This window comes from Chryseobacterium sp. X308, from assembly GCF_020733145.1.
Lineage (GTDB): Bacteria > Bacteroidota > Bacteroidia > Flavobacteriales > Weeksellaceae > Chryseobacterium > Chryseobacterium cupriresistens.
On record NZ_JAJFZH010000008.1, the window covers coordinates 115,343 to 200,141 of the forward strand.

75 protein-coding genes, 1 pseudogene and 2 riboswitches (1 of these 78 only partly in view) are annotated in these 84,799 nt (G+C 37.6%); of the genes and pseudogenes, 28 read left to right on the plus strand and 48 right to left on the minus strand.

Going from position 1 to position 84,799, the window contains the following annotated elements:
* From thiC to LIV57_RS11205, 6 genes are all read right to left on the minus strand, one after another.
* Positions 1–770 carry the start of a phosphomethylpyrimidine synthase ThiC gene (gene thiC / locus LIV57_RS11180; RefSeq protein WP_227942643.1) on the minus strand. It extends 1,042 nt beyond the left edge of the window, so only the first 770 of its 1,812 coding nucleotides appear in the window; its start codon is at positions 768–770; its stop codon lies beyond the left edge, outside the window.
* Between the two features lie 24 nt (positions 771–794).
* Positions 795–1,001: a sulfur carrier protein ThiS gene (gene thiS, locus LIV57_RS11185; RefSeq protein ID WP_227942644.1), complete on the minus strand. Its 207-nt coding sequence runs from the start codon at positions 999–1,001 to the stop codon at positions 795–797.
* A gap of 57 nt (positions 1,002–1,058) precedes the next feature.
* A riboswitch (TPP riboswitch) is annotated at positions 1,059–1,155 on the minus strand.
* Between the two features lie 116 nt (positions 1,156–1,271).
* A complete protein-coding gene (locus tag LIV57_RS11190) occupies positions 1,272–1,949 on the minus strand; it encodes an RluA family pseudouridine synthase (protein ID WP_114821650.1) in 678 nt (225 codons plus the stop codon).
* Between the two features lie 11 nt (positions 1,950–1,960).
* Positions 1,961–2,275: a hypothetical protein gene (locus LIV57_RS11195; RefSeq protein WP_047377337.1), complete on the minus strand. Its 315-nt coding sequence runs from the start codon at positions 2,273–2,275 to the stop codon at positions 1,961–1,963.
* A 3-nt stretch (positions 2,276–2,278) separates the two neighbouring features.
* Positions 2,279–3,094 carry a 3-methyl-2-oxobutanoate hydroxymethyltransferase gene (gene panB, locus LIV57_RS11200; RefSeq protein WP_110009902.1) on the minus strand — a complete coding sequence of 272 codons (816 nt, stop codon included), beginning with the start codon at positions 3,092–3,094 and terminating at the stop codon, positions 2,279–2,281.
* A 61-nt stretch (positions 3,095–3,155) separates the two neighbouring features.
* Complete coding sequence (locus LIV57_RS11205) at positions 3,156–3,869, minus strand: Crp/Fnr family transcriptional regulator (protein ID WP_047424695.1); 714 nt, start codon at positions 3,867–3,869, stop codon at positions 3,156–3,158.
* 88 nt (positions 3,870–3,957) lie between these two features.
* On the opposite strand from LIV57_RS11205, the gene LIV57_RS11210 reads away from it, so the two are divergent.
* From LIV57_RS11210 to LIV57_RS11250, 9 genes are all read left to right on the plus strand, one after another.
* On the plus strand, positions 3,958–6,336 hold the full coding sequence (locus LIV57_RS11210; RefSeq protein WP_227942645.1) for a heavy metal translocating P-type ATPase: 2,379 nt from the start codon (positions 3,958–3,960) through the stop codon (positions 6,334–6,336).
* 109 nt (positions 6,337–6,445) lie between these two features.
* Positions 6,446–6,658, plus strand: a complete 213-nt coding sequence (gene ccoS / locus LIV57_RS11215; RefSeq protein WP_110009904.1) for a cbb3-type cytochrome oxidase assembly protein CcoS — start codon at positions 6,446–6,448, stop codon at positions 6,656–6,658.
* Between the two features lie 21 nt (positions 6,659–6,679).
* Complete coding sequence (gene ccoN / locus LIV57_RS11220) at positions 6,680–8,941, plus strand: cytochrome-c oxidase, cbb3-type subunit I (protein ID WP_227942646.1); 2,262 nt, start codon at positions 6,680–6,682, stop codon at positions 8,939–8,941.
* Positions 8,942–8,963: 22 nt separating this feature from the next.
* Positions 8,964–9,164 carry a cbb3-type cytochrome oxidase subunit 3 gene (locus LIV57_RS11225; RefSeq protein ID WP_002983870.1) on the plus strand — a complete coding sequence of 67 codons (201 nt, stop codon included), beginning with the start codon at positions 8,964–8,966 and terminating at the stop codon, positions 9,162–9,164.
* A 10-nt stretch (positions 9,165–9,174) separates the two neighbouring features.
* Entirely contained in the window at positions 9,175–10,056 is an 882-nt protein-coding gene (locus LIV57_RS11230) for a cbb3-type cytochrome c oxidase N-terminal domain-containing protein (protein ID WP_062676011.1), read from the plus strand.
* A gap of 94 nt (positions 10,057–10,150) precedes the next feature.
* Positions 10,151–11,605 (plus strand): cytochrome c oxidase accessory protein CcoG, encoded by a 1,455-nt coding sequence (ccoG, locus tag LIV57_RS11235; RefSeq protein ID WP_227942647.1) that lies wholly within the window; start codon positions 10,151–10,153, stop codon positions 11,603–11,605.
* Positions 11,606–11,615: 10 nt separating this feature from the next.
* Positions 11,616–12,068: a FixH family protein gene (locus tag LIV57_RS11240; RefSeq protein ID WP_227942648.1), complete on the plus strand. Its 453-nt coding sequence runs from the start codon at positions 11,616–11,618 to the stop codon at positions 12,066–12,068.
* On the plus strand, positions 12,059–12,784 hold the full coding sequence (locus LIV57_RS11245; RefSeq protein ID WP_227942649.1) for a sulfite exporter TauE/SafE family protein: 726 nt from the start codon (positions 12,059–12,061) through the stop codon (positions 12,782–12,784). The genes LIV57_RS11240 and LIV57_RS11245 overlap by 10 nt, the downstream gene beginning before the upstream one ends.
* A gap of 18 nt (positions 12,785–12,802) precedes the next feature.
* Complete coding sequence (locus LIV57_RS11250; RefSeq protein ID WP_227942650.1) at positions 12,803–13,540, plus strand: hypothetical protein; 738 nt, start codon at positions 12,803–12,805, stop codon at positions 13,538–13,540.
* 54 nt (positions 13,541–13,594) lie between these two features.
* Here the strand turns inward: LIV57_RS11250 and serS are convergent, their stop codons facing one another.
* From serS to LIV57_RS11305, 11 genes are all read right to left on the minus strand, one after another.
* Entirely contained in the window at positions 13,595–14,863 is a 1,269-nt protein-coding gene (serS, locus tag LIV57_RS11255) for a serine--tRNA ligase (RefSeq protein WP_202839992.1), read from the minus strand.
* 65 nt (positions 14,864–14,928) lie between these two features.
* On the minus strand, positions 14,929–15,447 hold the full coding sequence (locus LIV57_RS11260; RefSeq protein WP_227942651.1) for a hypothetical protein: 519 nt from the start codon (positions 15,445–15,447) through the stop codon (positions 14,929–14,931).
* A gap of 38 nt (positions 15,448–15,485) precedes the next feature.
* On the minus strand, positions 15,486–17,384 hold the full coding sequence (asnB, locus tag LIV57_RS11265; RefSeq protein ID WP_227942652.1) for an asparagine synthase (glutamine-hydrolyzing): 1,899 nt from the start codon (positions 17,382–17,384) through the stop codon (positions 15,486–15,488).
* Between the two features lie 66 nt (positions 17,385–17,450).
* Positions 17,451–18,704, minus strand: a complete 1,254-nt coding sequence (locus LIV57_RS11270) for a polysaccharide biosynthesis C-terminal domain-containing protein (RefSeq protein WP_227942653.1) — start codon at positions 18,702–18,704, stop codon at positions 17,451–17,453.
* 5 nt (positions 18,705–18,709) lie between these two features.
* Positions 18,710–19,840: a glycosyltransferase gene (locus LIV57_RS11275; protein WP_227942654.1), complete on the minus strand. Its 1,131-nt coding sequence runs from the start codon at positions 19,838–19,840 to the stop codon at positions 18,710–18,712.
* A gap of 98 nt (positions 19,841–19,938) precedes the next feature.
* The gene (locus tag LIV57_RS11280; RefSeq protein WP_034692627.1) at positions 19,939–20,427 is read right to left on the minus strand and encodes a hypothetical protein; all 489 of its coding nucleotides are present in this window, start codon (positions 20,425–20,427) and stop codon (positions 19,939–19,941) included.
* A gap of 87 nt (positions 20,428–20,514) precedes the next feature.
* Positions 20,515–21,651: a hypothetical protein gene (locus LIV57_RS11285; RefSeq protein ID WP_227942655.1), complete on the minus strand. Its 1,137-nt coding sequence runs from the start codon at positions 21,649–21,651 to the stop codon at positions 20,515–20,517.
* A 20-nt stretch (positions 21,652–21,671) separates the two neighbouring features.
* Entirely contained in the window at positions 21,672–22,457 is a 786-nt protein-coding gene (locus LIV57_RS11290) for a (Fe-S)-binding protein (RefSeq protein WP_047428861.1), read from the minus strand.
* 90 nt (positions 22,458–22,547) lie between these two features.
* Positions 22,548–23,885: a (Fe-S)-binding protein gene (locus tag LIV57_RS11295; protein ID WP_227942656.1), complete on the minus strand. Its 1,338-nt coding sequence runs from the start codon at positions 23,883–23,885 to the stop codon at positions 22,548–22,550.
* Positions 23,886–23,893: 8 nt separating this feature from the next.
* Positions 23,894–24,844, minus strand: a complete 951-nt coding sequence (locus LIV57_RS11300; protein WP_062676024.1) for an MlaD family protein — start codon at positions 24,842–24,844, stop codon at positions 23,894–23,896.
* 128 nt (positions 24,845–24,972) lie between these two features.
* Complete coding sequence (locus LIV57_RS11305) at positions 24,973–27,126, minus strand: SurA N-terminal domain-containing protein (RefSeq protein WP_227942657.1); 2,154 nt, start codon at positions 27,124–27,126, stop codon at positions 24,973–24,975.
* Positions 27,127–27,386: 260 nt separating this feature from the next.
* Between LIV57_RS11305 and lon the strand changes: the two genes are divergently transcribed.
* Both lon and LIV57_RS11315 read left to right on the plus strand, forming a co-directional pair.
* Positions 27,387–29,792 (plus strand): endopeptidase La, encoded by a 2,406-nt coding sequence (lon, locus tag LIV57_RS11310; RefSeq protein WP_227942658.1) that lies wholly within the window; start codon positions 27,387–27,389, stop codon positions 29,790–29,792.
* 202 nt (positions 29,793–29,994) lie between these two features.
* Entirely contained in the window at positions 29,995–31,107 is a 1,113-nt protein-coding gene (locus LIV57_RS11315) for an AI-2E family transporter (RefSeq protein ID WP_227942659.1), read from the plus strand.
* Between the two features lie 89 nt (positions 31,108–31,196).
* On the opposite strand, the gene LIV57_RS11320 is transcribed toward LIV57_RS11315, so the two are convergent.
* On the minus strand, positions 31,197–31,439 hold the full coding sequence (locus tag LIV57_RS11320) for a bacteriocin-like protein (protein WP_227942660.1): 243 nt from the start codon (positions 31,437–31,439) through the stop codon (positions 31,197–31,199).
* A gap of 158 nt (positions 31,440–31,597) precedes the next feature.
* Between LIV57_RS11320 and LIV57_RS11325 the strand changes: the two genes are divergently transcribed.
* Positions 31,598–31,975, plus strand: coding sequence for a DoxX family protein (locus LIV57_RS11325; protein WP_227942661.1), 378 nt, complete (start codon positions 31,598–31,600; stop codon positions 31,973–31,975).
* A gap of 100 nt (positions 31,976–32,075) precedes the next feature.
* On the opposite strand, the gene LIV57_RS11330 is transcribed toward LIV57_RS11325, so the two are convergent.
* Entirely contained in the window at positions 32,076–33,434 is a 1,359-nt protein-coding gene (locus tag LIV57_RS11330) for an acyl-CoA dehydrogenase family protein (RefSeq protein ID WP_227942662.1), read from the minus strand.
* A gap of 208 nt (positions 33,435–33,642) precedes the next feature.
* Between LIV57_RS11330 and LIV57_RS11335 the strand changes: the two genes are divergently transcribed.
* The 11 genes from LIV57_RS11335 to LIV57_RS11385 all read left to right on the plus strand — a co-directional run bounded on the left by LIV57_RS11335 (position 33,643) and on the right by LIV57_RS11385 (position 43,801).
* Complete coding sequence (locus tag LIV57_RS11335) at positions 33,643–34,554, plus strand: DUF4349 domain-containing protein (RefSeq protein ID WP_227942663.1); 912 nt, start codon at positions 33,643–33,645, stop codon at positions 34,552–34,554.
* Between the two features lie 156 nt (positions 34,555–34,710).
* Positions 34,711–35,586 (plus strand): TraB/GumN family protein, encoded by an 876-nt coding sequence (locus LIV57_RS11340; RefSeq protein ID WP_227942664.1) that lies wholly within the window; start codon positions 34,711–34,713, stop codon positions 35,584–35,586.
* 16 nt (positions 35,587–35,602) lie between these two features.
* The gene (locus LIV57_RS11345) at positions 35,603–36,112 is read left to right on the plus strand and encodes an RNA polymerase sigma factor (RefSeq protein WP_227942665.1); all 510 of its coding nucleotides are present in this window, start codon (positions 35,603–35,605) and stop codon (positions 36,110–36,112) included.
* Entirely contained in the window at positions 36,102–36,707 is a 606-nt protein-coding gene (locus LIV57_RS11350; protein WP_227942666.1) for a hypothetical protein, read from the plus strand. The genes LIV57_RS11345 and LIV57_RS11350 overlap by 11 nt, the downstream gene beginning before the upstream one ends.
* A 206-nt stretch (positions 36,708–36,913) precedes the next feature.
* Entirely contained in the window at positions 36,914–38,554 is a 1,641-nt protein-coding gene (gene pgi / locus LIV57_RS11355; RefSeq protein ID WP_227942667.1) for a glucose-6-phosphate isomerase, read from the plus strand.
* Between the two features lie 47 nt (positions 38,555–38,601).
* Complete coding sequence (locus LIV57_RS11360) at positions 38,602–39,486, plus strand: bifunctional 5,10-methylenetetrahydrofolate dehydrogenase/5,10-methenyltetrahydrofolate cyclohydrolase (protein ID WP_034692667.1); 885 nt, start codon at positions 38,602–38,604, stop codon at positions 39,484–39,486.
* Positions 39,487–39,492: 6 nt separating this feature from the next.
* The gene (locus LIV57_RS11365) at positions 39,493–40,122 is read left to right on the plus strand and encodes a 7-carboxy-7-deazaguanine synthase QueE (protein WP_110009928.1); all 630 of its coding nucleotides are present in this window, start codon (positions 39,493–39,495) and stop codon (positions 40,120–40,122) included.
* A gap of 43 nt (positions 40,123–40,165) precedes the next feature.
* Positions 40,166–41,536: an exopolysaccharide biosynthesis polyprenyl glycosylphosphotransferase gene (locus LIV57_RS11370; RefSeq protein ID WP_227942669.1), complete on the plus strand. Its 1,371-nt coding sequence runs from the start codon at positions 40,166–40,168 to the stop codon at positions 41,534–41,536.
* Between the two features lie 102 nt (positions 41,537–41,638).
* The gene (locus LIV57_RS11375) at positions 41,639–42,391 is read left to right on the plus strand and encodes an MlaE family ABC transporter permease (protein WP_110009930.1); all 753 of its coding nucleotides are present in this window, start codon (positions 41,639–41,641) and stop codon (positions 42,389–42,391) included.
* Positions 42,391–43,206, plus strand: a complete 816-nt coding sequence (locus LIV57_RS11380) for an ABC transporter ATP-binding protein (protein WP_002983922.1) — start codon at positions 42,391–42,393, stop codon at positions 43,204–43,206. The genes LIV57_RS11375 and LIV57_RS11380 overlap by 1 nt, the downstream gene beginning before the upstream one ends.
* Complete coding sequence (locus tag LIV57_RS11385) at positions 43,190–43,801, plus strand: outer membrane beta-barrel protein (protein WP_202840036.1); 612 nt, start codon at positions 43,190–43,192, stop codon at positions 43,799–43,801. The genes LIV57_RS11380 and LIV57_RS11385 overlap by 17 nt, the downstream gene beginning before the upstream one ends.
* A gap of 36 nt (positions 43,802–43,837) precedes the next feature.
* Here the strand turns inward: LIV57_RS11385 and LIV57_RS11390 are convergent, their stop codons facing one another.
* Together LIV57_RS11390 and LIV57_RS11395 are read right to left on the minus strand one after the other, a co-directional pair.
* Positions 43,838–44,149 (minus strand): hypothetical protein, encoded by a 312-nt coding sequence (locus LIV57_RS11390; RefSeq protein WP_110009932.1) that lies wholly within the window; start codon positions 44,147–44,149, stop codon positions 43,838–43,840.
* Positions 44,150–44,235: 86 nt separating this feature from the next.
* Complete coding sequence (locus tag LIV57_RS11395; RefSeq protein WP_227942670.1) at positions 44,236–45,042, minus strand: M48 family metallopeptidase; 807 nt, start codon at positions 45,040–45,042, stop codon at positions 44,236–44,238.
* Positions 45,043–45,147: 105 nt separating this feature from the next.
* On the opposite strand from LIV57_RS11395, the gene LIV57_RS11400 reads away from it, so the two are divergent.
* On the plus strand, positions 45,148–45,696 hold the full coding sequence (locus LIV57_RS11400) for a DUF4251 domain-containing protein (protein WP_110009934.1): 549 nt from the start codon (positions 45,148–45,150) through the stop codon (positions 45,694–45,696).
* Between the two features lie 4 nt (positions 45,697–45,700).
* Here the strand turns inward: LIV57_RS11400 and meaB are convergent, their stop codons facing one another.
* Positions 45,701–46,693, minus strand: coding sequence for a methylmalonyl Co-A mutase-associated GTPase MeaB (gene meaB / locus LIV57_RS11405; protein ID WP_227942671.1), 993 nt, complete (start codon positions 46,691–46,693; stop codon positions 45,701–45,703).
* Between the two features lie 198 nt (positions 46,694–46,891).
* Here meaB and LIV57_RS11410 point away from each other — a divergent pair, with 198 nt between their 5' ends.
* Complete coding sequence (locus tag LIV57_RS11410) at positions 46,892–47,185, plus strand: c-type cytochrome (RefSeq protein WP_137904801.1); 294 nt, start codon at positions 46,892–46,894, stop codon at positions 47,183–47,185.
* 20 nt (positions 47,186–47,205) lie between these two features.
* Positions 47,206–47,493 carry a c-type cytochrome gene (locus tag LIV57_RS11415; RefSeq protein ID WP_227942672.1) on the plus strand — a complete coding sequence of 96 codons (288 nt, stop codon included), beginning with the start codon at positions 47,206–47,208 and terminating at the stop codon, positions 47,491–47,493.
* Positions 47,494–47,675: 182 nt separating this feature from the next.
* Here LIV57_RS11415 and LIV57_RS11420 read toward each other — a convergent pair whose 3' ends face one another.
* From LIV57_RS11420 to LIV57_RS11485, 14 genes are all read right to left on the minus strand, one after another.
* Positions 47,676–48,182, minus strand: a complete 507-nt coding sequence (locus LIV57_RS11420; RefSeq protein WP_227942673.1) for a tetratricopeptide repeat protein — start codon at positions 48,180–48,182, stop codon at positions 47,676–47,678.
* The gene (gene prfH, locus LIV57_RS11425) at positions 48,169–48,867 is read right to left on the minus strand and encodes a peptide chain release factor H (RefSeq protein ID WP_227942674.1); all 699 of its coding nucleotides are present in this window, start codon (positions 48,865–48,867) and stop codon (positions 48,169–48,171) included. Before prfH ends, LIV57_RS11420 begins: the two co-directional genes overlap by 14 nt.
* 68 nt (positions 48,868–48,935) lie before the next feature.
* Positions 48,936–50,327: an RtcB family protein gene (locus tag LIV57_RS11430; RefSeq protein ID WP_227942675.1), complete on the minus strand. Its 1,392-nt coding sequence runs from the start codon at positions 50,325–50,327 to the stop codon at positions 48,936–48,938.
* 27 nt (positions 50,328–50,354) lie between these two features.
* Entirely contained in the window at positions 50,355–51,092 is a 738-nt protein-coding gene (locus tag LIV57_RS11435; RefSeq protein WP_227942676.1) for a hypothetical protein, read from the minus strand.
* Positions 51,093–51,537: 445 nt separating this feature from the next.
* Entirely contained in the window at positions 51,538–52,038 is a 501-nt protein-coding gene (locus tag LIV57_RS11440) for a hypothetical protein (protein WP_227942677.1), read from the minus strand.
* Between the two features lie 57 nt (positions 52,039–52,095).
* Positions 52,096–54,213, minus strand: a complete 2,118-nt coding sequence (scpA, locus tag LIV57_RS11445) for a methylmalonyl-CoA mutase (RefSeq protein ID WP_227942678.1) — start codon at positions 54,211–54,213, stop codon at positions 52,096–52,098.
* Between the two features lie 138 nt (positions 54,214–54,351).
* Positions 54,352–57,387, minus strand: a complete 3,036-nt coding sequence (locus tag LIV57_RS11450) for a reprolysin-like metallopeptidase (RefSeq protein ID WP_227942679.1) — start codon at positions 57,385–57,387, stop codon at positions 54,352–54,354.
* A gap of 137 nt (positions 57,388–57,524) precedes the next feature.
* A complete protein-coding gene (locus LIV57_RS11455) occupies positions 57,525–59,627 on the minus strand; it encodes a prolyl oligopeptidase family serine peptidase (RefSeq protein ID WP_410673672.1) in 2,103 nt (700 codons plus the stop codon).
* A gap of 86 nt (positions 59,628–59,713) precedes the next feature.
* Positions 59,714–60,391: a hypothetical protein gene (locus LIV57_RS11460; RefSeq protein ID WP_227942680.1), complete on the minus strand. Its 678-nt coding sequence runs from the start codon at positions 60,389–60,391 to the stop codon at positions 59,714–59,716.
* Between the two features lie 72 nt (positions 60,392–60,463).
* A complete protein-coding gene (prfA, locus tag LIV57_RS11465) occupies positions 60,464–61,549 on the minus strand; it encodes a peptide chain release factor 1 (protein WP_062676053.1) in 1,086 nt (361 codons plus the stop codon).
* Between the two features lie 147 nt (positions 61,550–61,696).
* Positions 61,697–62,995, minus strand: a complete 1,299-nt coding sequence (locus LIV57_RS11470) for an APC family permease (RefSeq protein WP_227942681.1) — start codon at positions 62,993–62,995, stop codon at positions 61,697–61,699.
* A gap of 7 nt (positions 62,996–63,002) precedes the next feature.
* Positions 63,003–65,456 (minus strand): TonB-dependent receptor plug domain-containing protein, encoded by a 2,454-nt coding sequence (locus LIV57_RS11475; protein WP_227942682.1) that lies wholly within the window; start codon positions 65,454–65,456, stop codon positions 63,003–63,005.
* Between the two features lie 93 nt (positions 65,457–65,549).
* A riboswitch (SAM riboswitch) is annotated at positions 65,550–65,654 on the minus strand.
* A 260-nt stretch (positions 65,655–65,914) separates the two neighbouring features.
* A complete protein-coding gene (locus tag LIV57_RS11480; RefSeq protein ID WP_227942683.1) occupies positions 65,915–68,752 on the minus strand; it encodes an alpha-amylase family glycosyl hydrolase in 2,838 nt (945 codons plus the stop codon).
* 193 nt (positions 68,753–68,945) lie between these two features.
* The gene (locus LIV57_RS11485; protein WP_227942684.1) at positions 68,946–71,024 is read right to left on the minus strand and encodes a T9SS type A sorting domain-containing protein; all 2,079 of its coding nucleotides are present in this window, start codon (positions 71,022–71,024) and stop codon (positions 68,946–68,948) included.
* A 154-nt stretch (positions 71,025–71,178) separates the two neighbouring features.
* On the opposite strand from LIV57_RS11485, the gene LIV57_RS11490 reads away from it, so the two are divergent.
* Positions 71,179–72,051, plus strand: coding sequence for a helix-turn-helix transcriptional regulator (locus tag LIV57_RS11490; RefSeq protein WP_227942685.1), 873 nt, complete (start codon positions 71,179–71,181; stop codon positions 72,049–72,051).
* A gap of 92 nt (positions 72,052–72,143) precedes the next feature.
* On the opposite strand, the gene LIV57_RS11495 is transcribed toward LIV57_RS11490, so the two are convergent.
* Both LIV57_RS11495 and LIV57_RS11500 read right to left on the minus strand, forming a co-directional pair.
* On the minus strand, positions 72,144–72,428 hold the full coding sequence (locus LIV57_RS11495; protein WP_171006268.1) for a hypothetical protein: 285 nt from the start codon (positions 72,426–72,428) through the stop codon (positions 72,144–72,146).
* 93 nt (positions 72,429–72,521) lie between these two features.
* Complete coding sequence (locus tag LIV57_RS11500; RefSeq protein WP_202840072.1) at positions 72,522–74,129, minus strand: fumarate hydratase; 1,608 nt, start codon at positions 74,127–74,129, stop codon at positions 72,522–72,524.
* 223 nt (positions 74,130–74,352) lie between these two features.
* Between LIV57_RS11500 and fumC the strand changes: the two genes are divergently transcribed.
* Complete coding sequence (fumC, locus tag LIV57_RS11505; protein ID WP_227942686.1) at positions 74,353–75,747, plus strand: class II fumarate hydratase; 1,395 nt, start codon at positions 74,353–74,355, stop codon at positions 75,745–75,747.
* A gap of 75 nt (positions 75,748–75,822) precedes the next feature.
* Here fumC and LIV57_RS11510 read toward each other — a convergent pair whose 3' ends face one another.
* From LIV57_RS11510 to LIV57_RS11555, 10 genes and pseudogenes are all read right to left on the minus strand, one after another.
* Entirely contained in the window at positions 75,823–76,863 is a 1,041-nt protein-coding gene (locus LIV57_RS11510) for an outer membrane beta-barrel protein (protein ID WP_227942687.1), read from the minus strand.
* 30 nt (positions 76,864–76,893) lie between these two features.
* Positions 76,894–77,505 carry a hypothetical protein gene (locus LIV57_RS11515; RefSeq protein WP_227942688.1) on the minus strand — a complete coding sequence of 204 codons (612 nt, stop codon included), beginning with the start codon at positions 77,503–77,505 and terminating at the stop codon, positions 76,894–76,896.
* Positions 77,492–78,052 carry an RNA polymerase sigma factor gene (locus LIV57_RS11520; RefSeq protein ID WP_227942689.1) on the minus strand — a complete coding sequence of 187 codons (561 nt, stop codon included), beginning with the start codon at positions 78,050–78,052 and terminating at the stop codon, positions 77,492–77,494. Before LIV57_RS11520 ends, LIV57_RS11515 begins: the two co-directional genes overlap by 14 nt.
* A gap of 124 nt (positions 78,053–78,176) precedes the next feature.
* Entirely contained in the window at positions 78,177–79,115 is a 939-nt protein-coding gene (locus LIV57_RS11525; RefSeq protein WP_227942690.1) for a Dyp-type peroxidase, read from the minus strand.
* 18 nt (positions 79,116–79,133) lie between these two features.
* Entirely contained in the window at positions 79,134–79,850 is a 717-nt protein-coding gene (locus tag LIV57_RS11530) for an ABC transporter ATP-binding protein (protein ID WP_202840078.1), read from the minus strand.
* A 3-nt stretch (positions 79,851–79,853) separates the two neighbouring features.
* Positions 79,854–81,320, minus strand: a complete 1,467-nt coding sequence (locus LIV57_RS11535; RefSeq protein WP_227942691.1) for a DUF5687 family protein — start codon at positions 81,318–81,320, stop codon at positions 79,854–79,856.
* Positions 81,321–81,680: 360 nt separating this feature from the next.
* Positions 81,681–82,193 carry a hypothetical protein gene (locus LIV57_RS11540; RefSeq protein ID WP_227942692.1) on the minus strand — a complete coding sequence of 171 codons (513 nt, stop codon included), beginning with the start codon at positions 82,191–82,193 and terminating at the stop codon, positions 81,681–81,683.
* A gap of 5 nt (positions 82,194–82,198) precedes the next feature.
* Positions 82,199–83,215 carry an RHS repeat-associated core domain-containing protein gene (locus LIV57_RS11545; protein ID WP_227942693.1) on the minus strand — a complete coding sequence of 339 codons (1,017 nt, stop codon included), beginning with the start codon at positions 83,213–83,215 and terminating at the stop codon, positions 82,199–82,201.
* A 52-nt stretch (positions 83,216–83,267) separates the two neighbouring features.
* Positions 83,268–83,822: a hypothetical protein gene (locus tag LIV57_RS11550; protein ID WP_227942694.1), complete on the minus strand. Its 555-nt coding sequence runs from the start codon at positions 83,820–83,822 to the stop codon at positions 83,268–83,270.
* Between the two features lie 32 nt (positions 83,823–83,854).
* Positions 83,855–84,799, minus strand: a pseudogene (locus LIV57_RS11555) (hypothetical protein); the annotation flags it as partial.

Genomic DNA, 84,799 nt, shown 5'->3' on the forward strand with positions numbered 1-84,799 from the left:
TTTTTACCGGTTGAAAGGTCCATAATAGTATCTGCTCCCCATCGGCAGGCCCATACTGCTTTTTCCACTTCTTCTTCAATACTGGATGAAATGGCACTGTTTCCGATATTCGCATTGATCTTTACCAGGAAATTTCTCCCGATAATCATCGGCTCGCTTTCCGGATGGTTGATGTTATTGGGAATAATAGCTCTTCCGGCAGCAATTTCGTCTCTTACAAATTCCGGGGTGATTTTACTTTTGGGAGTATTGGCTCCAAAACTGTGTCCCGGATGTTGAAAAGCCATTTCTTTAGACACTGATTCCAGCTGTTCTATTCTTTGATTTTCCCGGATCGCCACATATTCCATTTCCGGAGTAATGATTCCCTGTTTGGCATAGTAAAGCTGGGTCAGTTCTTTGCCATCCTTTGCCACTTTGGGTTTATGATCATAAGAAAACCTCAGTTCGTCAAGACGTGGATCCGCCAAACGTGCTTTTCCATATTCAGATGTAATTCCGTCTAAGATATTCACATCATTTCTATCCAGAATCCATTGTTCTCTGATTCTTGGAAGCCCTTTCTGAATGTCAATGACTGCATTTTCATCGGTATAAGGCCCCGAAGTGTCATAAATGGTTACCGGAGCATTATGTTCAAAGCCGCCATTGGTCAGTTTGGTTGGGCTAAGCTGTATTTCACGCATGGCTACATTGATAGGGTGTAATTTTCCTTCAACATAGATTTTCTTTGAGTTCGGAAATGGCGAACATGTAATGGAGTGAGCCATAAGTATTGGTATTAAATATGAGAATTAACCGCCCTGAGTGGCAGTAATGATTAAAACTGAATCGTTGTTATTGAGGATGGTTTCCGCCCAGACAGACAGGGGAATAATGCGATTGTTGACAGCTACAGCAATACCTTTCTTTTTTCCGGGCAGCTCAATAGCCAGTAATGCTTCCAGGTTGGCAGGAAGTACATCAAATGTTTTTCGGGTGTGGTTGATTATAAGTTCCATTCCTAATAAATTAAATATACTTTAGGAATGGCCATTATTGTACAATAGAATGTACAGCAAAAGTCATCTACTTTTCCCTACGCTGGTATGATCCAGATCAGGTTCAAAGGGTAAAGTCTCAGTCTGTTGGTAACAGACACCCCTAAAGTTTGAGACGAAGTTAGACATTTTTTTAGAATGGGCAAAATCTGAAATGATATTAAAGAAAAAGTCCGTCTCAAAATTGAGACGGACTTTTATGTTTTCCTTTGATTAACTAAAAATCTTTAGTTATTCCTCACATGCTCTCCAGATCGCATCATTCTGCGGAACAGGAGCTATGATTTCAATGTTTTCTTTGGTAACGGGATGAATAAACTCCAGTTTTCTTGCATGAAGATTGATTCCTCCATCAGGATTGGAACGCGGTGCTCCATATTTCAGATCACCCTTAATCGGAACTCCGGTCTTGGATAGCTGTGCTCTGATCTGATGATGCCTTCCGGTTTCAAGGTCAATTTCCAACAACAAATAATTGTCTAATGTTTTGATCACATGATAAGTAAGAATAGCTTCTTTCGCCCCTTCAGTAGCTTTCGGAAAGACAATAGCCTTATTATTTTTTTCGTTTTTCTTTAAATAATGCACCAGTCTCTGGCTTTGCGGGATCATTTCTTTTCCTACAACGGCCCAATATGTTTTTTTCACTTCGCGGTTTTTCACCATCTGCGTCAAACGGGAAAGCGCTTTGGATGTTTTTGCATAGATCACCAGCCCGGAAGTTGGGCGGTCTATACGATGAACCAAGCCGAGAAAAACATTTCCCGGCTTAGCATCTCTTATTTTTATAAAGTTCTTGATGGATTCTAATAGTGATTCATCGCCGGTCTTATCGCCCTGTACAAGCTGACCCACCTTTTTATTAATCACCAGAAGATGATTGTCTTCATATATAATCTGCTCCTTCATACCTCTTCAGTCTATCTTCTTCTGTTGGATAATGACAGGATAATCCCTGCCAGAAGGCCTACCGTTTTAACAGCTGAAAGTTTTGAGCCTTCCGGAATAAACGCTCCGAATACACAGATAGCCGCTGCAGCATACATGGCATAAACAAAATTCTTATTGGTAAGTAACGGAGCCTGAATAAAAAAGCTTGCTCCAATCAGAACATAAAATACTTTTCTTGAAAGCAAATGATTGATTTCCGGGGAAAATAAATTAAACCATCCCACAGCCAGACAAATCAAAGCTGCAATAGATAATATTCCCTGAATAGATTGTTGGTTCTGCATGGACTAATAGCTTTCGTTTTCGTTTGGAAACTCTACATTTTTCACATCTTTCACGTATTGAGAAACGGCTCCTGTAATTTCTGTGTAAAGGTCAAGATATCTTCTTAAGAATTTCGGGCTGAAACCTTTGTTCATTCCCACCATATCATGATACACCAAAACCTGTCCGTCGCAATCTGCACCGGCACCGATTCCGATGGTTGGAATAGAGATGCTTTCAGTTACTTTCTTAGCTAAATCAGCAGGAATTTTTTCCAACACAATAGAAAAACAGCCAAGTTCTTCCAGAAGCTGTGCATCAGCAATTAGTTTTTCAGCCTCTGCTTCTTCTTTAGCTCTTACTTTATACGTTCCAAATTTATAAATGGACTGTGGCGTTAATCCCAAATGTCCCATTACCGGAATTCCGGCATTGATAATTTTTTTGATTGATTTGGAGATTTCTTTCCCACCTTCAATTTTCACAGCATGCGCTCCACCTTCTTTCATCATTCTTACCGCAGATTCCAATGCTTTTTCAGGATTACTCTGATAAGTTCCGAAAGGTAAATCCGCTACCACCAAAGCTCTGTCGGTTCCTCTTACCACACTTTGCGCATGATAGATCATTTGATCCAGCGTAATAGGCAATGTGGTTTCAAAACCAGCCATTACATTCGCTGCAGAGTCTCCAATTAAAATAGCATCTACTCCACCAGCATCTACCATCTTGGCAGTGGTAAAATCATAGGCTGTAAGCATTGTTATTTTCTCCTTGTCGAATTTCATTTTACGCAAGGTTTCAGTCGTAACTTTTTTAATTTCAGAGTGAACAGACATAATTTATCTATTTTTAAAAGTTAAAAAGTCGGCTTTGAGCCGACTTAAGTTTTTGTATGATTTATAAAACTACGTGACCGAGTTTCATGAGTTTGTCGTGATTTAAGATCTTGATATTTCTTCCGTCCACTTCAATCAGACTATCCTGTTTGAATTCTGAGATCAGACGGATGGCACTTTCTGTAGCAGTACCGATAATATTGGCAATTTCTTCTCTCGTTAATGAGATTTTGATGAAACCCTCAGGATCTACGCCCAGTTTCTGTTCCAGAAGCAGCAGAATTTCTGCCAGTCTTTCTCTTACTGTTTTCTGTGCAAGGAAAGTAATGGTGTTGGAAGATTCTCCTAATTCATAAGAAATTTTCTGAAGCATTACGAAGGACAACTGTGGATCTACTTCCAGAAGATACATGAAAATATCTGCAGGTAAGAAAACACATTCAATATCTGTCATTGCTTCTGCTTTGGCCTGGAAATTTTCCCCGCAAAGCAAAGAACGATAGCCGATGATATCCCCTTCTTTGATAAATCTTAAAATCTGATCTTTCCCGAAAGCTCCTGATTTTGAAAGTTTGGCAGCACCTTTTTCCAGGACAAACACTCCTTTTGGAGTTTCCCCATCCTCGAAAATAGTTTCATGTTTCTGAAAACTCAGTTTCTTTTTGCCATTAATATATTTTTCAAAATCTGCGCTAGAAAGTCTTTCTTTAAATGATTTATCATTAAAAACTCTGGCGAACCTCTCTTCAATTGCTATCTGTTGTTCCTGCGGCATTTTATATGATATTTATCACAAAAATAGAACTTTTTAACACGATAAACAAAAAAAATTGTTATAATTTTGTAGTTCAATATTTTATGGGGTGAGCGAGAACTGTTTTCATTGTGGTCAAGGTATAGAAAAAGAGAGAATTTTATTTGATGAAAAGACTTTCTGTTGTAATGGATGTAAGTCCGTTTACGAAATTCTGAATTTAAATAATTTAAGCAATTTCTATGAGCTTAATAAAGGAGCAGGAATTCGTCCGAATGATGAAAATTCTACTCAGTTTGATTACCTGGACACACCGGAAATCTTTGAAAAAGTGACTGATTTTTCTGAAGGAAACACCAGCCTCGTTACTTTCAAAATCCCTGTAATACACTGTTCCTCATGCATCTGGCTGTTGGAAAGTCTGCATACCTTAAATAAACATATCAAATATTCTCAGGTTAACTTCACAAGGAAGACTTTGCAGATTTCATTCAACCATAATGATCTGAAATTGAGCGAACTCGCTAATTTCTTAACCAATCTGGGATACAAACCTGTTATCAGTCTTGAAACGGCTGAAAAAAACGTAGACCACCTTGATAAATCCTTGCTGGTAAAATTTGCTATTGCAGGTTTTGCCTTCGGAAACGGTATGTTTCTCGCCTTTCCCGAATACGTAGGAGGCGAAGATTATTGGATGGAACATTACAAGGGTCTTTTCAGAACATTGATGTTCTTATTAGCATGCCCCGTAGTATTCTATTCAGCATCAGACTATTACAAATCTGCATGGTACGGATTAAAAAATAAAATCGTCAACATAGATGTTCCTATTGTACTGGGAATTTTTGTTCTTTTCGGAAGAAGTATTTATGAAGTGGTAACGGATTACGGTCCGGGATATTTTGATACCCTTTGCGGCCTCCTTTTCTTCATGCTGATGGGGAAAATTTTTCAGAAAAGAACGTACAGTGCCCTTTCTTATGACCGGGACTACAAATCGTTCTACCCAATTGCCGTAACGAAAGTAGACTTTGAGGGAAAACAGGAAAACATCCTTCTTTCCGCAGTAAAAGTAGGAGACAGAATTTTAGTTAGAAATCAGGAAATCATTCCGGTAGATGCGATTCTTATTAACGGAGAAGGAAATATCGACAACAGCTTTATTACCGGAGAAAGTGAAAGCATCAGTAAACAGCCGGGCGATAAAATCTTTGCCGGAGGTAAGCAGATCGGGTCATCTCTGGAGCTGGAAGTTATTAAAGATGTAGACCAGAGTTACCTTACTCAGCTTTGGAATAAAGAAGCTTTCAAAAAACATGAAACCGGGCTGGATACATTGACAAACAGCATCAGTAAATATTTCACATTCATCATTTTAGGTATTGCTCTGGCTGCCGGAATCTATTGGGCATTTATTGATTTGGAGAAAATGTTTCAGGTTATTTCAGCTATTCTGATCATTGCATGTCCTTGTGCACTTGCACTGTCCGCACCGTTCACTTTCGGTCACATTATGAGGATTTTAGGCCGAAATAAGTTTTATGTAAAAGATACTTTAACGATTGAAAAAATCGCGAAACTTGATACGATTGTTTTTGACAAAACAGGAACCATTACACACAGAAAGAAATCAAACATCAAATACGAAGGATCTGAGATCAGCGAATTTGACTCTTTGAATATCAAAACTTTATTAAAAAATTCCAACCACCCGCTTTCAAAATCATTGTACGAATTCATAGAGGTGAACGATGAATATTTCCCTGTAGAGAAGTTTGTTGAAATTTCAGGAAAAGGATATGAAGCCAGCGTGAGAGGAAACCTTTATAAAATTGGTTCCGCCCGTTATAACAACCAGGAACCTAAAAATCTTGAAACAGCCGTTTATATCAGTAAAAATGGAGAATACCTGGGTAAATTCATCTTTAAAAACGAGTATCGTCCAAGACTGAAAGAACTTTTCACTAAACTTACCCACTACAAAATATTTATCCTGAGCGGAGACAACTCTTCAGAAGAAAACCAGCTTAAAGAGCTTATTCCGAATTACAAAGGAATGGCCTTTAATCAAAGCCCGGAAGACAAACTGAACTATATCAAATCCCTTCAGGATCAGCATTTAAAAGTGGCAATGCTTGGAGACGGGCTTAATGATGCAGGAGCCTTAAAACAAAGTAATGTAGGAATCGCCATTGCTGATGATACGAACAGTTTTACCCCATCTTCTGATGTCATTATGAACGGAGATAAAGTAGTTACTCTTGACAACTATCTGAATGTTTGCAAGGGTTCCATCAGGATTGTGAAAATGACATTTATAATCAGTTTTCTATACAATATTGTTGGTTTAAGTTACGCTGTTACAGGACATATGCATCCGCTCTTCGCAGCAATCATTATGCCAATCAGTTCGATCACAGTGGTTACCTTTACTACAGTTTCAACCTGGATTTTAGGTCGTAAATATTTCAAAAAACAGGCGTAAAAGCCCTTATTTAGACTGATTTTAAATTAGCTGAAATCGGCATTTCGTGATGAATGTCATTATTTTTCACTAAATTTGAACCCCGAAAATAGGTTAATTTTGTTGTCCAATGGATATTCTATATTTAATGATCCTCTGCAGTGTTTCTTTGGCTGCGATTTTCTTGGTCGTATTTATAGTGTATGCCCGAAAAGGACAGTTTGAAGATGATGAATCTCCGGCTGTCAGAATTCTTTTTGATGACGAAAAAGTCGAAGAAAAAGATGAAACCGGCAACAAAAATAAAGACGAAAAAGAAATAGGAGAAAATAATAAAAATTGAGAAAAATAGTGAATAGTTGATATGGAAACACAGAAGTTTAGTTATGACAATAGTATTGTCCGTGCGTTCCTTTATGCGACCTTAGTTTTCGGTCTCATTGGATTTACGTTCGGGCTTACGGCGGCATTAATGCTTTTCTACCCTGAATTACCTGAATTCTTTTTCGGGACAGATGACACAACCATTAAAAGTTTGGCATCGGGTAATATTGAAGGATTAATAAACACTCATGGTGCATTTGGTTTTGGTAGAATCAGAATGCTGCACACCAATACCGTAATCTTTGCATTCGTTTGTAACATCGTTTACACGGGTATTTATTACTCATTACAAAGATTATTAAAAACAAGAATGTACAGTGACACCTTGTCTTGGCTACATTTCTGGACCTGGCAGTTTATGATCGTTGCTACGTTCATTACCTTCTTTATGGGGATCAATACCTCTAAGGAATATGCTGAACACGAGTGGCCGATCGATATATTGATCGCATTCTCATGGATCATTTTTGGTATCAATATGTTCCTGACTATTTCAAAGAGAAGAGTGAGACACCTTTACGTAGCCATCTGGTTCTACATCGGTACCTGGATTGCAGTAGCAATGCTTCACATCTTCAACAACCTTGAAGTACCTTTATCTTTCACAGGCTGGAAATCTTATTCAGCATATGCAGGGGTAAAAGATGCTATTGTACAGTGGTGGTATGGACACAATGCGGTTGCATTCGTATTGACGACTCCGGTTCTTGGTTTAATGTATTACTTCCTTCCGAAGGCTGCAGACAGACCGGTATTCTCTTATAAATTGTCTATTATTCACTTCTGGTCATTAATTTTCGTATATATCTGGGCTGGTCCTCACCACCTTCAGTATACAGCTCTTCCGGCTTGGGCTCAGGCGGTAGGAACAGGTTTCTCTATCATGCTTATTGCACCATCCTGGGGAGGTATGTTAAATGGTCTTCTTACACTAAGAGGAGCATGGGATAAGGTAAGAGAAAATCCTATCCTTAAGTTCTTCGTAGTAGCTGTTACATGTTATGGTATGGCAACGTTTGAAGGGCCGCTTTTGGCAACTAAAAACATCAACAAAATTGGTCACTTTACAGACTGGGTTATCGGTCACGTACACTTAGGAGCTCTTGGATGGAATGGTTTCATGGCATTCGGGGTTATCTATTACCTGGTACCAATTATGTGGAGAACAAAACTTTGGTCTGTAAAATTAGCTAACTGGCATTTCTGGTTAGGTACTTTAGGAATTATCTTCTATGCAGTTCCAATGTATATTTCAGGATTTACACAAGGATTAATGTGGAAGCAATTCAACCCGGACGGAACATTATTATGGAAAAACTGGCTGGATACGGTAACTGCAATTATTCCTTACTTCAAAATGAGATTTGTAGGAGGTCTATTCTATATCTCAGGATCTATCCTTATGATTGTAAACGTAATTGCTACAGTAAGAAAAGGATCATTCCAGAAAGAAGTTCCTGCTGAAGCTCCTGCGTTGGCAAACATCAGTAAAAACAGAAAAGAAGGAGAAGGTACTCACCTTTGGCTGGAAAGAACTCCGGTATTATTAGGTATCCTGTCTTTCATCACGATATCTATCGGTAGTTCAATTGAAATTATCCCTACACTATCTCTTAAGAAAAGTGTACCTACGATTTCTGCCGTGAAGCCTTATTCACCGCTGGAACTTGAAGGTAGAGATATCTATATCCGTGAAGGATGTAACGCTTGTCACTCTCAGATGATCAGACCGTTCAGAGATGAGATTACAAGATTCAACGGTAAAAATGGACAATACTCCAAAGCTGGAGAATTCGTATACGACAGACCATTCCTATGGGGTTCTAAGAGAACAGGACCGGATTTACATAGAGAAGGTGGTAAAAACCCAAGTTCTTGGCACTACAAACACATGTATAATCCAAGATCTACTTCTGCTGGTTCTATCATGCCACGTTACCCTTGGTTAATTGCTACTGACTTAGACAGAACCAAGATGGTGGACAAAATGAAACTGATGAAGAATGTGTTTGATGTACCTTATACTAAGGCTGAAATCGATTCTGCAGACAAATGGGCTAACAACCAATCGGCAAAAATTGTGAAAGATATCTTCTCTGAAGCCAATGACCTTAAGCAGGCTTATGCTAAGAGACCTCAGGGAGAACTAGAGAAAAAAGAAATTGTAGCTCTTATTTCTTATCTTCAGAGATTAGGTACAGATATCAAGACAACTGAAATCAAAACAGCAAGTAATAACTAAAAAACATTAAAAAGTTCATACTATGATTCCTCAGAACTTTAAAGATATATTATCCAATACTGAAAATGCTGGCTTCTACCAGACACTGGCTCTGATTTTCTTTATGCTGTTCTTCATAGCTTTAGTAATCTATGTTTTTAGCAGACCTAAAAAATATTACAAAGAAGAAGAAGAGGCACCTCTTGGGGATGATGAAGATGACGATTTTAATTTAAAAAATTAAACTATTTTTTATGAAACAAAGAACACCTGTTGTTATAAACATCTTAATAATAATCGGACTTTTAATAGTTTTTTATTATTTATTTGTACAGAGCTACGCGTTCCTTTCTTCACCTTACTTCTGGGGAACTGTTGTGATCGCTGGTATCCTGGCTTACATTCATGGAGCTATCGGAGACCTTATCGAAAACAACAAATTCAAGAAATTATCTCCTGAAGAAAAGGCAGCTTATTTAGCTGAAAAGAAAGTTCCTTATTTCAAAAGATTGTACCAAAGTGCATTCAAAAAGCAATCTGCTTCTGAAGAAAAAGATATCCTTATCGACCACGGTTTCGACGGAATCATGGAGCTGGATAACCAATTACCGAAATGGTGGGTAGGTTTATTCTATTTTGGGACCGCTTTTTGTATTGTATATATTGCAGCTTACTCTTTCACAGACTTCGCTCACCCGTTAAGCGAATATGAAAAAGAATATAAAGAGCAGTTGGCAAGTATTGAAGAATATCAGAAATCTCAGCCTCCTGTAACCATTGAAACAGCTAAGTATTCAGCTGATAACATTGCAGAAGGTAAAGAATTATTCAAAACAAACTGTGCATCTTGTCACAAAGAAGACGGTAGTGGAGGTATCGGACCTAACCTTACTGATAACTACTGGATCAACCAGCCTGAGAAAACGTTATTCAAAAACGTATTCCATATGGACTGGAATGGTTCTCCTACTAACCCTGCCATGAGAGCATTCGGTAAAAACGGAGAAGTTTCAGGTGCAGAGATTGAAAAGATTGCAGCTTATGTATATCACATCAACCAGGAACAACCACCAGTGACTCCGGCTCAGGGAGGAGCAGCTCCTCAAGGAACTGAAGCGCATTGGGAAAAAGAATAATTTAAAAAATTAGAAACATATGAAAAAAACATAATTTGTTATTAGATTAAAATAGTAACGAATTATGTTTTTTCTTTTTTAAAACCTATTATATATGTCAGACATAGAAGATATAGAAGTACGCGGCGGACAGGGACAGGTTCTGGACCCTGAGACTTACAGAGATTCTATAGGGACAATGGAGCAATCCGGAAAAAGAAAATGGGTCTTTCCAAGAAAACCTAAAGGAAAGTACACCAACTATAGAAATATTGTAAGTTATTTACTATTAATTATTTATTTTACATTACCGTTCATCAAAATCAATGGTAACCCATTGCTGATGTTTAATGTAATAGACAGAGAGTTTTTCATTTTTGGACAGCCTTTCTATCCACAGGACTTTTTTATCCTTACTTTAGGTGCTATTGCCTCTTTGATCTTTATTATTGTTTTTACGATTGCGTTCGGAAGAATTTTCTGCGGGTGGATCTGCCCTCAGACAATTTTTATGGAATCGATATTCCGTAAAATCGAATACATGATTGAAGGAGACCGAAATAAGCAGATGAAGCTGGACAGACAGGAGTGGAACAGTGAGAAGATCTGGAAAAGAAGTTTGAAATGGACTATTTATGTCATCATTTCACTCATTATTACCCACTTTATGTTCATGTATATCGTAGGATATGAAGAAGTATTTAAGATTGTTGGGGAAGGGCCATTTGCACATCCTACCAATTTTATTGTAATGATTCTTCTTACCGCAGCATTTTACTTTGTATTTGCGTGGTTCAGAGAGCAGGTTTGTACATTGGTTTGTCCTTACGGAAGACTTCAGGGTGTATTGATCGATAAAGATACTATCAATGTTTTCTATGACTTCAAAAGAGGAGAAAACAGAGCAAAATGGAGAAAGGGCGAAGATCGTAAAGCTGCAGGAAAAGGTGATTGTATCGACTGCCACCAATGTGTTGTGGTATGTCCTACCGGAATTGACATCAGAGACGGACAACAGCTGGAATGTATCAACTGTACAGCATGTATTGATGCCTGCGATGAAGTAATGGAAAAAGTAGGCCTTCCGAAAGGATTGATCCGGTATGCATCTGAAAATGAAATTGAAAAAGAAACTCAGTTTAAGTTTACAGGAAGAATGAAAGGGTTCTCCATATTCCTGTTACTTCTTGTAGGGTTCTTAGGCTATCTCCTGTACAGCCGTGGTGAAATGGAAGCTAAATTCATAAAACCGGCAGGTAGTACATTCTTCGTAAGAGACGGTAAAATTACCAATACTTATAATTATACCTTCCTTAATAAAACGAACGATAAAAAGATTGTTACCATTAAAGTGATTGATCCGGCACATGGTGAAATTACTTACAGTGCATCAAGCAAGATTCAGGTAGACAGAGATAAAATTTCCAAGGGAACCATCAATATCAGCTTCCCTGAAAATGATATGAAACTCTCTAAACAGAATATAACAATCGGTGTTTACGATATGAAAGGTAAGCTGATTGATTCATACCAGACTTATTTTGAAGGACCTTTTAAACTGCAATTTTAATTAGAAAAGAATGAAGAACTTTAGTTGGGGACACGGTGTTGTAATTGCATTATTAGCATTTATAGTTTTTATATTATCCATGATGTTTCTTTTCCCGAACGGACAGAAGAATTCTGAAATGGTAACCGATAATTATTACGAAGAAGAATTGAAGTATCAGGATGTGATTGACGCTAAGAAAAAAGCAGATGACCTGCAGGAAAAACCTGTATACAGCCAGGATACCAAGGGCATTACAATCACTTTTCCAAAAGAATATAATAATTCTAATACTACGGTAAAATTTGTTTTAAACAGAACCGACGACCAGAATTTAGATATCAAAAAATCTGTACAGCTTGATGCCAGCCAGTCTTTCACCATTCCTGCACAGGTATTGAAAGTAGGAAACTATACGTTAAGATTAAGCTGGACAAAAGATAAAACAGACTACCGAATGGATTATGATGTGATATGGAAATAGGACTTATTGTATCGGCTATTGCTTTAGGCTTTGCTTCCGGTTTTCACTGTATCGGAATGTGCGGACCTATTGCTTTATCGATGGGATTAACCAAAAAACAGGCTGCCAATTTCTATCTTCAAAACCTTACCTACCAATTCGGAAGAATTTTCACCTACTCATTATTAGGTGCTCTTCTGGGGATTATCGGGCAGGGATTTGAAATGGCAGGCTTCCAGAAATATCTTACCATTACTGCCGGGGTTCTTCTGATCATTATGGCTGTATTTTCTTTTGGTGGAAAAGATTTTGCTTCAAAAATTCCTTTTCTGTCCAAATTTCTGTACAGCGTAAAAATGAATCTGGGAAAACTTCTGCAGAAAGCAGATTACCGTTCAAGATTCTCTACAGGGCTTCTTAATGGTTTTTTACCGTGCGGAATGGTTTACATGGCACTTACCGCCAGCCTCGCAGGAGGAGGAATATGGCAGGGAGCTTTATATATGGCTTTATTTGGATTGGGAACCCTTCCGTTCATGTTTGCCATTGTTCTGGCTGGAAATCTCATGAATCAGGCCTTCAGAGTAAAAGTTTTAAAAGCAGTTCCGGTGATTATGATTATTTTGGGAGGATTATTCATTCTGAGAGGTCTTGAACTGGGAATTCCATATGTTTCTCCGAAAGCAGAAGCCATGACGATTATGAAAGATCCGAACGGAGCAGTTAACTGCCATTAATTTGTATTTAAATCTACCATGAAGAAAACCATCATCTTATTTCTGATAAGTCTTTTTACATTACAATCCTGCAGTGTGAATTCTGAAATTGTATATCATAAGGATGCCGCTTCTACTTCTGTTACCGATATCGATACAAAAGAATTTATGTCGGAAATGATGGCAATGACACCGGATTCCTTAAAGCAGAAAGAATTCGGAGAAATGGATAAGCTTCCGACTGCCTGGACAAGTATGTATGACCTTGCCAAACAGGAAGGAAAATTGAAAACCGAAAATCCGGATTCGATTCGGATTATGAAAAAGGTCTTCATGAAATCAACAAAGGAAGATCAGAAGCTGGCTGGATTTTCTTTCAAAATGGAGCATTTTACTGCGGAAGATTATCAGGCTCTGAAAAACTTCACGAAAACTGAAAAAATTCCTCTGGATCAAAATATTTACAATAATTGGGACGGAAAGACTTTAACGATTAATACAGATAATTTTAATCTTAAAAGTATTGAAGAAGCTATCAAAACCAAAAGCTCAAAGGAAGAAGCTGAGAAAGTAGCAGGTATGATGGTCATGTTTTTCAAAAATATAGGAACTACATTAAAGTTTGAAAATAAAATAAAGTCAATTTCAGGAAAGCATGACTGGGTGAAGCAGATTGATGATCATTCCATAAGAATAGAATATGATCTGAAAGCTATTTATGATAATGATGCAAAACTCAAAAACGCTGATAAAAAGATTATCATCGTTACTGAATAAAACAAAGACCACCGGATTATGGTGGTCTTTTATTGTTACTAAAAATAGATTAATTTAGTTGATCACATCAAACCTTGCATATTCCGCAACCTTCTTAGGAAGCTTGATTCCTTCCGGTGTCTGGTTATTCTCCAGCAATGCAGCCATAATTCTTGGTAATGCCATTGCAGATCCGTTCAGAGTATGAACCAGCTGAGATTTACCATCTCCTTTGTAACGGCATTTCAATCTGTTGGCCTGGAATGTTTCAAAGTTAGACACTGAGCTTACTTCCAGCCACATTTCCTGAGCGGCACTCCAAACTTCAAAGTCATAAGTCATGGCAGATGCAAAACCTGTATCACCACCGCAAAGCCTTAAAACTCTGAACGGAAGTTCAAGATCTGTAAGAATTTCTTTGATGTGTTCTACCATTTCTTCCAGCACAGCATAAGAATTTTCTGGTTTCTCAATTCTTACAATCTCTACTTTTTCAAACTGGTGAAGACGGTTCAGACCTCTTACATGAGCTCCGTAGCTTCCCGCTTCTCTTCTGTAGCACTGAGAGAATGCCGTATTTTTAATTGGAAGATCTTTTTCATCCAGTAATACATCACGGTAAAGGTTTGTTACAGGAACTTCTGCGGTAGGGATCAAATATAATTTATCTTCATTAATATAGTACATCTGTCCTTCTTTATCCGGCAGCTGTCCGGTTCCAAAACCGGATGCCTCATTCACAACGTGAGGAGGGTTCACTTCTGTATATCCTTTTTCCACATTTTTATCTAAGAAATACTGAACCAAAGCTCTCTGTAATCTTGCTCCTTTACCTAAATAAACAGGAAAACCGGCTCCGGCAATTTTTACTCCTAATTCAAAGTCGATAAGGTTGTATTTTTTTGCCAGTTCCCAGTGAGGGATTGCTCCTTCACCAAGACCTTCTACCGGATGAGACTGGAAAATGATTTCGTTATCATCCGCAGAAGCACCACTCTTTACCAATTCATTTGGAATGTTGGGAAGCTGATACAGAATATTCAGTAAGTCGTTTTCTTTACCTTCTAACTGGGATTTCAATTCTGAGCTCGACTCTTTGTATTGTGCTGTTTTAGACTTTGCAGATTCCGCTTCTTCTTTTTTTCCTTCTTTCATCAAAAGACCAATTTCTTTCGAAATTTTGTTGATTTCGGAAAGCTGGGAATCTAGTTCAAACTGGATTCTTTTTCTTTCGTCATCGGCAGCGATAGCCTCGTCTACCAACTCAAGATTTTTGAATTGTCTTTTCTTAAGACCTTCTAAAACGCGTTCTTTGTTGTCGCGCAAAAAATTGACTTGTAACATTTTATTTAGATGTTAAATATTAGATATTAGCTTATAATCAGCTAACTGTTGTACAAATTTAAAAATTATTTTGTGATCGTGACGGTATTTATCGAAGTTGGTGCATTGGCCTCTTTTGAAAATACCGGAACTCTGTTATACAAAACTTTTGAAACCTGAAATACCGTTGGGGTATTGCGATACTGAATTTCCAAAGTATCAATCACATTATCGCTTGCATTTGTGCTTTTTGTATACGTAATCTTCATTCGGGAATAATAGGAGGTTCCTGTTCCGGGATTATCAGGGCTGATGGAATCCAGTCTCCTTCTTTTAGCTCCTGCCAGATATTCCATATAAAACAATGAATCTGTAGTCATTTTCAATGAAATATTTATCGGAGCAATATCTTTAGTCCCAAAAATATCATTCACAGAATACCCTGTAAAAGATCCTGTTTTCTTACTGTTCAGCAAATCCTGACCAGCACTGTTCCTGACATAGATATTCATTAACTGATCTATTCTCTGCAAAGAATCATCATCACTTTTACAACTGATCAGTGCAAAAACCGCTACAAGTATACACCAAAAATATTTCATCATAAATACAAAGGTAAAATATTAATCTTTAGGCTCCTTCTTTATTTTTCAAAATATTTCTGATACCACAACTCAAAAGTAACCAGCTGCCAGATTTTTACCCAGTCATACTCATGTTCCTGGTGATTCCACCAATCATCAATCACCGCAGCATTAAAGAAGTTTCTCTTTTTTAAACTTTCAAGATTTTCAGTAATAAAATCTCTTACTCTTTTTTCGTTTTTAATGAAATAATTAACAGGAAATGAAAATCCTTTTTTAGGCATATTCAGAACTTCCTGAGGAAGATATTTCTCTGCTGTTTTACGTAGTAAAGGTTTATTCTCAGTTCCATTAAATCTGATGCTTCCAGGAAGTGCTGCTACATAATCTATTAAACTGTTGCTTAAATAGGGATAACGAAACTCTACACTGTATTTCATGGCACTCAGATCGTCGCGGAAAACATGGTGGGAGGACAGTGAATATTTCATATCATATTCAAAATACCCCACATAGTTTTTTGCTTCTGAAAGGTGGTATTTTGAAAGATGTAAATCTATTTTACTATAAATATCCGGGTTTATAAGGCTTTTAATTTCCAGCGGCCTCATACTGATCTGGCTCTGTCTGAAAAAATCAAACATATCATCCTGGGAAAAGTAGTTTTTTACCCGCTGTGAAAACTTGTCTTTTGTAAAAATAAAAGGATTTACAAAATTGAAATTCCTCATCAGAAGCCATCTGTTGAGTTTTAGGGTATGAGAATAACCGGCAAAAAGTTCATCAGCGCCATTTCCGCTTAATACGACTTTAAAATTCTGAGCATGTGCATATTTTGCAGCATTGATTAAGACTTCAAAACTGCTGTAAGGTTCTTCAAAGTGCTGGATATTTTCTTTAAGGTCTTCCAGTGCTTCTTCGTCACTCACTTCTTTCACCGCATGCGAAACGCCAAAATGTTTAGCTGCTATAGATGCATTTTTCACCTCTTCTTCAGAAAACGGATAAGATATGGTGTATGTATTAAGATTGGTATTAAAAGATTTTGATTTTGAAGCAATTAAAGTAGAATCAATTCCTCCGCTCATCATTACTGCTACAGGAACATCTGCATATAACTGTTCTGAAATACTTTCAGAAAGCAGTTCATCTATTGTTCTCACAGCTTCTTCCTCAGAAATATTTTTTTGAGACGACGAAGGCAGCTCCCAGAATTTTTCTTTGGTGATGTTCTGATTGTTCAAATCAACAGTCATGATGGAAGCTGGTTCAAGGGATAAAATATTTTGAAAACAGGTTTGCGGAGCCAATGTTGTCTGAAAAAGAAAATTGGTATACACTCCGTCCCAGTTGATTTCAGGATCTACCAGCTTATTCTTCAGCAATGATTTTATTTCTGATGCCCAAACCAACCCCCGTTCGCTCTGATGGTAAAAAAGCGGTTTCATTCCTACCCTGTCTCTTGCCAGGATAAGTTTTTGCAAGATAAGATCAACAATACAGATGGCAAACATGCCATCTAATTTTGCGAAGGCAAAATTTCCCCATTCCTGATAAGCTGTGAGAATAACTTCAGTATCAGAACTGCTGTGAAAAGAATGTCCCAAAGACTCAAGTTCTGTTCTTAATTTTTTAAAATTATAAATCTCTCCGTTAAAGGTAATAATGATCTGTTGATTTTCTGAGAGCATAGGCTGATGGCCTTTTTCAGACAGATCAATAATGGATAATCTGCGGAAACCTAAAGCAATAACTGAGTTTTCCTGTTTTAAAACCGGAAACTGTTCTTTGATTTTTTGCGTAGAATCATTCCCTGAAAAAGAAATTCCTTCGTTGGCATTATAAAGCCAGAATCCTTCATCATCCGGCCCGCGGTGTCTGATCTCCTGATTCATTTCCAGAATATTTGTAGAGGAAATACTTTTATGAAATGAATAGTAGCCGCTGATTCCGCACATAATAAAGAGGTAATAGTTTTGTAAAAATAGGAAAATGACTTTATTTTATGGGTGTGCCGGCAGTAATTATTTCTTTAAAAATTTCTTTTTTAAAAGCTGTATTTCCCGTTTTGAAACCATATAGTCTTTCAAAATAAACGGAGTAGAACTATAAAATTTCCTGAACAACAGGAAAGCTGAAACAAAATAGGACGATGTAGTAGCAACACAAGCGCCTATAATTCCCCATTTTGGTATTGCAAATAAAGAAAATCCGACTGTAACGATCAATCCTACAATAGATTTTATATTGAGAATTTTTAAATCTCTCATTCCCGAAAAGTAATGCCCAACCATATCACTGACAGCAATGGCAAAAATTCCAGGAGATAAAAGCAGCATTATTTCCTTGGTATCTTTGAATTCTTTTCCGAAAATCAACTCGTAAACCTGAGAGGGTATGATCATGATCCCCAGTACAAAACCTATCATCAGAAAAAAAGTCAGTTTTAAAGATTCTTTGGTTTTCCCTATAGATTCTTCCCTGCTTTTACTATTGACTACATCTGAGTATAAAATCACAGCAATACTGCGGGTAATGGTCCATATCGCTTCTGAAAAAGTAACCCCAATGGAAAATATCCCTACACTCGCTAAACCTTCAAAATATTCTAAAAAATAAAATGAAAGCCTGTAATTCAAGAACTGAACAAAAGCACTCAGCTGGGTCTTCCACCCATATTCAAACATATTCCTGCCTACCTCTTTACAGAATGATATCTGGGATATATTGCATTTTTTAATGATCTGGAAAAAGCTGGTAAGAAAAAGAAGTGCAAGACATATAATCTGGGCGAGAAAGTATACGGAAACATCTTTCTTTCCGAACAGATAAACCAATATTCCAATAAATACAATATGTACAAGCTGCTGCAAAACAGTATACATATTGAACCTTTTAATATCCTGTGTTCCAATAAACAAGCTGATATTAGTAGACAAAAGTGAAGAAAAAACGGAAATTCCGATAAGGTACAGCAGATATTCCCCCTGAATAGAAGCAATACTGAATAAAAACGGGATTAAAAGACCTGTCAGGAGAGACCACAGATAGGCATACAATAATACCTTTTCTATTTTAAACCTTGATGCAAAATATGAAGCACTGCTTCCGGAAAAGATATTGCTGAAAAAACTTACTGCTGCTGCATTGGCCACCACAATAGAAATGGTTCCCTTTCCCTCACTTCCCCACATATTCGTAGAATAGATCACCAGTCCGAAACTGAGGATCAGAATAAGAAAACGTGAGACAAAGGTTTTAATGATAGTAAGCTGCATGGTGGTTATTGATCCATAGATTTTTTTACAAAATCAACGAAGTTATCTTTTATAAGTTCCCAGTTATAATTTTCCGTAAATTCTTTTCGTGCATTGAGAGTATGGGATCGATACAGCTCCGGATTCCTGATATAATTGACGATAATATCCGATATTGCTTCAGCATGATGAGGATCAACAAGGCTTCCAAACGAAAGCTCTCCCATATGCTCCCTTATCCCTTTCAAATCTGAATAAATCACAGGTTTTCCTGCTCCCATAAAATAAAACAGTTTTATCGGCAGCGAATGATTGTTTTCAAAATTAATTTCCCGAAGATCAAAACAAAGGTCAGCCTCTGCAAATGCTTCTGTAAATGTTTCAAAACTTGTTGGTTTTCTGATCTCAATATCATCAAAAGAATAGCTCTTCAATAATGATGAAAAGTAGAATTCATCACTTTCCTGTACCGAACCAATAATCAGAATCCTGATATGGAGTGCAGGAACTTTTTGACGGAGAAGGTCTACGGCTTTAAAGAAATTTTCAATTCCCTTATCTTTGGAAATCTGACCCGTGTAACATAACGTGATGCTTCCCGGAGTGAGTTCTTTTATACTTTCATTAATATAAACAGAAGCCGGATAATAAGGCAGAATCATTTGTTTTTTAAATCCAAAAAAATAGGCCAAAGGGAATTTTTTGGTGGTTTCTCCAAAAATAAAATGCGTACTTAAAAACCCTGCATACAGCTGAATAAGAGTAAACTTTATGCCCTGAAAAATTTTAACAGGAAAGCGATAATTTTGAAGCATTGACATGGAAGGATACCATTCTGTAACGTCATAGATACAGCTTATCCTGTGTTCTTTTACAAACTTCTTTACTGCCACAACAGCCAATGGTTCAGAGCAAATGATACAATCCGGATGAAAAGTATCACAAACTTTACTGAAAGTTTCCATTTTTGTTTCTATACTTTCTTCAAGAACGGCAAAAGATTCTATTTGTATCCCATCGATAAAACCTTTATAGCCTGCGTATAAACTGCATATTTTTACTTCATACCCATTATCTCTAAGAGCTTTCGCCTGATGATAAAAAATGCGGTCATCATTATAGCTGTGGGAAGTCGTTAAAAAAAGTACTTTAGGCATTAGTCACTGCTCGAATCTGTACAAATATACATTAAAACAAAAAAGTGGAAATATATTTTCCACTTTTTGATTATTCTTTTGTATCAGCTTAACAGCGATTATTTTATAGAGGCCGCCCAGCTCTTTTCCAAAGGAAGAAGGAAGTGGCTTAAAAAGTCCAGATACGTATTTTTAGAGAAGTCAAAAACCTGGATATCTTCTGCAAGTTCTCCGTTTCTCAACTTTGTTTTAAAATCAATTAATTTTAAAGTTTTTACTTCACCGTTCTCCACAAAACTTGCTTTCATCCTGTCGAAAAGGCCTAGCTGATATTCTTCGTCAATTTCTCTCATTACCTTTCCTAATGCATCAATGCTGCATCCTGAAGCCATTTCTTTTTCTTCATCCACACATACGATGATAAACTGATTCTTTTCAATTTTAAAAGAAGAAGAAAGCGGTTTTCCATGAGCGGCCCATGTTGCAAGGAAATCAAATAGTTTCTCGGTAATGGCCTTTGCTTCTTTTGTTTCAAATGGTCTTGAAGCCGGGTATATAATGACTCTGTAGTCGTTGGTTTCTACAATATTAGATTCTTCGATTTTCATAATGTAAATATTTATTTTTCAAGATATTAAACAGTCAATCTTTATTTTTACTTACCATTGAATGCTCCTATCATTGTAAAGACAAAATTACGCAATTTTCCCGAGTTTAAGATCATTGTATTTTTTACTCAGTACATACAGCATCATAATGAAAACCGGAAAGATAAAAGGAAAGAAGAACCTTAAAGCTGCCGACTGCGGAAAGAAAAAGAATTTGATATAAACATTCACCAGGAAAAGAACTGAAATCATTCTCACCCATACATCTTTAGAGCGCCAGAAGATCACTCCGATCATAATAGCCAGTGATAAAGTGACTTTTTTAAAATAAATGATTTTGATGTAAATAATACTCAGATAGTCCATTAAGCTCACGTCAATCGGGTGTGTAGAAATAATAGGCCTTCTATCGATAAAGGTATCATAAAAAAGATCTTTCCATCCCGGATAATGATAAAACTTAATGATGGCCAGATACATGACCAGAAGAACTGCTCCCTGCACAAGAAAAGAAACATCAATTTTCTTTTCCTGAAAATAACGGAAAAAGAAAACAGCGATAATATAAGTCAGGGTAAATGTAATATAGTCCGGCCGTATAAATGTAATACCAAATAATAGCGCAAACATTCCCCATGTATTCCATTTTTTGATTAAGCCAATCATAAAGATCAGCATAAACTGGAAAATAAACATATCCGGTGTGGAAACCCTCGACATATAGGTCATTGGCGGCAAAAGCATTGCAGCAATGGTTAATATGATAGCAAGCCAATACTTCTCCGGGAAAAGGAGTTTTAAAATATAAAACAATAATAACCCTGAAAAAAAATAAGAAATGAGACTGGTAAACAGGACTGCCATTGGCGCTGTAAACCCTAGCTTATAAAAAAGAGTTATCACAAGAATATACCCTACTTTGATCTGAAAATAGGGTAATTGTTCTGTAAAAGATTGTGTATTTTTAACGAAATACTGCCTTGGAATATCCCATTGCTTTATTCCGATGATGTCTGTATAGTGTTCTGCGGGCGCCTCTTTTTTTATTTCCTCATACGTAAGAATTCGGACTTTATCAGGAGAATCCGGGAACTCGGAAGTGTACATACATCCCATATAACCCGGCATATCCCAGTCATATACTCTGTTCTGATAATTCCAGAATGTAAGAAGAGCAAGTACCGAAATGATAAACAAAAAGGAGAGTCTCCATTCCCGCTTCATAAGCCTGTATAAGATTACAATTATAAGTCTTCTGCTTCAGCAAGAAGTTCTACGATATCTTTTACGGCTACCTCGGTATTTTTATTAAAGTGTTTTACTCCATCCGTCATCATGGTGTTACAGAAAGGACATCCCGTTGCAATTACTTTAGGTTCAAAAGATAATGCTTCTTCCGTTCTTTCAATATTGATGTCTTTATTTCCTTTTTCAGGCTCTTTAAACATCTGTGCACCACCTGCTCCACAGCAAAGTCCGTTGGTCTTGCAGCGTTTCATTTCTACAAGCTCAGCGTCCAGTTTCTCCAGAAGCATTCTTGGCGCTTCATATTCGTCATTGGCACGTCCTAAATAACATGGATCATGGAAAGTAATTTTTTTCCCTCTGAATGCACCTCCTTCAATTTTCAGTCTTCCTTCCTCCATTAAAGTTTTAAGGAACTGAGTATGGTGAACTACTTCAAAGTGCCCTCCCAGGCTAGGATATTCATTCTTCAGGGTATTGAAACAGTGTGGGCAAGCCGTTACGATTTTCTTTACTTCGTAAGCATTCAACACTTCAATATTGGTAAGCGCCATCATCTGGAAAACGAATTCGTTTCCGGCTCTTTTTGCAGGATCTCCGGTACAGCTTTCTTCCTGTCCCAGAACGGCAAATTCAACACCTATTTTGTTTAATATCTTGCAGAATGCTTTTGTAATTTTTTTGGCACGGTCATCAAAACTTCCCGCACATCCAACCCAAAATAAAACTTCAGGGGCTTTTCCTTCGGCAGCATATTCTGCCATTGTTTTTATATTGAAATCCATTTCTTTTTCAATTTGAAAATGTGAGAATTTGAGAATTTGAAAATGATATCAACGGGCATCAATTTTCAAACTTTCAAATTGATTAATTATTTAGTTTTCCGATGCCCAGTTCAGACGGTCTGCCTGATTGTACTGCCATGGAGCAGCGTTGTTTTCCACGTTCGTCATCATCAGGTTCAGTTCCTGTGGAGCAGCAGACTGTTCCATAACCAGGAATCTTCTCATTTCAAAAATAATGGAAAGCGGGTCAAGCAATACCGGACAGGCTTCTGTACATGCATTACAAGTAGTACAGGCCCAAAGTTCTTCTTTTGTAATATAATCGTTCAACAACTTTTTACCGTCATCTACGAATTTTCCGTTTTTATCGATGTTTCTTCCTACTTCTTCCAATCGGTCTCTGGTCTTCATCAGGATCAATCTCGGAGAAAGTTTTTTACCGGTAATATTAGCCGGGCAAACTGAAGTACAACGTCCGCATTCTGTACATGAATAAGCATTCAGTAATTGTACCTGGTTCAGATCAAAAATATCTTCTGCCCCAAATTTGGAAGGTACATCAGCTTCAGCTCCTTCAGCTGGTGCTGCGTAAGGATCTGCATTAGGATCCATCATTAGTTTGATCTCCTTTGTTACAGATTCAAGGTTGTTGAATTTTCCTTTTTTCTCAAGATTTGCATACCATGTACTTGGAAACGCAAGGATAATATGTAAATGCTTTGAATAATAAAGATAATTCATAAAGAAAAGAATCCCTAAAAAGTGGAACCACCAGGCTGCTTTCTCTGTGAACATCAAAAATCCGTTATCAAAATTGAAGACTTCCAAAAACGGAACCAATGTCATTTCACTGATCGGGAAACTTCCATGTACTGGTAAAACTCCTCTTGACTGCAAAATAAAATCTGAAGCATTCATTTTAAAGAAAGCCATCATCAGGGCAAATTCGATGATAAGAATCCAGTTGGCATCTTCTTTCGGCCATCCGAAAAGCTCCTTCATTGTTAATCTTTTAACCCCGTAAAAGTTTCTTCTGATGAAAAATATAACCACACCTATTACAACCAGAAGTGCAAGCACTTCTAATGTAGCTGTAAAGAAGCTGTAGAATCCGTGTCCCAGAACCGAGGCCAGAAAACGGTGAGTACCAAACAGTCCATCAACAATTATTTCAATGAGTTCTATATTAATGATGATAAAACCAACATAGACAAAAATGTGTAAAATTCCTGCGATAGGACGTTTTACCATCTTACTCTGTCCCATAGCCACATTGGCCATGATACTCCAGCGTTCAGATTTTCTGTCACTTCTATTGATTTCACGACCCAGCCTGATATTTCTGTAGATCTTCTGCAGGCTTTTGGCAAACAGCCCGAACCCGGCTACTAATAAAATCAGGAAAATAATGTTATCGATGTACTGCATAAGGCGTATTAGTCTTTGTTATTTTTACCGAAAACCGAGAAATTGATATATCTTTTCGGATTCGCTTTCATATCTTCGATTAATGTATTCAGATTGGAAGAAGCTGAATTCAGGTTGTTGTACAGTTGATCGTCCTTCATCAGTTTACCTAAACTTCCTTCTCCTTTATCAATCCCTCCAATCACCTGATTCAATTTTCCTACTGTAGCATCTAAACTTGCAATGGTAGCATTCAACTGTTTAGTGTCGATACTTTCTGCAAGATGTCCGTATTTATCCAATGTAACTTTTCCGCTTTGCATAGTAAGGCTTGCATCATCCAGCACTTTTTGCAATTTTGGATCATTGTGTCCTACAAGCGTATTTACACTTCCTGCTGTGGATTGTAATGCTCCTACTGTTTTGTTAAGGTTGGCTAATAAAGCTTTTATTTCAGCTCTGTTCTGAGCATCAAAAACCTGATTGGCATTCGCCATTAAAGAGTCTACTCTATGTAAAACCACCTGTAGCTGATCTTTTACCGGACCTACCTGCGAAGAAAGACTTCCCAGCGTTCCCAGCTTGAAAGCACCTTTTAAAGTGTCACCATCTTTTGCAGTCGGCCCACCATACATAAGGTTTACTCTCATTTCTTTACCAGACATTAATCCCGGCTCAAAGATCTCCAATGATGAGTTTTTTGAAAATTCGAATTTATTGTCGACGGTAACTTTTACGACAAAATTAATTTTTCCATCTTTTGAGGTGATAGGAATAATCTTATCTACCTGCCCGACTTTCAGACCATTAATAGACACTGCCGCAGACTGCGCCAGACCTTCTACATTGTCATATTTTGCGTAAAATATATTGTCGGTAGTAAAAAGGCTTTTCCCTTTCATAAACTGAAACAACACCACAAAGCCTACGATAGCTAGAAGTGCAATCACACCAGCTTTTAATTCTTTACTGAACTTCACTTGCTAATTTTTTTCTAATAAGCAAATATAATACATTTTAAATAAATCTTTTCCTTTATTATTCTGCGTTAAATACAAAAAAAGCGACAAAAAAATTTGTCGCTTTTTATATCATTGAAATGATTTTTTTATTGTTGCTGATTTCCCAGCTTGTTCCAGATCTCGATTCTGTAATCTTCGATATCTGCATTGTCCTGAAGGCTCTTCATCCAGGCCTGTCCGAACATTCCAGCATTTCTCTGCGTAAGGGATTCTGTAAACTGCTTAAGATCTCCAGGCTGTTTGTTTACAGTTTCTGATTTTTTGATCAGAACATAAACTCCTGTTCCCCCTTCAACCGGGTTGGAAAGTTTACCTTTTGCAACACCGAATGCAGCACCGGCAACTTTAGGTTCCATAGCACCTGCTACTGAAGGATTCAATAGATTCACCTGAGCAGATTGTTTCGGAGCGGCAAACAATTTAGCAATCTGATCTAAGCTGGAAGCTTTTGCTGCTGCAATTTTATCAGAAATTTGTTTTGCTGCCAATTTATTCTTAACGATAACTTCGATCTGATCTCTTACAGATTCAGGATCTGCAAGACCAGCTTCCTGTTTTCCGTTCAGATATACTACAATTTTATCACCGGTTCCGTCTACTGTAAATAATTCAGTATCTCCTTTTTCTCTTTTCTTATCAAAAGCCCAGGTAAGGATATCAGCATCTTTTTCAGTACCTAAGCCCTGAAGCTGACCTTCAAATCTTTTTGCTGCTTTTGGATTGGAGAATTGGTAGTTTCCTTTTTTAGCAATGTTCACAAAATCGTTGAAAGATTTCCCCTGAACCTGCTGTATGAATTTTCTTGAGTTTTTGTCTGTTTCAGCCTCAGTAGCATCTGAAGGTTTGATTGCTTTCACAAGGTTAGCAACTTTATACCCCATTGATCCTGATTTTTTATCTTCAATATTGATGATATGGTAACCGAATTGTGTTTCTACTACCCCTGTAGCTCCTTTAGGATTGTTTGCAAGATAAGTAAGAAATTCAGGAACGAAAGGTGTCTCTGGTGTTGTCCATCCAAGGCTACCTCCCTGTGCTGCAGAATTCGGATCACTTGAAAGCTTAAGGAATTCTGTAAATTTAGCAGGAGTCGCTTTTACAATAGCCCCGATAGAGTCTGCCAATTTCTTAGCCTGCTCTTTGGTTCTTGTTACCCCTTCACCTGCAGGGCTTCCTTTGAATGCAATAAGGATATGTCTTGATAAAGTAGAATCTGAAGGTCTTTTACCTACCAATTTAGATACTACATATACATCTTGTTCTTTATAAGGACCAAAAGTCTGACCTACAGCTGCTGTTGTGATCTGATCTTTGATTGTCGGAGGCAATTGAGCTGGATTCAGATACTGAGGGTTGAATGGCGCATCAGAATTTGCTGCTACAAACATAGAATCGTTTTTAGTATTCTGGAAGTTTTCAGTTCCTCCACTAGCATCTGTACCTCCTGAATATAATTTTGTAATTTCTTTCAGAGCTGCTGCATCATCTGCCGCACTAGGTTTAGATGGGAAAAATACAATACCGAGATTTCTGCTTGGCTCAGCTTTGAACATTACAGGGTGCTTCTTGATGTAATCAGCAAGATCCTGTGTAGTAACATTGATCTTTGTTTTTTGAAGATAAGCTGCGTAATCTACTTTTACAAAGTCGATATCTGCAAGCTGATCTCTCTGCTTCATCAATTCTTCAGCTTCTTTCTTACCTGTAGTAATCCCTGCTGAAATATTGGTAAACACCTGTCTCGCCATTAGTCTGTACTCGATTGTCTTTCTTGTTTTCAACCATTGAGTATATCCCTGAGGATTGGTGTTTTGTAATGTTTCAATTTCTTTTTTAAGCTCTTGAGTTTTAAAGTTACCTTTCTCATCAAAGAACTGCTGATTCTGAGCAAACATCTGATCGTACTGGATTTGATTCCAGAAATAATCATCAGTCATTTCAAAGCCCAGTTTCTCAAACTGCTGTTTGATAAGTTTAGATTGTACAAGTAACTGCCAAGCCTGCTCTTCAAGACCGTTTTTCGGACGACCTTGCTGTTCAGCCTGCTGCTGCAGCACGAAAAGCTGATCATTGAACTCTTCGCGGGTGATTTTCTCACCGTTTACTTTTCCTAAAACATCAGGATTCTTACCAAAAACCTTGTCGATACTATCGGGGTTCACCAGGAACGCCAAAAGCGCTAAGGCTATTACTCCCATTAAAAGCCAAGGCTTACTCCTAATCTGTCCTAAAATTGCCATTTTATAAATTATAGTTTTTTATCAGTTTGCGAAAATACACATTTTTAAGAAATTACAGAAACAGAACTGCTTTATTTTGATTTTTAATGCAAAGATTATCTAAAAAAGGAAATTTTGACCGTATTTTTAAGTAAAAAACAAATGGCATAAGTATTGTGCATTTTTAGAATATTATAATATACCACACGTTTTCAGAGTATATTATAAAAAATTCCTTTAACGATAAAAAACGAAAATGACAATTTGTCATTCGATTGACTATGACAGAATTTGAAGATATAAGTTTAGAAGAAATGATCAGTGACGGATTTGATATCGTAACTGAAGAAATCAATCTTTCCGACTTCGCAGAGACTGATAAAAATTCCGAACAGAAAATATTCCCTATACTTCCTGTAAGAAATATGGTAATGTTCCCCAACGTGGTAATTCCTATTACAGCAGGGAGAAAGACCTCTATACAGCTTCTTGAGGAGGCACAGAAAAACGGAGATTTTATTGGAATTGTAAGCCAGAAAAATTCGGATCTGGAACAACCATCCGAAAAAGATATATATACTACCGGAACTCTGGCAAAGATTATTAAGATTATTAAGCTTCCCGAAGGCAATATTACAGCTATTACCAAAGGATTTCACAGATTTAAGATTAAAAAAATCATTGATACACGGCCTTATTTTAAAGCTGAAATATCAAAATTAAAAGACACCCAGCCTAAAGACCGTGAAGAATATGAAGCATTGCTGGAAAACATCAAGGATCTTGCCTTAAAGATCATTGAACTGGATCCTAATATTCCTAATGCCGCCAACTTTGCGATCAAAAACATTAACAATAATGATGATCTTCTGAATTTCATCTGCACCAATGCTAATTTCTCTTCGATTGCAAAACAAAAGCTGCTTGAAGAGAAAAGTCTTATGACAAGAGCCAACCAGTGCTACGAGCTGATGCATGAGGATTTCAGAAAACTAGAACTGAGAAACCAGATTCATCAGAAAACTTCAAAAGATTTAGATAAGCAACAGAGAGAATATTTTCTGAATCAACAGATCAGAACCATCCAAGAGGAACTGGGCGGCGGACCTGAAAGTGATGTTGAAGATCTTATTGCCAAGGCTAAAACAAAAAAATGGAGCCAGGAAGTAGAAGACCACTTCCAAAAGGAAATCAGCAGACTTCAACGTCAGAATCCCAATTCCCCGGACTATAATGTACAGAGAAACTACCTGGATTTCTTTACAGATCTGCCTTGGGAAACCTATACAAAAGATATCTTTGATATTGCAAAAGCTGAAAAAGTACTTGACAAAGCACACTTCGGACTGGAAGATATCAAGAAAAGAATCCTGGAGCACATGGCTGTTTTAAAATTAAAAAACAACATGAAATCTCCTATCCTGCTATTGGTAGGGCCTCCGGGTGTGGGTAAAACTTCTTTAGGAAAATCTATTGCAGATGCTTTAGGAAGAAAATATGTAAGATTGTCATTGGGAGGACTTCATGACGAGAGTGAAATCCGTGGACATAGAAAAACGTATATCGGTGCTATGGCGGGAAGAATTTTACAGTCTATCAAAAAATCAGGTACTTCAAATCCGGTAATTGTTCTTGATGAGATTGATAAAATCGGACAGGGGCTTCATGGAGACCCAAGCTCGGCACTCTTAGAAGTTCTTGATCCAGAGCAAAATAAATCTTTCTATGACAATTTCCTGGAGATGGGTTATGACCTTTCAAAAGTGATGTTCATTGCAACTGCCAACTCACTTTCAACCATACAGACACCTCTTTTAGACAGAACGGAGATCATTCAGATTGCCGGCTATACTTTGGAGGAAAAGATTGAGATTGCCAAAAGACATTTGATCAGGAAACAACAGGAGGAAAATGGTCTGGATGCAAAATCATTCAAACTTGGAAATGCAGAACTTAAACATATTATAGAGGCTCACACTTCAGAAAGCGGAGTGAGAACCCTGGAAAAAAGAATTGCAGCCATTGGAAGATGGGTAGCACTACAGACTGCTTTGTTAAAGGAGTATGATCCAAAAATCTCAGTAGAAAAAGTAGATGAAATTCTTGGGGTTCCAAGACCGAAAAGTTTATCTGAGATCACCGGAGTTCCCGGTGTTGTAACAGGTCTTGCCTGGACAAGTGTAGGAGGAGATATCCTTTATATTGAAAGTATTTTAAGCAATGGCAAAGGAGCATTAACGATGACCGGAAATCTGGGAACGGTAATGAAAGAATCAGCTACTATAGCCCTGGAATATATTAAAGCGAAACATGACGAGCTTGGCATTCCTCAGGAAGATATTGAAAAGAAAAACATTCACGTACACGTTCCTGAAGGAGCAACACCTAAAGACGGGCCATCTGCCGGTATTGCCATGCTAACCTCAATGGTTTCTTCGTTTAAAAACAAGAAAGTAAAACCTCACCTTGCTATGACAGGAGAAATTACCTTAAGAGGGAAAGTATTACCTGTAGGAGGAATTAAAGAAAAGCTTCTTGCAGCAACAAGAGCAGGAATCAAAGATGTTATTCTTTGTGAGGCCAACAGAAAAGATGTGGAGGAAATCAAAAAAGATTATCTGAAAAATCTGAGAGTACACTACGTCAACAGAATGGAGGAAGTCATTGACATCGCCATTGAAGAATAAAATAACTTACAACATATTAACTTCTCAATAAAGAAACACGCTCTGATATCCGGAGCGTGTTTCTTTTTATAAAAAAGCGTACAATTTTATCGGCTGGAATAAAATTTGCAACAACAGAAGAAAATCCCGGAGAGTTGAATAAAAAATTTTTCAATTCGGAAGGGTTTTCTTATTTTTATTCCACACCGCATATTTTTAGATTATGAATTTTCTTAGACTTCCTTTCCTTGTCAAGCTTACCCTTGTGGTGGTTTCCATCATTGGACTTGGCTATCTTATGGCATTGGGACAGAGTATTTTAGCTCCGTTTTTCCTGGCATTCCTCATGGCCATGCTGTTTTTACCGGCTGCCAGTTTTATGGAAAAAAAGTTGAGATTTCCGAGATCTATGTCTACCATGACTTCGGTATTTATTATGCTGATGATTTTAGGAGGTATTATTTATTTCTTTACCAATCAGCTGTCTGACTTCAGTAAGGACCTTCCACACCTTAAGGAACAGTTTACCACTGTTTTTAACAGCCTTCAGCATTGGGTTTCCAAAACATTTAATGTGAAAGTGGATGAACAGGTGGATTATATTAACCAGGGATTAACTAAACTGCTGTCTTCTTCGGGAGTCATTTTAGGATTTACTTTTGGAATATTTTCAACCGGATTCGGATTTATTATATTTTTCACCCTGTTTTTTATCTTTATTTTAAATTACAGAAGACTTTTAAATAATTTTATCGTTACTGTTTTCAACGAAAGACATAAAGCGAGTGTACAGGAAGCTGTGAATGAAATCAGAATTATGACTAAGAAATACATCTTCGGACTCTTTCTTCAGGTGATTATCGTTTCAGTTTTAACGTCCGCTCTTCTTACCATTCTGGGAGTAAAATATGCTATTCTTTTAGGAGTTTTGACCGGGCTATTAAACGTCATTCCCTATCTCGGAATCTTTATTTCTCTGTTAATTTCCTGCTTTATAGCATTTGCCACATCTACTCCATCAACATGTATTTACGTTGCTTTGGGCTATATTGCCATACACGCTGTAGACGGAAATATTGTCCTGCCGTTTGTAGTAGGCTCTAAAGTAAAGATCAATGCCTTATTTTCTTTTATTGGAATCCTTTTAGGAGAACATCTTTGGGGAATTGCGGGAATGTTCCTGTGTATTCCGGCAATTGCGATTATAAAAATCATCTGTGAAAGAGTAGACGATCTAAAACCCTGGGGAAGGCTGCTCGGAGAAGAACCTAAGCCCCATAAGAAGAAAAAAAGCTACAAAATTTCCAAGAATATTACTTTGAAGGAAATGGACTAAATATGAATAATGGGCAATAAGCAATAATTGACATACTCCTAACTTTAAATAAAAAGACTGCCTTTTTCGAGACAGTCTTTTTTATTGTATTATGGAAGAGGACATAACGGACTCGTTCCATTTGGGCAGGTTTCTGTACAGAGAATATAAGATGGGTTATCCGGACAGTATCCATAAGTCGGGCCTTCAGGATTTCCTCCGGGGCCTCCTAAACAAGGATCTCCAGGTGGAATTTTGCACGGACATCCTATTGGTCCTATATCACATTTTTCAACTCCTCCATGAATTTCTCTTAAACTCGCACGGTTTAATTTTTTAAGATTTTTTAGCATGATCTTTATTATTAGTTTAGTTTGTATCTCTAAGATATAGAATAAAATTATACAGAAACCATTAATTAACGCATATTAACAATCGATTTCATATTTTATGTTAAATTAAATACAAAATATTCTATTTTTATTTTACATTTGATATAAAATCATCAATCATGAAAGTAATAAAATTCATTTTATGTCTGCTTTTCGGGCTTATGTTTATTAATGCCGGATTAAACAAGTTTTTCAATTATATGCCCATGGAGAAACCCACTCCGGAGCAAATGAAACTTTTCTCTGCTTTCGGAGAAATCAGCTGGCTGATGCCTTTAGTCGGGATTGTAGAAGTCATTGGCGGATTGCTATTTATTTTCCCAAAAACAAGAGCGCTGGGAGCCATTGTTATTTTACCTGTCATGGTAGGAATTGTTACCCATGTTTTCACATTGGACAAATCTCCAATGGGAATGAGCATTGCAGGAGTTATGCTTCTGATCAACCTATGGATGATTATTGATAACAAGGAAAAATATAAACACTTAGTTTCATAAGATTGCAGGTAATAGGTTGCAGGTTGCAGTACCAGTAAACTTCGGTTGAAGTCTATTGTTTCTTTTCACTGCCTGTAACCTATTATCTGCTACCCGCTACCTATACAAAAGCACTGAAACCTGTAATCGATCGTCCTACGATGAGCGAGTTGATTTCTTTTGTTCCTTCGTAAGAATAGATTGCTTCTGCATCGGCAACAAATCTGGCCACATCATACTCGAGCAGAATTCCGTTCCCTCCCATTACTTCTCTTGCTCTGGAAACAATATCTCTTGTTCTGAGGGTACAGAAAACTTTGGCTAAAGAAGCATGTTCGTCTTTTAAAATCCCTTCATCCTGCATTTCAGACAGTCTGAAAACCATGGTCTGCATGGCGGTAAGATTAGACAACATTTCCACCAGATGTCCCTGAATCATCTGGAATGAAGCGATAGGTCTTCCAAACTGTTCTCTCTTTCGGGTATAATCCAAAGCACTTTCGTAAGCTCCGCGTGCACAACCTGTAGCCATCCATGCTACCCCTGCCCTTGTCATTCTCAGTACTTTGCCGGTATCTTTAAAGGAGTTGGCATGCTGCAAACGGTTTTCTTCAGTTACGAGACAGTCTTTTAAGGTAATCAATCCGTTCTGGACAATTCTCAACGCCATTTTCCCCTTGATCTTTTCTACTGAATATCCCGGATTATCTTTTTCAACAATAAAACCTTTCACTTCTCCGCTATCCAGATCTCTTGCCCAGATAATGATCAGGTCAGCGAAAGTAGCATTCCCGATCCATTTTTTCTGCCCATTCAGAATCCAGCCTTCCGGTGTTTTTTTACAGGTTACCGTAAGTCCGCCTGCTGCTCCGGATCCAACTTCAGGCTCAGTAAGCCCGAAAGCCCCTATTTTTTCAAATTTCTGCATCTGAGGAAGCCATTTTTGCTTCTGCTCTTCAGATCCGCAAATATAAATAGAACCCATCGCCAGCCCCGATTGTACGCCGAAAAATGTGGCGATAGAAGCATCCACCCTTGCCATCTCCATGGCAATAACCCCCTCCATCAGGAAAGGCATTCCCGGACAGCCATAACCTTCATAAGTAACACCGCAGATATCCAGTTTTTGAAATTTCGGGATCAGTTCAAAGGGAAATTCATCTCTGAGCCAGTAGTGATTGACCAGAGGCTTAACTTCTTTTTCCATGAATGCTCTGACTTTCAGCTGAATTTCACGCTGTTCGGGAGTAAGAGTGTGGTAGATATCATAAAAATCTCCATCAATGGGTGGGAGTTCTTTCTTTTTCTTTTCGGGATCGAGCATTTTCATAAGTGCTGAAAGCTGTTTATCATCCAGTTTTGAGAAATTATGCATCAGTTTTGGCAAATCCACTTTTTGAGAAATGGCGCTCAGCTGATCAAAATCTATAGATGTGAATAATCCTATTGCGTTTCTGATTTTGGAAAAAGTATTTGACATAGTGATAGATTGTAGTTTTGGTTTGTAAAAGATAAGCAAAAACTGCTCCGAAAGCAATGCCTGAAGCTCAAGTTTATTTTACAAAATACTATATTTCAATTCATTAAAACCGAAAATTTTGTTTACAAGGTTTTTACTTTTGATTTTCAAGCGTTACAAAAAATCCTGACTGAACTTTGACTCAAGCAAAACAACAAAAATCAGCGCTATGAAAACCACTTACATTAAATTATCTCTGTCAGCTATACTTTTATTAGGAATTTATTCATGTAAAAAAGGAGAAGTAGCTTCAACAGACCTTGAAGCATATGCTACAACAGATTCTGCTTCTGCTATTGTTTCCGACAGTATTTCATCTGTTGCAGAAATGAAAGTAAAAGACAAACAGTTCATCAAAACAGCTGATGTGAACATGGAAGTAAAAGATGTGTATAATGCAACGATTGCTATTGAAAAATCTGTACAGGAGCTTGGAGGATTTGTTACCAATAGTAATCTTCAAAGTAACGTTGTTTCTGAAAACACCTACAACACATCCAGTGAAGAGGCGATGCTGGTTAAAAAATACCAGACAGAAAACAGAATGCAGGTTCGTATTCCTACGGAAAAACTGGGAGAGCTTTTAACGGCAATCAATACCAATAAATTATTTCTTAATTCAAGATCTATCAATGCAGAAGATGTAACAGCCAACATCAAATATTCTGAACTGGAAGGGAAAAGAAATCAAAAAACTTCTGAGAACATCAGCAAGCTGAAAACCAATAAAGATAAAGTAACGCTGGATGATGAGAATATGTCTGAAGGAAATCTTCAAAAGCTTTCCAGCATGAACATGACGGATGATCTGAAATACAGCACGATTGACATTTACATCAAAGAGCCTCAGTTGCGTATTGCAGAAATTGCTGTTACCAACACCACAAGCATTGATAATAAGTACAAATACAATTTCATCTATGATGCTAAAGATGGCTTTGTATACGGATTCTATCTGATTCAGAGAATTATTGTGGGGCTTATCAATGTATGGCCTCTTGTATTAATTGCTGCTGCAATCCTCTATTTTTTAAGAAAAAGAAAAATTTCAAAACCTGAGTATTCAAAAAATCAGGAATAAAAAAACTATCCTAACCAATTGGTTATCATCATAATTTTAGATTTTACAGCCTCCTGTTTTCAGGAGGTTTTTATTTTTTTTGAAAAAAAACTGTAACGATTGTAATGCCTGCTTTACCTACTATTTAAAAGAACAGAAAATCAAAAAAAATATACTATGAAAAATTTAATCAAACTTGGATTTGCAGCATTATTGTCATTGAATTTCATAACATCCAATGCACAAGATAAAAGCAGCAACAAAGAAAACAGCCTGCTTTGGGAGGTTTCCGGAAACGGTCTTTCTAAGCCTTCTTATATTACCGGGACTTTTCATATCTTATGCAGTAAAGATTTTGAGATTAAACCTAAAGTGCTGAAAGCTCTTGAGAGTTCTGAAAACCTTGTTATGGAAATCAATTATACAGATCCCGCTGAAATGATGTCATTACAGAAAATGTTTAAAGCAGATAAAAAAATATCGGATCAGCTTTCACCTGAAGAAGCTAAAGAGCTGAATACTGTTCTTGCCAATTATGGAACTGATCTGAAAAGTATTGATTCTTCAAGCCCGCAGGCGCTTTATGCATTGCTTTCCACCAAAGCCATTCCATGTCCTCAGACTGAAGTAAAACTTTACGAGATGGAACTTCTTCAGAAAGCAATGAAAGATAAAAAAAGCATCAAAGGACTGGAAAAAGTAGAAGATCAGATGAAATCCATCAATGAGGCTTACGACCTGAAGAGCATTATTGCTCAACTGAAAATGGACAAGGAATATCAAATATTATTCAGACAGATGATTGAGGCTTTTAAAAATGAAAATGTACAATCTTTATACAGTCTTTTTAAGGATGAAAGATTTATGAATACTCAGCAGGAAAAGGCCATGCTGACCAACAGAAATCAGAACTGGGTAAAAGTAATGCCGGACATGATGAAAAAAGAAAGTTCTTTCTTTGCTGTCGGTGGATCTCATCTTATGGGTGAAAACGGAATTATTCCTCTTCTACAGGCAAAAGGCTACACGGTAAAACCTTTATCAAGCTTATAATTATAATGAAACCATTGTGAGCAATCCAACTGAAACTGCTTTTTTAAAGCTCGTCAACCAGCACAAAGGTATCTTATACAAAGCCTCACGGATCTATGCAGATTCTGTAGAGGACCGGGAAGACCTCCAGCAGGAAATTCTTATCCAGCTTTGGAAGTCCTATCAGAACTTCAAAGGGAACAGTGAGTTTTCTACCTGGATGTACCGGGTTGCCATCAATACTGCAATTACCTATTTAAAAAAAGAAAAACAGAGATCCATTAACCATACGGATGCTCCACATCATTTTGAAGTTCAGCAGGAAGATTATAATCCCACCAAAGACAGGCAGCTGGAAATTTTCTACAGTGCCGTTCAGGAACTGAATCCTCTGGAAAAAGCCGTCATATTTTATTTTATGGAAGGGATGTCACATAAAGAAATCGGAAACAATTTAGGTCTCAGTGAAGGTAATGCCCGCGTAAAACTCAACAGAACAAAAGAAAAAATACAGCAAATCATAAAAAAATCAGGTTATGAATTTTGATCAATTAAAAGAACAGTGGAATAAAGAAGACAGTGACGTCCATATTCCTGATACCATAAAGCAATTAAAGGAAAGCAAACACCCTATAGAAAAAATCCAGAAAAATATGAAAAGAGAGTTCCCTATGCAGATTCTTGCGATCATTCTCATAGCTCTTTTTCCCCTTCAGTTTCAGTTTCCTTCTTCACAGTATATTATTTATTATGTGTCTTACACCGTGATGGTTGTCATATCATCCTACTACCTGTTAGGATTTTATAAATTCTACAAACAGACGGAGCTTTATACAGGAAATACCAAAAACAGCCTTTGGAAAATATATCATGAACTTCGGCTGAATATGGAACGATATCAGTCTTTCGGATTTTTATTACTTCCTCATTTTCTGGTAACAGCAGGATTGGTGATTTACAATGCGATGGAAAAACAAGGAAAATCTCTGGCAGAACTTACAACTTCTCATCAGCAGGGATTAATTATCGCAGTGCTCATCGGAACTTTAGCCATCATAACAAGTATCGTTGTGTGGACAAAATATATCTACGGAAAAAGTGCCAAAGAACTTGAAAATATTCTGAACGAAATGGATGAATAGCATTGAAAACTCTTATCACAAAACACATTTTACAAAACCTCAGGCCTGTTCTGAGGTTTTGTTTTTTAAAAAATCGTTATTTATCTTCTTCAAATTTATCTGAGGTTTTATTTTTCCGTAAATTTGCAGATCAGAAATAAATCATTATGGATGATTAGCCATTTTCATCCGATACATGATCTTCTGAATGATAAAAATTCTGTAATATGCTATCAAAAATAAATCCAACACAAACCAACAGCTGGAAAGCACTTGACGAACACTTCGGTGGAAATGACTTTGATCTTAGAACTCTCTTCCAATATAACCCGAACCGTTTTAACGAGTTTTCCCTGCAAAAGGACAACTATCTTTTTGATTATTCTAAAAACCTGATCGATTCCAGAACCAAGGATCTTCTGTTACAATTGGCAGAAGAAAGCCAGTTAAAAGATGCTATTTCCAGAATGTTCTCCGGAGATAAAATCAATGAAACTGAAGGAAGAGCTGTTCTTCATACCGCATTAAGAGATTTCTCTGACCGTGAAATTCTTGTGGATGGAGAAAATATCAAGCCACAGATCAAAAGAGTTCTTGAGCATATGAAATCTTTTTCTGAGAAAATTATTTCAGGAGAACATAAAGGTTTTAGTGGAAAAGAGATCACAGATGTAGTCAACATCGGTATCGGAGGATCAGATTTGGGTCCTGTGATGGTTTGTTCAGCTTTAAAACATTTTAAAACAAGATTAAACGCTCACTTTGTTTCTAATGTGGACGGAAATCATATCGCAGAAGTGGTGAAGAATTTAAATCCTGAAACCACTTTATTCATCATTGCTTCCAAGACATTTACGACTCAGGAAACAATGACGAATGCCAATTCAGCTAAAGACTGGTTCCTGAAAGCAGGAAAACAGGAAGATGTTGCGAAGCATTTTGTGGCTTTATCTACTAATATTGAGGAAGTTAAAAAGTTCGGAATCGCAGAAGAAAATATTTTTGAGTTCTGGGACTGGGTAGGCGGAAGATATTCTCTTTGGAGCGCTATCGGATTAAGTATTGTACTTTCTGTAGGATATGAAAACTTCGAGCAGCTTTTAAGAGGTGCTTTTGATACAGACCAACACTTCCAGACAGCAGAATTCTCTGAAAATATTCCTGTTTTAATGGGACTTTTAGGAATCTGGTACCGTAATTTCTATGCAGCAACTACTTATGCCATCTTACCTTATTCTCAATATCTGGACAGATTTGCAGCGTATCTTCAGCAGGGAGATATGGAAAGTAACGGAAAGTGTGTAGACAGAAATGGTGAATTCGTAGAATATGAAACGGGACCGATCATCTGGGGAGAACCTGGAACCAATGGACAACATGCATTCTACCAGTTAATCCATCAGGGAACAGAATTGATTCCTGCAGATTTTATTGCCTATGCAAAAAGCCCGAACCATGTTTCTGACCACCAGGACAAATTATTAGCGAACTTTTTTGCTCAGACTGAAGCACTTGCCTTCGGAAAACTGGAAGAAGAAGTGGAAGAAGAGCTTAGAAATTCCGGAAAATCTGATGAAGAAATAGACCGGCTGATCAATTTCAAAGTCTTCCATGGAAACACCCCAACTAACTCCATATTATTCAAGGAATTAACTCCTTTTTCATTAGGTCAGTTGATCGCCCTTTACGAACACAAAATTTTCGTTCAGGGTGTGATCTGGAATATTTTCAGCTTTGACCAGTTTGGAGTGGAATTAGGAAAAGTATTAGCCAATAAAATCCTTCCTGAGCTTGAAAATAATGAAGCAATAAGCTCTCATGACAGCTCAACCAACGGATTGATCAATTACTATAAAGAAAATAAATAGTAAGTAAAAAGAAAGTAAAAGTAAATCTATAAAGTAAAAAAGTAAAAATGGCAGAAATTCTTGACGGACTTAAAGTATCCAAAGAAATTAAAGCAGAGATCAAGGTTGAAGTAGAAAAGATTCTCGCAAGCAAAAGAAGAGCTCCGCATTTGGTGGCTATTCTTGTAGGAAATAATGGAGCTAGCAAGGCCTATGTAAACTCTAAAGTAAAAGACTGTGAGGAAGTAGGATTTCAATCCAGCTTAATTAAATTTCCAAGCACTGTTTCTGAATCTGAACTATTGGAAAAAATTGACGAGCTTAATAAGTCTAAAGCAGTAGACGGATTTATCGTTCAGCTGCCTTTACCGGATCAGATTGATCAGGAGAAGATCATCAACGCTATCGACCCTAGAAAAGACGTGGATGGTTTCCACCCGGAAAACTTTGGAAAAATGGCTCTTGAAATGGATACTTTCTTACCGGCTACTCCTTTCGGGATTTTAACATTATTGGAAAGATATAATATTGAAACGAAAGGAAAAGACTGTGTCATTATTGGAAGAAGTAAAATTGTAGGAAGACCGATGAGTATTTTGATGGGAAGAAAAGATTTCCCTGGAAACTCTACCGTTACCCTTACACACTCATATACGAAAGACATCGAAGAATACACAAGAAAAGCAGACATCGTTATTACCGCTTTGGGAGATCCACATTTCTTAAAAGGAGATATGATTAAAGAAGGAGCTGTAATCGTGGACGTGGGTATTACAAGAGTAGATAATGACTCTCCAAAAGGGTATTATCTTGCAGGTGATGTGGATTTTGACAGCTGTGCTGCCAAAGCAAGCTGGATCACCCCGGTACCTGGAGGAGTAGGCCCAATGACAAGAGCGATGTTGATGAAAAACACCATCATTGCTTACAAAACTTCGGTCTATAACGACTAATTTAAAATGAATAAAGAAGAAGATATTTTATTAAAAGAAGGTAAAATGCTCCCTGTGATGGAGCATTTTTACACTTTACAGGGAGAAGGAGCACATACCGGAAAAGCCGCCTATTTTATCAGGCTGGGAGGTTGTGATGTAGGATGTCACTGGTGTGATGTAAAAGAAAGCTGGGATCCGGAACTCCACCCTTTGATGAATGCAGAAGAAATTGCAGAAACAGCTGCCAGACATTGTAAAACAATAGTGCTGACCGGCGGTGAACCTTTAATGTGGAATTTAGATATCCTGACCTCCAAACTAAAAGAACTAGGATGTACAGTACATATTGAAACTTCAGGAGCGTATCCTATGAGCGGGCAACTGGACTGGATTACTCTCTCCCCTAAGAAAACAGGACTTCCTAAAGAAGAGATCTATCAAAAGGCCAATGAGCTTAAAGTCATTATTTTCAATCAGCATGATTTTACTTTTGCTCAGGAACAAGCTGCAAAAGTTTCCGAAAACTGTAAACTTTATCTTCAGAGTGAATGGAGCAAAAGAAACGACATGTATCCTAAGATCACAGATTTCATTCTGGAAAACCCTGAGTGGCAGGCTTCTGTTCAGACTCACAAATATCTGAATATCCCGTAAAAAAGTGTAAATTAGCCGTGCTTATCCGCTATAATACCGATAGATGCAGAGAATTCGATACTCTAGATACCTGAAATCAATCATTATGTTGCTTGACCTCATGGTTATTGCATCTATCTTCATATTCTTTTTTATAAGCAGAAACGAAAGTTTAAAATACAATAAAGAAACCTGGTACCAGAATAGTTTTTCTCTCATTCTGTTGTTTTTGTTCTGGGTGCTCCTTAGCGGTAGGACAAAAATATACAATATCCCGAGAAACCTTACTTATACCCTTTTTCTTGAACGGCTTTTAATTCATTTCCTGTTTTTTATACTGGGAGTGCTGCTTATAGGAAAGGTAAGTAAAAATGTGTTTTTCAATTCGGATATTTACTGGCTTTCACTTTACCTTTTTATTTCCATTTTTCTGGTTAAATCATTAGTGTATTTTGCCATCAAGTATTTACGATCTCTTGGTGCCAATTACAGGAATGTTATGTTTTTGGGAGATGAACATTCTACGGAAATTCTGAAGAATATCTTTACAGAACGTAAAGATTATGGATACCGGATATTTGAATACGAACATACCGGGGTGAAGATCAATGAGCTGGTGGCTTTCTGGAAAAAGAACGGAATCCACACTTTGTTTTTATCTATGGAAAACTCCTATGACGAAGCGATGGAAAATGAAATTTTCAGACTGGCCGAAGATCATAAGATTCACATTTCATTGATTCCAAGTATCACCCAAAGTGATTTTTTCCTTTATGATCTTGGATATATACAGACCCAGCCGGTACTTAATCAGGCCAGGTACCCGTTAGATTATTATTCTAATTTCCTTATGAAAAGGACATTTGATATTTTCTTTTCTGTTATTATATTGGTCTTCATCTGCTCATGGGTATTTCCAATCATTGCGATTTTAATTAAAACAACTTCCAAAGGACCTGTTTTTTTCTTTCAGAAAAGATACGGCTTTCATGAAGAGGTTTTCAATTGTATTAAATTCAGAACAATGGTTGTGAATGATGAATCTACCACCAAAACCACCTCAGTAAATGATTCCAGAATTACCAAAATAGGTAAATTTTTAAGAAAAACAAGCCTTGATGAACTTCCTCAATTCATCAATGTGCTGAGAGGAGAAATGTCTGTGGTAGGCCCGCGTCCTCACATGCTGGCTGTCGACAATTATTACAAGCCTAAAATCGGGAGATACAGCTTGAGAAGTATGGTAAGCCCTGGTATTACCGGATTAGCACAGGTGAACGGACTGAGGGGTGACTTCGGAGATGTGGAAGTAGAGATGAAAAAAAGAGTTCTTGCTGATGCATTCTATGTAAGAAACTGGAGCTTTGCCCTCGATCTGGTCGTTATTTTAAAAACCGTTCTATTGGTTATTGGAGGAGATAAAAATGCAAAATAAAGAACAGGATAAGATAATATTGAAATAATTTTAACACAAAATCAGGCTTTGGTCTTATTCTTGACTGTAGCCCAATTCAATAAAAAAGTCTAATTTAGCAGTATGTTAAAAAAGTTTTTCACAGCAATAGGGGAATATATAATCCTCTTGGGAAAATCCCTGCAGAAACCTCAGAAAATGAGGGTTTTCTGGAAGCTGTTCATGAGAGAAATTAATGATTTGGGAGTAAATTCTTTCGGGCTTGTAGTCTTCACTTCAATTTTTGTGGGGGCTGTAGTTGCTATTCAGATGTTCAACAACTTTGATGCTTCTTCTTTTCCTATTCCTACTTCATTTGTAGGATACGCTACAAAGGCTGTATTGGTTCTGGAATTTTCGCCAACCATTATCAGTCTGATTCTTGCGGGTAAAGTAGGGTCTTATATTGCATCCAGTATTGGAACAATGAGGGTTTCCGAACAGATTGATGCTCTGGATATCATGGGAGTAAACTCTCCGAATTTTCTGATTTTCCCTAAAATTGTTGCCTGTGTTCTCTTTAACCCTCTTCTTATTGCTATCAGTATAGTATTTGGTATCGGCGGAGGATATATTGCCGGAATTCTGACCGGAAACTGGACCGAGAACGATTATATAGTGGGAATCCAAATGTATATGCCCAATCTGTTTATCTATTATGCATTTATCAAAACAACTGTTTTTGCCTTCATCATTGCCACAGTACCTTCTTATTTCGGATATAATGTGAAAGGAGGATCATTGGAAGTAGGTAGAGCCAGTACACAGGCGGTAGTATGGACAATGGTATTCATTATCATTTCCGAATTAATTTTAACCCAATTAATATTAAGCTGATGATTGAGGTAAAAGATCTTAAGAAAAGTTTTGGAGATGTTGAAGTATTGAAGGGAATTTCAACTTCATTTGATAAAGGAAAGGTAAACCTGATTATTGGACAGAGTGGTTCAGGAAAAACTGTTTTTCTTAAAAGTTTATTGAATGTATATATGCCTTCATCAGGAGAAATTCTGTTTGATGGAAAAGATATCAATACGATGACCAGAGATGAAAAACAACATCTCCGCTCAGAAATCGGGACCGTCTTCCAGGGAAGTGCATTATTTGACTCTTTAACTGTTGAAGAAAACATTATGTTTCCTCTTGACATGTTTACCAATCTTACCTACAGAGAAAAAAAGAAAAGGGTTTTTGAAGTAATAGGAAGAGTACACCTTGATAAAGCTGAAAAGAAATATCCTTCTGAAATTTCAGGAGGAATGCAGAAAAGGGTTGCTATTGCGAGAGCAATTGTAAACAATCCAAAATATTTGTTCTGTGATGAGCCCAATTCCGGACTTGACCCCTATACTTCAAAAGTAATAGATGATCTTCTTTACGAGATCACAAAAGAATACAACACCACAACCATCGTCAATACCCACGATATGAACTCTGTAATGACGATTGGCGAGAAAATTGTATATCTAAGACTGGGAATCAAAGAATGGGAAGGCAACAAAGACATTCTGATTACTGCAGGCAATAAAAATCTGATTGACTTCGTTTATTCTTCAGAACTGTTTAAAGAGCTGAGAGAATATTTACTTGAGAATAATAAAACGATTGAAACGACAAATACAAAAATAGACGATAATGAAAAAGGTACTTAGTATAGCGTTATTAGGGTTTTCAATGTGGGCATCTGCACAGATTTCACTGGCAGGTAAAGCCAACTTAATTTTTCCGACAGGCTCACCTTCATGGTCCAATATTAAAGGAACAGTGAATGATGCGATTGAGGGAACAGGTAAAAATAATGTAGGTTTCAACGTTGGGCTTTCATTAAAGGTAGGTCTTCCTACTTCATTGTTTGTGATGCCGGAAATCTATTACACTCACTTCAAAAATGAGTTTACTACAGAGAACACTACTTTTGATGTAAAAAGCAACCGTATTGATGTTCCGGTTCTTTTAGGATATAACCTTTTAGGGAATATGCTTGGCGTTTTTGTAGGACCTGTAGGAAGTTTTAACTTAAATAAAGACAATACTTACAACGATTTCAAAGAAAATGCTAAAAATGATTTTACTGTAGGATACCAGTTCGGTGCACAGCTTGAAATCAAAAAACTTATTGTAAATGCCAGATATGAAGGTGCTTTCAGTAAAGACGAAAGAAATTTCATCAACAGAGTTTCCGGTACGGAAATCAGATATGATAACAGACCTAATCTCTTTATGGTAGGTTTAGGATATAAATTCTAATTTAATATCGAAAATAACAACTTTAAACCCTCAAATTTAAATTTGAGGGTTTTTATTTTGTGCTTCAAGTTCAGCCTGGCGTTTTGCAATTTCTGCCGCCTGTTTTTCAAGCTCTTCTTTGTCTTTCTGCAGCTGTTTGAATTCCTTTCTTTTCTGTTCGGCCTTGATAGCACTTCCTTTACTTACATATCCTACCATTCCTCCAATGATAAGTCCTATACCTATTCCTGCCATTATTCCCATAATGTGGGAAATTTTTATTTGTTCTACGGCAAAATCGGTTGTCAGATAGAAAAGTAATGCAGAAACTGCTAAAAGGATAAGTCCGGTAATTGATAAACTCTTCATAATATTGTGTTTAGGTGGTTAAATAAAAAAGCCTTACCAAATTTACTAAAAATTTAATAAGGCTTTACTCAAGATTAAAATTCTCATTATAATTTTCCTCCCGCAGCCTTATAATATTCTAAAGCTTTCGGAAGATCTTTATTGATATCTGAAATTCTTGTTTCCGGGCTTGGGTGGGTAGATAAGAATTCCGGCTGTCTTGCTCCCGAAGAAGCTGCTTCCATTCTGTTCCAGAAAGGAATGGCTGCTCTCGGATCATATCCGGCCATAGACATCAGGTAAAGTCCCATTTCATCTGCCTCAGATTCCTGCCCTCTTCCGTATTTCAATAAAGCTACCTGTGACCCGATAGGATATACCTTCTGGAAAACACTGGCCCATTGTGCATTGGAGATGGTTCCTCCCAGGATAGCACCTCCGTACTGGGCTACCATTGCCTGAGAAATTCTTTCGTTTCCGTGGCCTGCCAATGCGTGGGAAACTTCATGTCCCATTACAACGGCAAGTCCGTTATCGTCTTTTGTTACCGGCAATATTCCGGTATAAACTGCTACTTTACCGCCAGGCATACACCATGCGTTCAGCTCATTGCTCTGCAATAGATTAAACTCCCAGCTATAGTTGGCAAGATCCGCTGATCTTCCAATACTCTGATAATATCTTTCTGCTGCATTTTTGATTCTGTTTCCTACATTTACCACTCTCTTTGCATCTGCCGTACCGGTAATCACTTTACCTTTAGACAATGTCGTTCTATATTCCTGTGAAGACATTGTTAAAATTTCCGAATTGTTGGCCAGTTGTAAAGAAGATCTTCCTGTAATCGGATTTGTAGTACAGGCAACAGCCGACAGAGCAATAGCTCCCATTCCAAATAGATGTGTAACTTTCATAGTTTGAGTGTTAATAATTCAACCTTAACAATTTTTATTCCAAAATATTTAATAAAGAAAATATTTGCATACATTTTGCTGTTTAAAATTAATAATTATCTCATTATGAAAAAGTATATTTCTTTACTGATGATTTTTGGATTCCTGTTCTTATTTCAGAGCTGTGCATCACAAGGTTCATTAGATTCGAAAACAGTGGATACTTTAGTAAATTCCCAGGAGTTTACCTTCTATGCACAACGAGCCAATCCTACCAATTATGATGTTATCAATGTCATGAACTCTATGCCAAACGCTACTGCAACAAGAATGCTTAATCTGAATGGAGATTATACCATTGATGTAAGTAAAAATACACTGGATGTGGTACTTCCTTACTTTGGAAGGCTTTTCAATCCAACTTACGGAAGCACAAGTGATAACAGCTACAGATTTACCTCAAAAGATTTTACGGTAACTAAAACTCAGAATAAAAAGGGAACCTGGACTTTAAAATTCAAGCCTAAAGATGCAAGAAATGTAGATGAAGTGAATATAGAAATTTTTAAAAACGGAAAAGCTTTCGTATCGATGAGAAGCAGCGACAGGCAGCCGATTACTTATGACGGATATATTTCAAAAACTGAAGTAAAACAGGAAAAAGAGAAGCTTTAATCCTTTAATCCCTATCTTGATCAGATAAAAATTTTTCAACAAATAATTTTGCTTCAGTACTTGGATTGGAAACCATGGCTGAAGCATTTTTTTTGTGCATATGATAAGCTTCCTCTACCGAATTGCTTTTTTTCATCAGGGATAAAATATATTCCTGGACCCAATATTCGAATCGCTTTTCAGCCTGCTGAACCCGGATTTCTTCAAAACGGCCGCTTTTCTTTTTCAGATCAATAAATTCAAATATTTTATCGTAGACATCCTGCAGCCCTTCGTTATGAAGAGCAGAACCTAATAGCACAGGGATCTTCCAGCCTTTTTCTTTAGGAGGAATGAAGTCCAGAGCTCTTTTTAGTTCAAGCCTTGTATTTTTCGCTTTCTGAAGGTTATCCTGATCCACTTTATTGATAAAAATAACATCCACCATTTCCATGATTCCTCTTTTTATGCCCTGAAGTTCATCTCCGCCTCCAATGATTTTAAGGAATAAGAAAACATCGGTAATATCAGCAACCAGTACTTCTGACTGTCCTACTCCAACGGTTTCTATTAAAATATAATCGTATCCTGCAGCCTCGCAGATCATCATGGTTTCAAAAGTGGTATTGGCTACTCCTCCGAGAAACCCGGAGCTTGGGGAAGGTCGTATAAATGCATTTTCTTCTTTGGCCAGTTCTTCCATTCTTGTTTTATCCCCTAAAATACTTCCTTTGTTGATTGCCGAGCTGGGATCAATAGCCAAAACGGCAACCTTTTTTCCCTGGGTAATAACAAGGCGTCCGAAGTTTTCTATAAAAGTAGATTTGCCGGCTCCGGGAACTCCCGTTACTCCTACTCTCACAGAGTTTCCGGTAAGAGGCATAATTTTCTTTAAAAGTTCTTCTGCCTGTACTCTGTGTTCTGCTTTTTTGCTTTCAACCAATGTAATAGCTTTTGCAATCAGGCGTTTGTTTCCTGATTGTATTCCTTCTATTAACTCTTCTGTAGAAAATTTCATTGATTCAAAATTAATAATTAAAATGGGAATGGTCAATAGCCGCTCCATAATGATGAGTTAAAAGACATCAATTATCTTCATTTGTAATTCCCTATCTCGCATGAATTCAATTTTTATTTCTTCTAAATTAAAACTAGAACACCCTGTATCAAAGGCTTAAGGAATTTATTACATTTGTTATATCTCAAAAAAAGAAACATGAAAAAACTCATCGCTGCGGCTTCGTTTACCGGTATTCTACTGGTTTCCTGTACGCCGAAAGCTGCTACCTCTACTGCTGCTGCAGGAACTTCAACGTCTACTGCAGAACAGATTGCCCAAGGGAAAACTATTTTTGAAAATTCCTGTGGAAGATGTCATAAATTGCCGGATCCTGCTTCACATACCCCTGTACAATGGGTAGGAATTATGAATTCTATGGCTCCAAAAGCAAAACTGACGGATGAGCAGCACCAATGGGTTTATGATTATATTGTTTCTGTAAAGAAGTAATTCATCAAACAAAAATAGATATGAAAAAATTCATTTTAACTGGTATCGCGGCATCTGCATTTCTGGTATCATGCGGACCAAAAAGTGTGGCTGTAACCGGGCCAAAGTATACCTCATCAGAGCAATTGGCGCAAGGAAAAACGATTTTCGAAAATTCCTGTGCAAAATGTCATAAATTGCCGGAACCAACCAAGCATGACGACAAAGGGTGGATCAACACTTTAAGCAGAATGGCTCCAAAGGCTAAACTTACTGATGACCAGCATCAAATGGTGTATGATTATCTGATTTCTGTCAATAAAAAATAAAACTGCCTCAAAATTGTCATTCTGAACACAGACTGAAGGTCTGCGAACGTAGTTCAATAATGGAGTGAAGAATCTCACGCTTATGGTTATCAATGAGATTCTTCCTTCGTCAGAATGACAGAAGTCAAATGATTTGACTTTTGAGGCAGTCATACTATTTTTATTATAAGTTAAAAAACAGATTACTCTGTTTTCTTTATATCTCCTGCTCTGGTTACTTTTCCTTCAATCATTTTTTCTCTATCTTCAAGTACTTCAAGTGCTGCCCGGCTGTAAGCAAATTTTTTAGCTTCTTTCAGGACACCTAAAGCCTGCTTGTACTCAAAGTTTCTTTCATGAAGAAAAGACTGGCAGTTCAGAATTTCCGATTTGTCAATACCTTTTAATTTCAGAGCAAAGTCAATCAGTTTTTCTGCTTCTTCATAATCTTCATTATTCAAAAGACATTCAATATAATATTTGGGAGTATTGATATTCCCGATATTACTTTGCATGGCTTCATTAAAGTACTTCTTTGCTGTTTCATAATCTTTTAATTCTTCAGAATATACTCTTCCCATCAGACAAAGGCTGTCTGCATCTTCAGGTTCATAAGATAACGCGTAGTTCAGTGCATCCATGCATTCAGAAAGATTGAATGGAAAGTAGTCTAACGCTTCAAAATAATATTTGCTTTTAGTTAAGGTCATTGTTGTAGTTTTTAAGTTCATTTTTCAAGGTATTCCTTTGTTTTTTGAATGTCCTGTCTTCATAATTCTTTTTAAAATTTGTTCCTGAAAATGTACGAACCGGATTTCCACGTTCTACCTGCATTTGAAGAACCCAGGTTTCTTTCAGCTTTCTTTCCAACTGTTGAATATAAACCGCCATTACCTTTTCTTTTAATCTGATAACCGATAACTTTTTATTTTCAAGTTGTGAGCGGGAATCCTGCACAAAAACAGTTTCTTTCGTGGGAATATGGGTGGCACGCACAGCAGTATTCACTTTGTTTACATTTTGCCCTCCGCTTCCCTGGCTCCTCGCGGTCTGAAATCTGATATCTTTTTCATTGAAATCAATCATTTTAACATTTTCCAATTCAAAAATTCCGATAAACCAGTTGCTTCTTTTATGCAGTTTCCTGAAGGTACTTTTTCCAATCCAGCAAATGCTTCCCAGCCAGCTTTTCAGAAACGGGTTTACGTCTTTTCCTTTTAAAAGTACAGTCACTGATTTTAAGGTCAGATTTTCATCACCGCTTTCACGATGAATGATTTCATACTCTATTGTATTGTGTTTTGCCTCTTCAAGAAAGGTCTTCAGGACCTTGGCTACCACCCACTGGCATTCCAAAGGACCTCTTCCTGAAGTGATCTGTATTAATTTTTCCATTTTTTTGTTACATTTTACTAAACCTTACCGGTTTTTGAAACCTGTAAGGTTGTAAAGTATTAGATTAATTACCTGTCCATTCTCACAATTCGTGGCTGGAATGTTCCCAGGATATCTACCAGCTCACTCTGTGCATTCATCACTTCATTGATGTCTTTGTAGGCCATTGGTGCTTCTTCAGCATTTCCACCCATCAGTGTGACATTTTTCAGCTTCAGTTCTTTTTTGATATCATGCTGGGTGAAAAGGCTTCTGCATTCCCCTCTTGAGTGCGCTCTTCCGGCTCCATGAGATGCAGAGTTCAGGGATTCCGGGTTTCCTTTTCCACGAACGATAAATCCTTTCGCCGTCATGGATCCGGGAATCATTCCCAATTCATTCTCATTGGCAGGAGTGGCTCCTTTCCGGTGAACAATCACTTCTTTTCCGTTATGGATTTCTTTCCACGCGAAGTTGTGATGGTTCTCAATTCTGGCTTTTATTCTTCCACCTACCGCTTTCACCAGCCTTCTGTGAATATCATCGTGGCAGGCTGAAGCATAATCTCCGGCAAGGTTCATTGCCGTCCAGTATTCCAATCCCAGGTGGGTACTGAGGTCCAGCCAGGCGAAGTTTTGAGCTTCTTTTGGTAATGGACACTGTTCTGTTGCCACTCTTGAGTAATACTGGGCTATCTCAGCTCCAAGACCTCTTGAGCCGCTGTGAGAAAGTATTCCCAGATATTTTCCTTTAGGCAGGCCAATCTGTTCGTCTTCTTCGGTGATTTCCACTTCCCCGAATTCTACAAAATGATTTCCGCCGCCTGAGGATCCCATCTGTTTGATGGCTTTTCCCTTTAATCTTCTTAAGATCGGGATCATATCGAATGTATCTCTGTCGAAAATCTCGTGATCTATGTGAGATTTATGGGTCTCATACATTCCGAATTTTGTATGTTCAGCAAGCGCTTTTTCATACTTATCTCTCGCTCCTTCAAGATATGAAACGGGCGTATCCAGAATACTGAGGCTCATTCTGCAGCCAATATCCATTCCTACTCCATAAGGGATTACTGCATTTTCCACCGCCAGAACTCCACCGATAGGAAGGCCGTAACCACTGTGGGCATCTGGCATTAATGCTCCCTGAGTTGAAATTGGCAGCTTTAAGGCAGTGTATAGCTGATTTTTTGCCTCCTCTGAAATGTTAGTACCAAAAATCTGAAATGAAGCCCGCTGTGAATTCAGCATCCGCTTTTCAGTTTTTTTGGATGAAAGCAGGGTTTCTGCAATCTGTCCGAAGGTGAGATCTTTTTCAAATTCTTCCGGATTCAGCAGGATTTCCTTTAAAAGAGATTTTACGTGGTGAATATTCTTCGTTGCAAAATTTCTTTTCATGACTTCCAATGCTACGTTTACGCTTTGATTATTTGGATAGCCCAGTTTTAATATATCTTTTCCTTTTAGTTTTAAATTTCCCATTGTTTTTGTTTTAAATAACAGTTGGACTTACTCGTCCTGTAAGCTTTCTGCAATCTCTGTTGCAGACATTGTGCAGGTAAAATATTTACCGTTTTTGATAAGTGGAATATCTTCTCTTTTGCTTTTCCATGAAGATGACTTACCATACATTGTTTTGTTGATAATTCCTACAATTTTATGCTGCCCTAAATAATCCTCCAGTTCTGCACACTCTTTTTCCAATTCAAAGTTTACAGGTTTATAATGGGTGATCATATTAGGTCTTGTACGCAGGGTAAACCTCCATGGTTCAATAAATTCATAGTAAGGAACATAAGACTTCCGGGCCGGACAATATTCTTCCTGTTTCAAAAAATACTGTCTCTCTCTTGCTGTAAGTCCAAGCTTCGGGTCATTCCAGGAATATGAAGAAATATGCTGGAGTTTCTGTACTCTCTCTACATATATTCTCCGCCCGAATTTTCTTTTCTTTTTTAAAAACCGGCGGCTTTCCGAATACATATAGGTATTAATTTTCTTCAGTATTCCTTCAAAGAATTCTCCGTCTTTGGATCTCATGACATCTTCTCTTACCACAAAGAATCGTACAAATCCTCTTTGATAAGGTTTATCCAAAGGAATCCATGGGGTATTTCGTCTGATCTCCCAAAGTTCTTCACTACGTCGATATTTTTTTCTTATCTGCTTTTCTACATCTTTTCTAATTGTTCTTTTTCTGCTTCTCACACTTCTCAGGCGGGAGAACAGAAGAATATCATTTTCCATTGTTAACAGAAGCCTTGTGTGAGATCTTAATTTTTATCTCACACAGCTTTTAATCAACTAAAATACTAGTTGAATGGATTAATAATAGACGAAATAGTTCTGAGGAATATTTCTCATCTTATTTTGCCTTTAATGACACTAAAAAAGATTTCGGGGAAACCTGAAGTTTGAAATATTGCGCAATAAAAAACCCGAAATCTCTACGACTTCGGGTTTTGATATTTCATTGTACTGTTATTCTAAGAATGTACCAAACCGCGAAGCCTTACCACCATAAGTGGCAATCCAACTGTAGAATTCTGTTTAGTTCTGAACATTGCTTCGTCGTTTTTTATTGGTTAAACTTGATTTTCAGGTGCAAATATATACATTTTTCTGAGAATCAAAATATTTTTTAATAAAAAGACTGGTTATTTTTTTAACCAGTCTTTTATTTATTGTGAAATTAATCTTTTGAACCCAGACTATCCATTTCGTCATCCATTCCTTTTACCTGATTGGAATGATAGACTCTTTCTGATCCGAGAAAGTAAAGATTATGTCTTGCTTTGGCAATGATACCATTATATTCATCCTCGGTCATACCCTCCGGAATACTGTCTCTTTTTTCTGAAGGCTTTCTGTAGACTTCAAGAGCTCCATATTCATTTAATACTTCTTTGGCAGCTTTTGCCTGTTCAAGATTATCGGTATAAACAATAACATTGCTTCTGCCTATGCTGTGCTTGCGGTAAGCGTCCAGCATTTCTGCATCGTGAGCAAAAACATAGTCGAAAAAATCCTGTGTCTGTTTATCTTCCTGATACTGATCAGCAGACATACCACTTTCTACTCTGGACTTTGAAATAATGATGTTTGCTTCGTCAAAGCCTTTTTCTTTTAATCCTTTTTTAATTTCCTCTGTATCTACAGTCACCGGAAATACTGAAACTACTGTATAAGCCATAATGAAATTTTTTCATTAAACTATACAAAAGCCATGCAAGTTATTCTCTACAAAGAATTAATTTAGAAATTTTTCCAGAATTTCGACGGCACATTTCGGAAGATTGGTTCCTGGTCCGAAAATAAAGTCGGCACCGTTGGCATACAGGAATTCGTAGTCCTGCTGCGGAATTACGCCTCCTACAACGATGGTGATATCATCTGCTCCCAGCTTGGATAATTCTTCCACCACCTGCGGAACCAGTGTTTTGTGTCCTGCAGCCAGCGAAGAAACACCCAAGATGTGAATATCATTTTCTACAGCCTGTTTAGCGACTTCTTCCGGGGTCTGGAATAAGGGAGCCACATCCACATCAAATCCCATATCGGCAAATGCGGTTGCCACTACTTTTGCGCCTCTGTCGTGACCATCCTGTCCCATTTTGGCTACCATTAGCCTTGGGCGTCGTCCTTCTTCTTCTTCAAATTTTTGAGTCAGGGTAAGGGCTTTTTCAAAATATTCATTTTTACCGGCATTCATTGCGTATACACCAGAGATTGTTTTAATATTTGCTTTATATCTTCCGAAAGATTCTTCCATGGCATCACTCATTTCGCCAAGGGTAACTCTTCTTCTTGCGGCTTCAATACATAGTGCCAGAAGGTTTCCTTTTCCTGTTTTTGCGCTTTCACGGATGTCATTAAGAATTTGTTCTACCGCTTCTGTATTTCGTTCTGCTTTGATGGTATTCAGTCTTTCGATCTGCTTTCTGCGAACTTCTGTATTATCAATGTCTAAGATTTCTATCTGATCCTGTTTTAATGAGGATTTGAATGAATTCACTCCGATAATGAATTCTTCTCCGCTATCAATCTTAGCCTGTTTTTTAGCGGCAGCTTCTTCAATTCTCATTTTTGGAATTCCGGCTTCGATAGCTTTGGTCATTCCTCCTTCCTGTTCTACCTCATCAATGTACCTCATCGCTTCTTCAATCATTTGCTGAGTAAGGCTTTCCACCAGGTTACTACCTCCCATCGGATCTACCACATCACATATTCCGCTTTCCTGCTGAAGAATGATCTGCGTATTTCTTGCAATTTTTGCTGAATAGTCGGTGGGAAGTGCAATGGCTTCATCCAGTGCATTGGTATGGAGAGACTGTGTTCCTCCTAAAGCTGAAGACAACGCTTCAATAGCTGTTCTTGTAATATTATTGAATGGTTCCTGCTCTGTCAGAGACCAGCCGGAAGTCTGAGAGTGGGTTCTTAATGCCAGAGACTTCGGGTTCTGAGGATTAAACTGTTTTAAAAGGGTTGCCCAGATATACCTTGCTGCACGCATCTTAGCAATTTCCATGAAATGATTCATTCCGATTGCCCAGAAGAAAGATAATCTTGGGGCAAAATCGTCTACATTCATTCCTGCTTTGATTCCTGTTCTTACGTATTCAAGACCGTCTGCCAGTGTGTACGCCATTTCAAGTACGGGTGTAGCACCAGCTTCCTGCATATGGTATCCGGAGATGGAAATTGAGTTGAATTTCGGAATGTTTTGCGAGGTATATTCAAAAATATCTGCGATGATCTTCATAGAAGGTGCCGGCGGATAGATGTACGTATTTCTCACCATGAATTCTTTCAAAATATCATTCTGAATGGTTCCTGAAAGCAGCTCCTGTTTTACCCCCTGCTCCTCTGCCGCTACAATGTAGAAAGACAAAATTGGAAGTACCGCTCCGTTCATGGTCATGGATACTGAAATCTGATCCAGTGGAATCTCATTGAAAAGAATCTTCATATCTTCCACAGAGTCGATGGCAACACCTGCTTTTCCTACGTCTCCCACCACCCTTGAATGGTCAGAATCATATCCCCTGTGCGTGGCCAGGTCAAATGCTACTGAAAGTCCTTTTTGGCCGGCTGCAAGGTTTCTTCTGTAAAAAGCGTTGGATTCTTCAGCTGTGGAAAACCCGGCATACTGACGGATCGTCCATGGCTTTTGAACGTACATGGTGGAATACGGCCCTCTCAGATAGGGAGCAATTCCTGGAGAAGTCTGCGTTAATGATTCATCTTTTACATCTTTTTTTTCATAGGATGATTTGAGTTCAAGGCCGTCTTTTTCAAAATTGTAAATCTCTCTTTCCTGAGGTAATACACTAAAATCCGGGTTTTTCACAGAAATTGTCTTTCGCATTCCAATTATTTTTGTCCCCGTAAAGTTAATTTTTTTGAACGAAACATGAAACTTCTGTTAACATTCTGTTTTTCTTGATTTTAGCAAAAGAAAAAGGCCAGACATTTGTCCGGCCATTCTTATTTATAAATAGTGTGCTTATTTTTTGATAAGCTTCGTATTGTAAGTATTTTTGTCATCTTTTATCGTGATCACATACATCCCTTTGATTAATGAAGCAACATTAATTCTTTGTCCGTCAATCTGACCTTCCTGAGCTAATCTTCCGTCAGCAGTATAGATTTTATAATCTGCTTTTCCTTTCAGATTTTTCACTTCTACGAAAGTATCTGCAGGGTTCGGATAGATTGAAATCTCAGTTGATTTTACATCTTTTGTTTCATTTACAGCAAGGGTTTCTGCAATTTTTACAGTAAAGTCTCTGAAGCCTCCAGTAGAAATAACTCCTCCTCCCTGTACCGGAACTGATGAAACACCACATGGTCCTGTGGCTGCATTAAAGAATGTACTTGCAACTCTCATTCTCAATGATTTATCGCCTGCATATGCAGTTGCGGGTACAGTAAATGTAATTGTTCCATCATGGAAGCTAAGCTGGTTTGCTGCATTGTATACAGGGACAGCTGAATGAGATCCTACTTTTTCTGTAGATTCAAAAATTCCATTTCTATTATAATCGATCCAGATTTCAAGGAAGTCACTGTATGTACCCAAATCATGCCCTAAATTTCTAAATGAAGCTGTATACTGGGTTCCTTTAGTTAAATTAATTATTTTCGTTGGATCATCACTGAAATCAAGATAAGTTTTTGCTGCAGTGGCTAAATTACCGGAGAAATAGGCAAGATTAGATAGGTTAAGCTGAATAAGACCGCTATAATATGGTGCATTCAGGTTATTTCCCCCTGTACTCATCAGACAATAATCTGCTCCTGTAGTTAAACCTTTTGTTTTAAATGCATAGTTTGCTGAGAATGTTCCCGGAACAGTATTCACAACAGCTGCAACCTGAGCTTCATAATTAGTTTCATCCTCTAAACTACTTAATAAAACAGAGTTTACAGAGCTTGTTGTATTCTGCCAGTTTGTTTCTCCTACTTTTCTATAGTTAATAGAATAAGTAGCTCCAGGCACGTTATTCCAAGACAATCTTGCTGTAGTTTTTAAGATTTCAGATGCTAAAGCAGACACTCCTGTAGGAGCTGCTGTAGTAGATGTAGGGGCTGTGCCTACAGTTACCTGTGGAGATACTGCATAGAATACGTTACCTATAGCTGAAATTTTTAATTTGATTGCTCCTGTAAGATTTGCAGGCATCTGTACTGTATAGGATCCTGTATTTGGAGTGGAGGCCACTAATTCTGTCCATGTAGATCCATTAACAAGGTCTGTAGTATACTCAATTTTTACATTACTTGCATTATATGGTGCGGCATTGGTATTGGCAACATCCCAGGTAATTGTATTTGATGCATTATTGTATAGCGTTGTCGAAGAAGTAATTCCATTAAATTTAAATGGTCCGTCATTTCCTACAGTAAGGGTTGTTTCTGAAGATACAAGCATTGGTCTCAAAGCATTTTCATCTCTAGCAGTTACCGCATAGTGAAGTATTCTCGGTATGTAGGAAACTGTTTCCCAGGTAGCTTTATTAGTAAGTTTTCCAGCCATTACAAGTGGTAAACTCGGGAAATATCTTCTTCCGCTTGCTGTTCCGAAGAAAGATCTTGCAATCGAGCCTTGTGCATTGTATCCCCAACCACTGTCTCCGGAAATAGAAGCAAGATTGTTGACACTGTCATATTGCTCCCAGGTATATTTTATTGCATCACCTTCAGCATCGGTAGCAGATGCATCCAGGTAATAAGGAGTTCCCTTTGGAATAGTGTATGCTGTAAGGGCTGCAATAGTAGGTGCTGTATTATTTGTAATATTTTCAGATGTTCCACAAGTGGTCTTGGCGTCTAAGCTATTAAGAATCTGATTGATTGAAGAATAATGGAAATAAGCATCCGAATTAGCCTGTACATTGTCCTGAGTAATTCCGGCATATCCCATAATTGTTGTTCCTCCACCCGGCTCAACATTTACACCAGAACCTTCCGTAGCATGTGAAAAGGTATGGTTTCCTCCAAGCTGGTGTCCCATTTCATGCGCAACATAATCAATATCAAAAAGATCTCCTGTTGGATTGGTATTCTGTGTAAACGCAGATCCTTTTGCTAATGAAGTAGCTGTAGCAGGATCAACACAGGTAGACCCGATAGATCCGGCATTTCCGTTACCACCGGCAGCATTGAATACATGCCCCATATCATAATTCGCATTCCCTACTTGAGCTGTTAAGGTCTGCTGAAGCTGTAAGTTTAAGTTCCCAGTATAAGGGTCTGTTGCAGGGTCTGTATATATAATGTTGGGAAGATCCTGAATAATCAGTTTAATTGCAAAATCTTTTTGAAAAACGCCATTTACACGGGTTATAGTAGCATTCATCTGAGTAACGGTATTGGTTACTCCTCCAGTCGGATCAAATTTCTTTGTATATTCTCCCGTAGTAGAGAGAGCCAATCTGTAAGTTCTGAATTTTGTACTAGCCGGTCTGCTTGTAATTCCTACATTAGAAAGATTTTTTTTTCCGAAGGCTTCTAATGATTTAATATCTTTGAAATTTTTCTCTTCGGTAGTACATTCAAAACCATGATCTGCCTCTGTTCTTTTTGTTTTATAGAAAACACCATACACCTGCTTATCAGCAGTAATAGGCTCTATAAACTGAAACTTCCCGTCTTTGATAATCATCGACTGCATTTCAGTAGGTGCAGTACTGAATCTTACATATTTGCCAGGATCATCTACCCCTACTCCTACATAAGATCCCAGCTGATATCTGTCTGCCATGGATTTCTCCATAACAGGATCACTATAAACAGCAAATTTTTCAATTTTTCCTTCTGCTGTAGGCAGAGATACGATCACAGCCTGAGCTCCTTTACCTGTTTCTACAGCATCTTTCAGAATGTTCCTAAGAGACTGTAAATCAAATCTGTAAGCATACTGAACTTCTACTTCTTTTCTGATCTCTGATGTTCTTTGTGAGGCAGGTTCCCACCTCTGCGCATTAAGGCTGGATAGCCCAGCAGCCAATGCACAAACCAGTAAAATTCTTTTTTTCATAATTACCTAATTAGTTTAGAATTAATAAACTTTAAATATCCGCCTTAAAAATAAGAATTATAAACATAACAACATAAAAAAAACAGCCAATTTTAAATAAAATCGACTGTTTGTTTAAATATTTTACTTTTTTAGAGTTATTTCTTTATTCCCATCTCAAACAATGCAAATGATATAAGATCTGCATTTTCACTGATCACCTGATCTGTAGATCTTCCGGCGCCGTGACCTGCATTCTTTTCAATTCTCAAGAGAATAGGGTTTTTACATGCCTGTTTTTCCTGAAGCTCTGCACCAAATTTGAAAGAGTGCGCCGGAACAACCCTGTCATCGTGATCACTGGTGATAATCATTGTGGAAGGATAACAAGTTCCTGCTTTTACATTGTGTACAGGTGAGTAAGATTTAAGGTATTCAAACATTTCTTTACTGTCTTCTGCAGTACCGTAATCATAAGACCATCCTGCTCCGGCTGTAAATTTATTATACCTCAGCATATCCAGAACTCCAACTCCAGGGAAGGCTACTCGGGCTAGATCAGGTCTCATTGTCATTGTCGCTCCTACCAGTAATCCTCCGTTTGATCTTCCTGACAGCGCCATGTATTCTTTTGAAGTATACCCTTTACTTTGAAGATATTCTCCGGCAGCGATAAAGTCTTCAAAAACATTTTTCTTCTGCTGCTTCGTCCCGGCATCGTGCCACTTTTTACCGTACTCACCTCCTCCACGGATATTTGGAACAGCGTAAATACCGCCATTTTCCATCCAGATGGCATTAACTACAGAGAATGATGGCTGCAGGCTGATGTTGAAACCTCCGTAAGAATACAGAATAGTAGGGTTTTTACCGTTAAGTTTAGTTCCTTTCTTGTAATTGATCATCATAGGAACTTTTGTACCGTCTTTTGAAGTATAGAATACCTGTTCCGAAACATAGTCATCCGGATTAAACTTCACTTTAGGTTTTTGATAGATTTCAGATTTTCCTGAGTCTACATTGAATTTATAGGTAGTTCCCGGTGTAATATAATTGCTGAAAGAGAAGTAAACATCTTTCTCTTTTTCTTTTCCTCCGAACCCTGAGATATTTCCTTTGCCGGGAAGTGCAATTTCTCTGATCAGTTTTCCGGTTTTATCAAACTGCTTTACCTGATCAATAGCATCAATCATATAGGTTGCGAAGAAATATCCACCACCTGAAGAAATTCCCAAAACATTTTCTGTTTGTGGAATGACATCTTTCCATGTTGCCGGAGCCGGGTTGCTAATGGTTGTTTTTACAAGACGCATATTCGGTGCATCTTTATCTGTGAAAATGAAAAGATCATCACCCTGTGTGTCTACAATGCTGGCATTGATATCAAATCCGTTCATAATCTGCACAAAATCTCCGCCTTTTTGAAGGTCTTTTATATACAGTTCATTACCATTGGTAGCATTTGCTGCAGAAATGATAAGATATCTCTGGTCTTCAGAAACTCCTGCACTAAGATATCTTCTTGGGGTCTTATCTCCTCCGAAAATCAGTTTATCTTCAGACTGCTTTGTTCCCAGCTTGTGGAAGTATACTTTATGTTTATCAGTCATCCCTGAAAGCACTGTTCCTTCTTTCGGTTTATCGTAGCTTGAATAATAGAAACCTTCGTCTCCCTGCCATGAAATTCCACTGAATTTCACATCCAGTAAAGTTTCATCAATCTGTTTTTTGGTTACTGCATCGATGATGATGATCTTGTTCCAATCGCTTCCTCCTTCAGAAATAGAGTAGGCAGCAAGGTTTCCTTTTTTATTGAACGACAGGTTGGAAAGAGAAGTTGTTCCCTTTTCTGAAAATTTATTAGGATCTAAAAAGACTTCTGTAGCATTGGTCTTGTTGTTTGTTCTATACAAAACAGACTGAGCCTGCAGACCGTCATTTTTATAATAATAGGTATAATCTCCTTCTTTGAAAGGCGCAGAAATTTTTTCATAGTTCCAGATTTCCTTCAACTGATTTTTAATTTTATCCCTGAACGGAATTTTAGAAAGGTAATTCTGGCTGTAAGCGACTTCTTCATCCACCCATTTTTTTGTAGGTTCAGAATCATTTTCCAGATCTCTGAAGGGATCAGAAACAGCAGTTCCAAAATAGGTATCTGTCTGGTTTCCTTTTAACGCTTTAGGGTAATTCATTTTCTGAGAATAAAAAGATGCTGAAAATAATACTCCAGCTGTTAACAATATAGGCTTAAAATTCATACTGATCGGTTTGTCTCAAAAATACGTAAAGTATGTGAAATAAAAAAAGCCCCGTTGTATTGGGACTTTCTATACTTTATAATCGGTTATTCATTGGCTCCGAAGCTTTCAAAATAAAAATCGGTAAGGTTGGAAACAATCTCATCCGGGCTTCCGTTCCAGTAGTATATTTTGTCTCCTACTTTCATTTCGTAAAGATTAAAACTCTGATCAGCTGTTACTGTTTTATCAGCATTTTTGAAATCCTGAGCTGCCTGAACAAGATATTTTTTCAGTTCTTCTGCTTTTATTTTACTCAGATCGCCTTTTGGTCCGGAAGTTAATTTTGAGGGAACCAGAAAGCTTACGGAATAACTTATTTCTGCAATTTTTTCGTCTTTAACATATTCATTCGGGACCACTTTTACATTTTTAACAGTCAGTTTTCCTTTTTTAAAATTCCCAAACATCGCGACAAAATACTCTTCAGCCTCTTTTTTGCATGCTGAAGCCGTGGCTTTAGGGAAAGCAGCCAGAAAGCTCTCTACGCTGCCATTTATCATTTCTTTTGAAGTTTCCTTAAAATCAACCTGATACGCATTCTGACCTTCTACAGTAGGTCTTAGATAATCGTTAAGTTTGTTCAAAGCTGTTTCATCATTATTCACAAAAGTTCCGAAAAAGAGTTCAAAGGCTTCTTTGGGTTTCTTCACTTCTGTCTGAGCCATCAGCTGCTGTCCCATCACGGAAAGCAACAGCAGGAAAATAATTTTGTAGTTTTTCATAGTTTAAATTGTATTTAGTATGTAAAAAAGCCCCTGAAAAATCAGAGGCTGTATTTTAATTATTTCGATTTTTTAGTAATTTTCTTCTTCCCCTTTCATCTTTTCTGCATTTTCTGCCATGATTACGGCATCAATCATTTCAGAAATATCGCCATTCATGTAAGCATCCAGGTTGTACATAGACTTATTGATTCTGTGATCTGTAACTCTACCTTGCGGATAATTGTACGTTTTAATTTTTGCAGAACGGTCACCGGTAGAAACCATGGATTTACGTTGTGCGGCGATATCTCCCTGTACTTTCTGTAATTCAATATCGTATAGTTTTGTTCTTAGCATTTCCATCGCCAACTCACGGTTAGCCAGCTGAGAACGAGCCTGCTGACAAACCACAACAAGTCCTGAAGGCTTGTGGGTAAGCTGAACTTTCGTTTCAACCTTGTTTACGTTCTGACCTCCGGCACCACCTGAACGGGAAGTCTGCATTTCAATATCTGCAGGATTCAGTTCAAAATCTACTTCTTCAGCTTCCGGAAGAACTGCCACTGTAATGGCAGAAGTGTGTACTCTTCCCTGAGATTCTGTTTCAGGTACACGCTGTACACGGTGAACTCCGGATTCAAACTTCATGATTCCGTAAACACCTTCTCCTTCCACCTTCATGATCAATTCCTTGTATCCTTTCGCTGCTTCATTAGAATCTGTCACTTCATGTCTCCATCCTTTTGTTTTGAAATACATGGTATACATTCTGTAGATATCTTCCACGAAAATAGCGGCTTCATCACCTCCGGTTCCGGCACGTAGTTCCACGATAACGTTTTTATCATCTGCAGGATCTTTAGGAATCAGCAATACTTTCAGCTCTTCTTCCAATCCCGGAAGTTTAGCCTGAGCTTCCAGTTTTTCTTCTTTAGCCAGATCTACCAGATCTCTGTCTGAACCATCTGCGATAATTTCTTCAGATTCTGCGATACTGTCCAAAGCACCTTTGTACTGATCATAAACTCTTACAATTTTTCCCAAATCACTATATTCTTTGTTCAAAGAAGAATATCTTTTTTGGTCTGAAATGACATCAGGCTGTATAATAAGGTCTGCAACCTCATTATATCTTTGTTTTATAGCTTCTAATTTTGGAATTAATGATTTAGACATTGTAGAAATTTTGTGGGTGCAAAGATAAGGATTATTAATTCAAAATTAAAATTCCTCATCATCATAAATTTTTGAGCATTAGGGATAAAGAGTCAAAAAGGTAAAAAAGCTGAATTGTAAAAATGTTTATGATATTGAAATCAGGCTCTAAGATCTTTTAGAAAGTCTTCTGTCTATTATATATAAAACAATTCCTACTGCAATAATTCCTAATCCTATGAGGCTTTCTTTAGGGTTATGGATGAATGTAAAATAGAGAATATAGATACTGAACAGCAGAAAAACAGCCGGAAAAATATGGAAAGCATTCGACTTAAAGATCTTCCTGTCTTTTTTCTTCAGGAAGAATACCGTCGAGATCGCAAGACTTGCAAAAAGCTGTAGTATAAAAGCCGTGTAGACAAAAATTTCTTTAAAGCTTCCCGTTAAAATAATAATAGCAGCAATCACAGCATGGGCAAAAATAGCCCTTACCGGAATTCCTTTTGCATTTCCAGATGATAATGGCTTCCAGATGTGGGTATGTTTTGCAAAAGCCTGTGTCAGTCTTGAGCCAACCCACAAGTATCCGCTTATGGTTGCAATCAGCTGCAGGGCTATAAAAAGATTAACAATTTTTCCAAAAGCCGGACCCAACATATTGACTGCTGCTTCTCCCATCACATCTTCTTTTCCTGCCAGCTGATTTACAGGAGCATGTTTCAGCATAATATAATTCACCAGAATATAGCTTACCGTCACAAAAACAGTTCCTATAATCAACGATTTCGGAAGGTTTTTCTGCACATCCTTTATTTCTCCGGCAATGTAGGAAGCTGAATTCCAGCCTGTGTAGGAATAGGTAACAAATACCAGAGAGGTAGCAAAGGCAGGAAGCATGATCTCATTTTGCCAGCTGTCACTGAAATTAAGGCTGTTGCCGATCTGGGGTGAATTTGAAATTCCTACTCCGAGAATAACCAGTACAATAATAAAAGCGATCTTAATGAATGTAAAAAAGTTGTGAAACCTGCTGGATGTTTTCAGGCTGAATGATAATGCAATTGCCACCAGGAATATCGCGGCTATGGCAAATCCGTTTCCAAAAGAATACTCAAATACAGAAAGATATTTCGACATAGCCAATGCTGCCAGCGCTACGGGAGAGGAAAATCCTATGATGAGCGAAATCCAGCTTATGAGATATCCGAAAATCGGATGATAAGTTTCTTTGAGATAAATAAAATCGCCTCCGTTTCCTTTAAAATGGGAACCCAGTTCTGCGTAGCAGAAAGCTCCGAACAAAGCGAGAACTCCTCCTATGCTCCACAGCAGGAAAATGCTGTAGGTATTGGTAATATCGGAAAGCTGAAATCCCAGGGTGGTAAAAATCCCGGTTCCGATCATATTGGAAACGACAATGGCTGCGGCTGTTTTCCAGCCAATCTGATGTGAGGCAGTACTCATTTAATGATTAAAAATTAAAATTAAGCCTTCCGAAGAAATAATTCCCCAGCGTTCCCATCTGTACAGGCGCATATTTGAATACTCCATAATATGAATTTCTATAAATCTGGCGGTCCGGAAAGACATCAAATATATTGTTGGCTCCTACGGTAAAATTGATGCTTTTGGTGATATCATACCCAACGCTGATGTCTGTCACTACTTTTGGTGAGAATTCCTGCACGTCTCCAAACGGATAACCATCTCTTATTACCTTACCAAAATAGGTATTTCTTACGAGAAAACTGAATTTTCCGATTCCATAATTTAATCCTAATGAAGCTTTTGTTTTTGGAGACAGTGTTTCAATGATATTGATCTGATCGGGACCAAAAAACTGATCCTGAGGCGTTCCTAAGTTTTCAGGAAAATGAAAATTTGTGATTTTTGTTTCCGTATAGTTTCCGGCAAGATTCATATTTAATTTTCCATTCCCAAGAATCCAGTCATAGGAAACCACTACATCTACTCCTTTCGTTTCTGTATCAATAGCATTGGCGAAGAATCTTCCGCTTTCTACCTCATTTCCATGCCCAACCACAGCAGGATTTGATAGTCTTGGATCTGTAATATTACCTGTAATAACTATTCTGTCTTTTACTTTAATAAAATAGCCATCTATTGTAATGAACAGTCCTTTTAATGGCTTCAGAGTAAATCCAGCACTTGCATTGACAGAAGTTTCCTGCTTGAGTTTATCAAACCCAAGAATTCTGGCAGCTTCACTATCGTTGCTGAATATTCCTTTGGTAACAATCTTAGAACCCGAAGTAGAAATATCCGCATAGGAATTATTAAAATACTGCTGTTGAAGCGAGGGAGCCCTGAATCCTGTCCCAACAGCGGCTCTTACCGCATAGTTTTTTACAAACTCATATCGTACAGCGAGTTTTCCATTCAAGGTGTTTCCGAAATCTGAATAATTTTCAAATCTGGCAGCGGCATCAATATTCAGTTTTTTATCCAAATCATAGGAAACATCTGCATATACTGCCGTGGAATGTCTGTCTTTCTTCAAGGCATTGTTCGGAGAAAATCCGATAAAGGATTGAGATCCGCCTGCTCCAAGTACTGTTGATCCTTCAGTGGCAACATTTCCATTGATGTCATATTGGGTATAAGAAGCTTCATCACCAGCTTTGATCTGGTATTGTTCAAACCTGAACTCACCACCGAAAGCAATATTGAAACGGTTTATATTTTTGGAAACATCAAGATTAATGGTATTCTGCAGAAAACTATGGGTGCCTGCATAAAAACTTGTCGGCGATTTTGCTCCCAGAGAAGCATTATTGGTATTGCTTACCTTATAATTGAAAATATTGCTTCCAAAGGTGTTACTAAGGTCAAATAGCCAATCGTTAACATTATATTTTGCACCTACGGCATAAGAAACATCATATACCTGAGACCCAAGAACCGCCTGAAAACCATTCGGATAAATGGATGAAACCACATTAGACTTTTCGCTTGGCAGTCTTCTGAAACCAAACCCTTCTCCTTCTTTAATACTGAAACCTCCGAAAGAATAGAGTTTAAAATGATCATTAAAAGGATATTCTGAATTGAAAAACAACTGTCCCTGTCTGATCTGGGCATCTCCGATCTGAAAATTAAAATCATCACGGGTCAACCCTCTTTTTTCAATTTCGGCATCATCCGCAGCTCTGGCTGCTTTTACCGCTTCAGCGTCACCAGCAAATTCATAAGCAAAATTATCGCCGAAAATATCCAGATCGTGATTTTGAGTTCTTGTGGTTTTTCCTCTGTGGCTTAATTGCAGGGATAGATTGATATAACCATCTTTTTTTCCTAATGAAGTACCATAGTTGACTCCTGCCTGATAAGTATCTCCATCATTTCTTCCGCTTAATCCGTAAGTAAGACTTGCTGAAGCTCCGGCATTTTTCTTAAGAATAATGTTGATCACTCCGGCAATAGCATCAGAACCATATTGTGCAGCAGCTCCGTCTCTTAACACTTCTATTCTATCAATAGCAATTACGGGAATGGTACTCAAATCTGTTCCTACGGAACCATTTCCTACGGTATTCTGATAATTGACCAATGAAGTAGTATGTCTTCTTTTTCCGTTAAGCAATACGAGAACCTGATCGGGGCCCATTCCTCTTAATGTTACGGGATCAATATGCTCTGTGCCATCAGAAGCAGACTGCCTCACTGCATTAAACGACGGAATCACATAATTCAGGAGATCCTGAGCGGTCATTTGCGGAGCGCTTCTCTGGATTTTATCGATATTGATAACATCTACAGGAACCGGTGTCTCCAGCTTTGTTCTTTTGACATTACGGTTTCCGACGATGATAACATCTTCGATCTGTTTTCCTTTTTCCTCACTTTCCTGAGCAGCTACCAGAATTGCTCCAAGCAATAGTACAGCTGTGCTTAATTTTTTCATTTTTGTTCTTGCCAATTAATACTACCAATCTGACGGATCTTTCCGCAGATACACAAGACTTCAAGAAATGGAATTCATATAGAGTATTGACTTCAATTATCTCTCCCAAAGGGTTGGAATTAGCACCTTTACACGCTGGAATTGTGCAGGTTGCTAAGGTTTCACCGGGCCAAATCCCTCCACCTTTCTTGATAAATCTACTGCAAAAGTAGACTATTTTTCTGAACTTACAAAAAAAGGCAAATCTGCTGATCCGCAAATTTGCCTTTTATTTTGTATGAACTTGTTTAAACTTTTTATTTTTGAACCATTAAGATTTAATAAGAGTTTAAGAGGAGTAAGAGAAACTTAAAAATCAGAATGATTAACCTTAACTATACTTTATTTCTTAATCCTTCTTAATGGTTTTTTAAGATATTCAATATTTTTTATAAGTCTAGGCAACTTCACCTTTTGTTTTATTTAACAATCATCTTTTGAATGGCTATTCCTGTCTCTGATTTCAACTGTACCAGATAAGTTCCTGCCGGATAACTGATTTTCGCTTCATAGATGCCATTTTCTTTATCCAGTTTGAAAGAATCCATTCTTTTGCCAGTCATATCAAAAATTGAAATTTCCCCATTTTTTGCTTTATTGAAAACCAGTTTAGCGATTCCATTTCGGACAGGATTATCTGCAATCTGAAGGGATAGTTTATTGGCTGCATTGGTATCTACAGTAGACAACGCTCCTGCATAATTTCCAAAGATTCTGAATTCTCCGGGCTGTAAAGTGATCGGAGCCGTTGTGGAAACTATATTCGAAATACTGTTATCCATCAGATTCTGCCATTGACCTGTGTAAGGGAAATAAGGCACTACATTCTGTGCGGAAGTCGTGTAATTGCCCAATACGACAACATTCTTTATTCCTGTTGTAATAGAGGCATCATACACATAAATTCTTGTGATCAGGCCATTGGGATCGTTCGTAAGATTGTTGGATTCTATAGTATAGGTTTTAGATTTAAAAACCGGATAGGTATTCCTGATATTGATGATTTTAGCCCATGTATCGTAGACTGCTTTTCTATTCACATCAGTATCATACCCCAGCGTAAATGCAACAGGTTTCTCATCGGTTCTGCATCCGCTGTCTATCGTACCGTTTGCACATCTGTTGATGCTGAATTCATATCCTAATTCTCCAAACTGCCAGATCATTTTCGGACCAGGAATAGTAAAGAACGTTGCCCCGAAAGTTTTCATTCTTTCAAGAGCGGTATTCAGGTTTTTTACATCATAGCTTCCGTTCGCTGCACCGTATGCAAGGTTTTTAAACATCAGTCTTTCTTCATCGTGGCTTTCTCCGTAACCTACGCCACTCAGATTGGTAAATCCGTGAAGACTGTGGTTCATTCGGTCGTAATTGCTGTTTTCCTTATATCCCATCGTATTCTGATTGTAAGGATCTGTCTGTTTATTCCAAAGCATAACGCCTTTTCCTTCTGCTATTCTGTAATTCGCCCATTGCTGCTCTTCTGCATCAGTTCCAAGGTGTTCGAAGATCATGTACGAGTTGGGATCAATCGCCCATTGTCTGTCTGCATAATGTTTCATGATGTCTACTCTGTCCTGCTGATAGGCATTGGTACAGGCTTCATCATTTTCGGAACAGCTTTGCGTAAATCCTTTGGTTAAATCCCAGCGGAAGCCATCTATGTGATATTCAGTCAGCCATTGCTCAAGACATCTTTCAACGTAATATTGCGTTGAAAGGCTGGTATGGTTAAAATCGTTAAATACATTGTATGAATGTTTCGGAACCTGATTAAAGTAAGGATTGTTGGCTGCAACATTTCCATAGCCATCACCATCCGGATCAATATTCCAGAGTCTTACCAGAGGTGAACGCCCTGTAGCATGATTAAATGCTACATCCAGAATGACTGCAATTCCGTTCTGGTGGCATACATCTACAAATTCTTTGAATTTTTCGGGAGTACCGTAGGCTTTGTCCAGTGCATAATGGAAAGAAGTATTGTATCCCCAGGAAAGATTGCCGTCAAATTCCATGATCGGAAGCAGTTCTATAGCATTGATTTTCAAATTCTTTAAATAGGAAATTTTATTGATCAGTGACTGCCAGTTCTTTTCCTGTGTGAAATCTCTCAATAATAATTCATACACTATAAGATCCTGTTTCGCAGGTCTTTGAAAATTGGTAACCTGCCAGTTATAAGCGGTCTGGCCTGTTTTAAATGTTGACACTTCAAAAGCCTGTCCGGCAGGAAATGCAGGTAAGTTTGGATAGGTAGAAGCGGAAATCCACGGATCATCATAAGAGGAAAGAATTTGTGGCGAATAGGGATCTGCTACTTTTCTCAAATCATTGGTTCTGTATTGGAAGGTATAGAGTTGCTGAGGTGTAATTCCATTGAGCTCAATCCAGTACAGATCGGGATTTGTGGTGTCTTTTTTCATTAAATAGGTATCATTCACCGTCCAGTTATTGAAACTTCCTATGACGTGTACAAAATTTTTTCCCGGAGCATATAAAGCCAGTCCCACCTTGGTTGGATCTGTCGGATGATAATTGATTCCCTGTCTGATCCAGTTGGGTATTGCCTGGGAAACAACATTTCTCGGAACCTGTACAATGAATGCTGCCGTTTTGGAATTGGTTCCCTGTGTCGCCACAAGTTCCATATTTGCATCCTGGGTAACCGTATAACTGTAAGAATAAGACTGTGAAGGCGTTGTTGTTGAATTGACAACAGTTCCGTTGGCTTTTAGCTGAAATGTAGCATTGGTACTTGCCGTCGCCGTAATAGTAATGGAATTCCCCACAGGAACTGAAGTAAGGCTGTTCGCCAATGGATTTGTAAGCGTTAAGTTTAAAGTCCCTACGTTTACAAAAATATCGGGTGAAGTCTGATGCGATCCCGTCTTATCCTTTAATAAAAACCCAAACCTTCCGATTCCTGTTCTTCCATAAAAAGAAGTTGGTGTAAAAGTGAGTGAATAACTATCTGTAGCAGCATTATAATTCAGCTTATTCAAATCATTGGAATTGTTCCAGCTGCCATTGGTAGGGCAATCCTGACTGTTCTGATAATTGGTATCAAACGACCAGGTCCAGATATAAATGGCATTGTTGGAAACGCCCCACGCAGACTCATCAATCTGATCCCCGGGAACAGTAAGCGTGATCGCATCTGTTTCGTTGAACGGATCAGGAGAAACTGTATAATTGATCTGTCCGAATACAGCCATGGTAATCAACAGAAAAACAACAGAATAAAACTTTTTCATTTATTATTTTTTATCGAATATAGTATAAATTTTTCTTCATGACCACTATTCCTCTTCGGTATTCATCAAATATTTCTATTTTTTCGGAGGAAAAATAATAAAAAAAGACTCATGAAAATTTCATGAGCCTTCCAATAAAAGTAATTGTAATGAACTAATTTCTTTTGACGAAATCTTTGATATTGAGATCCGCTTACTCCTTTATAATCTTTTTAAAAACTGATTGTCCGTTTTTTAACTTTAGCTCTACGATGTATAATCCTGAAGGAAATTCAGTCAAATTGATCTGATGATCCGAGAACTGTACATTCATTCTTTGCCCTACAGCATTGGAAATGTGTACTTTTTCAATTCCTGAATCAGCTTTAATCATAAGAATTCCTTTAGTTGGGTTAGGATACATTCCAATGACAGATTGATTCAGTTTGATTTCTGAAGTACCCAAAGAAGAGGTAGGCTTAATGCATCTTACTGATGATCCCTGCCCTCTCATAGCTCCGGCAGATGGATTGGCAATCGTTGATCCGATATACAAATATTTCCCTCCCAGACTTGATGTATCAGAACTCCAGAAATACCCTCTTTGCCCTACAAAAGTAAAGTTCCCGTCACTGGAGTTTCTGTAGCCTCCTGCCGGTAATTTAAGATGGCTGTTATAGGCACTTGCAGGGTTAGAAATACTTTCAGCTCCAATTAAAGTAGTCCACTCTGCCTGAGAAGGCATTTTCCAGTCTGCTCCTATTGCTTTACAAGGATCTATACCTGCAGAAGCATTCACATCCGCAGCAGATACTCCTGCCCACGTATCTGAACCTGCAAAACCTCCCCACCATCCTGGAGATCCTGCAACATAACTTCCCGCAGTGGTATTTGTTCCTTCCGGAGTGTTGGGAGATGGTGCCGGTACGATCTGAGAATTTCTAAGCTGGTGACCATCATCCCATCTTCCCCATTGGAAAAGGTCCCCATAAGAATTCGCATCCGCTACTGATGAAGCCACCTGTGTACTTCCCAGATTCTGCTGAAGCCATATTTTTCCGTCTGCTCCTCTTACCGTAGTATAAGCAACCTGTTGTCCGCGATACATAAAACTTACACAACCAATATCACCAACATTGGCTCCAGGATCTGTATTGCTGCATGTTTGTGGATTAAGGTTCAGAGAAATTCTTTTCACCTTTGCTGTATTGTCGGAATAAGCCAAAACAAGATAATTTTGTGCCTTATCTATTGCTAAATCATTGTATTTTGCCTCTCCAGTTGAAACAAAATCTCCTCCAAAAGGAACCCAGTTTTGCGAATCGTCTAATTGATAAACGGTATTTCTCAGGAAATTATCATTTTCAAAACGGCTGGCTACCACATATGGCTTTCCTGATTCTGTTACGGCTAAGGCAACATGCTGTACTCTTCCCTCAGAAAAATTGGCATTTCCAATCTGCACCCAGGAGTTTCCGTCAAACTTTCTGACATTCAACTTCCTTCCTCCTCCGGAGTTGGAAACATAAGCAACATAGATTGTGTTTGCTCCATCTAAAGCAATATCAGCATTATACTGCTCTCCTGATGAAGAAGCATCTGCAGCTGTTCCGCCTACCAGAGTCCAGTTTTGTGCTGAACTTGCATCTGTACTGTTCTGATATACTTTTATCCCTCCGGAAACATTACAGGTATAGATCATATTATTGGTTCCGATAACCATTTCAGCGAAGTCAGCACCGCCCGAAAAACCTGCATTTCCTATCTGCTCCCATGCTCCTCCGGAATATCTTTTAACCGTCCCTGAACCATAAGAACCATACGTGAAAATGATATTATCAGAGGAAACGGCAGAAGCCTGATAATTTACCGAGCTGTCTGTAACATTCGGAAGCTGGGACCATAAAGATCCTGTAAATAAGCGTACTTCCATTCCGGAATCCGGATAACCAAGCTGATTGGTATAATAAATACTGTTTCCGTTCGGACTTATAGACAATGAGTTGTAGGTGGCACTTCCTGTAGTAACTCCGGGCGTTCCTCCTAGGTAAGACCACGAGTTTCCGTTAAATTTCTGAACAGAGCCTTTAGCTACTGAAACATCATAATAGGACAGATAATAATTTCCCGAGTTATCAATAACAAGATTATTAAAACTGCTTCCTCCTGCAGATACATCCTGAATGCCTCCTACATTTTCCCATTGCTGGGCATACATATAGCTTCCAGCAACGGTTAGCAATGCTAATCCTGTTCTGATTTTCTGTATTGCAAAATGTAAATCTTTAAACATATGAAATATTATTTTTAATTATTCTAAATTTAATTTAATTTTGCGCAAAAGTACCTCACATTGTCAACCCTGAGTTATCATTTTCGAACTTTTGGTTATCCTGCGGAGGACTTTTATCGTAAGAAGTTGTACCATGGCTGTAAAAATGTGTTGTATGAGGAGTCAATTAAAAAGTGGACATTTGTTCATATCCGAGGACATCAAAATCATCATGCAGGAAGACCTGCGTCCTGATCAATCCTTCAAGTCTCATATGCTGGAGGGGAAATCAAGTTTTAATTTGATTTTCATGTTGAGTGATGGTATTAATTTAGAAGGTCATGATTGCGGAACCCAATTTTTATTCAAAAAAAATCAATACATCCTCCATTATTCTCCTAAAGAAAGTGTTGCTGAACTCTGGACAGAAAACCAGGAAATTCTGAGGTATCTCCAGATTCAGATTAATTACCAATATATTTTTAACCTCATCAATCCGGAACTTAATTCGGAGAATGCTGAAATTCTGGAAAATATGATTCATAATAATTTCATTTTCCTTCATAAAGAAACGCCGCCGGATATGACGGTAGAGATGCATATGATTGTAAAAGAGATTCTTGATTATAATAAGAAAGGAATCATGCAGAAGTTATTTATAGAAGCAAAGATTATCAAACTTCTTATCCTGATCTTTGAGCAATTTAATGAGAAAAACATTTTCGAAGACACTCCAAAAACGTCTGAAATGATCAGGAAATTCATTGATGAAAATTACCATAGAAATATAAAAGCAGAAGAAATTGGAAAATATTTTGGACTGAACCAGAATACTGTCAGAAAGGAATTCAAAACGCAGTATCATACAACGATTGCTCATTATATATCAGAGCTCAGGATGCTGAAAGCAAAGAAAATGATTACCAATAAAGAAATTATGATCAAAGAAATTGCTATTGAGTGCGGTTATGAATATCTCCAGAACTTTACGCGGGCTTTTAAAAAGAAATTTGGGGTATCTCCGGAGAGTCTGAGAAATAATAAATAGAAAAACCGCTTAATTGCTTAAGCGGTCTATATATGTTGTTTTGCTTTGATATTACTTTTTCAGAATTCAGGTGAAAAAGCAATGACAATCAATTAATGATGATGTCCGTGATCGTGAAGGAAAGGTCCGTTTCCTTTCGGCTCGTTATAGATAACTTCTACACCTTCCTGCTCAGTAATAAGCTTTCTTCTGATATCTTCAGGGTCGAAAGGCTTTACTTTTCCGAAATACTCTTTCAAACCTTCAGTTAGCCACATTGGGATTACTAATCCGAAGAACATAAAAATACACCAGAATCCTACTAGGAACATAGTAATGAAGAATATAGTCCAAAGGAACTGGTAGAACGGCCAAAATGCTGATAATATCGTTATCATTCTCTTAAAGATTTTAGGCAAAAATAGAACTTTTTTCCTTTTTACACAAAAGATCAGCGTTCTATTTTGTTATTTATTTTAATTTTAAACTAATTAGTGAGCAAGATTTGCAAAGAAATCATTGCCCTTATCATCGGAAATAATGAAGGCAGGGAAGTCTTTTACTTCAATTTTTCTTACGGCTTCCATTCCTAATTCCGGGAAGTCGACTACATCTACAGACACAATATTGTCTTTCGCAAGAATGGCAGCCGGCCCTCCGATAGATCCAAGATAGAAACCTCCGTATTTATGACATGCATTGGTAACATCCTTACTTCTGTTTCCTTTTGCCAGCATGATCATACTTCCACCATGACTTTGGAACTCGTCTACATAAACGTCCATTCTTCCGGCAGTAGTAGGCCCGAAACTTCCTGAAGCCATTCCTTCCGGAGTTTTTGCAGGTCCAGCGTAATAGATCGGGTGATTTTTGAAATAGTCCGGCATTGGTTTACCGCTATCGATAATTTCTTTGATTTTTGCGTGAGCAATATCTCTTGCAACGATTAATGTTCCGTTCAGTTTTAATCTTGTTTTGATCGGATATTTGGAAAGTTCAGCAAGAATTTCCGGCATTGGTTTGTTCAGATTAATCTCAACAGCTTCTTCCAGATGTGGAGGCGTATCAGGTAAGAATCTTTTCGGATCCTGTTCCAGTTGCTCCAGGAAAATTCCTTCTTTGGTAATTTTCCCTTTGATATTTCTGTCTGCAGAACAGGAAACTCCCATTCCAACAGGACAAGATGCCGCGTGTCTCGGAAGTCTGATCACTCTTACATCGTGAGTAAGGTATTTTCCTCCAAACTGAGCTCCGATGGCACTTTCCTGGCAGATTTTCTGAACTTTAGCTTCCCATTCAAGATCTCTGAAGGCCTGTCCGGCCTCATTTCCTTCTGTCGGAAGATGATCATAATATTTTGCTGAGGCTTTTTTAACGGCTGCAAGATTGGCTTCAGCTGAAGTTCCTCCGATTACCAATGCTAAGTGGTATGGCGGACATGCAGCGGTACCAAGGTCTGAAATTTTTTCTTTGATGAATTCTTCAAGAGATTTTTCGTTCAGTAAAGATTTCGTTTTTTGATATAAGAATGTTTTATTGGCGGAACCTCCTCCTTTCGTTAAGAATAAAAATTCGTAATAATCTCCTTTTTTAGCATAGATATCAATCTGTGCAGGAAGGTTGGATCCTGAATTTTTCTCATCAAACATCGTTAAAGGAACGACCTGGGAATATCTTAAGTTTCTTTTCTGATAGGTATTGTAAATTCCTTTGCTCAGGTATTCGCCATCATCTACTCCTGTATATACATTTTCTCCTTTCTTTCCCATTACAATCGCTGTACCTGTATCCTGACATGAAGGAAGAGCTCCTTCTGCAGCTACTGCAGCATTCTGTAAAAGGTTGTAAGCAACGAATCTGTCATTATCTGTAGCTTCAGGATCATCAATAATTCTTCTAAGGCTTTCCAGGTGCGAAGAGCGAAGCATGAAAGAAACATCTGCCATGGCTTCTTCTGCCAATAACTCCAGTCCCTTCGGATCTACTGTTAAAATTTCTCTGTCACCCAGTTTTTCAACCTTTACATAATCTGATGTAAGTTTTTTGTACACCGTATCATCTTTCTGAATAGGATACGGATCCTGATATCTAAAATCCATTCAATTTTTGTTTGTACAAAAATACGCCTCCTTAAAAAAAATATGAGTAAAATCAGTCATTTATATTGATATTTATAATGATTATAAATTGTAGGTTTCTGAGTTTATAAGTACCTTTATAGAAGCTAAATAAACAAAGCCAAAATATTATTTATTTCATTAAACATGATACTACCAACAATTTTTTTGGCGCAAAATAAAAGATCATACAAATTTCAACACTATGAATTACAGAATAGAAAAAGACACCATGGGAGAAGTGCAGGTACCTGCAGATAAACTTTGGGGTGCACAGACGGAACGTTCCAGAAATAATTTCAAAATAGGACCTGAGGGTTCAATGCCGCATGAAATCATTGAAGCTTTTGCTTATCTGAAGAAGGCTGCCGCTTATGCCAATACTGATCTGGGAGTACTTCCTGTGGAAAAAAGAGATATGATCGCGAAAGTATGTGATGAAATTCTGGAGGGAAAATTGAATGACCAGTTTCCTCTGGTGATCTGGCAGACGGGTTCCGGAACACAGTCGAACATGAATGTGAATGAAGTGATTTCCAACAGAGCCCATGTCAATAACGGCGGAACATTGGGAGAAAAATCTGAAATCCACCCTAATGATGATGTGAATAAATCCCAGTCTTCGAACGATACCTATCCCACTGCCATGCACATTGCTGCGTATACCAAAGTGGTGGAAGTAACCATTCCGGCTGTTGAGAAACTAAAAAATACGTTGTCTGAGAAATCAAAAGCCTTTAAAGATGTTGTCAAAATCGGAAGAACCCATTTAATGGATGCAACACCGCTTACTCTGGGACAGGAATTTTCCGGATATGTGGCACAACTGGAATTTGGATTGAGAGCTTTAAAAAATACCCTACCTCATCTTTCTGAACTGGCACTGGGAGGAACTGCTGTAGGAACAGGTTTGAATACGCCTAAAGGCTATGATGTAAAAGTAGCGGAATATATTGCTCAATTTACAAAACACCCTTTTGTTACTGCTGAAAATAAATTTGAAGCCCTTGCTGCACATGATGCGATCGTAGAATCTCACGGAGCTTTAAAGCAGCTGGCTGTTTCATTATACAAAATTGCTCAGGATGTTAGACTGATGGCATCAGGACCACGCTCGGGAATTGGGGAAATCCATATTCCTGAAAATGAACCGGGATCTTCTATTATGCCGGGGAAAGTAAACCCTACTCAGAATGAAGCGATGACGATGGTTTGTGCTCAGGTTTTAGGAAATGATACCACCATTTCATTTGCCGGAACTCAGGGAAACTATGAACTGAATGTTTTCAAACCGGTAATGGCGTACAATTTCCTGCAATCTGCCCAATTGATTGCCGATGCATGTATTTCTTTCAATGATCACTGTGCAACAGGTATTGAGCCGAATCATGAGAGAATTAAAGAGCTTGTAGACAAATCTTTAATGCTGGTGACCGCTTTGAATACTCATATTGGATACGAAAATGCCGCTAAAATTGCCAAGACAGCCCATAAAAACGGAACCACACTAAAAGAAGAAGCCATCAATCTTGGCTTGTTAACTGCTGAACAGTTTGACGAATGGGTAAAACCTGAAGATATGGTTGGAAGCTTAAAATAATGATTTTATAACTGATACTATGTAAAAACTCCGGGAGCCTTTCCCGGAGTTTTTCATTTGCTATCAAAGTAATATTTAATCTAAACCAATGGTTAAGCCGAATATCAGTGCTTTATCATTTTTGAAATAGCCGTCTTTAAAGAAGTTGCTGAAATCTTTTTTAACAAAGAGACTGAAACTGTTATAAGAAACATTAAGCTGTGCTCCGTAGACGAAAGGATTCACCTGATAATTTCCCCTGTCTCTCATTTCGCCATCGTTTCCTTTTACAATATTGTTGGTAGACATTTTTACGCCACCATATACATTGGCTCCAATTTTAAATCCTGTGTAATAACTTCTGTACTGAACATCCATTCCACCATTCTTAAGTTTGGAAAAATTATACTGCATCCCAAGAGGAACAATAATATATCCTGTTCTCAGCTTACTTTTATCAAGGCTGCCGCCATATTGAGACAGAGCTACTCCCTGATCTGCACTTTTGGTAAAGAACATATTATTATCTGTCCTCACCGTTCTCCACGAAAATCCCAGTCCTGAAGTAACAGCCCACGGACTTGTTCTGCTAAGCTGATAGTTCAGTTTCAGACCGAATTCCAGGTTATTGGCATATCCGATATTCTTATCCAGCTCATTATCCGGAGAACTGTTTGTCAAAGTCATGATTCCGTATGAGAAATATCCGGTAAAGCTTCTGGTAGGACGAAATTTTTTCAGCAATTTTTCTTTAAGCTCTTCTTTGGAAGTCACATCAGTATTCAGGAGAGAATATCTTACCTGCTTCTGAATCACATCATCCAGATCGAATCCCAGTTCTTCAATCCTTTTGTCCATTTTTTCAGAATAGCGGTCTGCGATCTTAGCTTTTTCTCTGTCAAAATCTGCCTTATCCAGGTTTTTTGCCTGCAGAACCAACAGTTCTTCTTCCATCAGCTTTTTCTCTTCCTGAATAATGGTATTGATTTTTGCTGCATATTCTTCTACTTTCTCTTTTACAATTGGGCTCACTTCTGTATCTTTTTTAGAAGAAAGGTTAATATTGAAGGTCTTCTGTGCATAGAATGATGCGGAAAAAGAGCACATCAATCCCATTACGATTAATTTCTTGATCATATTATTAATTTTTAAATTTTTACGGATACGTTATCTGGCATTCAGATCGATAGTAGTCGCCACGTTACTTCCATCTTTTGTTTTTTCGATGACATCTTTATGTTCTACTGAAAAAAGAAGTGTGGATGGGTCTACATATTTCTTCTTTTTAACCGGAGTTTTTAAAGAATCGGCTTTTGCCATAAGCTGAGGATGAGTAAGCTGTGGAATTTCCTGTTTTTTCAAAGGAAGGTTTTCTTTGGGAATCAGTGGAGTCTGTGCAATTGCCACCGCAGAAATCCCTTCTGCTTTATCGGAGGGTGATGTTTGATTCTCTTCTTTCTTTTCATTGTTCTGAGCTGTCAGAGAAATATTATCGTGAATAGAATCAGTTACTATTTTATCAGAAGAAGTTTTTTCTGCAGTCTTCACCATGACAGGTTCAATCTCTGAAGGCTGATTGAGAAAAAACAGAACAGTACCTAAACCGAAGGTCAACATTAAACATGCTGCCACTAAAAACCAGTTCATTTTTGATTTGGAACCGCGATTATTGTTATTATGAAACTCAATTTCAGACCAGAGATCACGGGAAGGAGCAATCTCTCTTTCCTCCATCTGTTTTTTGATCTGGTATTCAATAGTATCTTTAGACGTTTTCATTTTTCACCTTTTTTTGTTGTTGAAAGTAAATATTTCTTAACTTTTCTTTTGCTCTGAACAACTGTGTTTTGCTCACTGCCACTGAAATCTGTAATGTATCTGCAATTTCCTGATGAGAATATCCTTCCAGTACATACAGGTTAAAAACCATTCTGTAAGCATCAGGCAGCTGATCTAACAGATCCTGTGCATTAAAATCACAATCAATCTCCGGCTCGTGGATATCTTCATGAAAAGATGGGTTAATCTCGTCCAGATAGAAAACGGTTTTATGACTTTTGATAAAGTTCAGGCATTCATTCACCACAATTTTTCTTGCCCAGCTATCCAGATTCGATTCTCCTCTGAAGCTTTCTATGTGTTTAAAAATTTTACAGAAAGCTTTTATGAGACAATCTTCCGCCTGATACAAATCGCTCACATAGCTTTTGCTGACACTCAGGAATTTCCTGACATTCTGCTCATAGAAAATCTTCTGCGCAGCCGGATCCTGTTTCTTCAGGAGGCTCAACAAATCATTCTTTTTATTTCCGAACAAGAGTTTCATGTTTATGCTGTTTCTATACTATAGACAATCAAAACAAAAAAAGGTTACAATTTTTGAAAAAAAATTTTTATTTGTATTATTTAATTAAAGAAAAAGCCGCCCTGGAATGAGGCAGCCTTGCATTTTATTCTGAAAATTCATCAAGCATGTTTCTGGTAGGAACAAAGAAAAGTGTTCCGGTAACTGCTGTGCTGAAATCTAAAATTCTGTCATAATTTCCCGGAGGATCACCTATAAACATATTGGTCAACATCTTTTTTGTTGTTGTAAATGTACTTGAATAGGCAATAAAATAAGTTCCGAACTCATTGGTAGAGGGATTTCCGAAAGGCATATTATCTCTGACTATTTTCAGTTCTTCACCGTTTTCGCCCTCGATATTGGCTAAAGCAATATGTGAATTTGAAGGCTTTACCGCATCAGACATTTCAATATCATTCTCTTTTGATCTTCCGATTACTTTTTCCTGTTCTTCTGTGGATAAGCCTTTCCAGGCATCCATATTGTGAAGGTATTTCTGAACAAAAAGATAGCTTCCTCCTTTGTACTGAAGGTCTTCATCTCCTATCTTTCCAAAATAATCACGGTCATCACCATGCGGATTTTCCGTTCCGTCTACAAATCCAAGAATAGAGCGTGCATCCCAGTATTTGAATCCATGAACCTCCAGAATACTTTCGGCCACTGAGCTTAATAATCGGGAGATCTCGACAGCCATATCAAAAATCAGGCTTTTATTATCTGCTCTCAGATGAAAATGAAGATCTCCGGGAGTAGAAACAGCCGTATGTTTCGTTCCTTTTATTTCTTCAAAATTGACTAATTCCTTTGGCGGCGGCGTTGGAAGTTCCAGTTTTTTCCATGCTTCTGCACCAATTCCCATGACACAGCTTGCCCTGCTGTCCGGAAAGCGGTTAAACACCGAATTATTAAGATTTAAAACCAAAGCACACAGTTCCTGAAAAACTTCTTTCAGCTCAGGGCTGTCATTAAGTTTCCAGACCATGAAAATCGTATTGCTATTGGGATAATCTGTTACATTCTGTGATTCTATCGTATTCATACCTGTTTTTTTGTGGTATTAAATATCCGAAACTGAAACCTGATCTGCAAAATATTGTTCCAGATCTTTCAAGGTTTCCGGATTGGTCTGAATATCTTTTACCAACACCCCTTTGTTCACAACCACAATTCTGTTGCAAACTTCTGTAGTATGGGAAAGATCATGGCTGGAAATAAGAAAAGTAACACCATCCTGTTTTGATAACTCCTTGATCAGGTTTTTAAGCTTGATCTGGGTAGACGGATCGAGGTTGGCAAAAGGTTCATCAAGAATAATAATCTCAGGATTTCCAATAATAGCTCCTACAATTCCTACTTTTTTCTGATTTCCCTTTGAAAGATCACGGATATATTTTCCTGATTTCAGGATTTCTCCATTGAAAAAATCGTGGAAAGGCTTAAGGAATTCGTCTACAGAAGCTTTGTTCTGGCCTCTCAACTCCCCGATAAAGTAAAAATATTCTTCAGGCGTAAGATAGCCGATAAGAAAAGTATCATCTACAAAGGCTGAAACTTTATTTTTCCAGGCTTCAGATTCATTAACCTTAATTCCGTCAATGCTTACAAATCCTGTCGTAGCCTGAATCAGATCCAGCATAAGGCTGAAAAGCGTTGTTTTTCCTGCTCCGTTGTTTCCCACGAGACCAAATGTTTCTCCGTTGGGAATTTCAAGATGTTCAATATTGAGAACGGTTGCTGTTCCGTATGTTTTGGATAAATTGTGTATGTTGATCATGGTTTAACTTATATTTTTAAATGCATCCAGCGTGCTGTATTTTTCTTTTTTGTATAGTTTTACAATAATATCAAAGATCTTCTCTCTCAGGAAAAATCCTATAATTCCGATAATTGCAATACTGATTACTCCTCCGGTAATGCCCCACAAATATTTTGTTAAGGCAAATACACCCATCGGAAGTAACATTTTAGGAATCAGCAGAAGCATGGCGATCATATTGAAGCTCCCTTTCTGTCCCAATCGTTTTTCCTTTGAATTCAGGTCGATCTGAGTTTTATTGAAAGCTCCGGACCACAAGGTAAATTGAGAATTCACCCCGATATTATATAAACCTGCTGCAAAAAATGTAACGTAAACTTCCCAGCCAAAATAGGCATAACAAACCGCTATAATCACAGAAACTCCAGTAACAATATTCATCAGCCACCATTTTGCTTTCAGATATTCTTTGTAAGGAACGTTCAGGGTCATCATCAATGGATAGTATGAACTGTCAAAAGCGGGAACTCTCTGTCCAAAAAGAAACTGGAAGCCTCCTGTTACAAAAAGTCCCATAAACATCATCATTGCCGGTGTTTTGTACATTGAAGAAGTAAACATCAGCAATCCGTAGAACAGAAACATAAAACTGCCCAGTAAAATTCCTTTGGGTACTTTATTGCGTCTTAACATTTTAATATCATTATTGATAAATGTCCCGATAACGCCGTATTTATTCAGGAAGGCAATATTTTCTGTTTTCCCGACTGTTTTCTTCGCTTCAAGCCCCTGATCAAGATAAAACTCCTGACGCAGGTAGCGGAAACATATCCACCACAGCATTACGAACAAAGCAACAGGGATCAGTACAACGTATGGCTTTTCATAGAAACTAAAGAAAACCGATTCGGAATATGATAAAACCGGAATAATATTGTAATATCCCAACGCTCCTATGCCCAGAAAGCATATTCCGATAATCACCGCCAGGGTCTCTTTACCGTTGAAAAAAATGTTGATAAAATTATTCAGGTACAATAGTGAAACCACACCAATAAGCCACACCATGATTCCCAAAATACTATATCCATTGAATACGGCAATCAGTGAAAAGGTAATAAAGAACAGAGAGCTCAGCCAGCTGAATGCTGAAAGAAAAGTTTTGGCCAGCATATAATTGACCAATGTATTCTTCCGGATATTCATCGTAAGGAATGGCTTCATGTTCTGTGTGGGAACTTCCTGCCAAAGGTATTTAAGGACAAGATCAATAATCCAGGCAACAATCATGAATTTTGAAACCACCTTTACAGGATTCTGATGCATTTCCTCCTGCACGTAGAAAAAAGCAATAAAAGCTCCCCCAACAAGGCATCCTATAAAGTAAAGAATTCCTATGAAACGGAGAATTTTCATGGTCAGATTGATCCCTAAAGATGTACCACGGAAAAAGCTTTTTATTTCAAGCCTAAGGAACTTTAGAAACATATATTAGTTTTTTACATTAGTCAATATAATGTAAAAAATGTTACAGATTTATTTGTTTTGTTTTTGTTTATGGCGTACACAAGCCCAACAGGATTAGTTTTCCTTCTGACAAAAATCTTCACCAACACATTTGGAACATGAATAGATTTTTACATTCATAAAGAGCTGTTTATTTTATAAAAATAGAAAGAGCAACCGTTATAGTTACTCTTTCTCTGAATATTTTAATTGAGATTTGCTTTTGTAACGTTCATGGATATTGCGTGCCAACATGTCTGAAACATACCGAGTATTGGCTTCCAATACTCTAATTTATTAACAACATGTTTGGAACACTATCTCAATAATCTTATAAATCAATTATCTTCCATCTCTGATATTCTGCATTTCTTTTATATAATTTGCGTGATCTATGGAGTCTTTTATTTTTTGTTGTTTTATAAACTCTTTAGAATATGGTCCTGTATGATTTATTCTTGCTTTTCTGAACAACAGATAATATGAAAAAATCATGTTTATTATTATTAAGAATACTATGCTCCAAACTATAACTCCTCCTTTCTTATTTCGATCTTTAGATAATTGATCAAACTCTTCAATATATTTTTTCCAAGTATCTTTATAATCAAAGGATAAATAATTAAATACAAAAATAATTGTAACAGGTATAATAACAATAGGTTGTAAAAGATTTAAATGAACAGTTTTATTTGTTGTTATTAAAAAATAGTTTCCTATAGATAGTAATAACCATATTTCTAATATCCCTATTGAAGCTCCTGCTTTCCAGTTGCTTAACCACGGCTGAGGGCTATTTTCGTAATGTTTATAAAGTTTATAAAAAAGATAATAGTACATTTTTTTAATTGACATAGTCTTTAAAATTTTATTGCAGAATTACTAAAAAATGGATGTCCAGTGATATGCTGTTCATATTCTTCGGTTCTTGCTGCTGTTTCAGAAGCACCAACCCATCCTCCTGGATAAAAATTATCTACTCCAAAATATATAGTACTAATCGCAGCTCCATAAGCTCCTCCTTTCCATCCTATATATCCCATTAATGTATTTAAGCCTGCTTTTCTAGGATCTACAGCATTAGTAGAGTTTGGATTAGTTGCATAATTTATTACACCTATACCATCAAATGCCACACCTAAGAAAAATGAATATTTACCTATTGCACTTCCTATTTTTGTCATTTTGGCAATCGGTAAAGATGCATCTGTCACTGGCATCTTACCGAATAAACTCAGATTTCTTCCTTTTAATACATAGTTACTTGTTATCCCTCTTCTTATACCTTGAGCGTACATCCTTTCAGAATTTAGGGATCCTTGAAGTAAAGATACGCTTCCAGCTATGCCAAAAAACCAGTTTCCTTTTCCTGCAAGGCCATACCAATTATTTGATGCATTCTCTCCTAGTTTCAACAGATGCGCCACCATTTCCTGAGCTGTATTGGCATCCCCTTCAGCACCTCCTGTCCACCAGCTCATATAGCCGTTTTTGGAAATAGTTGTATAGATCCCTTTTTTTGCCCATTCATTTCGAAGCCCATCTAATAAAGAATAATCTATTGAGCCACCACCATCTCCTGGTCTATATCCCAGAAATTGGTTGTACATCTGCCTTCCACTGGTAAATCCTGGAGTTCTTCCTGAAGTATCAATAGTCCCATCCTCATTAAACCACCTTCCGTCTACATCAAATTGTGAAACCGGGTTATTGGCTACATACGCATAGGGACTGGTAGAAAGATAGCTTTCCGCTAGCTGATCTATCCCGTTCCAACGTCCGATATCCGGCATGTAGTCTCGCCAGCCGTAGCTGTACAATCCTGTTTCCTGAAGCTCTTCCTCATTATATTTTAAAATTAGAGTATTGGAAACCAATACCCTAATTTATTACCAACTTGTTTGGAACATTACAGACATATTTGAAATATTAATTTCCAAGTACTTTTGCAACTATTACAAAACTTAATATGAAAAATCCTAAAATTCCTATTATAATTCCCAAGCTTATCCATGCCCATTTATGTCTTACTGCTCTCGCTTCTTTATCAAATTCATCAAAGTATTTTAGATATTTATTATTCTTAAACAGTAATCTCTCGTTAATAATCCAAGGCATAACTAACAACCCTATTACAAATATCCATTTATAGGAGCTTCCTGGCTCCCAAAAGATTTGTATTAACGATTTCCCTAATATTGCCTGAAAAATATTAAATAATCCATATTCTATAAGAATTATTAAACCTCCCATTTGAATACCTGAAATAGTTATATTTTGTCCATATACACGGTTGTTTATTGCATTTTCACTAGCTAGTCTTATTTCTTCTGGTGAACTATTTTTCCTTTTGAGCGTATTTGCTATAAAAGGAATTTTATAAATCAAATCAAAAATTAGTGTAATAGGATAAGTTATTATTTGGGAAGCTTTAACTTCGAATAAATAAATAAAGTAGTGAATATAGTTCCAAGTTTTTTCCATAAATTATTATTCTTCATTAAAAATTTTGTTTGTTATTTTATAGGATCAGGTTTGTTTAAAATACCGCTAGCCCATTGTTCTGCATAATCTCCTCCATATACTCCTCCTAATATTCCACCCACAATTCCACCAATAGCCCCTCCAATTGCTGCTCCAGGTATTGCTCCAACTCCTTCAAACCAAACTCCTATCAGAGCTCCCAATTCTCCGCCAGCTAATGTTCCTGCTTTCCCCCCTAGCCAAGCACCTGCCATTCCTCCTACTACGTTAGCTGTTGCTACCTGAGCTCTAATACCAAACTTTCCACCATCTTGATATGTACCATATCCTATTTGTGCAGCACTGATTCCATATCCTACATAACCAGCTCTTTTGGCATATTTTCCAAGCATTTCAGTATGTCTTACATAATCGCCTCTTAGTCCTATTAAAGATCCTCTGGCTCTTCCAGCATATGCTGTACTTCTCATTTGTCCAAGATTATCTATCCAATATCCACTATTATACAGAGCTGTTCTCCGATCAGCAAGATATTTAAATCCTCCTCCAGCAGTACTTGCGCCCCAATCTGCCCAGTTTTTATAGGCATCTAATGGAATGTCCTTAAATTTAGCGTTATACCCTATGCCGAGATCTATATCTCCATGTATATCTGTTCCACTATAAGAGGTTAAAGTAGGTGTTCCCTTCCACCAAGTTAAATTACCATCTCCAATGCTAAGTTCGGAGAAGTTTCCTCTATTTACAAAATAATTGAATATGGAACCTGCATCTGTTCCAGTAAAAGTGTAACCACCACCGCCTGCACCTTCTCCTGGATTTTGTCCCATAAACTGAGTCATCCTTATCTGAGACTGAGCCATATCTCTGAAAGGATTAGAGTTTCCGGAAGTGTCGATATGTCCATTATCATCCATCCATCTGCCGTCAGGATCACGCATTGAAATTGGGTTGTTGCCTACATACGCATATGTGCT

Coding starts and splice junctions, on each gene's coding strand:
- meaB (WP_227942671.1), bottom strand. CDS start 46,693: ATGAAATTTTCTACAGAAGAGTTAATAGAAGGAATACAATCAGGAAAC.
- LIV57_RS11325 (WP_227942661.1), top strand. CDS start 31,598: ATGAAAGTAATAAAATTCATTTTATGTCTGCTTTTCGGGCTTATGTTT.
- scpA (WP_227942678.1), bottom strand. CDS start 54,213: ATGCGAAAGACAATTTCTGTGAAAAACCCGGATTTTAGTGTATTACCT.
- LIV57_RS11415 (WP_227942672.1), top strand. CDS start 47,206: ATGAAAAAATTCATTTTAACTGGTATCGCGGCATCTGCATTTCTGGTA.
- LIV57_RS11410 (WP_137904801.1), top strand. CDS start 46,892: ATGAAAAAACTCATCGCTGCGGCTTCGTTTACCGGTATTCTACTGGTT.
- LIV57_RS11520 (WP_227942689.1), bottom strand. CDS start 78,052: ATGAAACTCTTGTTCGGAAATAAAAAGAATGATTTGTTGAGCCTCCTG.
- LIV57_RS11190 (WP_114821650.1), bottom strand. CDS start 1,949: ATGAAGGAGCAGATTATATATGAAGACAATCATCTTCTGGTGATTAAT.
- ccoS (WP_110009904.1), top strand. CDS start 6,446: ATGGATATTCTATATTTAATGATCCTCTGCAGTGTTTCTTTGGCTGCG.
- LIV57_RS11250 (WP_227942650.1), top strand. CDS start 12,803: ATGAAGAAAACCATCATCTTATTTCTGATAAGTCTTTTTACATTACAA.
- LIV57_RS11535 (WP_227942691.1), bottom strand. CDS start 81,320: ATGTTTCTAAAGTTCCTTAGGCTTGAAATAAAAAGCTTTTTCCGTGGT.
- LIV57_RS11550 (WP_227942694.1), bottom strand. CDS start 83,822: ATGGAAAAAACTTGGAACTATATTCACTACTTTATTTATTTATTCGAA.
- LIV57_RS11475 (WP_227942682.1), bottom strand. CDS start 65,456: ATGAAAAAATTAAGCACAGCTGTACTATTGCTTGGAGCAATTCTGGTA.
- LIV57_RS11375 (WP_110009930.1), top strand. CDS start 41,639: ATGTTAAAAAAGTTTTTCACAGCAATAGGGGAATATATAATCCTCTTG.
- LIV57_RS11525 (WP_227942690.1), bottom strand. CDS start 79,115: ATGAATACGATAGAATCACAGAATGTAACAGATTATCCCAATAGCAAT.
- LIV57_RS11305 (WP_227942657.1), bottom strand. CDS start 27,126: ATGGCAATTTTAGGACAGATTAGGAGTAAGCCTTGGCTTTTAATGGGA.
- LIV57_RS11340 (WP_227942664.1), top strand. CDS start 34,711: ATGAAAAATTTAATCAAACTTGGATTTGCAGCATTATTGTCATTGAAT.
- LIV57_RS11240 (WP_227942648.1), top strand. CDS start 11,616: ATGAAGAACTTTAGTTGGGGACACGGTGTTGTAATTGCATTATTAGCA.
- LIV57_RS11515 (WP_227942688.1), bottom strand. CDS start 77,505: ATGAAAACGTCTAAAGATACTATTGAATACCAGATCAAAAAACAGATG.
- LIV57_RS11290 (WP_047428861.1), bottom strand. CDS start 22,457: ATGGATTTCAATATAAAAACAATGGCAGAATATGCTGCCGAAGGAAAA.
- LIV57_RS11350 (WP_227942666.1), top strand. CDS start 36,102: ATGAATTTTGATCAATTAAAAGAACAGTGGAATAAAGAAGACAGTGAC.
- LIV57_RS11395 (WP_227942670.1), bottom strand. CDS start 45,042: ATGAAAGTTACACATCTATTTGGAATGGGAGCTATTGCTCTGTCGGCT.
- LIV57_RS11280 (WP_034692627.1), bottom strand. CDS start 20,427: ATGAAAATCGAAGAATCTAATATTGTAGAAACCAACGACTACAGAGTC.
- LIV57_RS11365 (WP_110009928.1), top strand. CDS start 39,493: ATGAATAAAGAAGAAGATATTTTATTAAAAGAAGGTAAAATGCTCCCT.
- LIV57_RS11245 (WP_227942649.1), top strand. CDS start 12,059: ATGGAAATAGGACTTATTGTATCGGCTATTGCTTTAGGCTTTGCTTCC.
- thiS (WP_227942644.1), bottom strand. CDS start 1,001: ATGGAACTTATAATCAACCACACCCGAAAAACATTTGATGTACTTCCT.
- LIV57_RS11230 (WP_062676011.1), top strand. CDS start 9,175: ATGAAACAAAGAACACCTGTTGTTATAAACATCTTAATAATAATCGGA.
- LIV57_RS11330 (WP_227942662.1), bottom strand. CDS start 33,434: ATGTCAAATACTTTTTCCAAAATCAGAAACGCAATAGGATTATTCACA.
- panB (WP_110009902.1), bottom strand. CDS start 3,094: ATGTCTGTTCACTCTGAAATTAAAAAAGTTACGACTGAAACCTTGCGT.
- LIV57_RS11420 (WP_227942673.1), bottom strand. CDS start 48,182: ATGACCTTAACTAAAAGCAAATATTATTTTGAAGCGTTAGACTACTTT.
- LIV57_RS11510 (WP_227942687.1), bottom strand. CDS start 76,863: ATGATCAAGAAATTAATCGTAATGGGATTGATGTGCTCTTTTTCCGCA.
- LIV57_RS11540 (WP_227942692.1), bottom strand. CDS start 82,193: ATGTCAATTAAAAAAATGTACTATTATCTTTTTTATAAACTTTATAAA.
- LIV57_RS11430 (WP_227942675.1), bottom strand. CDS start 50,327: ATGGGAAATTTAAAACTAAAAGGAAAAGATATATTAAAACTGGGCTAT.
- LIV57_RS11460 (WP_227942680.1), bottom strand. CDS start 60,391: ATGAAAAACTACAAAATTATTTTCCTGCTGTTGCTTTCCGTGATGGGA.
- LIV57_RS11380 (WP_002983922.1), top strand. CDS start 42,391: ATGATTGAGGTAAAAGATCTTAAGAAAAGTTTTGGAGATGTTGAAGTA.
- LIV57_RS11450 (WP_227942679.1), bottom strand. CDS start 57,387: ATGAAAAAAAGAATTTTACTGGTTTGTGCATTGGCTGCTGGGCTATCC.
- lon (WP_227942658.1), top strand. CDS start 27,387: ATGACAGAATTTGAAGATATAAGTTTAGAAGAAATGATCAGTGACGGA.
- LIV57_RS11530 (WP_202840078.1), bottom strand. CDS start 79,850: ATGATCAACATACACAATTTATCCAAAACATACGGAACAGCAACCGTT.
- LIV57_RS11390 (WP_110009932.1), bottom strand. CDS start 44,149: ATGAAGAGTTTATCAATTACCGGACTTATCCTTTTAGCAGTTTCTGCA.
- LIV57_RS11225 (WP_002983870.1), top strand. CDS start 8,964: ATGATTCCTCAGAACTTTAAAGATATATTATCCAATACTGAAAATGCT.
- LIV57_RS11455 (WP_410673672.1), bottom strand. CDS start 59,627: ATGAATTTTAAGCCTATATTGTTAACAGCTGGAGTATTATTTTCAGCA.
- LIV57_RS11335 (WP_227942663.1), top strand. CDS start 33,643: ATGAAAACCACTTACATTAAATTATCTCTGTCAGCTATACTTTTATTA.
- LIV57_RS11470 (WP_227942681.1), bottom strand. CDS start 62,995: ATGAGTACTGCCTCACATCAGATTGGCTGGAAAACAGCCGCAGCCATT.
- LIV57_RS11295 (WP_227942656.1), bottom strand. CDS start 23,885: ATGCAGTACATCGATAACATTATTTTCCTGATTTTATTAGTAGCCGGG.
- LIV57_RS11320 (WP_227942660.1), bottom strand. CDS start 31,439: ATGCTAAAAAATCTTAAAAAATTAAACCGTGCGAGTTTAAGAGAAATT.
- LIV57_RS11275 (WP_227942654.1), bottom strand. CDS start 19,840: ATGCCTAAAGTACTTTTTTTAACGACTTCCCACAGCTATAATGATGAC.
- pgi (WP_227942667.1), top strand. CDS start 36,914: ATGCTATCAAAAATAAATCCAACACAAACCAACAGCTGGAAAGCACTT.
- LIV57_RS11195 (WP_047377337.1), bottom strand. CDS start 2,275: ATGCAGAACCAACAATCTATTCAGGGAATATTATCTATTGCAGCTTTG.
- LIV57_RS11315 (WP_227942659.1), top strand. CDS start 29,995: ATGAATTTTCTTAGACTTCCTTTCCTTGTCAAGCTTACCCTTGTGGTG.
- asnB (WP_227942652.1), bottom strand. CDS start 17,384: ATGTGCGGAATCAGCGGCTACTATTCATTTCATAAAAGTATTTCCTCT.
- LIV57_RS11480 (WP_227942683.1), bottom strand. CDS start 68,752: ATGAAAAAGTTTTATTCTGTTGTTTTTCTGTTGATTACCATGGCTGTA.
- LIV57_RS11205 (WP_047424695.1), bottom strand. CDS start 3,869: ATGCCGCAGGAACAACAGATAGCAATTGAAGAGAGGTTCGCCAGAGTT.
- LIV57_RS11270 (WP_227942653.1), bottom strand. CDS start 18,704: ATGCAGCTTACTATCATTAAAACCTTTGTCTCACGTTTTCTTATTCTG.
- prfH (WP_227942674.1), bottom strand. CDS start 48,867: ATGGAAAAATTAATACAGATCACTTCAGGAAGAGGTCCTTTGGAATGC.
- LIV57_RS11370 (WP_227942669.1), top strand. CDS start 40,166: ATGCAGAGAATTCGATACTCTAGATACCTGAAATCAATCATTATGTTG.
- LIV57_RS11485 (WP_227942684.1), bottom strand. CDS start 71,024: ATGTTTAAAGATTTACATTTTGCAATACAGAAAATCAGAACAGGATTA.
- ccoG (WP_227942647.1), top strand. CDS start 10,151: ATGTCAGACATAGAAGATATAGAAGTACGCGGCGGACAGGGACAGGTT.
- fumC (WP_227942686.1), top strand. CDS start 74,353: ATGAATTACAGAATAGAAAAAGACACCATGGGAGAAGTGCAGGTACCT.
- LIV57_RS11490 (WP_227942685.1), top strand. CDS start 71,179: ATGAGGAGTCAATTAAAAAGTGGACATTTGTTCATATCCGAGGACATC.
- LIV57_RS11500 (WP_202840072.1), bottom strand. CDS start 74,129: ATGGATTTTAGATATCAGGATCCGTATCCTATTCAGAAAGATGATACG.
- prfA (WP_062676053.1), bottom strand. CDS start 61,549: ATGTCTAAATCATTAATTCCAAAATTAGAAGCTATAAAACAAAGATAT.
- LIV57_RS11435 (WP_227942676.1), bottom strand. CDS start 51,092: ATGGAAAATGATATTCTTCTGTTCTCCCGCCTGAGAAGTGTGAGAAGC.
- LIV57_RS11260 (WP_227942651.1), bottom strand. CDS start 15,447: ATGATGAAATATTTTTGGTGTATACTTGTAGCGGTTTTTGCACTGATC.
- LIV57_RS11385 (WP_202840036.1), top strand. CDS start 43,190: ATGAAAAAGGTACTTAGTATAGCGTTATTAGGGTTTTCAATGTGGGCA.
- LIV57_RS11440 (WP_227942677.1), bottom strand. CDS start 52,038: ATGGCTTATACAGTAGTTTCAGTATTTCCGGTGACTGTAGATACAGAG.
- serS (WP_202839992.1), bottom strand. CDS start 14,863: ATGTTACAAGTCAATTTTTTGCGCGACAACAAAGAACGCGTTTTAGAA.
- LIV57_RS11360 (WP_034692667.1), top strand. CDS start 38,602: ATGGCAGAAATTCTTGACGGACTTAAAGTATCCAAAGAAATTAAAGCA.
- LIV57_RS11400 (WP_110009934.1), top strand. CDS start 45,148: ATGAAAAAGTATATTTCTTTACTGATGATTTTTGGATTCCTGTTCTTA.
- LIV57_RS11495 (WP_171006268.1), bottom strand. CDS start 72,428: ATGATAACGATATTATCAGCATTTTGGCCGTTCTACCAGTTCCTTTGG.
- ccoN (WP_227942646.1), top strand. CDS start 6,680: ATGGAAACACAGAAGTTTAGTTATGACAATAGTATTGTCCGTGCGTTC.
- LIV57_RS11285 (WP_227942655.1), bottom strand. CDS start 21,651: ATGAAGCGGGAATGGAGACTCTCCTTTTTGTTTATCATTTCGGTACTT.